At 44.9% G+C, this 115,343-nt stretch carries 107 protein-coding genes (2 of these 107 running past the window's edge); 26 read left to right on the top strand and 81 right to left on the bottom strand.

The genetic code is table 11. The features are described 5' to 3' along the window. From ACQ4M5_RS00805 to ACQ4M5_RS00760, 10 genes are all read right to left on the bottom strand, one after another. Positions 1-940: the 5' portion of a sigma-70 family RNA polymerase sigma factor gene (locus ACQ4M5_RS00805; protein ID WP_430673702.1), read on the bottom strand. Its footprint begins 23 nt before the window's first position; the window shows 940 of its 963 coding nt (coding positions 1-940); the start codon lies at positions 938-940; its stop codon lies beyond the left edge, outside the window. Positions 941-1,761: 821 nt separating this feature from the next. Then, on the bottom strand, positions 1,762-2,724 hold the full coding sequence (locus tag ACQ4M5_RS00800) for a hypothetical protein (RefSeq protein WP_430673701.1): 963 nt from the start codon (positions 2,722-2,724) through the stop codon (positions 1,762-1,764). Between the two features lie 53 nt (positions 2,725-2,777). Continuing rightward, a complete protein-coding gene (locus tag ACQ4M5_RS00795; protein WP_430673700.1) occupies positions 2,778-4,091 on the bottom strand; it encodes a DEAD/DEAH box helicase in 1,314 nt (437 codons plus the stop codon). Positions 4,092-4,548: 457 nt separating this feature from the next. Continuing rightward, positions 4,549-5,211, bottom strand: coding sequence for a M15 family metallopeptidase (locus tag ACQ4M5_RS00790; RefSeq protein WP_430673699.1), 663 nt, complete (start codon positions 5,209-5,211; stop codon positions 4,549-4,551). Between the two features lie 315 nt (positions 5,212-5,526). Next, on the bottom strand, positions 5,527-8,166 hold the full coding sequence (locus ACQ4M5_RS00785) for a DEAD/DEAH box helicase (protein WP_430673698.1): 2,640 nt from the start codon (positions 8,164-8,166) through the stop codon (positions 5,527-5,529). Between the two features lie 591 nt (positions 8,167-8,757). Then, positions 8,758-9,450 carry an IMS domain-containing protein gene (locus ACQ4M5_RS00780; protein ID WP_430673697.1) on the bottom strand — a complete coding sequence of 231 codons (693 nt, stop codon included), beginning with the start codon at positions 9,448-9,450 and terminating at the stop codon, positions 8,758-8,760. 352 nt (positions 9,451-9,802) lie between these two features. Further along, entirely contained in the window at positions 9,803-10,009 is a 207-nt protein-coding gene (locus ACQ4M5_RS00775) for a hypothetical protein (RefSeq protein ID WP_430673696.1), read from the bottom strand. A gap of 61 nt (positions 10,010-10,070) precedes the next feature. After that, complete coding sequence (gene holA / locus ACQ4M5_RS00770; protein WP_430673695.1) at positions 10,071-11,054, bottom strand: DNA polymerase III subunit delta; 984 nt, start codon at positions 11,052-11,054, stop codon at positions 10,071-10,073. A 197-nt stretch (positions 11,055-11,251) separates the two neighbouring features. Further along, entirely contained in the window at positions 11,252-12,628 is a 1,377-nt protein-coding gene (dnaX, locus tag ACQ4M5_RS00765) for a DNA polymerase III subunit gamma/tau (protein ID WP_430673694.1), read from the bottom strand. A 53-nt stretch (positions 12,629-12,681) separates the two neighbouring features. Continuing rightward, positions 12,682-14,199 (bottom strand): hypothetical protein, encoded by a 1,518-nt coding sequence (locus ACQ4M5_RS00760; RefSeq protein WP_430673693.1) that lies wholly within the window; start codon positions 14,197-14,199, stop codon positions 12,682-12,684. Positions 14,200-14,592: 393 nt separating this feature from the next. On the opposite strand from ACQ4M5_RS00760, the gene ACQ4M5_RS00755 reads away from it, so the two are divergent. Beyond that, the gene (locus ACQ4M5_RS00755) at positions 14,593-15,114 is read left to right on the top strand and encodes a hypothetical protein (RefSeq protein WP_430673692.1); all 522 of its coding nucleotides are present in this window, start codon (positions 14,593-14,595) and stop codon (positions 15,112-15,114) included. 66 nt (positions 15,115-15,180) lie between these two features. Here ACQ4M5_RS00755 and ACQ4M5_RS00750 read toward each other — a convergent pair whose 3' ends face one another. The 17 genes from ACQ4M5_RS00750 to ACQ4M5_RS00670 all read right to left on the bottom strand — a co-directional run bounded on the left by ACQ4M5_RS00750 (position 15,181) and on the right by ACQ4M5_RS00670 (position 31,714). Continuing rightward, the gene (locus ACQ4M5_RS00750) at positions 15,181-16,212 is read right to left on the bottom strand and encodes a recombinase RecA (RefSeq protein WP_430673691.1); all 1,032 of its coding nucleotides are present in this window, start codon (positions 16,210-16,212) and stop codon (positions 15,181-15,183) included. Between the two features lie 739 nt (positions 16,213-16,951). After that, entirely contained in the window at positions 16,952-17,806 is an 855-nt protein-coding gene (locus tag ACQ4M5_RS00745; protein WP_430673690.1) for a hypothetical protein, read from the bottom strand. Between the two features lie 25 nt (positions 17,807-17,831). Then, positions 17,832-18,188, bottom strand: a complete 357-nt coding sequence (locus ACQ4M5_RS00740) for a hypothetical protein (protein WP_430673689.1) — start codon at positions 18,186-18,188, stop codon at positions 17,832-17,834. 11 nt (positions 18,189-18,199) lie between these two features. After that, positions 18,200-18,757, bottom strand: coding sequence for a hypothetical protein (locus ACQ4M5_RS00735; RefSeq protein WP_430673688.1), 558 nt, complete (start codon positions 18,755-18,757; stop codon positions 18,200-18,202). Positions 18,758-18,992: 235 nt separating this feature from the next. Next, a complete protein-coding gene (locus ACQ4M5_RS00730) occupies positions 18,993-20,813 on the bottom strand; it encodes a DEAD/DEAH box helicase family protein (RefSeq protein WP_430673687.1) in 1,821 nt (606 codons plus the stop codon). Between the two features lie 34 nt (positions 20,814-20,847). Then, on the bottom strand, positions 20,848-21,561 hold the full coding sequence (locus ACQ4M5_RS00725; RefSeq protein WP_430673686.1) for a DUF4230 domain-containing protein: 714 nt from the start codon (positions 21,559-21,561) through the stop codon (positions 20,848-20,850). Positions 21,562-21,576: 15 nt separating this feature from the next. After that, positions 21,577-22,767 (bottom strand): glycoside hydrolase family 10 protein, encoded by a 1,191-nt coding sequence (locus ACQ4M5_RS00720; RefSeq protein WP_430673685.1) that lies wholly within the window; start codon positions 22,765-22,767, stop codon positions 21,577-21,579. A 1-nt stretch (position 22,768) separates the two neighbouring features. Continuing rightward, positions 22,769-23,413, bottom strand: a complete 645-nt coding sequence (locus ACQ4M5_RS00715) for a M23 family metallopeptidase (protein WP_430673684.1) — start codon at positions 23,411-23,413, stop codon at positions 22,769-22,771. Between the two features lie 155 nt (positions 23,414-23,568). Continuing rightward, positions 23,569-24,213, bottom strand: coding sequence for a hypothetical protein (locus tag ACQ4M5_RS00710; protein ID WP_430673683.1), 645 nt, complete (start codon positions 24,211-24,213; stop codon positions 23,569-23,571). 316 nt (positions 24,214-24,529) lie between these two features. Continuing rightward, on the bottom strand, positions 24,530-25,540 hold the full coding sequence (locus tag ACQ4M5_RS00705) for a hypothetical protein (protein ID WP_430673682.1): 1,011 nt from the start codon (positions 25,538-25,540) through the stop codon (positions 24,530-24,532). A 28-nt stretch (positions 25,541-25,568) separates the two neighbouring features. After that, complete coding sequence (locus ACQ4M5_RS00700) at positions 25,569-26,369, bottom strand: S1C family serine protease (protein ID WP_430673681.1); 801 nt, start codon at positions 26,367-26,369, stop codon at positions 25,569-25,571. Continuing rightward, complete coding sequence (locus ACQ4M5_RS00695; RefSeq protein ID WP_430673680.1) at positions 26,323-28,482, bottom strand: FtsK/SpoIIIE domain-containing protein; 2,160 nt, start codon at positions 28,480-28,482, stop codon at positions 26,323-26,325. The genes ACQ4M5_RS00700 and ACQ4M5_RS00695 overlap by 47 nt, the downstream gene beginning before the upstream one ends. 9 nt (positions 28,483-28,491) lie before the next feature. Then, positions 28,492-29,166: a hypothetical protein gene (locus ACQ4M5_RS00690; RefSeq protein WP_430673679.1), complete on the bottom strand. Its 675-nt coding sequence runs from the start codon at positions 29,164-29,166 to the stop codon at positions 28,492-28,494. Between the two features lie 52 nt (positions 29,167-29,218). Further along, positions 29,219-29,917 carry a hypothetical protein gene (locus ACQ4M5_RS00685; RefSeq protein WP_430673678.1) on the bottom strand — a complete coding sequence of 233 codons (699 nt, stop codon included), beginning with the start codon at positions 29,915-29,917 and terminating at the stop codon, positions 29,219-29,221. Positions 29,918-29,967: 50 nt separating this feature from the next. Next, positions 29,968-30,546 (bottom strand): hypothetical protein, encoded by a 579-nt coding sequence (locus ACQ4M5_RS00680; RefSeq protein WP_430673677.1) that lies wholly within the window; start codon positions 30,544-30,546, stop codon positions 29,968-29,970. 113 nt (positions 30,547-30,659) lie between these two features. Continuing rightward, a complete protein-coding gene (locus tag ACQ4M5_RS00675) occupies positions 30,660-31,232 on the bottom strand; it encodes a hypothetical protein (protein WP_430673676.1) in 573 nt (190 codons plus the stop codon). Between the two features lie 11 nt (positions 31,233-31,243). Continuing rightward, positions 31,244-31,714, bottom strand: a complete 471-nt coding sequence (locus ACQ4M5_RS00670) for a hypothetical protein (RefSeq protein ID WP_430673675.1) — start codon at positions 31,712-31,714, stop codon at positions 31,244-31,246. Positions 31,715-32,028: 314 nt separating this feature from the next. Between ACQ4M5_RS00670 and ACQ4M5_RS00665 the strand changes: the two genes are divergently transcribed. Next, positions 32,029-33,168: a helix-turn-helix domain-containing protein gene (locus ACQ4M5_RS00665; RefSeq protein ID WP_430673674.1), complete on the top strand. Its 1,140-nt coding sequence runs from the start codon at positions 32,029-32,031 to the stop codon at positions 33,166-33,168. Here the strand turns inward: ACQ4M5_RS00665 and ACQ4M5_RS00660 are convergent. The 6 genes from ACQ4M5_RS00660 to ACQ4M5_RS00635 form a co-directional block, all read right to left on the bottom strand. Continuing rightward, positions 33,165-34,040: a hypothetical protein gene (locus tag ACQ4M5_RS00660; protein ID WP_430673673.1), complete on the bottom strand. Its 876-nt coding sequence runs from the start codon at positions 34,038-34,040 to the stop codon at positions 33,165-33,167. The two genes, ACQ4M5_RS00665 and ACQ4M5_RS00660, sit on opposite strands and share 4 nt — an antisense overlap. 197 nt (positions 34,041-34,237) lie before the next feature. Further along, positions 34,238-34,504 carry a hypothetical protein gene (locus ACQ4M5_RS00655; RefSeq protein ID WP_430673672.1) on the bottom strand — a complete coding sequence of 89 codons (267 nt, stop codon included), beginning with the start codon at positions 34,502-34,504 and terminating at the stop codon, positions 34,238-34,240. Positions 34,505-34,514: 10 nt separating this feature from the next. Beyond that, positions 34,515-35,510 carry a SpoIID/LytB domain-containing protein gene (locus ACQ4M5_RS00650; protein ID WP_430673671.1) on the bottom strand — a complete coding sequence of 332 codons (996 nt, stop codon included), beginning with the start codon at positions 35,508-35,510 and terminating at the stop codon, positions 34,515-34,517. 127 nt (positions 35,511-35,637) lie between these two features. After that, positions 35,638-35,877 carry a hypothetical protein gene (locus tag ACQ4M5_RS00645; RefSeq protein WP_430673670.1) on the bottom strand — a complete coding sequence of 80 codons (240 nt, stop codon included), beginning with the start codon at positions 35,875-35,877 and terminating at the stop codon, positions 35,638-35,640. A gap of 199 nt (positions 35,878-36,076) precedes the next feature. Beyond that, positions 36,077-37,009, bottom strand: a complete 933-nt coding sequence (locus tag ACQ4M5_RS00640; RefSeq protein WP_430673669.1) for a helix-turn-helix domain-containing protein — start codon at positions 37,007-37,009, stop codon at positions 36,077-36,079. A 175-nt stretch (positions 37,010-37,184) separates the two neighbouring features. Next, positions 37,185-38,828, bottom strand: a complete 1,644-nt coding sequence (locus ACQ4M5_RS00635; RefSeq protein ID WP_430673668.1) for a PAS domain S-box protein — start codon at positions 38,826-38,828, stop codon at positions 37,185-37,187. A gap of 353 nt (positions 38,829-39,181) precedes the next feature. Between ACQ4M5_RS00635 and ACQ4M5_RS00630 the strand changes: the two genes are divergently transcribed. Both ACQ4M5_RS00630 and ACQ4M5_RS00625 read left to right on the top strand, forming a co-directional pair. After that, entirely contained in the window at positions 39,182-40,540 is a 1,359-nt protein-coding gene (locus tag ACQ4M5_RS00630; RefSeq protein WP_430673667.1) for a hypothetical protein, read from the top strand. A 7-nt stretch (positions 40,541-40,547) separates the two neighbouring features. Then, entirely contained in the window at positions 40,548-42,299 is a 1,752-nt protein-coding gene (locus ACQ4M5_RS00625) for a protein kinase domain-containing protein (RefSeq protein ID WP_430673666.1), read from the top strand. Between the two features lie 85 nt (positions 42,300-42,384). Here ACQ4M5_RS00625 and ACQ4M5_RS00620 read toward each other — a convergent pair whose 3' ends face one another. Further along, entirely contained in the window at positions 42,385-42,915 is a 531-nt protein-coding gene (locus ACQ4M5_RS00620; protein ID WP_430673665.1) for a DUF4240 domain-containing protein, read from the bottom strand. A gap of 97 nt (positions 42,916-43,012) precedes the next feature. On the opposite strand from ACQ4M5_RS00620, the gene ACQ4M5_RS00615 reads away from it, so the two are divergent. The 3 genes from ACQ4M5_RS00615 (at position 43,013) to ACQ4M5_RS00605 (ending at position 47,796) form a co-directional block, all read left to right on the top strand. Then, positions 43,013-44,194, top strand: a complete 1,182-nt coding sequence (locus ACQ4M5_RS00615) for an RNA-guided endonuclease TnpB family protein (RefSeq protein ID WP_430673664.1) — start codon at positions 43,013-43,015, stop codon at positions 44,192-44,194. Between the two features lie 1,395 nt (positions 44,195-45,589). Then, positions 45,590-45,970: a hypothetical protein gene (locus ACQ4M5_RS00610; RefSeq protein WP_430673663.1), complete on the top strand. Its 381-nt coding sequence runs from the start codon at positions 45,590-45,592 to the stop codon at positions 45,968-45,970. Next, a complete protein-coding gene (locus tag ACQ4M5_RS00605) occupies positions 45,967-47,796 on the top strand; it encodes a hypothetical protein (protein ID WP_430673662.1) in 1,830 nt (609 codons plus the stop codon). Before ACQ4M5_RS00610 ends, ACQ4M5_RS00605 begins: the two co-directional genes overlap by 4 nt. Here the strand turns inward: ACQ4M5_RS00605 and ACQ4M5_RS00600 are convergent. Both ACQ4M5_RS00600 and ACQ4M5_RS00595 read right to left on the bottom strand, forming a co-directional pair. Beyond that, positions 47,717-48,568: a tetratricopeptide repeat protein gene (locus ACQ4M5_RS00600; RefSeq protein ID WP_430673661.1), complete on the bottom strand. Its 852-nt coding sequence runs from the start codon at positions 48,566-48,568 to the stop codon at positions 47,717-47,719. The genes ACQ4M5_RS00605 and ACQ4M5_RS00600 overlap by 80 nt on opposite strands. A 195-nt stretch (positions 48,569-48,763) precedes the next feature. Then, the gene (locus ACQ4M5_RS00595) at positions 48,764-50,548 is read right to left on the bottom strand and encodes a UvrD-helicase domain-containing protein (protein WP_430673660.1); all 1,785 of its coding nucleotides are present in this window, start codon (positions 50,546-50,548) and stop codon (positions 48,764-48,766) included. A gap of 11 nt (positions 50,549-50,559) precedes the next feature. On the opposite strand from ACQ4M5_RS00595, the gene ACQ4M5_RS00590 reads away from it, so the two are divergent. Next, positions 50,560-50,709: a hypothetical protein gene (locus ACQ4M5_RS00590; protein WP_430673659.1), complete on the top strand. Its 150-nt coding sequence runs from the start codon at positions 50,560-50,562 to the stop codon at positions 50,707-50,709. 9 nt (positions 50,710-50,718) lie between these two features. Here the strand turns inward: ACQ4M5_RS00590 and ACQ4M5_RS00585 are convergent, their stop codons facing one another. From ACQ4M5_RS00585 to ACQ4M5_RS00555, 7 genes are all read right to left on the bottom strand, one after another. Continuing rightward, positions 50,719-51,294, bottom strand: a complete 576-nt coding sequence (locus tag ACQ4M5_RS00585; RefSeq protein WP_430673658.1) for a metal-binding protein — start codon at positions 51,292-51,294, stop codon at positions 50,719-50,721. Positions 51,295-51,457: 163 nt separating this feature from the next. After that, positions 51,458-52,540, bottom strand: coding sequence for a Holliday junction branch migration DNA helicase RuvB (ruvB, locus tag ACQ4M5_RS00580; RefSeq protein ID WP_430673657.1), 1,083 nt, complete (start codon positions 52,538-52,540; stop codon positions 51,458-51,460). Positions 52,541-52,743: 203 nt separating this feature from the next. Further along, positions 52,744-53,619, bottom strand: coding sequence for a hypothetical protein (locus ACQ4M5_RS00575; protein WP_430673656.1), 876 nt, complete (start codon positions 53,617-53,619; stop codon positions 52,744-52,746). 95 nt (positions 53,620-53,714) lie between these two features. Next, positions 53,715-55,124, bottom strand: a complete 1,410-nt coding sequence (locus tag ACQ4M5_RS00570; protein ID WP_430673655.1) for a sigma-70 family RNA polymerase sigma factor — start codon at positions 55,122-55,124, stop codon at positions 53,715-53,717. A gap of 14 nt (positions 55,125-55,138) precedes the next feature. Beyond that, positions 55,139-55,630, bottom strand: a complete 492-nt coding sequence (locus tag ACQ4M5_RS00565; protein ID WP_430673654.1) for a hypothetical protein — start codon at positions 55,628-55,630, stop codon at positions 55,139-55,141. Between the two features lie 4 nt (positions 55,631-55,634). Continuing rightward, a complete protein-coding gene (locus ACQ4M5_RS00560) occupies positions 55,635-55,964 on the bottom strand; it encodes a hypothetical protein (protein WP_430673653.1) in 330 nt (109 codons plus the stop codon). Positions 55,965-56,000: 36 nt separating this feature from the next. Continuing rightward, complete coding sequence (locus tag ACQ4M5_RS00555) at positions 56,001-57,017, bottom strand: phosphoadenosine phosphosulfate reductase family protein (RefSeq protein WP_430673652.1); 1,017 nt, start codon at positions 57,015-57,017, stop codon at positions 56,001-56,003. A gap of 704 nt (positions 57,018-57,721) precedes the next feature. On the opposite strand from ACQ4M5_RS00555, the gene ACQ4M5_RS00550 reads away from it, so the two are divergent. Then, positions 57,722-58,060, top strand: a complete 339-nt coding sequence (locus ACQ4M5_RS00550; RefSeq protein WP_430673651.1) for a hypothetical protein — start codon at positions 57,722-57,724, stop codon at positions 58,058-58,060. A gap of 39 nt (positions 58,061-58,099) precedes the next feature. Here ACQ4M5_RS00550 and ACQ4M5_RS00545 read toward each other — a convergent pair whose 3' ends face one another. Genes ACQ4M5_RS00545 through ACQ4M5_RS00535 form a run of 3 tightly spaced genes read right to left on the bottom strand, consistent with a single transcriptional unit; the run spans position 58,100 to position 60,478 of the window. Further along, positions 58,100-58,336, bottom strand: a complete 237-nt coding sequence (locus tag ACQ4M5_RS00545; RefSeq protein ID WP_430673650.1) for a hypothetical protein — start codon at positions 58,334-58,336, stop codon at positions 58,100-58,102. Between the two features lie 11 nt (positions 58,337-58,347). Then, entirely contained in the window at positions 58,348-59,619 is a 1,272-nt protein-coding gene (locus ACQ4M5_RS00540; RefSeq protein WP_430673649.1) for a hypothetical protein, read from the bottom strand. A 4-nt stretch (positions 59,620-59,623) separates the two neighbouring features. Further along, positions 59,624-60,478, bottom strand: a complete 855-nt coding sequence (locus ACQ4M5_RS00535; RefSeq protein ID WP_430673648.1) for a ParA family protein — start codon at positions 60,476-60,478, stop codon at positions 59,624-59,626. A 585-nt stretch (positions 60,479-61,063) separates the two neighbouring features. On the opposite strand from ACQ4M5_RS00535, the gene ACQ4M5_RS00530 reads away from it, so the two are divergent. Beyond that, the gene (locus ACQ4M5_RS00530) at positions 61,064-63,973 is read left to right on the top strand and encodes a DEAD/DEAH box helicase (protein WP_430673647.1); all 2,910 of its coding nucleotides are present in this window, start codon (positions 61,064-61,066) and stop codon (positions 63,971-63,973) included. Positions 63,974-64,095: 122 nt separating this feature from the next. Beyond that, positions 64,096-64,791 carry an SWIM zinc finger family protein gene (locus tag ACQ4M5_RS00525; RefSeq protein ID WP_430673646.1) on the top strand — a complete coding sequence of 232 codons (696 nt, stop codon included), beginning with the start codon at positions 64,096-64,098 and terminating at the stop codon, positions 64,789-64,791. Between the two features lie 162 nt (positions 64,792-64,953). Here the strand turns inward: ACQ4M5_RS00525 and ACQ4M5_RS00520 are convergent, their stop codons facing one another. The 7 genes from ACQ4M5_RS00520 to ACQ4M5_RS00490 form a co-directional block, all read right to left on the bottom strand. Further along, on the bottom strand, positions 64,954-65,712 hold the full coding sequence (locus tag ACQ4M5_RS00520) for a hypothetical protein (protein WP_430673645.1): 759 nt from the start codon (positions 65,710-65,712) through the stop codon (positions 64,954-64,956). Between the two features lie 462 nt (positions 65,713-66,174). Beyond that, positions 66,175-67,221, bottom strand: a complete 1,047-nt coding sequence (locus tag ACQ4M5_RS00515; RefSeq protein ID WP_430673644.1) for a tyrosine-type recombinase/integrase — start codon at positions 67,219-67,221, stop codon at positions 66,175-66,177. A gap of 112 nt (positions 67,222-67,333) precedes the next feature. Further along, entirely contained in the window at positions 67,334-67,702 is a 369-nt protein-coding gene (locus ACQ4M5_RS00510) for a hypothetical protein (protein WP_430673643.1), read from the bottom strand. A gap of 87 nt (positions 67,703-67,789) precedes the next feature. Next, complete coding sequence (locus tag ACQ4M5_RS00505) at positions 67,790-68,146, bottom strand: hypothetical protein (RefSeq protein WP_430673642.1); 357 nt, start codon at positions 68,144-68,146, stop codon at positions 67,790-67,792. A gap of 150 nt (positions 68,147-68,296) precedes the next feature. Continuing rightward, positions 68,297-69,289, bottom strand: a complete 993-nt coding sequence (locus ACQ4M5_RS00500; RefSeq protein WP_430673641.1) for a hypothetical protein — start codon at positions 69,287-69,289, stop codon at positions 68,297-68,299. Positions 69,290-69,376: 87 nt separating this feature from the next. Then, on the bottom strand, positions 69,377-70,201 hold the full coding sequence (locus tag ACQ4M5_RS00495) for a hypothetical protein (RefSeq protein ID WP_430673640.1): 825 nt from the start codon (positions 70,199-70,201) through the stop codon (positions 69,377-69,379). Between the two features lie 612 nt (positions 70,202-70,813). Further along, entirely contained in the window at positions 70,814-71,881 is a 1,068-nt protein-coding gene (locus tag ACQ4M5_RS00490) for an IS110 family transposase (RefSeq protein WP_430673639.1), read from the bottom strand. Between the two features lie 474 nt (positions 71,882-72,355). Between ACQ4M5_RS00490 and ACQ4M5_RS00485 the strand changes: the two genes are divergently transcribed. Genes ACQ4M5_RS00485 through ACQ4M5_RS00470 form a run of 4 tightly spaced genes read left to right on the top strand, consistent with a single transcriptional unit; the run spans position 72,356 to position 74,253 of the window. Next, complete coding sequence (locus ACQ4M5_RS00485; protein WP_430673638.1) at positions 72,356-72,682, top strand: hypothetical protein; 327 nt, start codon at positions 72,356-72,358, stop codon at positions 72,680-72,682. A gap of 3 nt (positions 72,683-72,685) precedes the next feature. Beyond that, entirely contained in the window at positions 72,686-72,994 is a 309-nt protein-coding gene (locus tag ACQ4M5_RS00480) for a type II toxin-antitoxin system RelE/ParE family toxin (RefSeq protein ID WP_430673637.1), read from the top strand. A 14-nt stretch (positions 72,995-73,008) separates the two neighbouring features. After that, positions 73,009-73,548, top strand: a complete 540-nt coding sequence (locus tag ACQ4M5_RS00475) for a hypothetical protein (RefSeq protein WP_430673636.1) — start codon at positions 73,009-73,011, stop codon at positions 73,546-73,548. Positions 73,549-73,557: 9 nt separating this feature from the next. After that, positions 73,558-74,253, top strand: a complete 696-nt coding sequence (locus ACQ4M5_RS00470; protein ID WP_430673635.1) for a hypothetical protein — start codon at positions 73,558-73,560, stop codon at positions 74,251-74,253. A gap of 455 nt (positions 74,254-74,708) precedes the next feature. Here ACQ4M5_RS00470 and ACQ4M5_RS00465 read toward each other — a convergent pair whose 3' ends face one another. Further along, positions 74,709-75,713, bottom strand: a complete 1,005-nt coding sequence (locus tag ACQ4M5_RS00465; RefSeq protein WP_430673634.1) for a hypothetical protein — start codon at positions 75,711-75,713, stop codon at positions 74,709-74,711. Here ACQ4M5_RS00465 and ACQ4M5_RS00460 point away from each other — a divergent pair. Continuing rightward, positions 75,712-77,040 (top strand): ISNCY family transposase, encoded by a 1,329-nt coding sequence (locus ACQ4M5_RS00460; RefSeq protein WP_430673633.1) that lies wholly within the window; start codon positions 75,712-75,714, stop codon positions 77,038-77,040. The two genes, ACQ4M5_RS00465 and ACQ4M5_RS00460, sit on opposite strands and share 2 nt — an antisense overlap. Here the strand turns inward: ACQ4M5_RS00460 and ACQ4M5_RS00455 are convergent. The 5 genes from ACQ4M5_RS00455 to ACQ4M5_RS00435 form a co-directional block, all read right to left on the bottom strand. Then, positions 76,994-77,689, bottom strand: a complete 696-nt coding sequence (locus ACQ4M5_RS00455; RefSeq protein ID WP_430673632.1) for a serine/threonine protein kinase — start codon at positions 77,687-77,689, stop codon at positions 76,994-76,996. The two genes, ACQ4M5_RS00460 and ACQ4M5_RS00455, sit on opposite strands and share 47 nt — an antisense overlap. A gap of 467 nt (positions 77,690-78,156) precedes the next feature. Continuing rightward, positions 78,157-78,492, bottom strand: coding sequence for a hypothetical protein (locus tag ACQ4M5_RS00450; RefSeq protein WP_430673631.1), 336 nt, complete (start codon positions 78,490-78,492; stop codon positions 78,157-78,159). Continuing rightward, positions 78,453-78,659, bottom strand: coding sequence for a hypothetical protein (locus ACQ4M5_RS00445; protein WP_430673630.1), 207 nt, complete (start codon positions 78,657-78,659; stop codon positions 78,453-78,455). Before ACQ4M5_RS00445 ends, ACQ4M5_RS00450 begins: the two co-directional genes overlap by 40 nt. Before the next feature lie 146 nt (positions 78,660-78,805). Then, a complete protein-coding gene (locus tag ACQ4M5_RS00440) occupies positions 78,806-78,997 on the bottom strand; it encodes a hypothetical protein (RefSeq protein ID WP_430673629.1) in 192 nt (63 codons plus the stop codon). A 150-nt stretch (positions 78,998-79,147) separates the two neighbouring features. After that, complete coding sequence (locus ACQ4M5_RS00435) at positions 79,148-80,731, bottom strand: hypothetical protein (RefSeq protein ID WP_430673628.1); 1,584 nt, start codon at positions 80,729-80,731, stop codon at positions 79,148-79,150. A 289-nt stretch (positions 80,732-81,020) separates the two neighbouring features. Between ACQ4M5_RS00435 and ACQ4M5_RS00430 the strand changes: the two genes are divergently transcribed. After that, positions 81,021-81,602 carry a hypothetical protein gene (locus tag ACQ4M5_RS00430; protein ID WP_430673627.1) on the top strand — a complete coding sequence of 194 codons (582 nt, stop codon included), beginning with the start codon at positions 81,021-81,023 and terminating at the stop codon, positions 81,600-81,602. A gap of 24 nt (positions 81,603-81,626) precedes the next feature. Here ACQ4M5_RS00430 and ACQ4M5_RS00425 read toward each other — a convergent pair whose 3' ends face one another. From ACQ4M5_RS00425 to ACQ4M5_RS00390, 8 genes are all read right to left on the bottom strand, one after another. Next, a complete protein-coding gene (locus ACQ4M5_RS00425) occupies positions 81,627-83,033 on the bottom strand; it encodes a GNAT family N-acetyltransferase (RefSeq protein WP_430673626.1) in 1,407 nt (468 codons plus the stop codon). A gap of 482 nt (positions 83,034-83,515) precedes the next feature. Next, a complete protein-coding gene (locus ACQ4M5_RS00420) occupies positions 83,516-84,010 on the bottom strand; it encodes a hypothetical protein (RefSeq protein WP_430673625.1) in 495 nt (164 codons plus the stop codon). Between the two features lie 116 nt (positions 84,011-84,126). Next, entirely contained in the window at positions 84,127-84,462 is a 336-nt protein-coding gene (locus tag ACQ4M5_RS00415) for a hypothetical protein (protein ID WP_430673624.1), read from the bottom strand. Between the two features lie 211 nt (positions 84,463-84,673). Then, the gene (locus ACQ4M5_RS00410) at positions 84,674-85,069 is read right to left on the bottom strand and encodes a hypothetical protein (protein WP_430673623.1); all 396 of its coding nucleotides are present in this window, start codon (positions 85,067-85,069) and stop codon (positions 84,674-84,676) included. Positions 85,070-85,123: 54 nt separating this feature from the next. Further along, positions 85,124-87,475: a DEAD/DEAH box helicase gene (locus tag ACQ4M5_RS00405; protein ID WP_430673622.1), complete on the bottom strand. Its 2,352-nt coding sequence runs from the start codon at positions 87,473-87,475 to the stop codon at positions 85,124-85,126. Between the two features lie 96 nt (positions 87,476-87,571). Beyond that, a complete protein-coding gene (locus tag ACQ4M5_RS00400; RefSeq protein ID WP_430673621.1) occupies positions 87,572-88,276 on the bottom strand; it encodes a hypothetical protein in 705 nt (234 codons plus the stop codon). A gap of 270 nt (positions 88,277-88,546) precedes the next feature. Continuing rightward, positions 88,547-89,734 carry a metallophosphoesterase gene (locus ACQ4M5_RS00395; protein WP_430673620.1) on the bottom strand — a complete coding sequence of 396 codons (1,188 nt, stop codon included), beginning with the start codon at positions 89,732-89,734 and terminating at the stop codon, positions 88,547-88,549. A 318-nt stretch (positions 89,735-90,052) separates the two neighbouring features. Further along, positions 90,053-94,378 carry a strawberry notch-like NTP hydrolase domain-containing protein gene (locus ACQ4M5_RS00390; protein WP_430673619.1) on the bottom strand — a complete coding sequence of 1,442 codons (4,326 nt, stop codon included), beginning with the start codon at positions 94,376-94,378 and terminating at the stop codon, positions 90,053-90,055. 100 nt (positions 94,379-94,478) lie between these two features. Between ACQ4M5_RS00390 and ACQ4M5_RS00385 the strand changes: the two genes are divergently transcribed. Further along, positions 94,479-95,636, top strand: coding sequence for a serine/threonine protein kinase (locus ACQ4M5_RS00385; RefSeq protein WP_430673618.1), 1,158 nt, complete (start codon positions 94,479-94,481; stop codon positions 95,634-95,636). 203 nt (positions 95,637-95,839) lie between these two features. On the opposite strand, the gene ACQ4M5_RS00380 is transcribed toward ACQ4M5_RS00385, so the two are convergent. Further along, a complete protein-coding gene (locus tag ACQ4M5_RS00380) occupies positions 95,840-96,286 on the bottom strand; it encodes a hypothetical protein (protein ID WP_430673617.1) in 447 nt (148 codons plus the stop codon). A gap of 458 nt (positions 96,287-96,744) precedes the next feature. Then, entirely contained in the window at positions 96,745-97,920 is a 1,176-nt protein-coding gene (locus ACQ4M5_RS00375; protein ID WP_430673616.1) for a transposase, read from the bottom strand. A gap of 43 nt (positions 97,921-97,963) precedes the next feature. Here ACQ4M5_RS00375 and recJ point away from each other — a divergent pair, with 43 nt between their 5' ends. The 3 genes from recJ (at position 97,964) to ACQ4M5_RS00360 (ending at position 101,113) form a co-directional block, all read left to right on the top strand. After that, complete coding sequence (gene recJ, locus ACQ4M5_RS00370; protein WP_430673615.1) at positions 97,964-99,706, top strand: single-stranded-DNA-specific exonuclease RecJ; 1,743 nt, start codon at positions 97,964-97,966, stop codon at positions 99,704-99,706. A gap of 397 nt (positions 99,707-100,103) precedes the next feature. Next, positions 100,104-100,790 (top strand): carbonic anhydrase, encoded by a 687-nt coding sequence (locus ACQ4M5_RS00365; protein ID WP_430673614.1) that lies wholly within the window; start codon positions 100,104-100,106, stop codon positions 100,788-100,790. 8 nt (positions 100,791-100,798) lie between these two features. Then, positions 100,799-101,113 (top strand): FHA domain-containing protein, encoded by a 315-nt coding sequence (locus tag ACQ4M5_RS00360; protein WP_430673613.1) that lies wholly within the window; start codon positions 100,799-100,801, stop codon positions 101,111-101,113. A gap of 151 nt (positions 101,114-101,264) precedes the next feature. Here ACQ4M5_RS00360 and ACQ4M5_RS00355 read toward each other — a convergent pair whose 3' ends face one another. Next, positions 101,265-102,002 (bottom strand): hypothetical protein, encoded by a 738-nt coding sequence (locus ACQ4M5_RS00355; protein WP_430673612.1) that lies wholly within the window; start codon positions 102,000-102,002, stop codon positions 101,265-101,267. A gap of 320 nt (positions 102,003-102,322) precedes the next feature. Between ACQ4M5_RS00355 and ACQ4M5_RS00350 the strand changes: the two genes are divergently transcribed. From ACQ4M5_RS00350 to ACQ4M5_RS00340, 3 genes are read left to right on the top strand one after another with little or no spacing between them, the layout of a single operon-like run. Next, the gene (locus tag ACQ4M5_RS00350) at positions 102,323-103,513 is read left to right on the top strand and encodes an HlyD family efflux transporter periplasmic adaptor subunit (RefSeq protein WP_430673611.1); all 1,191 of its coding nucleotides are present in this window, start codon (positions 102,323-102,325) and stop codon (positions 103,511-103,513) included. Positions 103,514-103,526: 13 nt separating this feature from the next. After that, positions 103,527-104,762: an FtsX-like permease family protein gene (locus ACQ4M5_RS00345; RefSeq protein WP_430673610.1), complete on the top strand. Its 1,236-nt coding sequence runs from the start codon at positions 103,527-103,529 to the stop codon at positions 104,760-104,762. A gap of 2 nt (positions 104,763-104,764) precedes the next feature. Then, complete coding sequence (locus ACQ4M5_RS00340) at positions 104,765-105,463, top strand: DevA family ABC transporter ATP-binding protein (RefSeq protein WP_430673609.1); 699 nt, start codon at positions 104,765-104,767, stop codon at positions 105,461-105,463. Positions 105,464-105,690: 227 nt separating this feature from the next. Here ACQ4M5_RS00340 and ACQ4M5_RS00335 read toward each other — a convergent pair whose 3' ends face one another. Further along, positions 105,691-106,020: a hypothetical protein gene (locus ACQ4M5_RS00335; RefSeq protein WP_430673608.1), complete on the bottom strand. Its 330-nt coding sequence runs from the start codon at positions 106,018-106,020 to the stop codon at positions 105,691-105,693. Positions 106,021-106,064: 44 nt separating this feature from the next. Further along, positions 106,065-106,622, bottom strand: a complete 558-nt coding sequence (locus ACQ4M5_RS00330) for a hypothetical protein (RefSeq protein ID WP_430673607.1) — start codon at positions 106,620-106,622, stop codon at positions 106,065-106,067. A 318-nt stretch (positions 106,623-106,940) separates the two neighbouring features. Here ACQ4M5_RS00330 and ACQ4M5_RS00325 point away from each other — a divergent pair, with 318 nt between their 5' ends. Next, positions 106,941-107,471, top strand: a complete 531-nt coding sequence (locus ACQ4M5_RS00325) for a hypothetical protein (RefSeq protein WP_430673606.1) — start codon at positions 106,941-106,943, stop codon at positions 107,469-107,471. A gap of 549 nt (positions 107,472-108,020) precedes the next feature. On the opposite strand, the gene ACQ4M5_RS00320 is transcribed toward ACQ4M5_RS00325, so the two are convergent. The 3 genes from ACQ4M5_RS00320 to ACQ4M5_RS00310 form a co-directional block, all read right to left on the bottom strand. Continuing rightward, positions 108,021-109,673, bottom strand: a complete 1,653-nt coding sequence (locus tag ACQ4M5_RS00320; RefSeq protein ID WP_430673605.1) for a DNA cytosine methyltransferase — start codon at positions 109,671-109,673, stop codon at positions 108,021-108,023. Positions 109,674-109,912: 239 nt separating this feature from the next. After that, entirely contained in the window at positions 109,913-110,374 is a 462-nt protein-coding gene (locus ACQ4M5_RS00315) for a hypothetical protein (RefSeq protein WP_430673604.1), read from the bottom strand. 29 nt (positions 110,375-110,403) lie between these two features. Beyond that, entirely contained in the window at positions 110,404-111,045 is a 642-nt protein-coding gene (locus ACQ4M5_RS00310; protein ID WP_430673603.1) for a hypothetical protein, read from the bottom strand. A 265-nt stretch (positions 111,046-111,310) separates the two neighbouring features. On the opposite strand from ACQ4M5_RS00310, the gene ACQ4M5_RS00305 reads away from it, so the two are divergent. After that, positions 111,311-111,793: a response regulator gene (locus ACQ4M5_RS00305; RefSeq protein ID WP_430673602.1), complete on the top strand. Its 483-nt coding sequence runs from the start codon at positions 111,311-111,313 to the stop codon at positions 111,791-111,793. A 161-nt stretch (positions 111,794-111,954) separates the two neighbouring features. Here ACQ4M5_RS00305 and ACQ4M5_RS00300 read toward each other — a convergent pair whose 3' ends face one another. From ACQ4M5_RS00300 to ACQ4M5_RS00275, 6 genes are all read right to left on the bottom strand, one after another. Beyond that, the gene (locus ACQ4M5_RS00300) at positions 111,955-112,416 is read right to left on the bottom strand and encodes a hypothetical protein (RefSeq protein ID WP_430673601.1); all 462 of its coding nucleotides are present in this window, start codon (positions 112,414-112,416) and stop codon (positions 111,955-111,957) included. Between the two features lie 120 nt (positions 112,417-112,536). Next, entirely contained in the window at positions 112,537-112,857 is a 321-nt protein-coding gene (locus ACQ4M5_RS00295) for a hypothetical protein (RefSeq protein ID WP_430673600.1), read from the bottom strand. Positions 112,858-112,876: 19 nt separating this feature from the next. After that, on the bottom strand, positions 112,877-113,749 hold the full coding sequence (locus ACQ4M5_RS00290; protein ID WP_430673599.1) for a DNA adenine methylase: 873 nt from the start codon (positions 113,747-113,749) through the stop codon (positions 112,877-112,879). An 82-nt stretch (positions 113,750-113,831) separates the two neighbouring features. Next, positions 113,832-114,224 carry a hypothetical protein gene (locus ACQ4M5_RS00285; RefSeq protein WP_430673598.1) on the bottom strand — a complete coding sequence of 131 codons (393 nt, stop codon included), beginning with the start codon at positions 114,222-114,224 and terminating at the stop codon, positions 113,832-113,834. A 151-nt stretch (positions 114,225-114,375) separates the two neighbouring features. Next, positions 114,376-114,810 (bottom strand): hypothetical protein, encoded by a 435-nt coding sequence (locus ACQ4M5_RS00280; protein WP_430673597.1) that lies wholly within the window; start codon positions 114,808-114,810, stop codon positions 114,376-114,378. Positions 114,811-115,107: 297 nt separating this feature from the next. After that, positions 115,108-115,343 carry the 3' portion of a hypothetical protein gene (locus tag ACQ4M5_RS00275; protein ID WP_430673596.1) on the bottom strand. The gene runs 52 nt beyond the window's last position, so only the last 236 of its 288 coding nucleotides appear in the window; its start codon lies off the right edge, out of view — the gene reads right to left on this strand; the stop codon is at positions 115,108-115,110.

The following is a 115,343-nucleotide window of genomic DNA, read 5'->3' as shown; positions in this document are numbered from 1 at the left end:
TCCGTTTTTTCCTTAGCTTTCGCATCACTTTCTGTTCAATTTGACGGACGCTTTCGCGCGAAAGCTTTAATTCTTTTCCGATCTTTGCTAAACTAAGCGGTACGCCGTCATCGAGTCCAAACCGAAGCGAGAGAATTTTTCGTTCTCGTTCATCTAGCTCTTTGAAGGCAAGACTGATGTGGTCGCGCAGCATCGAAAGGTGTGCCACTTCTTCGGGGGACGGGAATCGGTCATTCTCGATAAAGTTTCCGATTTCGTCGGCATCGGGGTCTGAGTTGATTTTTTGGTTTAGCGATAAGAGTGACCGCCCGATGTTCTTTAACTCGCGGAATGTTTCAATGTTCCAATCGAGTGCTTCAGCAATTTCTGTTTCGGTAGGCGGGCGATTTAGAGATCGAGTCAGTTCTTGGCTAACTTTTTTTATTTTGCTCAGTTTCTCGTTGACGTGAATCGGGAGTCGAACCGCGCGGGAACTAGTTGCGATCGCGCGTGTAATCCCTTGGCGAATCCACCAGTACGCGTAAGTTGAGAATTTGTAGCCACGATCAGGATTGAATTTTTCGACTGCACGAATTACACCTAAGCTTCCTTCCTGAATTAGATCTAAAAAGGACAGTCCTCGATTTTGGTATTTCTTGGCAACAGATACGACTAATCTAAGATTGCACTGAATGAATTTTCGAGTTGCAACTTTTCCTTCGTAGATTTTCCGTTTCAACTCTTCTTCTGTGACACCGCATTTTTCTGCTAATTCAGCAAGCGTTGGTTCGCGGTTTAGCGTTTGAGTGAGTTTTTCTTCGACTGTCTGAATGGACATTAAATGTTGAGCTAAAGCGCCGTAGGATTGCTCTTCTTCAAACGTTAAGAGCGGATATCGTCCGATTTCAGTGAGGTACGATTGGAAGTCATCTTCTGAAATCGACAAAGATGTCTTGGGCATAGTTGACTTTCGTGAAGGATAAGGTTTGAAGGTGTGGAGCTTTGTTGCTGAATCTAATCGATTCAATGGAACTAAGACAAGAACAGGCTTGCCAAAAACTAGATTTCATTGTTTTGGCAAAAAAGTCATCACCCTTTCTATAGAACTGGTTTCATTACCGAGTTTAAGATTGATTGCAGAACCTGCTGCTTCACCTGATCAGTGTACAGAAACTGGCAGTGTTCTTTTTCTATCAATTGGTAAAACAACTGATTGAGCCTGCGAGAAATCGCAGCAATTAGATTGCGGAAGTTCTGGTTCTTTCGATTGGACTGTTCCAGAATGGATGTGAGTACGATTGCGCCTAGTCTGCCGTTGGTTTGAGTGCTTCTAGTGCCAGATAGAGGTAATCGATAAGCTGACTTCCTAAGAACCGAGGATTCATTAGCACACAGCATAGTCATTGATTAGTCTTGCCTCTTTTAGCCAGTTGGAGTCAATCAAGTTAAATCCGTAGCCGTTGAGGATGCGTTGGTGCAGTGAATTAATTTCTGCAGCCAATCTTACACCGGGTAATCGAGACTTCAATTTTATTGCGATCGCTCCAGTGCTCGCAGACGGTTCCAGAATCGAATAAGCAATTCTACAATTTTTTCTGGAGCGACAAACAGTGCATGAGGATTAACCTTGGCAATCTTTCTTGCCCGCATTATCTTGGCAATTATTGCTTTTGAGCAAGCAAACGTTTGTGCTGCGGGGGCAGTTGCCCCCTTGCTTGCATCCAAACCCCAACTAGGTGTTGTATTGATCGTTCCTGCAAAAACCTGCAATTGCTTTACTGATCAAGCACTGAGCTGCCGATGTGTTTTTTGCGACCATGGTTGTTTTTCGAATTGTTCTGATATTTCTGCTGGAATGGGTACTATATCTAACGACTGCTGCTGTGTGTGTGCAATCTGAGCTACGATTTCAGCAACGGTCAAGCAGCGCCGATGGTTATAGATTTCCATTGACTGATGGTGTTTCTGAATTAGTTTGTGTTTTGTTCCCTTTGTTGCAAATTCTATATCTCCAACAACTTTTTTAATTTGCTCCACAAGGACTTTGCTCTTCACAAATTGAGGATAGCGGTAAAGAATCAATAGACGAACCGAGGCTTCTGTAATGGCAAGCCGATACTCTGGCTCTTTTTCGTTGTGTTGAATGAGCAATCTTAGGGCTTCATCGACTAACGCTTTGGCTGAAAAAGGTTTCGTCTCGGATTGAGCAAAAATTTGTGGAAGCAATCGTTCGGGGTGTTCGTCGAGAAGAAGTGTTAAAAACTCTTCTTCTTCTTGATCCTCGGTGGCTGGATTGTCGATCTTCTCGTTCCAACGCCAGTATTCACGAATGCCAGCTTTAACCAGCTCTTGTCTTAAGGCAAAAGCCCTTTTCTCCCACTCATATCGCTCATCGTTTGTGCAATCAAACAACCAATCCAATTGTTCATACTTTTTAGCTAACTCTTCTTTTTCGCTTTCGGAGTCTTTCAGCTTTGCTTCTAGTTCTTCGATCCTGGCTTTATCACTTAACTGTTCATTTCCTAGCTTTTGAGGATCAGACTTGAGAAAGTTTGTGGCAATTTGGGATTGAACGGTTGCTTGGACTTCGATAAATGTGCTTAGAACGGTTGAGATGTGATGGACTACGTCTAAAACGCTTGCTGTTTTTTCGTCTATCAACTTTAGGGTTTTTTCCGTACTAGATAGCTGACCCAACGAAAGACTTGCTCTTTCTCGCTTGATCTGCTCAACAAGTTCAATCAAATTCTCAAGCTGGATCTCAAAGCTGTGCTGCTGTGGGGTCATTTGTGGGGTCATTATTTCAGTCCTCCAATTTTTTGAAGTTTTTCAGTGCTGAGTTTTAGAGCGGTCAGTTGCTGCATGAGTTGTGGATATGCTTCAACAAGTGCTGCATTGGCATCTTGACGTTGACTTGTAAAACAGTACCCACAACTACAGATCGGTTGTGTGAGACGATGTTGCTCGAAGCAGATCGGACATTGTTTATATCGTTCAGATCCAGCTCGATGCCTGTTGCGAGATCGAACCATACATAACGCTTCAGCATCAAGGTCTTCCAAGGCTCCGTACTTGTTGAAGTTTCCGGCTTGATCGAGAAGTAAGCAGTGGGACTTTTCAGGTGCGATGCGGCTTCCGCGACCCAGCATCTGAAAGTAGAGCGATTTTGACTGTGTAGGTCGAGCCATAAGCACACAGGAAATATCTGGCAAATCAAACCCTTTTGTTAGGACTTCGCACGAGGACAAAATTAGGGTTTTGCGCTCGTATAAGGCTTTGTAAATCTGCTGTCGTTCGCGCTTTGGTGTCTGACTATGTACAACGGCACTGGGAATGTTTTGCGCTTCAAACGCTTTGGCGATAGCATAAGAGTGATCGATATCAACTGCAAATGCAATGGTTCGATGACCGTAGGCAAGCGAGTGCCACTGCTGAACGAGATGTTTGACCAGATAAGGTTTATTGCAAACAACAGCAAGCTTTCGGGGGTTATAATCACCGTCATCTTCGATCGAGATTGTTTCTAGATCTGCAGAAGGAAGCGTGAAATATCGAAACGGAACAAGGAACTTTCGCTGAATTAATTCGCTTGGTAGTGGAGCGTTGAGTTGATGGTCGAATATGTGATTCAGTCCTTTTTGTGAGCAGTTTCGCCAAGGACTTCCAGTAAGACCAATATGATGACTGCGAAAATATATTTTATTGATGAGTTCTTGTGCGATCTGACTAAATGCAGTTGTGTGAGCTTCGTCCCAAATTACGACATCAAACGATAACGATCTCCACGACGCACGTGCTGAAAGTGTTTGAATTGACGCAACCTGAACTGCACGATCGAAAGTTTCGGGATATCCAGCCTTGATAAATCCTGGTCGGAGCTGAAATGCTCTTAGTTTATTCGCTGTCTGTGTCACCAGTTCTTCGCGGTCAACAATAAATAGAATCCGGTTGCCTTGCTGAATGAGTTTTTGAATAAGGTCAGCGGCGAAAACTGTTTTACCTGACCCTGGAACAGCAACGATTAATGCTCGCAGTCCTTTAACTGTTTTGGGCTTTAAAAGTAGTTGCAGTGTTTTGTCGACAAGTAACTGTTGGTAGTCGTGGAGTTGCATTGTAATGTCAATTTCTGAAATATCAAGATGGACAGTTGAGACTGTATATTTTATGGCAGGGTTTAGGGTGATGCAGAAATTTGCTTGCAACAACCCTAAGTTCATGACGGGGGTTGCTCGGTCTGGTTGCGCAAGTGATCTAAGCCTTTGTCATCCTGTACTACATTTAAGAGCACAATTTTTGAAGGATTTCATCCGTTTCTGGTCACGCTTGACGCTATCCTTTCGACTTTTAGATGCAGTTTGTAACGGTTGCTCAGGCTTTTGTCGTTTTAAGGAAAGGTAAAGTAGCCCTCATCGTTGCGAGACTACTCCTTCTCCAACGCTATCAATTCTGGAAAATCTTGTCAATTGTCGTCTAGGATTTTCTTATTAATTCAACGAAGTTCGCGGGAATCCCTCATCCTCGCCGCTACAGATTTGGGATGACACTGACCTTTCAGTGGTACGACCCAGGTCAATTGGAGAAAAAACGCTCTGCTGCTAAAAAAACTTTTTGAGCCAAGCTAGAGTTAACGTATCGCCAGTGCCACGGCTCGTAGCTTACGCCCTGCCGATTATGACGTGGAAAAGATAATTCAAATCCAAACTTTTTAGCATTTGTGCTAAGCCAGCGAAAAGCGTTTGTTTGCTCAAATGCTTCGCGCAAGTCAGTCTCGGCGTTTTGTCGATCGCCGATGTCAAACGCAAAGCCTGTATGATGTTCGCTGTAGCCAGGAGGAGCAACCAGTTGGGCAGCCGCTTTTGCAGAACCTGATCGACTGATTTTCTTGTCGAATAGATACTGTTGGTCTGAAATTGTTCGAAATGCTGAGATTACACTTAATTCGATGCCTTTTTGATGAGCTGCCTGTGCCATTGCTGAGAAGTTTGACGCTGCCTGAATTTCTGCACGTTTTCCTTGAACGTTTGTTAGCTGAGTGGGGTCTGCTTCTGAATACGGCAAATGACCGTATTTTGTCTGAGGCAGAACGGTTGTTTCTGGCGCTGAACTGATTTTCTTTGTTTGAAGTGACAGTTGTTCTGTCATGCTGACTGTTTTAATACAAAATGCCAACAGAATGACGAGTGTGACTGTAACTATAAATGACAGTGACTGTTTGGATCGGCGCAAAGGCATGATCAGTAGTGTTTGATAGGTTGTTCTGAACTTAAGCGTAAGAGATAAGTTTGAGGACTCTTTTTTTCTTGCTCAATTTCCGATCGATCTGTTTATTGGTTCTGCCAAGAATCGATTGCTTTGTAGTTGTCGAATCCGTTGCTACGATGCGGATAGAAGCAGGGGAATTCTCCATAACGACTAAGTCCGTTGGAATGATTCAGAATTAATCCGGGTAAGTCAACATCTACTAGAACGATGGACGGACTTCGAATTTTTAGCACTGACCGTTTTCTCTTTTCCTTGTATTCTGTTTCATCGATCTGCTTGCTTTCTCTACTTCTGCGGTTGACTGATTGCATCGAGTAACTGGAGTCCAATGGATTTTAGCAACCCGGTGTTGCCATCAGGACAGCCATGTTGAATCAAGCAATTTCCGCAGCCTGTCTTGCAGCTACAGGTTTGTGCAATTTCTCCAGCTTTTCGCGCAACTTCTGGCAACCGCGTGAACAAATTTTCAACTACTCCAGATTCTGGTGTCACATTGTAAAACACCCCAGTGATTCCTTTTTCGTTATTATAAATCTGAAAATTCGCATCGCGTGTATCTGAACGAACGACGATCGGGAATGCTTTGAGCAGTTGATGCCCGATGGTGTGAAGTGCAAGATATTCTCCGCTGAATTCCCAAAGCGATCGGTACTCTTTGGGGATTTCTTTGGTTTCCTGTTTGATTTGGCTTTTCAGAGATCTTGTTATATGTTCGAGCCACTTCCGGGCGACTTTATTGAAGTAGACCTCGACGACTGGCGTTGTCATCTCGATTTTGCTGGGCTGGTCAAACACAATAGTATCTACCATCTGAGTAATTTCGGTGTAGCGAGTAGGTTTGCCGCAGTTACTGCATCGAGTTACGCTGATTGCCGCATGGAACTTTAAGCACCCTTGATTAACACAGGCTCGTTCATAGCGTCGAGCAAACACGTCGTAACCATCGACAACATAGCGAATATCTGCCCATGCCATTTCTAAGTTCAAGCAAGGTGCATCTGGTCCACGTGCTGCGATCGCCTCATCGGTTGCAACCTCAATGTCGATCGAACTTGGTCCCGCGACTCGGGTGTGAATATTCAGTTCACTATGTGTAGTTGCTTGGGTAAACGTGTCTGTGTCTGTAATCTGCTTTAATCTTGCTGATTTTGTTTCTAGATCAAGATCTAGAACATGGTAAGTAAGCATTTTGCCTTCTCCGTTTTGGCAGCGATAAATGGCATTTTGGAAAACTTCTCGTTGAGCAATTTCTTGGCTCATCTGCTCAATTTCTTCACCATCTTGATCGAGGAGACTCACAAGCGATTGATTAAATCCTCCCCGGAAATTCAAGTCTCGGTGCGGAAAACCTTTTGTCCAAAGAATGCTTGAGCGATTGCGACTGATTTGTCCTTGTCGAAGCAATTCCTGAACAACTTTGAAAGCATCGCTACCAAAGTAATGCTTTAGCTTGCTAACCGGAATTCCGGTCTCTACCGCTGCACAAAGAATGTGTTTTGCAAGCAAGAGAACTGGCACTTGGAACGTGATTACCTCAGCAGCTCCGTGTAAAAGTAATGCTGGATGAGTAGCATAATACAAATCCATTACTTTTGTCGTTGGTAAATAAAAGGCAAATCCTGGGTTTTGTCTGCCACATCGACCGATTGCTTGGCGAAATGACTGAACTGATCCTGGCCAACCTCGGACAATCGAGCAGTCAAGCGACGCAATGTCGATTCCTGATTCGAGCGCTTCGGTACTGATGAGCCATCGGGTTCTACCGTCTCTTACTTGTTCAAGAATATCTTCTCTTTGTTGAGCGCGGAGCGCGGAGTAGTAGGTTACGACTTGACTGCCGATGTTGTTTAATCCTCGACGCTGTGATTCTTTGTTAATCAGGTTGTAAATGGTTTTGACTGAACTGATCGAGTTTGTGAATACAATGCCAGTTTTTCCTTGCTGCATCAAGTGATACACTAGCTTTGCTGTTTCGCTGTGACTGCTAGCAGAAGGGCGCAGAACGAACAAATCTTTTCCAGCAGAGATGGCTCCTGATTTCTCGATCCAAACTAACCGGGATGGTTTTCCCTTTTGTTTTGGTCTACCTGTGAGATGACGACAATGCTCGACTGCATTTCCACACGTCGCTGATAGAACCACAAACTGTAAATGATCTGAAGGTAAACTCCCATCGCTGCGTGCAGGTGCATAATGATCCACGGCAAGCTTGATTCGCTGAATCAGCATATGTACATTTCCGCCAAAGACTCCCCGCAGCGTGTGAGCTTCGTCCAATACAATGTATTTCAACCGACTTAAAAAAGTTTGCCAATGGGCAGACTTCCAAGTTGTTCGCAGTTGATAATGAAGGAATTCTGGGGTCACTCCTAGAATATGCGGCTCTGATGCTAGAATTTCTTTTCGCATTTGGGTCGGAGTATCGCCGGTTAATTTGTGAAATCGAGGGCGAATTTGTTCAGGGATTGTTGATAGTAACTCGGTGATGTTAGTTGCTTGATCCGAAGCAAGCGCTTTCAAATTGTAGAACGCAAGACAGCAGTGATTTTGCTCGATGATTCCCTTTAAAATTGCGAGGAATGTGCCTAGTGTTTTTCCACTTGCTGTGGCTGTAGTGATTACGACATCTTTACCTTCATTAATTGCAGCATAAGCAAAGTTTTGGTGTGAGTATAAAGCGTGAATCCCTCGATAGTTTAGAGCTTTTGTAAGGCTGGGTGGGAGATCTTCTGGAAGTTCAATTAACTTGGGATTCTGAGCCGCGACAGTCTCTTGATGTGTCACAACTGAAGCAATTAGGTCTTGTACAGTCTCTGGCGTTTCATCTTCTTGATTAAGATCTGGTTGAGCAGCGGTTTCCTTGATTCCGTAGAACTGCTGTAGAAGCATGCCATAGTCAGGTGGAGTTTTAGAGGTAGGATTCATGAGGAGTCCAATTGTAGGAGGTTTAGATGGAATAACGGTCACTGAGTCTGAGATTGACTAGACCAAGGATCGCGGTTGCCGACCAATTCTTCCGATCGATGTTTGTATTCGAGATTTGAAATCGACAAGTGACGAAATACTGGAGCGTTTGAGTCTTACTAAGATGATTTTCAAGCCCTGCCTTGACTCCAAATCTTCTTCATCGAATCGTTCCAGGGTCGTAAGTTTCCAATGGAACTACTAATTTCGTTCTTCTGAAATTAAAAAACCACCGCATCGCGATGGTGACTGCTATAATCCTTTCTGCTAGGTAGTGTTTGGCTAATGCCCTAGAAAGGTTTAATCGGAATCATGGTAACTTTGTCTGTGATGCACGCCAGACTGCGGCAGCTGCCGCAAATAATAATTTGCTAAAAGAGCGCAAGGCTGACTTTGGACGGAAGTGAGCAGGATAAACCTTGACACCCTGTGGTGGAACGAGCCAGCTTCACATTTCACCGATTCAGCACCTCGCAAGGTCGCTCTCAACTTATTATATTGACAGATGATCTGAAGAATGACTTCTCTTTGCCGCTATTAAGATTTGGGGTTTTACAACGGCTCGATTTCTGCAATCTTCCAAGTTCCATCTGTATCGCGCTCAATTCTGAATTGATAGGGTTGTGTGTGAGCGCTGTGAATCATGACACGTAGCCAAGCCGTTTGACTACTAGTTGTAAAACCGATGACTTCTCCGACGGATTCAGGATTAGTTTGTGCAACACCGTCGTTTTGGCTCTTGTGTTCGATCGAGTCAAGGTAAACTTCGCCTGTGGTCAGTTGTGTTAGTTTTTCAACGTTGTTCGTAGGGTCAAGGATCTGGCTTTTTGCCTGCAGCCATTTCTGAATAAGGGCAACAGCAGTGTCTTGATTAATTGATTCTGTCGTAGATTGCAGTGCTGGATTGGGTTCGGGTGATTCTTTTTGTGGGGAGTTAGATCTGCTCAGATTTTCACCTGGATTTGTAAAATGAGGAAATCCGTCTGAGTCTTGCTGAAAATTTTCAGAAGGACTTGGCAAAGCTTTGAGATCGAGCTTGTTGTCTTGATTGCGAGGCTCAATTCGGGTTGGAATAGATGTAGTTGCTCTGTCTGACTTTGATTCTAAACTGCCCGGTGCGTTATCCCCGCTAGATGAGGACTGGCTAGAAGCAGGATTTCGCAATGACACGACTGAGACAAATCCCAGCGTGAAGAAAATGGGAATCACTAAGACGCAAACAGTTAAGCCTTGCCGAGTAAACATAGGAGTTAAGCACCTTCATCATTAAGCGGTTCGATGTCATTTTCATCATTGACCAAAGTCATAGCAGTTTGCTGCATCTGCTTTCACCTTGATAAGTAGTCCCCCATTCTCAGTCATTCCGAGTGTTATAGCTTTTCAGGAATATTTAACGTTAGATCGATGAGCTATCTTGATCTAGGCAAGTTGTGGAGTACTAGCCTTTGATCTTGTGGACACTGGAATTGAACGGGTTTTGGTTTGTCTCCATCATAGTGAAAAATTCTGGTTTGATGAAGCAGTAATGGAAGCCTGCTCGATTTACTGGCTGGAAAAGTGTTGAACAAAACTAGCCCGCACTCTGTAAACTCGCCTCTCAGCAGGTTGGAGTCAAGGGCACATCAATTCTGCTTCCCAAAGGTCTTTCAGCTAGTACAATAGCATTATGCAACACCGCAATCCCATCATCCGCACCGACAAATGGAGCCTCAACCCGACGAGTGAACAGCGCATTTTGTTCGCCAACACAGTTGAGGTCTATCGTCGTTTGTGCCGATATTTGGTCGGAATTGTGTTCACCCATTGGCACGGGCTTGTTTGTGTGACCTGTGGACTGTTCACTCTTCAGGTTAGCATTGACACCATCACCTCGCTACGGCAGGTGATGTGAGCTTCATTACCTGTGATACTGCGATCAGCCGAGGAAGGATTGCGGCGTGTGATAAGCCTTGCTTAAGGGCAATATCAAGCTCAAACAGCATCGTTAAGCCTTGAGACAGGTTACAGGCTGAAACATCTGCAACTTCCTGCCGCAGATAATACACCCGATTAGGATTTGCGATGCTGCAAAGTTGTGCAATTTTCTGGTTGTCTTGAATTCCTTTGTCAAGCGTGGATTTAATCCAGACCCAAGTTCGGAACTGAGTACAAAGTGTGGCAGTAATTACCGATGGAAACTGCGATTGTTGTAGCAAACAGTCTAGTAAAATTGCGACTTCGCCGCTTTTTCCTTGCCGAATAGCATCTGCAAGTTGCAGTGACGTTTGGGTTTGGCAAGGCACCAGGGATCTCAGCGCTTCCATTGTTAGGCTTGATCCTTCACTATAAAGCTTGAGCTTGAGTAACTGCTGGTAAGCGCGAGCGGTGTTATTCCCGACTGCGGTGGTCAGATAGTCGAACTGCTCTGGAGAAAGCTGAATTTGCAGGCGGTCAGCTTCTTTGCGAATTGACTGGTTGATGTTGTTTGCTTTCCACGGATCGACCAGCTTAAACTCCTGAATCTTGCCGTGTTTGATTAACAATTTAGCAGCTTTCAACCGTTTATCGATCGAGTTTGCGATGAAGACTAGGGTTGTGGAACTTGGAATTTGCTGGATGATTTCGAGCTGTTCAACTTGATCGTCGTTAAACTGCTGAGCACTGCTCAACAGGCAATTTTCGATGACAATGATTCGCAGAAAATCCCCCATCGGTGGAGTTCTCGCTTCTGTAAGGGCGGACGTTAACTCACAAGGAGCATAGGTATGAAAATTGAAGGCTTCAAACTCTGGTTTGAGTTTGGCTTTTAGCGCTTTGACAAATTGGGCGATGCCGTGACTGTCATCGCCCAATAATGTGAGTATGGGCATAAAAAATTTTGGATTGGGTGTACGGGATGCCCTCGGTTCAAACGTTTTTCCAACCTGCAGGAGTCCGATGCGATGTCATTAACGTACTGGTAACTAGCAAGCTTAAGGGTACGATGAGCGAAGATGGCAATCTCCTCGGTTGATCCTGAGTCGATGCACGAATTCAGCACCGTTAAGATTCCATTACTACCTCTATTTTAGTTGCCAGTTGGCGTTGAGACGCAGGGTTCAAGAATAACGCTGATGTCTGGTATTTTGCTGATTCGAGCGATCGTTTTTGTGAGTGGAGCGATTTTTGCTTGAAGGATCTCCTGTTGCTGTGCTGGGATTTTTAGTGTTGCAGTAGAATTTAGTTTGATTAGTTTGACATTCTCGAGCAACGGTCTAGATTCAGGGCGAATTGCTTGAATGACATCATCCCAGAGTTTTTCCAAGTTGAGTGGTTTTTCTATTGGGTGCGAATTAGTTTGAGAAGGGGAGCCTGGAATTAAACCAAGCAGTGTGACTTCAAGCCACAGTCTGATATTGGATGTGTATCTAATTTGTGTCTCCCGTTGATAAAGATGATCGAGAATTTTGCTGATTTGTTCTGCATTCCATTGATGTTCTAACGCCTGAAAGTCGCCAGGAGAAATTGCTGTACTCAAGAAGGTGAAGGCTTGCTCACCGGTTGTCAAGATGAGCAGTAAATCGCGTAGTGCACCCATCAACCCTTCTACAATTAGACTGGGATATTTGCCATTGTCGATTAGTTGTTGTGCTTTGATTAGTAGCGCAATACGGTCTTTTTGGTGGAGTGCGTGCAGAATTTCTATCAAATCTTTTCCAGTCACATCGCCTACAGCATCCGCTACGGTAGCTTCGGTAATTGCTTCTCCAGATAAAAAGACGGTATCTAGCAGGTTGATTGCGTTTCGGGGTCCACCTGCGCTAGCACGAGCAATCTCACGCAACGCGCCCTCGGTAATGTTAATGGTTTCTTGCTCGGCAATCTGCCTCAAGTGGGCAACGATTGTTTCAACCGATAAGGGATGAAAGTGAAACTTCATACAGCGATCGGTAATTGTTCCCAAGAGTTTATGACCGTCTGTGGTACACAGAATGAAAACGATATGAGAAGGTGGCTCTTCGAATGTTTTGAGCAAGCAGTTCTGTGCGGCAACACTGAGTTGATGTGCTTCATCGATAATGACGATGCGATAATCTCCATGCATCGGTTTTATCTGAATTCGCTGAATTAGTTCGCGAGCATCATCGACTCCGGTGTTAGATGCGGCATCAATTTCAGTGACATCAATATCAATTCCTAACTCAATTTTGCGGCAGCTTTCACACTGACCGCATGGTGAAAGCGTGGGTCGACCGACAAGACAATTGAGTGATTTTGCTACGATTCTGGCGGTTGATGTTTTTCCGGTTCCTTTTGATCCGACAAAAAGAAGCGCTGGCGGAATGCGCTGAGTGCGGATCGCATTGGATAACGTTTTCTGAACGTAGGGCTGCCCGATTAAATCGGCTAGCTTCTGGGGTCGATACTTCAGAGGGAGTGAGGTTTGTGTCGATTGCAGTGTCATAGTATTGGTGCGTTTTATGAAAGCTGATTGTGCCAGCCGTGGTCTGAGAAAATTTAAGGACGTTTGACTTCGCGCAGTTTTTGTCGACTTTGATCGTATTGTGGTGCTACAAAGTATGTTGTTGTGATATCTAGATCTGGAATGTCGGTTTCTCCGGACGACTGAATTTTGCAGGGAGTGCTGGCGCTGTCAACAATGCAATCAATCCTAGAAGACCGTAAGGCATTAACTGCGTTTTTCAGATATTTGATATTAAGCTTGATCCCGAACGCATCTATTTCTTCGGGAATCTGGGCAGCAATGGTTTGCATCCCTTTACCGAAGTCACGCTCTATTGTGAGGCGTGCTTTTTGCTGACGTGCGTCAAATTGCAGTATCAGTCCGTCTACTTCCTTGTCAACAAGCGCGTTTAATCGCTCTAGCCGAGTTGTCAAGCCAGCTTTGTCGAAGGAAGCAGTGTGAACGAAATCATATCTTGCTAGTAATTCCGGACAGTTTGGAAAAGGTGCGTCATAACATCGAATTGTTAAACTGCGTTGAAGTTCATCTTCTTTTAATTCAAATTTCACTTTCTGAGTACTATCATCTGCGGTAATCCGAAAGCTTGCATTCACTTTACTCCTTTCAAGGGTTTTAACGAGTTCTCTCAGCAGTTTTGCTGGAATTGTGGCTTCTATCTTGGGTAGATTTAGAGATTGTTCTGTTTTTTTTCGAGATCTACGGTTAGTGGTTTTAGTTTTCACCTGCGTGATGGCAACTTGATGTCCATCCGTGGCATGGCACTCTAAGATTTCGGTTTGGGGGTTAAGTTGCCATCGCACAGCATTTAAGGGAACCTTTGTGTTGTCACTACTGCTTGCTGGCAAGACGCTTTGGAGTGCGGCTAAAACCACTTTCACTGGAAGGAAGATTGAGCGGTTGGAAATGTTCGCGAGATTTGGGTATTCTGAGCCTGCTTGCCCATAAATTTCAGTATAGCCATCCTCACTGTCGTAGATATGAGCAATTTGAGCATTGAAATGGCTACTGGGGAGTGGTTCTCCTTGATGACCTGAAATTTCTCCGTCTGGATTACTCCCGGTCCACATTCGGATTTGACCTTGAATTGGGCAAGTCCGAATTACTGTTGCAATGCGATCGATAGGCAGCGCAATTTCTCCGCTTGATTCTACTTTTGCCTTAAAGGTAGCCGTCGCGGTTGCAACTAAGTCAGTAACTGTTAGCGTTACGCTCTGTTGGGCTTGATCGGCACGAATCAAAATGCTATTTAAAATTGGCTGAGTCGGTTTGGTGGGCGCGTAAGGTTGGATAAAGTTGAGGCTTTGAGCGAAGATCCACTGTCCGCACTCGAAACAGAGTGGATCAGATAAAAACTCGGGTTTTTGTTCGATTGATAAATCAACACCAAGTTCTGGTAGTTCTTCGGGCTTATATCCTCTGCGCTCATTGATTGCAAGGTCTTCTATCGTTTCAAGATCTTGCAGTGCAGCAAGCTCATTTGCAGAAAGAGGTGTGATAGATTCTAAGGAGTTAGGGAGTTGATTTTTCCTCGGTTTGAGCGAAGAAGTCATAGTCTTGATCAATGTAGAGCTAGGGTGCGGCTAGCAGTCGCTAGCCAAAAACAGGGCTTTTTGGGGGGTTGTGGTTTCAAGTCATTAATGTTCTTGTCCTTGCTCGACTTGTTGCTACGTTGTTCAGATAGTTGCAGCTTAAACGAGGATAAATTAGGACTTAGGAAGATGGTCATATTTAGGGTTCAGGGAACTTTTGAGGAACAGTTAGGTTGTGTTACTGCAGTGTGTAAAAAAGAGGCACTTTTTTGTCGCTCCAATAAGTTTGCCTCTCGACGCACCAAAAAAATTAAGCTACTGTCAAGATTGACCCAGTTGAGTTCTTCTAAACTGACTGATATGTTTTAAAGATCGTTCGAATCTAGAAAATAGGAGTAGGCTAGGTGATATATCATGAGTAATTCAAATGCAGTGTCAATCGATTTGTCTTCGACTTTAGATTTGGCGATTACGTTGACTGGCGTAGAATTCTATTATGTTAAGTTTTTGTGCGATTCAACTTTGCAAAATTCAGACGATATTTTGTGTCAGATGATTCACGACTTTCGACCCGATGGGTTACCTTCTTTCTCGGATTGGTGGGATCGTCATGCAGATACAGTACAGTCTGCTGCCTCTGCATTAATGGTTAGTGTAGGTTCAGACCAGGCTGAAGTTAAGTCTGTCCAACAAACATCTGCACTGCCGATTGAGCCAGAGTTATCGACCCCTACTTTTGATGCAGGTGAGAATAATGTTGTGACTACCAAGAGTTCTTCGACGACAAATTCACCGAGGACAAAAGCGAAAACTCGAACAGATCAAGCTTCTACAACCCCGAATCCTGCAGCTTCGAAGCGTTCCACCAAACCGTCGAGTCAGCGCTCACCTCGTGGTTCAGCCAAATCAACTGCTGCAGCTAAAAAGAAGTCATAGCCTAGCGTTTTGGGCACAGAGCGGTTCTCGATCGCGATCGAGAACCGCTTCTTTTTTGTAGATTTGTTAGGCAGCGACTCTACGAATTTGCTCATTTAACCAACGCTGTCCTATTTGATTGCTTGTGAGATAGGTGCGCCAATCTTCAAGGAGAGCTTTTTGTGGAAGATCTTGGGGAGTAGAGTCGTTTTCGAGACTTTCGCAGATTTGCAGTTTTACCGGATTGCGCCCTTTGGAAATCTGTTCGAGAACGCCAAGCTCTTTTGCCATTTCTAATAAGCATCCAGCTTGATCAATGCCTGAACCAAAATTCAGATCGAACTCACACTTGCGAAACGGGAAACCTGTGATATTTTTGGTGATTTTTGCTTTGATTCTGATTCCGTACTCTTCGTGTCTAAGCTTGTTGGTTTGGATTCTTCTTAAGTCAAGGCTTAAGCTGGAGTGATATTTTACTCCAACGCCACCCGTTGATTTTTCAGGAGTCCCATAGACAACTTTAAGCACAAACCGAAGTTGATTAGTAGCAATGACGGTTGTTGCATTGGAACCTCCAAGCAACCTGCCAATTCGGTTTAGCCCTTTATGAACAAGTTCTGAGTGTAACCCAGCAGTGCTGTCTTCTAGCTTTTGGTCAAATGCTTTTTCTGGAACAAGTGCAGCGATCGAATCGATTCCAACTAAACCAATGTTTGCTTGAACCAGTCGCTCGGCGATTTCCAAAGCTTCTTCTCCGGTTCTGGGCTGAACGAAGATCAGGCTTTCTAGATTGACTCCTAGCGCTTTGGCATAGTGCGGATCTATCTTGTGTTCTGCATCGATGAGTGCTGCGATTTTTCCAAGCTGCTGCATTTCGGCAATCGCGTGTAGAAGAAGCGTTGTTTTTCCAGATGCTTCGGGTCCGCTAATGTCGATAAACCGTCCGATTGGATATCCACCATCAATGATTTGATCAAGCTGTGGACATTGGCTAGAAAATCGTTTTACTTCAATGCCTGCACTGGCGAGCGTGTCTAATTTGGGAAAGTCTTTTTGCAGATTGCGAATCAGTAAATGGCTAGGGTGTAAATCGGTACGTGAGTTAGTGGTTGTCAACATGGATTTGGGTCGGGTGTAAGAAACTTTAGAATGGAATATGTAGTGTTTCTGCAAGATGCAAGTTCTGAACCCTGGAGGTGTAACTTTTGATATTGCAGTAATCACCTTCCCAGATGATTTGGTTTGTTAGTGGATCAAGTCCACAAGCAAAAATGAACTGTTGGTGGCGTTGAATGGAAGAGAGGGAGTTTAGATTTGAACCCTCTTTTGTGGTAGAAGCGTTGTGCATGAAAATGGAATTAAAGTTTGCCTGAGTGTACTATTATTTATTGAAGTCGCTTCAACTAAGCTTCTGCTGTATATCTTCATTAGAATGCACAACCAAAGTAATCAATATTTCAATTACAAGGCGATGGGCGTAGCTTAGGGAAGCAGTTCTCCTAGATAAAGTCATTACTTCGCAGATCGATCTGCAAGATTTAATGCGGAATTTTCGGACTCAAAGAGTTTGGAGATACCCAGGAACGTTTACGCAGTAGAAGTGGGTGACAGTTTTTCTGCACTATAGAAAGCATGGCAAACCGCTCCAACACTCCAAGTTTTGTAATCGACGATTTTCTGCTCGTCAGTTCATTTGAGGAGTAAATCTGTTATGGAGGAGCAGTTGAGTGTTTGAACAACCGATACTTTAAAGGACCCGGTGCTCGTTGGGTATGTTGGTTCTGCTTTGCAACTATCAATTTGATTGGGCGGGGGGAGCAGTTGACAGACTCAGGTTTTTGTCGGCGTGGACGTTGGGTCAAAGCGACTCCTCTGACTGCGAGGGAAGGCTAAGGAGAAATTGGTTTGCTTCGTAGCTCGTTTTAAATCCAGTGACAGTCCACTTATAATCGCCAGGTTGAATTAATCCAGATTCTGTGAGCTGATAGAGCTTGCATGATCTAATCTGAAGTTTTTTCTGAGCCAAACGCGCTTTTAAATCGCTTGGCAGTGTTGCTGTTTTGCTAATAAACGTAGCACTGAGAGGTCCGTTGGTTTGGCACTGTGCGGCTTTTTGTAACAGAACGACGTTGGCGGGTTTACAAATCGCTCTGGCAATCTGCTCCTCTGTAGAGTCGGCAGAAATGGGAGATGGAACATCTTCGTGGAACGGGAACGATACTCGGTTTTTGCAATCAATTGTTCCCGCTTGTCCAGTTACGCCCCAAAAGGCATCATAAGCAATCCACTGATTTCCTTTTAACGGTAAAATCTTTAGCGTTCCTCGGTTGCCTTTGCGAGCGATCGAGAGTTGGTATGGATTTTTTGTGTTCAAGGGGTTTCGTCCTTCAAATTCCTTTGGTAGATGTAGTGAAAACACTGGACAAAGTGTTTTCTTGATGTTGATTAAGAGTGCGTCGGTTTCTAACGAGGTTGGGTCGCAGTCAAGGGCTTGACGAGGTCCGATTTGCTTTCCACTGCTTGGGTCTTCGAGTGCAAAAGCAAATCCTTTGTCGGTGCGCTCGTATCCAATTTGCTTGGAACCATCTGGTGTTGTAATGAGAATGCTATTTCGCTTTTGTTCAGCAGAATAATTTTGCTGGACGGTGGGCACAGACTGACATCCGTAAACAGTGCCCGTAATAAGTGTAATGAAGAGAAAGAGTCTTGACATCGCTTCAGAAAAATGAGTGATTCAACTATGAGTCGTTGTTGCGTAATACTAGAAAGAAGCCTAATACAACCCAGGCACCAATCATGCCAAGAGATAACCAGGATTTAGCTTCCCACGCTTGCATGAAAGTACCAGATAGGGTGTACATTCCGATCAGAATGGTTAATAAACCAAAGATTCGACTAGATATGTTTTGTTTACTGCTGTTATTTTCAAGGTCAGCGTATTCTTTGGCGCGTAAAATTCCTTCTTCTCCGTTATGAAAAGTTGCGATCGGCACTCTTCTATCGATATCAATAACTTGATAGCTTCCTGGAAACTGCTGGTGTTGTCGAACTAAGTATCGTTTCTTTAGCTTTTGAGTGGCTAACTTTTTTGACATTTTTTGAAACTTTAACGAGGGGTAGGCGTGGAGAGAATGCCGTTTTGAAACAGTTGAAATAGCTTGACTTGACTATAGCTGACTGATGCTAGCAAGATAGCGATTACAAGACCTAAAAGCATTAGCCAGTTGATTTTATTCGTGTTTGCCTGAATCCGCGCCAACGTTTGTGAAGGCACTGGGTAAACTGGCTGAGTAAAGGGTTTCTTTGTGTGGGTAAGCAATCGCGATTCCTCTGGTAATGCTTGGCTAAACGAGCGCTCCGTACCAAAGCAAGCGGGAATCTTGTGTAGGCAGGTGTTCATCGTTCTGATTAGAGCAAGATAAAGCATCATTTGCCTCGCCGGAAGGCGACAGCAGTAAATTCTTTCACCCTCATAGAAAAGGTGCAATTCCCAGTGTGGGCGCAACCAGCAGAATGGAATTGCTCTTTTTTCGTAGGGTGGAATTAACTTGTAGATAAATCCTGGTTGCCTCAGCACTTGATAATTTATTGCGTTGAGTAAGAGTGCGGACTGGCAAATGCGGTGTGTCGCTTTCCACAGTAGCTGATTTAGGTTGAAAGGCATAAATTCACTGCTCAAATGGAGGTTGAGGAATGTCTGTTCCCTGAGGTGCAACTGATAATAAGGCAGACTTGATAATTCACTCAGGTTTTATGGCTGAGTATTGACTGTTGCCTTAAGGTTTGGTGCTTGTGAAAATATCTTGCGGTTTATTTATAAACTGCAAGATATTTTCACTGTCCGTCTATTAGTACTGTTTTCTCTTTTTCAAGCAGTAGTAGATTGTTAAGGCAATGACTCAACGTTTCGATCGGAATTCTTGAATGGCTTGTGACCACGCCCAATTTAATTGTTTTAATCGAAAGGGTGCATCAGGATCTTGAGTGATACCAGGTTGCCAGGGTTGGCAGAGTGTCATATACGCCGCTTTGACTTCTTGAAACGAGGCATGATCCGAAACTTGTAAAATCTCCCACCATCCTGGATAAGTGCGTTGAGTTGTTGAGATAATCGGTTGATTATCATTGTCTCCAAACTCTAGATGCACGTTGATTGTCAGCCATTGAGCGGTATGTAGCGGGGGTGCAAAGGATTGAAGGTATCTCAAAAATCGCTGTTTTTCTTCGCTGCTGTACTCAGAGCCAAGAACTGCTTGATAGTGCCATTCATAATAAGGTTCGAATCCATATCTTTTATAGAACTGATTAATTGCGATATCAGGACTGATATTACGGTGATAGCAATTTTTTTTGGCTTTTCTAAATATTTGAATCTGTTGTCTTTCTTCAGAACTTAGTAGCTCGATTAGCGGAATTGATAGCAGATCATGCTCGATCGGAACGGGATCTTCTGGAAGAGAGAATTGATGTCCGCATTCTGGGCAGAGTGCCATGAATACAGAGCAGATGAATTGACAGTGTGGACAAGTTTTGTTGGCTGCATTATTGGACGCTTTTGTGCGTTTTGGACCAATCCAATAGTCCTGATATCCGGTCGGTGAGCCATGTCGAAGCGTGTTTCCGCCGAAATCTAGCAAAATATAGTATAGCTTTTCGCCATCGGCTCTGGAGCCGCGACCTGCTGCTTGAAAAAACTTGGATTTAGATAAAGTTGGATAAGTAAAGATAATACATCCGACTGCTTTTACGTTCCAGCCTTTGACTTGTGTATTGACCGAACAAATAATCTTGATTTGGCGAGTTACTAATGCTTCGTCTTGCTGCTTGCGAACGTCTGTTGAAGTCTTGCCGTCTTGCCAGGCAGCGGGTATTCCTGCTGTGTTGAAGGCTTTTGCAAGCTGTTGAGCGTGTGCAACTGAAGCACAAAACGCAACTGTTGGAAGATTTTGACCTCGTTCAATCCATCGTTTGATGATTAGATCTAGTGCTTCTGGTCGAAGCGCTTGTCGTTCTACATCTGACTCGGTAAAATCTCCATCTTTGCCAACGCGGAGGGACTTATAATCAAAATTTTCGTCGTATCCAAACGATCGGCAAGTAACAATACGCTTGATTTTGACGAGGTCTGGCGGCTGTGGTGCACAGACTGCTTCATCAAATCGCTGACCTAAATATTCGTCGTTTTTTGTTCGCCAAGGGGTTGCTGTGAGTCCCAAAAATCGGGTTTTTTGTGGCAAGTAGTAATTCTGAAGCTGGATATAAGAATCTCGCCAGCAAACATCGTGTGCCTCATCAGCGACAATTAAATCGACGCGTCCAAATAACTGCGAAAATACATGATGTGCCTCTAGTCCGGATGAGCGGATTCGAGACTCTAGCGTTCCGCAAGACACAATAAGAACAGAGGCATTCCAATTTACAAGTCGATCTCCCTGCAAAATTGAGCAATCGACTCCTAGCTCTGTCATTTCGTCGGCGGCCTGTTCCAGTAGATTATTTCGGTCTACCAAGAACAAACAGCGACGACGATATCGAGTTTTCTGGGTGATTGTCTTCATGATTAGCGATGCCATGTAGGTCTTTCCTGCACCGCATCCAGCAATCAGCAACACCCGCTGGGTTTGATTTTGCCATAAGCTGTAAACGTCGTTGATGCAATCGACCTGAAAGTCGAAAGGGTGTATAACGCATTGTTCTTGTGAGAAAGCCGGTCCGATCATGAGTGCTTTGAGGACTAAACAGATAAGAGAAATACTAGGGTGTGGGAGAAACGGTTGCTTGTTCCGGGTCAACAGATGATTCCGCAATTGTGCAGCTTCTTGCAGGCGTGGTTTTGACCTGAATTGTTTTACCAGGGTAAGCCGTTTGTAGAAGATTTGCGGTCAGACTTTCAGCTTGATTATTTGCCTGCTCTAAAATGCCATTGTTGCAAGCAGCCTGAGTCCCTTGCTCAACAGCACGTACCTGTGCAAGAGATTGAAGCTGAGGTCCAACGTCGGGTCCGAGTCCTAAAAAGCCTCGATTGTAGTCGTAAATTTTGCTGTGCCGGGTTTTGAAGTTGGTTGCAAGAATCTGAGGTGGGGGAAGTGTAATCGTAACAGTGTTTTCTGTTGTTTGAACCATTTGTGGGGAAATCGTTTGAACATTGATTCCGGCAGTAACATCAACCTGAGCGATGACAAGAAGTTTGGTAGTGCTGTAATCCACTCCAAAAAGAGCATTGCTTTGTTCTACCGGAATGATTTGTGTGACAGGCCATCGGATGGCAGTGAGTTCACCGATTTTCTGAATTTGCTGCAGTGTTACCGGCTGTTGACGAATGCGGGTCGTGTTGGATGTAATATTGAGTCCAAATACTCGCCATATGTTGAGGTTGGTCAGATGTAGCAAAGTTAGCCCAATGCAGAAGAGTGCTAAAAGTGTTAGCACGAGGGAAATTTTTGCTGCTTGATGTCTTTTATGATACATAGCCTCTGGAATGAGTTAGTGAAAGGATTGCAGAACTTTTGAGAGCGCAGTTTTTCGTTGATTTGGGGACTTGGAGTTAAGGCTCCAAAGACTTTCGTAAAAGAAGAAAGACAGTCCACTAAATTTTCTTTCCTGAACAACCGAGATTTGCCGTGCAATCTGGGTAATAGGTACTGTTTGAGTCCGTAAACCCGCTAAAATTCCGATCGAGACGGGAATTTTTTTGCGTGCCTGTTGAATCCAGCGATTCTCAATTTCTTGCTTAAATCGCGATTCCTCATTGAAGTAAACCTGTACGACCAATTCGTCAATCCATCCCTGTTCAACCCAACGGCTCCAATCTTGAAGTTGCTTTGAATAAGCGTATTCATAGGTATTTGGAGAGACAGAAATAATTAGGTTTGGATTTTGCGCTTTTAAAGTTTTATAAACTCGCGCCATAAATTCAGTTAGTTTGTTCGCTCTCCATCTCACCCAATGGTGATCAGTAGGTGTAGGCACAGGTTTTTCTGGGTTTTCTCGTTGATAAAGCGCTAAAGTGTAACGATCGTAGCCAAACTCTGATGGCAAGCTGAAGTGGTCATCTAGCTGAATGCCATCAACTTGAGGTTGACTTACAATTTCGGTTAACAAGCTAAGAATGAAATCTTGCACCTCTGAATGTAAAGGATTGAGCCAAACTTGCTTTTTCCCAGAGACGACCCAAATTTTGTCTCCGTTTTGTTTTTGAGTAATCCAGTGGGGATGCCGATCTGCAAGTTCAGAATCAGCAGGAGTCATAAATCCATACTCGAACCACGGGATTACCTTAATGTTGGCTTGGTTACCCCAATGAGCGAGTTCAGCTAACATATTCCGATTTCTTAATCCAGATGCTTTTGGGGTTGGATCAACGCTATGTCCTATCGTGTTTTTTGCAACACTGCTGGGGTAAAGGGTGTAACCGCGATTCCAAACACACGGATAAACCTGATTGAACCGCAGGTGCTTTAGCGTTGTGACCGCCGAAGCAAGCTTTGATGAACTGAGTAAAACATCACTATCGACATTGGTGAGCCAAACCCCTTGAATTGACCGATTCAAGGGGATTTTTGTGACAGCACCTGCTGATTGCGGAGGATTATTTGTCAGATACAAAACTTGGTTAAACACCGTAGTCGCGATCGTAAAAATGATCATAATTCTGACAAATTGCTGACGCGACATCCTAGTAGGTTTCCATAGCATCGTCTGGAGTTGATTTGGAGTGGAAGTTAACGAGTGAAATATTGCTGGTCGGGTAGCGAGCTTTGTACATTCTCCACAGCACTTCGGCTGGGTTCACTAAATCCCATTGTGAAGAATCGGTAATGTGTGCTTTGGTTGGAGATTGGTGGCGGAGTTCCCAATGTAGATGGGGTCCGGTTGCTCCTCCTGTTTGACCAACTTCTGCGATGATTTGTCCGGTGTGTACTGTGTCGCCCTCTTTTACTAAAATTTTTCGACCATGGGCGTAAAGATGCTCCCATTTCCCAGATAAAACGATAAGATAGTTTCCCCATCCGTTCTGATCAAATCCAATTTTGATGACTTTACCGCCCCACCAGGCTTTCATTTCGCTGCCTTCTGGCGCTGCGATATCTTGCCCTTTGTGGTATTGCGAACAAGTGGGACAGGGACGCTGCCGTTTGCCGAAAGGAGAGGTGTATGCTTGAAATTCAGCAACCGGGAAGGAAGCCTGGATCCATTGAGTTGTTTTAACTTCGCCAGGCATTCGCTGTCGTTGAAGCAAGCAGATTCCAGCAGCAGCAATTAGGCTAAGAATAATACTAGCGGTCCATTTCCAGCGTTTTGTCGTTTTACGGTTAGTCATTTTTCGATCGCTCGACTTTTGCTGTCAATCTGAGTTATGAACGGATGAGTGCTTTTTGAAGGGTGATGAATTGTTATTGTTAAATCTAAAGGTCGTTTTTATCACAAGCTGATTGAGTAAAGCTGGCGCGAAGACGAGGTTTGGCAAGTTAATCGCTACTCTTTCTCTTGGTAGTGATTGTTAATTAGCTGCTGGGGACACAGAATAACTTGATCAACCAGCGATCTTAGTTCAGGGATTTGGCACTCTCGAAAGTGAAAGCGTGGATCGTACGGATATTGTTCTAATAGCGGATGAGCGTATTCACAGTGAATACAGGCTGCATTTCTAATTGGGTTGTCTGTTTTTTGTAGAAGATGTCTTTTGGCAATTGGCTCTAATTTATGTCGGTTTTGCGAAACTGGTTTGGGGGGAGACAGGGGGGGAGCTACATTCGGAGAAATTGGCACCGTATATTCTAAAGCTTCTCGTTCTAGCTCTGTATATTCGCTGCTGCTTTGAACGTTAGACGATTTTGCAATCGTGTGACCTACGGTTAAATCTGTATAGGATTGCTGCCTTTTGAGGAAGTCATACGCTGAGGATGTTTCTTCTGTTGCATAGCTGATCCATTGAGACTCTAAGGCGGATTTGATCGGATCAGCAAAGTACCCCGTTAGCCATCCCAGAATTAAATAACCTACGTTCCACTGGGCAAAGTAAATTGCAACAGATCCAATAATAATCAGGCTGATACAAAAGGTCAGCAGAATCCATTTATTGAGGCTATTCTTTGTTCTGATTCGACGGTGAGATCTCACGATTTTCCCCTATAAGTCATTCGGAAGTAATTTCATGGAAAGCAGAACGAGATTTTCGCTGCTGTATTTTTTGAGTAAGCTGTTTGAGGTTGTGCAGTAGTACAGTCAATTGATCAAGCGCGGTTCTACTGTTATTAGTTGTGTGCCAGGGTTTATTCGTTTGTTCAAACCAATTGATTCTTAGTCTTGCTTGAAGCAACCGTCGATAAGCGCTGATTCTAATAATTATTCGGATTTGATTAATCACTTCGAGGGTAAGATTGCTTAGACGATTTATTGGAGAGCTGATTTGGTTTAGTTCAAACATGATTTATTCTCATCGAGCAGTGTCTGTAAACTTGTACCCTTCTTCATATGTGGGGAAATTGCTGATGGCTGGGCGGTTATTCAGGGCAGACCAGGCACCCATTTGCCAGTACAGCGCTTTGTTGTATTCTTCAAGCGATTGCCATTGTTGATATCCATACGGGTTCTGTTTTTCAATGGTGCTAAAGTCAGTCGGCTTTTTAAAAGCAACTCGATTTATGTGCTGCTGCTGCTGTTGCCAAACCGATACACTTTCTGCAATTGCAACCAGGCGTCGAGTTTGGTCGTGTTCTAACCCAGATCTGTCTGTCCAGGTTTCGTAGCGTCGAGTCTTGATGTTGCGAAAGCTTGCAACTCGGGCGGCAACAATGGCTTTTTGGCCCCTCATGCCTTGGCGTTTCAGACTGATTAGATTTGAGATAAATCCTGGGTTTTGTCCGTCACTCCATCCCAAAGCTGCTTCGGGAGCTTGCGTTGCAAGGTCGATCGCGTTAAGCCATTCTTCTAGTGTCAGTCTAGTATTTGCCTGGTGACTTTGGGTTAGCAAAATGCCTGAACGAATTTTAAGTTTCTCTAGGTAATATCTATCAGCTTCTTTGGGCGTTGTAATGCGCGTTTTGTCACGATTGGCATTGTAGCTGAATGTTCCGATATTCCATTCTCCGTCTCCGGGATCTGTATGCCCTTTCCAGTTCTCAGTGATGTTACCATCAGGTGTGCGAGTGGCTTCGGCTGTTCCGGTACCACGAGCAACGATTGAATTGACACCACCTTCAAAAAGCAGTGGTACTTGGTCATTGGTGAGTGGAGTGTTCAGATTGACGTGCGTCAGCGCTTGCAAATTTGAGCGAGCATATTCTCGAAGCTGCGCTTGATAGGGCGTGGTGAGTGAATAAAGGTTCAGCGTCAAGTTCAATCCTGCTCCAGCAATCGCAACGAGAAACAGTCTGTGCAATCGCTGATTGCTCGACTGTTTTTTCGGACAGTTCAATTTTGGTTTGAATTGGCGAATTGCGATCATGGATACAGGATCAAATAAGCGTGTGCTGTTAGCGTGTTGTAGTTAGAAGACTGCGAGCTGAGTCTAGAGCGATTTCAATTGGCAATGCAAAGCCAATATTTTGTGCGTCTGAAACCATTGCGGTATTGATGCCAATGACTTCACCTTGTGCATTTAGCAGCGGTCCTCCGGAGCTGCCTGGATTAATTGCAGCATCGGTTTGAAGAAATAAAACCTGACTGTTTTGGGGATCGATGACCCGATTTTTGGCAGATAGAATTCCAGAAGTTGCTGTGAAGTCTTGGTTCATTGGCATTCCTAGTGCGATCACGGCTTCCCCGACTAATGCCATGCTCGAATCCCCGAGCTGTAACGGAGAAAATGATTTTGGGTTGTTTAATCGAAAAAGTGCAACATCGGTTATACGGTTGGACCCGATGAATTGCGCTTTAACTGCAGTTCCAGTTTGATCAAAAAACCGGACACGCCCGTTTTGAGCAACATGGGCACTGGTCAAAACATATCCGTTTTTAACCACGAAGGCGGTTCCCGAATCGACTTTGTTGCCTCGCTGAGATTGCACCTTTAACACAGATCGATTTGCTTGTTCGATTATCGATGGAAGGATCTCTCGGCTGTTGTTGATTCTTGATAAGGTGCTAAAACTGGTTCGCTGAATATGAGATTCGCTGATGCTTGAACGTTCTACTTCTGGATTCCACAAGTAGGCGTTGAGCAAAGCACCAGCAGTTACGATAATGCAAAGTGTGATGAAACGACAGTTCTTCTTCAACATAGCTTTCTTACGCAGCTGCTGTGCTGCTGTACTTTTGTAGTAAGGCTTGAACATATCTTTTTGCTGTTTCTTCGTTTCCTCCGTTTTCGTATGTTTTTGTCCGGGGATCTGTTTTGTCGAGTGTTGGAACGCGGATTAAGTCTTGGATGGTTTCAACCGGCTGATGGCTAAATTCAGGACAAAGAATGTCTCCATAGACTGCTGCATGCATTCGTCGTATGGGAATTTTGTTTTGACCATTTGCCGGATTTTCGTTGTGGGCTTTCCAGTCCTGAATCAAGTTGAATTTGGCTTTTTCTCTTTCTCTTTCTTTTAACTCTTGGTTTGCAACTGGATTGCTGAACCAGCCATCGTCTAACGATTGATCTAAGGTTCCGTTGGTACAGGGTGCGACAACTGGTGGTGTTTCTAACTCCATCGACATTAACCGAGAAGGTCTGAGTGCCGGACGATGAAGCTTCAAAATTCTTAGAAAATCTGCAAGATCGTTTCGTTCTGGATCATCTGGAATGTAGAAACTCTGTGCTCTTGTTAGCTGTCGTCTACGATGAAGCACTTTTAGTAAAGCATCCCCTTCACTTAGTAAAGAAGGCGCAAGATTTTTAGCTTCGCGATCGCTCATTACTAAACCCACAGCTTGTTCATCGCACGCAAATAGAATTTTTTCGCTAAGATTGTTGCGAGTGGCGGGTGAAATGGCATATTCTTCGCTTGCGTACTGGGACGCGACATCCCAGTAAATCCCAAACTGCCGTGTGTACCCGGTGAGTTCCTGAAGTTTTTGCTTAATTTGATCTGGTGATTTGCTCTTTCTCCGAAGGCGATGAACTTCGTCGATGATTACCCAGAGAAACGGCAATGGAGTGAACTCTTGTGTCATTGCCACGGTGTTGTATTGAAGAATGCTATTTACGCCAATTTTCGTAAACAGTTCATCTCGTCGGTCTGCTTCATCACTCAAAGCATCGAGCAGTTTCATGGCAGCTTCTGCGTCGTTGATGACATGAATTAGATCTTTGAACGGAGCGAATGTTACCTTTTTCATTGAAATTGCAAAAATCTCCAAGAGATCTTGTCCTCGGAAGATTAGCGATTCGGTGACGCGGGAAATATAGCTTGTGCTTTTTCCAGATCTGCCCGATCCCACACTAAATACGCCTTCTTCCTGATTGATCTCAATTGCTCGATTATTCAAGTCAAGACCAAAGGTGGTGATTAATGGAGTGTTTGGTTTGGCGCTGGGTGCATTTAAAACAATCCATTCAGCTCGTTTTTCTAGAGACCGTAAGTTTTTGGGTCCGCCTAACTTTTCATACAGCCACTTTAGCGTCAAGCACAAATCCCCTTCTGTTTTAGGCACATGAACTTCAAACCGCCCCATGGGTGTTCCATTAAATTTAGCGTTCGGGACTTGAACGACTTTGACTTCTTCTGGATCGAGTCCCGCTTGTGTTAACTCTTTTGCACATTTGGAGAGTTCTTGAAAGGTTGCTCCGACCGCATAGCTGTACGCAAATTTAAAGAATTTGGCGTTCTCTCCAAACTCTTCAGGAATATAAGCAACCGACGGATGCCCCAGTTTCTGGAAAACACTTGCGATCGCTTTTCCTGTTACTTGAGAGGCATTGCTGTTCGGGGACTGAGTGGTGGACCCATAGTTTTGGGAAGCGGGCGAAGTTGCCCAGCTATCTGTTATGCCCGAATGACCTGTGTGATGAATAGGTGGCTCTGATTGAGTAACAGGACTCTGAATCGGTGCGTGGGTCATCACTTGCGTAAATGCTGGAGTACTAAGCGAGGGTGGAGATTGAGCTGTCGTTGTTTCTGCCTGGTGCTGAAACTCTTGAACGGTTTGTTGAAGCTGTTGTTTGGTAATGTCGAAATTGGCGCTGATGGTAACCAACGCTCGACTATACTGACCTCGAATGTTGGTGTCCCGGATCTGACGCAGTTTGTCAAAGTAGGGAATCAACATTTGTTTGAACAAAGCAGTTCCATACGGCAGGCTTGTTCGTCTGTATTCTTCGTAAATTTGTTCTGCAATGCCCAGCAGAGCATTCAAGCATTCGCAGGGATCTTGAATACCCAGCGCTTGCTCTACGTAGGGACGTGGATCGTAATCGGGGGAGGAATAGTGGTGCATGAAAGGTGTGGCATTAACTATCATTAGTGATTTTTAGAATGGTTCTGCGGGGGTCGATGGAGATTGCGAGTTGGACCGACTGCTGGTTTGTCGGGGTGTTGTCAGGGATTCTAACGCTGGAATATTGTCGCGAATTGGAATCAGAAAGATTGGTGCAAATGGAAGTGACAGTGTCCACCCTAATAGTGCACAGATGCTGATTGTTCTGGCTCTGATCCATCCTTGGTGATGTGTAATTCCGATGATGGCTAGTCCGACCAACGGAGTTACTAGCGGTGATGTCAAATAGATTAAAGGTGTGATGACCGGCGCGGCAGCGGTACCAGCGACAGTTTTAATCAGTGTACTCAGGATAATAAATCCTAGGCTTGAAGATGCTGGCATCAGAGCAACAGTGCTAGCTGGCAAGGGTTCTAATGCGTCTTGCTGTGCTGGAAGTGTGCTGGCTGGCGACCTGTTGCCGTTTGATGGCTGAACAGCAGGTGGAGTTTGGTTTTTCCGTGCTGGGTCTTTTTTTACCGCATCTGTTTCTGTTGAGGGACGCTGGAATATTCTGGTTCGCTCATTTCCGCTATTCGAGGCGCGATTCTGCACAGCAGGTTTTTGCGGTGAGTAATTTTGCTCTTGGTCTAAGACTGGCTCTGCGAGCAAATCGTCCGCGCTGAAGTCTTGTTGAGATGAAGCGTTTGCTCTGGTATTGGTATACATAGTAGGTCCTCTAAAAATCAAAGTTTGGCTTCACGAAGTGAATTGAGCGCCGTTACAGCTTTGGGGGTGTTGTCGGCGGAATTGGAACAATGCCTGACGGATTTGGGGATTCTTTCGGATTTGGTTTGTCGTTACTAGACGGAAGTTGATTTTGTTCAGACGGTGTCGTTTGCTCGGTTGGGGGACTCGGAGCCAGGAAGTTTTGAATCATTTGCTGAACTACAGGGCTTTTAATTGCCAAGTACACAAAGAAGATTGCAATAAAGATTCCAATTGTCCACACCGTTGTATTTTGCTGTTGATTTAGCCAACTGCTTGTTTTGCCGATCACTCCTTCTTGAGTTTCCTCAAGTTCGCCTTCGTTTAGAAGTTTCTCGATTTCTTCAGCCGACATCTTTTCAATTCCAGAGACGTAGTCAGCTCCGTTGATATTGAAGTTTCGAGGAGAAAATTCAGTGAATCCGTGTGGTTGATTTGCTGAAGCTGGTCGGGAATTTTCTTGAGTTGTGGATTGGATTGCTGCTTTGGTCTGCAGCAGCAATTGCTGAATTTGTTGCAGGGTTTCTTGCTGTTGCTGAATGGTCGGGTTCGGTGCGGGAGTGGAATAGGTTGGAGGAGTAGGAGGAAGTGAAAAAGGTGCGGCAGGAGGAAGTAGTTCAGGGGGTGCAGCATAGGGATTTACCCGAGTTGACACCCGCTCGAATTCTTCGATTGATCCCTCCTGCCAGTTGATGTTCCAAGTAAATTTCATTGCACACCCAGGTTGAATTTGTAGGTAAAAGACAATTTAGAGTGATGGACTCAGGGTTGCCTGTGTCCGTTTTGGGCGTAGGGTCCAGGATATTCATCAGCTTCTTCTAAATCGAGATCTTCGTCGAATAGATCCGGTGAGAAGTAGGCGGTTTTAGGACCCTTTGCGTCTTTGACGGGACGTTTGTATTCGAATGGGTCTTGAACAACCTCTGTTGCTGCGGGGTAATGTATCTCCTTGTCAGTTTGTAGTGGGACTTGTGATTGCCCAGGTGACTGAAACGGAGATTGAGCGGTGTATTGGACTGATGGGATTGGTGGAGGCTGAATTGGACGTGGGGCTGGAAGAGGGGTTTGCTGTTGAGATTGAACCAAAGCCAGCAAAGAATCTTCTGTTTGTTCTGGATCGGATGCGTAAATCCGAAACCGTCCAGTTGTCAAGATGGCGGCAGATGCACCGCACCCAATTCCTGCGCCTCCAAGCAGCATCTTTGCGCGATTTGAGTCCATTGTTGTCCAAGCGTGCCATACCAGCACCGCTAATACTCCAACACCAGCACCAATCCCTAAACGGGCAGCGATTGAGAGGTATTTTCCTTTGGGAATGGCTGCGGGGATGGCTGATAGCATTGGCGCATTTGATTGAGTGGGGACTGTGTGGGCATTGGGATCTGGGTGGGATTGGGACGGATTGAGAACCTCACCCAGTGCCCCTAGAATTCCTTGTCGGACTTTTTGCTCGATTACCCAGCGAGCAAATTCTGGGATCTCGGCGCTAGCATCTTGCGATCGAGCCTGCCGGTAATTGTGGTGCTGAACACCGGGGTTAGGTTGACGATTGGGGGTTGGTCCCCCGGCAACTTTCCCCCTTCGTCGGTTGCCACAGCTAACCAGAATAACCCTACCCGATCATTTAACTGGGCATTGAATTCGTTGGCGGCATCAATGACTTGCTGATCAACTTGGGCGAGGAGCGCGTTTCCTTGTTCTTGAATTTTCCCAAGAACTCCGCCTACTTTCTGTTGTAGTACCATCGCGACTTCGTCGGCTGATACAGCATCGTACTGAGCCTGCTCGGGTTGAGCTGGGGATTCGCCAGATGGAGCTTGAGGAATCGAGGGTTGTACAAGCGCGATCGCTTCTTCTAGAGATACATCTGCTTTGATCAATTCAGCGACTGCAACCAGGTGTTCCTCCATTCTTGGTTCAATTGTTTCGTTGACTACTGGAATTCCTAGTTTTTGAGCCATGCCGATTAGATCGGAAATGCTGAGTTTTGTGCTGCGAGCAACTTGAGTCAAGCTAATTTTTTTCATGATGAAGTGCCTTAGATTCCTTCGTTTAGATACTGGGCAAGCGTTTTTCCTTCACGTACAACTTTCTCGTTGAAATCCGAGAAGCTCATGCCCAAAAAGTGGAGTGCCTGATAATAGTCGTCGAGTAGCTCAACTTCTTTTGCTTGGTATCCACCCCTGCGCTCTTCTGATGGCAGTTTGAGTTTTGCCGCCCACTCGCGCAGGCTTTTATCAGTAATGCAGCAAAGAGCACGGTTGAAGCGCTGGTCTTGTTCTTCCTCACTCAGCTTGTCTACAAACATCAGAAACTCACCCAGCGGTTTATGCCCCCAGACAAACAGATCGCGTTTGTCAAGAAAGCGTAGACTTCTCGGACTCAGATACCGTTCTCGTACGCTCCAGATGGGATTAAAACTCTGAATTGCGGGTTGAGTGGGTAGTTGGGTCTGGGGTTGAGTGGGTGCTGAGGCTGTAATGATTGCTGGCGAGAACACGTTAACCATTGTTTATGCGAATCAACTTACGTTTTATCGTTCAAACGTTCTATTGTCGTTCAAAAGATAGGTTCATTCGTTCTTTTGAACGATGAACACAGGATAACATCTGTTTCATCGCGAGGAACGCCTAAAACATATTTTCTGAGTGCGTTGAGAGTTTGTTCAGAGTGCGTTGAGAGTGCGCTGAAAGTACGTTCAAAGTTCGAACCTTAAACGTACTTTCAACAAACTTTTATTTTTTATAGTGAAAAGTCATAAATTCTTGTCGAAAGCCAATTAATCCAGTGTTAGTCTATTTGGTTAAGCGTTCAGGAGGTTGTGTGAAAACATCGGGAGAAGAAGATTCATTGGAATGGTCTTCAGTTGCGTCAGAGCGTCTAAAGACTTTAATGCTGTTTTTACTGGAAGGTGTGTGGGGACTTCCAGAAGAATTACAATCTCCTGATTTTCCTTTGTATAAACCGTTAACGCAGCGCGAACTTGCAGCAGCGTTGGGGTCTTACCAAGGAACGATCGGAGAATGGAAGCGGGGACGCCGACCGAGTCTAGATGGACAAAGAAAGCTTGCGGCGTACTGTCATCAATCACTCAAGTATCTGCAAGATTATTTGGAAGGGCGAGTTTCTCTCGTTGATTTCTGTAAGCGAGTCGATTCTTCTCTCCAGTCCACCGCTTCAGCTTTTGATCAAATCGTTGAACTACTGCCAAATTTACAGGTTCAAGAGCGTGCAGAAATTATGCATCGATGTATTGACTCCTGGGTACAGGAGTCAGAGATTTCAAGTTCTTTTCGAAATCCCGGTGCTCCACCTTCTTTGAGCTGGTTGATCTTGCAGGAATTGGTAAAGCCGCAGCGTCAATGGAGTATAGAAGCACTGCCTCTGGTTGTCTTTCTAGAATTAGCAGGACTTTCCTTTTCTCAGCTCGAAGCCATTTTTTTAGGAACGACAGAACCTCTTTCTGAATCGGTTTTGGAGGGGTTGTCAAAGGTATTGACTAAAGATCTCCCGGCTCGTGCTCCTTGGTCGGTCGAAGATCTACTTGAAATCGCTCTTGGGAGTGACACTGAGTCTCGAAATAACCCAGATCGCTCGCCGCTTTTACCTACTGCATCCTTAACCTCAAAAACGGTTTGGCATGAGTTAGCGTCGGACGTGCCTGTTACAATCGGCGCTTTAATCGCAGTTGAACTCAAAAATCGATCTGGAAATGCGCTAGAGCATCTATCTTCAGATACGGAAATTGGACCGGATCGATTGCTGGCATTGCAGTCTGGTGTTTATCCAGACTCTGCTGAACTCTGCCTTTTGGCGCTTGGCTTGCGGAAGCAGCCCGATATTTATTGGACTCAGGAAGAGCTGCGTCAAATTCGTGAAGCTGAATTTGGAATTGAATCCGATGAATCTAATGAGATCCATCGGACTAATGGAGAACCCAACGGGACTCGATCGTCACACTAATAAATGATTTCAATCGGGTCAAAGAAGGTAAGGCGGTAAGATCCGCCAGCAAAGACGAAATATTCTGCCCGAATAGGATATCTAGCAAAAATTCCCGAAGATCTCCACGAAAAGATGTCTCCCTCGAATTCGTGGGTACGTTTTAGTTCTTCGTGAAAAGCAGTCAAATTGGTGGGTTGATATCGAGGATGATTTGGTTCCTGTTCAAATAGTTGACGAATGTTGTAGCCAATGATGTCGTCGTACTGTTCTGGACAGAATCCAACAACAAGCCGATTTGCTGCAATTACTTTCTCTGTTCTCATGCTGAGAATTGTGGCAGGTTTATCAGCGTCCCACAGTCGGAAAAACGGCTCTTCTTCCTGGTGTTGGGGGCGCATTCTGACAATTTCGGCAAAGGTTAGCGGCGGCGGAACGATGTCTTCTGGTTCGACTGCTGCTGGTTCTTCAGGATCGACCGGTGGTTGATTAATCGTCGATTTAGGAAAGTTTGCCGCAAAGGAATACGGAACTTTGATTGCTTGAGAACAACCCTTCCACCGAAATTGGAGAATTTTCGGCAAAGTCCTCCAATCTCCGTCCTTTTCAATACAGGAGACATATAGCCGCATCAAATGACACGCAACTTTTTTGTTTGGGCATTCCACGGTGAATACATCGTTTTTGCCATACCGGACACCTGAGCACTCAGATAGCAGAGATCGCCCGATCGCAGTCAGTGACAGGATGGCTTCAACCTGGTGCTTGAGGGCTTTACCACTGTAGGGGAGCGTAAGATCCACTCGTGTTTGACGCAGTCGCTTTGTTCGGTTCAGCGCTTCAGTAATGAGTTCATCGCCGGATGGAGGAAAAATTGAGTTGGAGTGTACCATGACAAATCAGCTAGACAAGGTAACTATGAATCTAGTCTGATTTGCCTTTGAGTTGAAAAAATTTTAAAGTGCAGGAATCTGAGATTCTCACTATATTGGTTTCTCGTTATGCAAGACGCAACATCGGTTTGTGTCCATGAACCAGTAAAAAAGCTTAATTTGTTTGTTTTTACCGGTCAAAAGTGCATTCTTCTGGTCTAATTGGGAACCCAGATAACCGTGAACCAGATAAAGAAATTCAGTGCGATCATCGCAAATGTTCCAAGAATGCGCGATTGTCGTTTAACTCGGGTTAAGGGGCAACACACAATGGCAAGTGCGATCGCAGGTGGAATTCCAGCAAACTCTCTTGGGTTTCTCGTGACTATTGCAAACAGCAAACTTGTGATTGCCAAACCCATTGCGCTGGCTGTTGCTATCCACCATCCTAAGGTCTCAGAATCTTCAGGAAGTCTAAATCTCATATCAATCTAATTATGGCGAAACAAGTGCTAGTGTTGCTGCTGGATAATATCTTTCCAGAATTTGACGATAGTTCCATCCCTTCAATGCGAGTTTTTCTGCCTCTATTTGTGGCATTCCATGTCCGTTGTGGGCGCTTTGAGTAATCTCGGCGGTTGCTGAATATTGCGCTAGATAAGGGGTCTGGTTAGGATTAACGAGAATCTGGTTTTGAGTTTCCAGAGCGGCAGCTTGTGCAGATGAACTTTCAGCCTGAATTCCTTTGTAGACCTGGCACTTTTCGTCGCTGCAGATGTCAAAATAGCGGTTCATTGGCGCTTGGTAATGGTTGAGTCCATACGATCTCGCGGCAATTGCCTGCGCTTTTAGGGCTTCTGGAGACCAGTGCGAATACATTTCTGATCCGGTGACCGAGGTGATGTAGTCTTCAAGCCCAACTTGATTAACCACTAAGAGTCGATCGCCAATATTGACAATTAAAAGCTTTCCTCGATATCCATCACCGTTGACGTAGATGGCTTCATTCGGATCAAGAGGATCTATCCAAACTGCTGGCGGTAGTTCCTCCTTACCTATTTGAATATTGGATTCGAGACTAATCGTCGAATAGCTTGTTCCTGCTTCCAGCGTAAACAGCGGAGTTTGATCAGCTGCTTGAAGTTGAGCAGAAGTTGAGCTGGCGATTTCAAGCGACTGAGATTCGAGAATTGCGACTCTGATTTCTAGAGTATTTGCCGAGGCTATTGTGTCAGGAGACTTTGAATTGGTTGGCTTTACAGAAGCTTCAATTCGTTGGATCTCAGATGGGGCTTGCCTAATAGATTTAGACGATCGATCTGCAGTCTTGCTGATTTGCAGCGTTTTGATTGAAGTTTGAATGTGCTTTTGAAGCAGTTGCTGCCCGTATTCAGAACCTTTGTACTGGATGTATCCGGTTTGAGGTTCTGTTTTTATGTTTGAAACGCCCTGAATGATGGTCGGTGTGATTGTTACCAAAAGACCCATCATTGAATAGACGCGCCGTGACTTTAAAACTGTTGGAAAGGCAAAGTAATGCATGAGCAAATAGGAAAGCACAGCCGAAAATTTTGCGTTCCGGCTTGATGAACGGTGTACTGAAGGAGACATTAAGGGGCTAGCGAAACTTTCGCCATCCAATCAAGAGCGCTGCAAATGTGCCTGCAAATAAACCAGATGTACTGCTTTTAGCGACTCGAAGCGCGGTAGGAACAGTGAGGCAGTGGTTGTCCGGAGAAGCTGTTCGCAGACATTGCTGCTCCTCTGCAAAGGCAGCGGTTCCTCCGACTAGCACTCCGATCAGTCCACAAATCAAAGCAAACCCAAGCAAACTTGGGGTTTGGTGTGGTCTTCTCATAAGTTTAAGTGTGACAAAATCATTGGACCTGCCGCTTTTCAAGTTAAAGACAGATCCCATAATTTGAGCTTACCGAATGAATTCTTGTCCAAACGCTCGAATTTCTTAAGAATTTCTAAAATTAGTTCTGATAATGACTCGATAAAAAAGCCAGGAAATTCCTGGCTTTTCGAACAACTGATTGTTGCGGCTAAAAAGACTACTTGTAGAGAATGTATTGTTTTGGTTTTCTAGGAACACTATCTGACTGAGGAGCTGATTCACGCATTTCAGCATCGCCGTGATTTGATTCTATGGAATCGACACTTTTGATCGACCGGACGGGTTCTCGATAGCTAGGAATTCGCTTTTTGGGAGCAATGTCAGGAGTTTCTTCGTGAACTTCAGCCTGCAGAGCCTTTGATTTCGTTTGCGTTGATTTAGAAAGTGTGGGTGTTTTCTTAATTTCAGGCGCAGAAGGTGAGTGCGCAGGTTGAGTTGCCTTGTGGTCAGATGGCTCAATTCTTTTTGGCTGAACAGGCAGAATTAGCATTTCTGGCTTTCGTGTAGCAGCTTCGTCTTGGAATGTTGTGATACGAACGGCGGGCAATGGACTTCTTTTGCCTTGCTCTAAGGCTGGATGCTCGGTTCTGGTTCCAGCCATTTCCAATTCCAGGAGATCGCTAATTGAATTGGGCGTGATAGCCCAAGGCTCAGGATTTTCATCATAGGTGTAAAGTCGCAGAGCTGCCGCAATTTTAATCAACGCATCGAATGAAATCTTATCGCTGCTGCCTCGGCAAAAGCGGTTGACCGTTGCGACCGAAATCATGCAGTGTTCGGCGAATTCTTTTTGCGGAATGTCCTTTTCGGTTAGTAACGATTGAAGTTTGAATCGCAACCTCATCTTAGGCGCATAGTCCAGCGTGCCAAAGCTAGCTTCGGCAGCATCATCAAAGTCAACGAGTTGTGACAAGGATTTGAGTTTAAAAAACCGACATAAACTAATCAGTCCGGTTTGAGAAATCCGATCAATTGTATTGCTCAGGATAAGACGGACGGTTGATTCTCCGAATTCTCCTGTTGCTTCAGGAAATTGCTCCCGAAGTTTGGTTGCTAAAGCCTGCGGTTTGCTGATTTCGTGCGAGTCCATCAGCTCTTCCAGCTTCCACTGCCAGTCCATATATTATATGCCAAGAATACTTCAGAGTCGTATTTAGAGTTACGTATTTTAATTATGCAGGATTATTGATAAATTGAAGCTCCATCCGGAGATACATTTTCCGAATGTTATAATGGACGCTCTAACGCAGGGCTAAGGGTTAAATCTAAGGTGGCGCGGGCAATTCGATCGCGAATTGGGGATTGGGTCGAGATAGATTCGGGAAAATTAGTTTGCCCTGGTGAATTGTCTCAACGATCTGTTTGGTTAGAGATAACTCAGGTTGTGTCACAAGCATCGGATCTTCCTCGGTTTGGTGAGAAAGATGGCAGACGTTGGTTTCAAATGTAATTCGAATTCGACCGTTGTTTAGTGTTTTTGTTGAAATTGTTAGAATGGGTTTACGAGTGGGTCGTGCCACGAATAGCTCAATGATTTCTTTGCCCAGGTGAACAAGTGCTTGATAGAACTGCCGGGAGTGACATTTGATCGTAGTTTCTGTTTGATAGTTTCTTTTGACTTGAATATTTTGCGCTTTCAGGCTGGTTTGTAAGCCTTGCAAAACGTGGTCAATATAAGTATGAAGATCGATTAATTGAGTTGTAGGTTGAGGATTCTCAGCGAGGGTTTGAACAAACTGCGCGAACTCGTCTGCTCGTTTAATGCGATTTTTAATTAATTTGCTGGCTTTTGGCAGCTGTAGCAGGCACGAATCTGGCTGAATGTATTCGCGTTCCGCCTCGATAGGTTCAGGTGGGAACGGGTAATACTGCTCGTATAAGGATACAATCGTCAGGAGCGCCTGCATATTCTGGAATGTGCGAGCAAACTCCCTGGAAATTTGTGATAGGTATCGGCGAAATTCAATTGCGCTGCTTGCCGCGATGCTTCCAAGTGTGGCTAATCCTTCAGCCTGCTTTAACTTTTTCTGGGTTTGATGAAGTTCTTGAATGAGTACTCGGATTTCTTCGTTGTGGTTCATTAACCGGGAACTCATTTCTTTATACAAAGTAATGTCGCGCACAATCGCCAACGCTTCGCGATTGCTACACGGCATAATTCGAGCTTCGTAGTGATGGGAACCGGTGTCAGAAGGGAGTTCATAGGTACAAGTTTGAATTTGGTGAGTGGCAAAAGCTTGATCGATTGCGCTTTGAATCGATTGAGCGACGCTACTCGGCAGAATTTCGTGAATTGTTTTTCCGATCAAGCCTTCAGCAGGAACAAAAGTTTTGAGATAATTACCTGGAAAATAATCGAGGTAGCATCCCTCGCGGTTGGTATGAAAAATGGCATCTGGCAGTGCTTCTACGATCGCTCGAAATCTAGACTCGCTTGCTTCTAACGCTGCAAATATTCGTTTTTGCTCTGAGATATCCTCAACCATTGCAAGACTGTGGATTGGCTGACTGTTCTCGGCATCTCGTGTAATTGAAAGCGTCACTTTTACCCAAACCCAGTCGTGATGCTTGGTCCGCATTCGCTTTTCGAACTTCACTTCGCTGACTTTGTTCTCCAGAATCTGAGCAAAGTGGTATTCATCGATCGCCAAATCGTCTGGATGAGTTAATTCCGTAAACGTTAAGGTTTTTAATTCTTCAACGCTATAACCCAGTAAATCTCGGTATGCTCGGTTGGAATGAACAATCTGTTGGCTCTCAACCGAAGCAAGCGCGATCCCGATCGGCGCTGAGTTTACGATTAGATCCAACAGCTGGTCGTTCTGCTGCTCTCCCTTGAAAACAGGTTGAAAGCTGCCTTCATCTGATGAGCTAGAATTGTTTTTACTCTGAATGGAGCTAGGTAACATAGCAATCAGTGAAACTCTTTGATAACGACATCGTTCATTATTTCGAAGATATAGACATACTAAAGTCGTTTTCTCATACCAAGGTCGTTGAATTTGTTTCATCAGTATCGCGCTGAAACCGAGTCCAACAATCTAACTTAGGTTAGATTGTAAGGTGCTTTTTTCATAGGTCTAGTGATACGGGTCGCTTTTATGCCTATCTTAAGATAGATTTATTTTTAGCAAGATGGTTTTTCCATAAAGGTATTCCTTCTTATATATTAAACTTGCTGTCAATCTGAGACAATGAAAGGTCGTTTAGGTCGTTAAAAGTCGTTTTCTATTCCAGTGACTGTTTGAGTCGCTTTCATCTCATGAAGACTTTGGATGTTTTAGCTTTTGTTGATGACTTGATGAAAACACATTGTCGGCAGAAGCTTACTGCTGCCGAGCGGCTTGTTTTGGCAGCAGCATGGCAGGGAAAAACTTATGATGAGATCGCTCAGGGAAGTACTTATAAAGCCAACACGTTACACCGGACAGTTGCAACTTCGCTCTGGAAAAAGCTAACTTTTATTTTTAATGAGCCGGTTACAAAGCGAAATCTACGGGCTGTTGTGTCGCAACGCTTGCCTGCTCTAGAACAAACAGACCACCATACTCACTTTAACCAGGATCGGTCTTCGGTTGTGAGATCAAATTTAACCGTGGTGGGAGCACAGATTCCCGATGTCAGTCGATTTTACGGACGAGATCGGGAACTCTCTCAACTACAAACCTTAGTCGATACTCATCGCTGCGTGATGTTGGTTGGCGTTGAAGGAATTGGCAAACGATCTCTAGTCGCTCGTTTAATTCAGACCCGTCCGCTCCCGTTTGATATTGCTTGCTGGAAACCGGTGCATTACAAACCGAAGGTTCAGCAATTTGTTGTGGATATTCTTCGGGTTTTAACCGGAGAGTCTTGGCAAGATCAAGATTTTGATTGCCAGCTTTCTGGGTTAATCAATGTGCTTCAGGCTCGCCGTTGCTTACTTGTGCTTGATTCGGCAGATGCACTGCTAGAAGGAGAGCCTTCAGATCGCTGCCTTTCGTCTGGTTATCTTAGTGTTTTTCGTCGAATTGTTGAAGAAACAAAGAGTTGCCTGCTCTTAACTTGTCAGGAAGTCATTTCTGAAATCGAAGAAGGGTTCTCTTTGCGCGGCTATTTATCGACTTCGCTTCCTGTGGGAGGATTAACAATCGAAGATAGTAAACAGTTTTTTATCGAAGCTGCGCTTCTAAACCAAGACCAGTGGGAGGATGCCATTATTTCGCTAGGACGGCATCCTTTACTGCTGCGTCAAGTTGCAAGCTGGGTCAAAAATCGGATGGGCGGAAGTTTTGAGAATCTAGGCGCAAAAACGATTCAATTAGGAATCGTCCAAGCCTGGTTTGATGAATTATTTAGAGACGCAGTTTATCTGTCGCCGTTAGACCGTCAGGTGCTGCTTGATCTAGCTCATTTTCAGTCTTTGCATCCAGCTCAAGTGGGTATTACAATTTCTGAACTTATTGAGCGAAACCGAGTTTCTGTTGCTTCGATCGATCGACTGCTCCGTTCAGCGCTAATTGAAGTCAGTTTACAGCCGCACCGTCGAGAGCAGGTTTTAACTCTAAGTCCTCTCTTGCAAAAATATCTTTTGACTGATCCACGTGGATTAGTGCATCGACCGCTTTCAAAGTTGGCTTAATCAAGGGATGAGTACTGTGTTTTCTTTGTGTGTTAACTATCGATGTTTAAAGCGGAATCCTGAGACAGCCGATGTGTGTGAGGTCTGCGGCGAACCCCTGCTGCTGAACGGACGCTTTCGCGTCCTCCGCCCGTTGAAGCCACTAGAAGAGTCGCTGATTGTTCAGGTGTTTGAAGCGATTGAAGCTGGTACAAATAAACGATTTGTTTTAAGGATTGTTAACTCTGACGATCCGGAGCTATTGGAGCCATTGATGCTTACCGCGATCGCGCTGCAGCGCGTGCATAGTCCATATCCGGTGCCTGGGTTACCTCGTGCTTCGCCCGATTGTTATTTTGCACTAAATTCTGTAGAAGGTAGACCCCCTTCAAGTTGCTTAGTCGTCGAAAAGATTGCTGGAATTCCGCTTGATCGATGGTTGCAAACGCACGGCAAAGTCTCACAGAAAGATGCGTTGGTCTGGCTGATTCAGCTTTCTGAGACTGCAGCAGCTTTGCATCATCATGGATTTTTACACCGTGATATTAAGCCTGAAAATTTGATTCTGCAAGAAGACGGACGATTAGCATTGATTGATTTTGGGACTTTATGTCAGATGGATCCAGCCTATGTTGCTGGGCTAGACTCTCAACGGGTTCGCCTTTTGAGTCGAGCCGCAGCGCTAATGCCCGGAACCCCCGGATACTGTGCGCCAGAGCAGAATGACGGAAAGGCAGTTCCAGCAAGTGATTTTTTTGCGATCGGACGGACTCTGGTGCATTTAATTACAGGCGCTCACCCGATCGACCTCTCGCGTAATCCATACACTGGAACGTTGCAATGGCGGCACAAAGCTAAGCAGATTGATCCTGTATTTGCTGATTTTTTAGATCGCTTGATGTCTCCGAATGCAATCAACCGACCGCATGACATTGAGAAAATCTTAGAGTATCTTCATGAACTTCCTTATCGCTTGAAGCAGCAAGCGATAAGGAAATCGAAGCCTTTCCAAGCTGCCGTTTCGGTTTTAGTGCTGATGGTTGGGTGGAGCATCTATCGTGTTGTTCAGCCGGTGTATGCTAGTCATTTTGCAAACCGATACTTAGTTCAGGGTAATCAACTTCAGTCGATCGGTGATTATGCAACCGCTCAACAGATGTTTCGTAATGCCTTAAAGTACGAGCCTCAGAACTCTTCGATTCATGCAAGCTTGGCGCTTTCATGTGCGGTTCAAAAAGATAAAGACTGTGCAATTCGCGAATTTAAGCAAGCAATCACGCTTTCACCAGACAATGTGATTGCCCATTACAATTTGGCGAACGTTTATGAGCAGTCCGAGCAGTATAGTTTAGCCGAGGTCCATTACCGCGAATCCGCTCGTTTGGGATCACAAGTTCGAGATCGTGCCATTAATAATCTAGCGCGTATTCAGATTCTTCAAAATCAGCATCGAGAGGCAACGGTGTTGTTACAGCAAGAGCTAAAGCATACAAATCAACCGACTGTTCGATCTGCTTTTTACAAGAATTTAGGTTGGGCGGCTTACGAGCAGAAAAATAATCTTCAAGCTTTGAAATGGCTACAGATGTCGGTGGATCTTGATCCCACCCGCACAGATACATATTGCTTGATGGCAAAGACGCGTGAGCGACTAAAACAAGATCCTTCCGCAGACTGGACAACTTGCTTAATGTTGCAGTCCACCGATGATCAACCCGAAGTTCAGCAGTGGCGTGCCGAGCTGTTAGAACGAGTTCGCTTGAATCTACATCGCCAGTAACTCTCTTGAGGTGTCTTGTAGAGGCTGCTAAATTGTTAAGGTGAGCTGAACTTTTATCAGGTGTATCACTCTTGGAATTGCTGATTCAAAATCTGAAATCGAGAAGTGCTTCTAACTCTGGATTTGGAAGATCGTTGAAGACATACCAAAAGCTTTCAACATAGTGCGTGATTCTAGCTGCGCTTTCCGGGTTGGCGATCACTGACTCGAAAAAAGTTTTGCCTTTTCCAATAATGTGGGCACATAAATCATCAAAGCTGTCGTCTCCGGAGATTGGCAATCGGTAGCCCACCTCCTGCGCTTCATCTGCTCGGCAAAGCTCGTTTAAAGCTTGTCGAAGTTGTTCTCTGTGTTGTTTGAACTGCGTTTCAAATTTCATCTGTTGCTCGATTGGATAACCGTTCAAAACGCTAACTGCGCGATCGATCTGTTGCTGTGCAAAAGTCCGACTATTACTAATTGATCCTGATCCCCATTCGGCTGGGGCATCTTGCCATTGACACTGTTCGACAAACTCCCAGAAAGCCTCGCTTGATTCGGATTTTACCAAGGTCGGCGGGAACGCCCCCACTTCGCGGAACGCAGAAACAGCGTAGCGTCTTTCGGAGTGGAGCAAGTGGGGGATGAAAGCCGCGTTTATTTTGTCCGGTCAATCCCGACAAAATAAACACTCTCTCTTGCTTCTAACGAGCAAGTGTACTATTCTTACGCACATGAGTAAAGTCACCACTACACTCAAGCTCAAGTTTCTCGACCTCAACCAGGTCAAGGCAGATTTGTTTGCCCAGATGACGCAGGAATGCACTGAGCTAGCAAACGAACTGTTGAAACTGAACAAGAAAGAACGGCGCAAAATCACAACCGCTAAAGTTGTTTCGCCGCTCATGAGTGCTGTGGTCAATCAGGTTATTCGAGCCACCATTTCTCGAACCAGGGTAAAGCAATTTAAGAAGCTGCCCCCTGAAATCAACACACAGAACTGGAAGCTCGAAAAGCATGGTGAGACTTACTCAGTTAGTTTTCCAACCATCAAGGGGGTAAAGCGAGTTCCACTCGAAGTGGCTCACTCTCACTATCAGTCTGTCTTGGATAAACTCATTACTCAAGACGCAACGATAGAAGGTGGAACGTTGAAAATCGCGAAGATTTGCGGGCACTGGTATGCCCTGATTTCGGTGACGCAGGATGTTCCTGACAAGCCGTCTTCAACCCGTGCCGGAATTGATCGCGGACAAAACAACCTTGCGGTGATAGTGTTGCCGAACGGCAAATGTCTTTTCTTCTCTGGTCGTCACGTTAAACATCGACGTAGACAGTTTCAGAAGCTCTATCAATCCTTGCAAAAAGCAGGGAAACGTAGAGCCTTAAAACGACTGAAACGGTCTGAATCTCAGTGGATGAAAGAAGTGAATCACGCTATCAGTAAGCAAATTGCAGATTTTGCGAATCGCTACGATGCGGACGTGGTTCTCGAAGACCTAGAAGGAATTCGCCAAAACAGCAAACAGCGCAAGAAAAACAAGTCTCATGCAGGTAAGAACCGCGACTTCTGGGCGTATTTCCAGTTAGGGCAATTCATTCAATACAAAGTTGCCATGCGGGGAAGACAGACCCACATTCGACCTGCACCGTATACAAGTAAATCTGACCACAGAAACGGCATTCTCGGTAAGCGCAGCAAGCATCAGTTCATCGGGTTTGATGGCTATGAATGCAACGCAGACTGGAACGCCGGAATCAATTTGAGTCAGTGGGATGGATTTGCGTGTCCGTTGGGGCTATATGTTCCTTCGGAGGGAGTGTTTGAAGCCCCCCAGAGCTTCGCCTCAGTGCCGCTCGAAGTAGCAGCACTGCAACTCAGTGAATATCCTTCGGCTTTGGCTGAGGGAGGCTAGAACTGAGAATCTTCCACCGCTAAGCGAAGCGTAGGTGGGAGAGCTTCAAGTCTTTCAAAGCCATAAGTAGAAATGAGGTGTAGTTGAAGAAGTCATCGTCCCGTTTTGTTCTGATGTATAACGGTAACCAGAACTCTACACCTGGTTCAAGACAGTGAACTCGAGTGGAGAATGCCGCGCAAGTTAAAAAAGCTGTAATCACGGACGCTCTACCATTGAGCTAATCGGGCTTAGTGCCCGATCCTGGATTCGAACCAAGAACTTCCCCATTTCAAACGGGATGTGTGTAAGCTTTTTTGATTAGGGCGCGGCATCAAATTGAACTGTCTTGAACTATTGTACAGATGATTAAAACATTTTTGCATGACTTCTCAGTCTAGTTCTAGCGACGGAAGTCGCTACCATCTGATATTGCTGTAACCTCTTAATGCTGCCTAGATTCACTGTCATGGCTTTGTTATGGAGCGAGAACTCAAAATACTTCTCTAGCGGCTTGAACCTGGTTTAAGGTTGTGGCAGAAGCGTGAACTCGACTTAGCCAAACTGGAGCGCAGGGCATTAGTAGTAAATACTACGTTCTGTACTGTTTTTAGTGCAGTTGAGCAGTCGATAGAGAGTTGGTTAGACCTAGACCGTAGCTCTTAGATCTTAATCCATGTCTTTCTGGTTAAATAGTTGCAGAGATCGTACAGACTGGTTTTAAGATTTAGTGTGTCCAGTGTTAGGAGAGTCTAGCCAGAGATGAGAATTCTGGAAAGCTAATTCAAAAAGTGGTTGGGTATTACCAAGACTTCTACCCAACGTTCTGTACTCGCTCACTGATTAAAGGACTAAATCCTTGATCTATCTAGGGTTTGATCCCAAGATAGATTGCTAAACTGTCTAGTTGTGAAAATTTCAAATTCTTACACTCACTCTAGAACTGATGGTAAGATCACGGCAGATTAAGCATGATGTTTTAGAGCTGCTACTGTCATGCGTCAGTGTTTTGCTGATTTTTTGCACAAGTTTAAGCAAGTTTGAATTTGCAAAGCTAGGTAGCCGTTTAGCGGAGTGCTTTAACCTCACTTTTATTTATTTTGGGAGGAAACCATGTAGCTTTTAAAACGACCAAAACCTCAACGGTTTGAGTAGCTGAGGTTTTGGTGAATTATTCAGAGTAATCAGCTGCTTAGAAAAGGGATCCTAACACGGCTTGGCAGGCAGACGTTAGATGCCCTAATCTTGCTATGGCAATTTTAAACGGATTTTGGTCAAACGCGCAACTGATTTGAGCAAAAATTTAAGTTTTTTTTGCATAGTGTTCTAGCAGCCCTGTTGTTTCTGGGTTGAGTTTTCCACGTCGCTTCAAAGCTGGTGGAGGCTCTGCTCTTAATTCCACATGGGTATTTTCAGATGCTTGAAAAAGAGAACCCGATACCAGCGCGGTACGGCTATTGCATTCGCTGTTCTTCTCCCATTTCGATTCCTGGGCTATCCGCTTCTTACTGTCCCCAAGATGGCTGGATTCTACCGTCGTTGGTCAAAGAAGTTTTGGAAGTTTTGCCGAAACCAGAGTCTGTTGAACAACCGCAGCGATCGATTTCTAAGGCTGTTCAGGTGACAGAACAATCAGCGCCAGCCGTTTCATCTTCTGTTGAAGCGTTGATAACTTTATCGACTTCTTTACCAGAAATTAGTCCAACTTTGACTCGTGTTTCTAAGACAAAATCTCAAACACAACCAACCAAGACTCCTCCGCCTAAGCAAATGGATTTATTTGGGGGGGTTGCATGAGTCGATCCCACCGTATTGAACCCTTGCCTGCTGATCCAGTGGGCAAGCGACTTTGCCAAACCTTTTCATATCGCTGGATGCCGATTGTTCGGGAGAATGAGCCTGACGGTCGTTGGCGCACACTCACGCGCTATCCCTTGCGTCCACGGGAGTTGTGGAAAATTTGGCAAGATGCTGCAGAACTCGTTGGCGTTCGCTTTGGATCTCAAACGTCCTACGCCCTAATTGATCTTGATAAACTGGGTCAATATCATCCCGTCCACAACTCTGAAGCGCTACCTTTGATTCGAGCAGCTCTAGAAACGATTGGGATTACTCGAACATTCTTAACTCAATCGAGCTGGAGTGGGGGATTACATCTTTGGATTCCCTTGCCTGAACTAGTTCCTACGTTTGGTTTAGCAACGGCACTACAGCAATGTTTGGAAGCTCAACACTTCCAAATAAAAGCAGGTGCGATGGAAATTTTTCCGAACTGCAAGTCTTATGGTGCAAATGGACAGGTTATAGAATACAACGGGCACCGCTTACCACTTCAACCGTCGTCGGGATCTTTTTTACTCGATGATGACTTGCAGTTGTTGCCGGGCGGTCTAGAGCGATTCTTTGTGCTTTGGGATGCCGCTGCAGAATATCAAGATATGCCTGCGCTGCATTCTGCGATCGCACTGTCTCGAAAAACCTTTAAGCGGCGGCGTCAGCGGCAGGTTGCAGCAGCAGCAACCTGGCGGCAAGCTCTGCTGAATGAAATTGAGCAGGGATGGACTGATTTTGGGCAAACGAATGCTTTGTTGAAGTCGATTGCCTGTTACGGCGTTGTTTTTGAGGGACTTGACCTTGATGATTTAGCCGAATATGTTGTGCAGATTGCGACTAATTGCCCTGGCTATTCACAGTGGTGTCGCCATCAACATGAAATTCAGCTTCGGGCTGTAGTTTGGGCAAGAGCTGCTTCCCGCTATTACTGGCCGTTAGGAACAGATCCAAAAAGACAGGGAACTTTACAGACTGAGAAGTTACGTGCTTCTTTAACAGCCGTTAATCAACAACGTTCTGAAGAAGCTCAGTTGCGGATTCGGGCTGCTGTAGAATCCTTGCAATCATGTAAAGCACTTCCTGAGCAAATTTCGCGGCGCGAGCAGGCAATTATTGCGATCGCTCATTGTAGTAAGCAAACGCTACGTAAATACCTTTGCCTTTGGCATCCCAACCATCAATTGGATAAAGCCTGTACTGCCCCTGAAACTGCGGATTCTGACTCTGTGTCAAACAAAGTCAATGGTGCTGATAAAACGCTACAACCTAGTTCTGGTCAGAAAGTACACACCTTTCCCCTTATGAAGGGTGGGGCGAAGCCGAATGATGCCTGTTCGGAAAAAAATATTTTCTCTCTTTCTCCGGAACCTCTAGAGTCAACCGAAGTTTCAAAATCAGATCAAAACTCTTCAGAAGCTGTTAGTGTCAGTTTATCGATTCAAACCTTTAGTTCTGTTGATTCTTTTAAACAGAGGATTGGCACAACTACCCCATTTGCGCCAACAACCAGTGTCGTTCCAAAAAGGAGGGTAGACGACTGCAATTCCAACACTAGAAGTACTGGTAAACTTCAGGTGGATAAAGCCTATTCGAAAATAGACTCTTTCAGTTTATCGACTTTGACTCAAGACGATTCATCTTTGTCATTAAATTCCCGATTTTCGTCTTCGACTGATGTTCGGATGCAGCAGTGGCTAAATTCAGGAGATCCTATTCTTGTGAAAGAAGCTCAAATTTGGTTTGATTCCCAGATTGCTTTGATTGAGACCACTCCCTCACTTCCGGCTTGAACTCAAGCAAGGTGGGGTTTTGAGCTAGTTCGGATTGAACTTTTGCTTGGCATTGTTTCAAGCTCTGCCTTGTGGTTTTGTTGCTGGTTGCTTGTGTGTGTGTAGCTTGAATTTCGCTTAATAAGCAAAGGTTATCAACAGTTGCTTGCTGTTGGATTGATTGTCTTAAAGCAATTTCTGCTAGCTTACGGCGACCCAGTTTCCAATCTGCCCAAGCGATGTTGTTGAGTAAAGCGGAGCGAACTTCTGGACTTTGACCTCTCATTAGTGCTGCTTGCGATCGATTGAATGCCTCTAGATAATTTCCGGTTTGATTCAATAGACGACCAAAATCAGCGATAATTGCCGGTTTTTCTTCATCAGGTGCAATATCTAAGGTTTTTAAGTATTCAACTTGGGACTCCGTATAGCGCTGTTGAATGTGATAAAGGCTTGCAAGATTTTTGTGGAACTGCCAACTTTGAGGAACGAGTTCTACCGCTTTGCGAAAGTGAGTTTCTGCACAAGTAAAGTCTTTTTCTTGTTGACAAGCAAATCCTAGGTTGTTGTGCAAAGTCGCATGTTCAGGCAGAAACTCAAGAGCTTTTTCTAGAGATGATCGTGCTTCAGCGTATTGCCCTTTCTGAATAAGCTGTGTGCTATTTAGAATGAAAGGCTGTGCTTGTTGTAACTGATCTGCTTTGCGATTTTGCTGAATATTGACAACCACGCTAACTGTTGCTAGCACTCCGACCAATGTAATTGCAGCGGATAATTTACAGTCTGGTTTCATAGGTTTTCTCTAAAAGCTTCAATTTTTTCTGAATTGAGAGGCAAGGAGTGACTGCCCTGCTTTGTAAGAGAAACGGGTTTTGAGTCCAAGCCTAGAATTAGCGAGCATTTCTGTAATGTCAATCCAGGGTCGTGTCTCTTACTGAAGCAATTTGGTTATGAATGTTCAGACACTGGGGGGTGAAGCTGCGAGCAATTAGAACAGCGAGAGCTGATTCTCTGGGTTACAAACAGGTTTTACGCACACTTGTTTTTCTGAAGAGTCTAGACTCAGCGCAACCGCTTCGATGTTCATTCCGCCATAAGGATGATCCAAGTAGTTAGCGTGTTGGTCAGCCCACTCGATCGGAACTAGAATCAGTGTTTCAATTGCTCGTGTAATCGCGACGTATGTCAAGTTTCTTTCTTGAGCTATTTGCCACTCTTGCTTTCCTTGAAGAGGATAAGGAAGAAGGTTCGAGCCAAGGATAACGACTCGTTTTGCTTCATCTCCTTTCGCTCGATGGATTGAACACAGCACAACAGCCGGATGTTCTTCTTCTCCACAAAAAAGTTGATTAATTGCTTCACAAAACTGGTTGAGCGATGAACATTTTTGTCCAAAACTGCGAAAGCAGGAGATTAAAGCATCCTGTGTATCTTGTAGCAGATCTGCGGCTTCAGATTCTTCTTCCTCTCGTAGGGTTTTGATGCGCGATTGGCAATGATTGTGTATTTGGTTTTGGAAGCCGCGAGGGAAATTCTCCTCGTGGAACGCATCTATTGCGAGTTGAACTAGATCTTCTGCAATATTTTTACCTCGGACTCTTGCTCTGATTCCTTTACGAATCAACCTTAAGCAAGCTCGAACCAGCGGTGCATTAAATCGACAGATAACGAGATCCCCTGGGATAATTTCCTCGATCACGGTATCGAAGTTAGAGACTTTGATTTCCCCGATCGGCGCATCGCTGCGAGGAGTAATGTCAGGAACAAAGAATCGGGCAAGATCCAAGTGACTGGTTGGACAGCGGTAACAGACATTAAGGGGACATGATTTTGGCTTTAACTCTTGTTTGAACTGCTGCCAAATCGATGGTGAAGCTCCAGCAAAGCCCATAATGCTTTGACATCCGTCCCCAACTAAAATAATCCGTCCGTTGGGTCCTGCCATTCGTCGGTAAAGTTGTGCGATCGCTTGAGAAGAATCTTGAGCTTCATCGAGGATAACCACATCCTTTGGTGTTGAGGGCTTGAGATTCAGGATGTTGGGAAGCCACACAAGGTCATCTAAGCCAACGACTTTTGCTTGTAGGGCTTGTTCTCCACCGATTTTCATTGCTTCGATCACCAGTGGGTAAATCCAGTATTGAATTTGCGCTTCAGTGCAATCTGCGATAACTTTTGTTCCCAAGGCATAGTGTTCTGCCATTGTATGGACTTCGGTTAGTTTAGGAGACATCAAACTAACCTGAGCAAAGTGAACTAGTTTTTCTAAATGACGACGTAGTAGACGATTGCGTGCTTTATCGCTCGGTAGCGGACCGGATACGTTTGGTGGGGCAATCGGAAATTGTCTAGCGGGGTCTACTGAACTTTCAGTTCTAAGAGTTTCGTATTCATTCCAATGAACTGCCAGATGATTAATCAGCTGTTGACAGATTCGGCGATATTTACCTTCATCAATCCGAGGAGGGGCACCATGAAATAGTCGAGTCAGCAACATTTTGCCGATTTTGTGTGCGGTTGAGACAGTTGCAATCGACGGAGGGATTCGGGTACTGAGTTCCGCTGCAATATGGCGATTAAAAGCTGCAACTAGAATAGAGGTTCCAGGCTGGAGACTGGCAACAATTCCTTCAATCGTGCGGGTTTTTCCGGACCCGGCTACAGATTCAATCATCAGATGTTCTGAGCCAGTTCGGATTTCTTCGAACACAGCAAGCTGCAGTATTGACCAAGGAAAGTCGAGAATTTTTTTGCGGTTGTATCGAGGTTTCATGAGAGGCAAGCATGACCAACCCCTTGCAGCCAGAGCTGCAAGGGGTTGGTAGGACGTGGATTTCTCCAACGGGCGTGGTAGCCGCCCGGTTAAACTTGCGTTTAGGGTCAGCCGCGATCGAGTCAAAAAGTCTTTGTCAAAGTCAAGCTTGGTTTTGTTGAAGACTTTTGCTATTTCCAACTAGATCTCGATTTTTTTAGGCGCTTTGCAATTGTTGATATCCAATCTGCAAGATAATGGCTTGCAGATCCGAGTTCTAGCCCGACTCCAATTGTCAGTACTTCAGGAATATGGTTGACAATTGCATCTATCAAAGCCTTAGCACTAAATCTAAGCCGTGTATCGGTCATTTTTATCCAATCCCCGTGGCTGCTAGATAAACTCTCGAAAAGACTCCAAAGCACAATCCACCCAACTATAAACCCAGCTATCCACAGACTCAGATAAAGAACGCGTAAGCTTGTGCCGACTAAGGGTCCGTGGCTCCAGAAAGACCGATGCGATAATGCCTTCTGATAAGGAATCCAGATCCATCGGAGAAATTTCCATCGTTTGTAGGGGCGGGAATGCAGATCAAGATCTGGGCTAAGCATTAATCCCGCAAACAGAAATCCTGCGGTGGTGAGTGCAGCAGATGTTAGAATCGACGCGGTCGGCACTATTGACTGCAAAATTGCAGTGCTGCCTACTGCGATAATTGGGCTACTTGCAAGCGTGATCAGATCATGCGTTTTTCCATTGGGCATAGTGGCAGATTTAAGATTTTCTGCTGTAGTTTAAGGTGGAATTGAAAGCCCTAGGTGAAATTTTTCAATAGAGGACGTTTTCTGATTATCAGTATGTTGATATCTACGATTATCTGATTATGGCTAACTGCGCCGCAGTGGCGGATCGAGTGACAAAGGAAGACTATTCTTGACTGTATCCGAGATGCTGCCATGCGGCTTGGGTGGCAATTCTGCCACGTCGAGTGCGGCTGAGAAATCCGATCTGCAATAAAAAAGGCTCTACGGAATCTTCCAGTGTTGCTTTATCTTCACTTAGGCATGAAGCTAGCGTTTCTAACCCAGCGGGTCCGCCATTAAATTTTTCAACCAGGGTGAGCAAGAGCTGGCGATCGAGCCAGTCTAGTCCACGGGTATCAATTTGAAACAAGTCGAGTGCTTCAATGGCAATGTTTTGTTCGATGCACGCTTGTTTCTTTACCTCAGCATAGTTCCTTACAAGTTTGAGCAATCGATTTGCGATCCGAGGTGTCCCGCGAGATCGCTGAGCGATTTCTGTGGCACTTTGGGGTGTAATTTTTGTCTTGAGACGTGTAGCAGTGCGTTCGATAATGGTCTTCAATTCGTCTAACTCATAAAACTGGAGTCGCTGTATCAGCCCAAACCGATCTCTTAAAGGAGCACTCAGTTTCCCAGATTGGGTTGTCGCACCAATCAGCGTAAACGGTGGGATTGGAATGGTTTGAGTTCGAGCACTTCTTCCTTTGCCGATATTGATGTCAACTCGGTAATCCTCCATAGCTGGATAAAGTAATTCTTCCGCAACAAGACTAAGACGATGAATTTCGTCGATAAATAGAATGTCGTTTGGTTTTAGATTCATTAGCAGTCCCAGGATATCGCGCGGGCGCTCTAACGCTGGGGCACTACTAATTTTGCAATCGACTCCCATTTCCTTTGCAAGAATTGCCGCCATTGTTGTTTTTCCTAGCCCTGGTGGTCCATAAAGCAACACGTGATCAAGCGCTTCTTGACGACTTTTGGCAGCCTGAATTGCGATATTCAGAATTTCTTTTAGGTTGGTTTGTCCAATGTATTCTGCTAGTTGTTGTGGACGTAGGCTCTCCTCGGCTTTGCTAGATTCTGTGATTCCTGCTGCGTGTTTTTGAACTTTGGTTGATTGAGAGACAGTCGATGTCTCCGGCTGTCCATAACGTGGTGGATCAGCATCTGAGGGTGTTGGAGATTTGGATGAAATAATTGCCATGCGTCTAAAGGTAAAGAGATGCTAAAAACACCTTTCGGCAAAGCGGTGAGATAGTTCGTTTGAGCTGGTCGATTCTCGTATTACAACCGTAGCAATCTCGAATTTTCCTGAAGCCTAGCTTTTTTGAGCTTGTGATTCTGTAGATCTTTCCGAAGACAGAACGACAGAGTATATACCCTGTCGTTCTATTAGTTAATTCTACTTTAGGCAACTTGTTTCCGTCGATGTGTTGCTCGCCCTCGTAAAGGTTTAATGGCAAGTTCCCCAATGTCTATATTGCGTTTGATCAACTGATCAATCATTTGCTCAACGGTTAAATGGTTGCCGTTTGAATTTGCATGAGTCCAACGAATTCCATGAGTCTGGCATAATTCTCGCAACCGATCGGTGCGACTTTTTGCCGGAGTTTGATTGGAATCTTTTCCTTTGTGTTTTTGCGGTCCAAAGCCTTGTTTTTCTGGCAGTGGTTTCTTCTTAGGTTGTGTTGTGTTGACGGAACTACCCTCAGAGAATGTTGGTCTGCTCTGTCGAGACATGGAAAGCGGGAATTCAAGTTCTGTTGTGTTAGCAGGAGAGATCGGTGAGGATTCGTCGTTCTGCGGTGTTTCGACAAATAACTCGTTTATCCAGGTTTCATCCTCTACGGCTGTGATGGTGTAAGTATTACTGATTTTTTGAACGCCTTGAAGAATGGCAATTTGTGCTGGACTAAGTTCAGGTGTAAGTCCGCTTTGGATAGCTTCTATTTGTGCTGATTGTTGCGGAAAGACGGTCGGTTCTATTGCGATCGTTTCAACCAAAGACTGTCTGTTCTGAAGTGGTTGTTCGATCGGTGTTGTTTGGTTCGGTGTTTCTACATCTGTTGCAGGTTTATCTTCAAGACTGCACGCTGGAAAATTGCAGTTTGCTGTTTCAACTAGTAAATCTAGCGAGTTTTGCTTGCGGTTACTGTGAAGTAAACCTGACTGATGAAAGCAGTCTTGAAAAAACCGGTAGCAGAACCAGAGAACAAATCCGCATTCCAATACAGTTGCTGCCGAGGTTAGAAGATTTTGAGCATGTTCGTACGAGTTACACATGACGTTAATCCTGGAGTGTGTTTTACGATGACGGTAAATTTGAACTTGTCAAGTTCGCTGCTTGAATCATGACAAAACAGTTAGTGGACTAGAAGTTAGTAAAAGGCAACTCGTTCTGTTTCTCGACTGGCAAAGGTTTTTAGCTTTCGCATAGAGTTGCCTAATAATCGTTTTACTTCTTGCGTCGTGATACCGTGGCGTTCAGCCATTTCGTTCCAGCTTGTGTTATGCATTCGTTCGTAAACCAGCGACTGGCTTAACGGTTCATCTTTGAGCGTTTCTAGCCACTTGCGGGCAAGCTCAATGTTCAGTTCCTGATCGATCGCGACTGCTGGGTCTATAGAGGGTCCTTCAATTAAGCTACCGAGTTCTGTTAACTCAGCTTTATCTGATTGAGGACAGACGAGCTGATTGAGCGAATAAACCTGAGTGTCACTTTCAAGAATTTTTTTGACAAGCTCAAGCTTCATGTTGAGTCCATCTGCAATCTCTGCTTCGCTGGGAGAATGCTGAAACTCTTGCTTGAATTCAGTAATATAGCTTTTCACTTTCCGAATTTTTTCCTGCATATGCTGTGGAATTCGGATGGTTCGGCTTTGGTTGCACAAGGCGTTAGTGATTCCTTGGCGAATCCACCAATAGCTATAGGTTGAAAAGCGATAACCTTTTGTTGGATCGAACTTCTCGATTGCGCGGAGTAGTCCCAAATTTCCTTCTTGAATTAAGTCTAGCAGAGGAAGACCATTATTGAGATACTTCCGTGCGACGGAGACAACAAGACGAAGATTCGATTTTGTCAATCTGTCTTTTGCTTTCTTGCCTACATTAATTTGCTTTTGCTCTTCGTGGGATAGCTTGATTAAACGTCCTTGTTTTTTTTCTTCATCAATGTGTTTTTGAAGCCTCAAGAAGTTTTGCACTTGGTGAGCCAGACGAATTTCTTCTTCTTGTTCAAGTAATGGATATCTGCTAATTTCCTTGAAATAGCGCTGAACAGCATCGTCTGATATCGGGTATTCTTCTGTTGGGCAACGCCGAGAATTCGATGATGTTGACGTGACTTCTCTTTGGTCTTCTGTAACAGTGTCGTTATTTGCCTTGACTACATCGGGTGTGATTTCTGGTGCGACCACATCGGGCGTGATTTCTGGCTCGACTACACTATTGGGCAAGGGTGTAGGGAAAGGTGTTCCTGAATGAGGGGAGGTAACTTCATTAGCGACTGAAGGAGTATCGCAGATCGCGAATGTCGCAGTTGAGGTGTTTTCTTGCGGTGAGGGAAGGTGTTCTACAACTTTAACGAGTGGATCCAGCAGCGGTTGAGGCTGTGGGTGCTCTTTTTGTTGGCTTAACGAATTATTTTGTCGTGTTGTCCATGCGGGATCAATCCAATGGAGAATCATGGTGGCAAAGCACCACGCGACTAATAGAATTATCGCGACTTCAAAACAGTAAGTAACGTCTTGAAATGCGGTCGTGACCAAGTTGTAGATGACCTTAACCATGTCCAATGTCCTCTTTAAGAAGATTGATAGTGGCGTGTAAGTTGCTGTACCAGGGTTTGGAAGATTGAGTTTCGCAGTTCTGTCCTTTCGATCGAATTCAGGGGTAAGTCTGGATTACTGAGGTTGAGAAAGATGTCGTCGCAAAATTGCAGTGCTTGAGTTTGCGCTTTGAGAACAGCTGCGAAAAAACTCATGTTGTTTGATTGCTGTGCTTGCTCTTGATGAATCGCAATATACTCTTCGTGCTTGAAGACCGTCCGGTAGGGAAATTTGATGACAGGCTCAAAGCGAATGCCAAATTGATCAGCAGCACGCGTTTCAGAAACTGGTGTCAAAATAAGGCTGGGCTGAGAATTTGTATTGGGTCGTATTTCTTTCACTAGCCAGAGACCGATGATCTCTGCGAGACCGCTGAACGGAGTAGAGTCATACCAGAGGTAAACGCAATCCCCTTTTTTGAAGGGTGTGTTTTGGAAATTTGGCACCACCTCGAACTGACTTGTCATTGTTTCACTCCGTAACCAAACTCATTGGTTGAGAGGAAATCGGTTGGAACACTAAATGCGTCACCTTGTCTTTTTTCTTCAGGTGTTCGATTCGTTTGGTTCTGGTAGGGATCGGCTGGGTGCAGAACACCGTATGAAGACTGGGATGAGTATCTTCTAGGAATCGGCGATCCCGACTGGAATCAACGACGTATCCAGCGATTGGAATACCGCCATAAAATTTGGTTACTGCGATTGCGACCCAAAAGTTTGTGAATGCTTCGAAAATGAGCGATAAGGTTAGCTCTGGAAGATCAGTCAAAGCATCTGTGGTAGGAGTAGGGGCTAAAAACATGGCAAATAGAGGTGGATTGAGGACTAGGATTGCTATCTAAAGCTGAATCGGAGGGATAAATCCTTCGAATTGTTTGAGAGAACGACCGTTTTGGAACGTTTTTCCAGAGCGGATCTCCATTTCCCTTAGCGTTTGAAATAATTCTGTGTTGTGGATGGCTCCGGTTTTGAGAGTTGCCCAATTACCGAGAACGCAAAGCGCACAGGATAATCGATCCGCTCCCCAGACATAGGCGGGGTGGCAATTCCACCCGGTCAAAGCTTCTGTACGAAAGCCTGCGTTGTGAAGAGCACGGCGTTCTTGCAGTTCTTCGAAGCTGTGTCCGCAAATTTGCCAAATCGTATTTTTCTTAACGGCGTGGAGCGGAAGCCAGTCGATCGCAAATCGACCGATCATTCCTTGTTGTACCCAGCGGTCGTATGCTTCTTCGGCAAGAACATTTCTATACGGTTCCTTGACTGTTCGCAAGCGCTCTTTGTTTTTAACCCGAATCGTTTTGTAGCCAACTACTTGTAAAATTCGACTCGTGCTAATCTTGCAAAGCGAGGTTTGCGCTTTGCCCGCCCGGTTATCGCTTTCTTCAGCGCGTAATCCGATGGCGCTGACTAAGCACTTGAACTTTCTCAGATATTGGTGAAGTGCCCCGACTTTAAGACTGGTGCAGTAGCGGTTTTTGGCATCACTCCAGAAAGGTTTGGTGTTTCCTTCCAGCATGAGTTTATCCATGCGCTGTTGCCAAGCATTCAGTAAGTCAGCTTCGACGATTATTAATTCGATGCCAGACTTTTTGGCAATTTGCTCACAGATTGCTTTGGTTTGAGGCCATTCAGTTTGTCCCATGTCGCAATGAATTGCCAGAATGGGACCGTTCCATTTGTTTTGGCGATACAGCGTTGCGAGTTCGTAAACGAGTGCTTGCGAGTCTACGCCGCCACTCAGGTTTAGTGCGAGCGCTGCCCCTTGATCTAGCAGCGTTTTTACTAAAGGGGGAATGCCGATGAGGGGTGACGCTGGAACGATCGAAGGTTCCAACTCAAGTTGTTTGATCTGCATTTGTTTCAATTCAGTAGATTTCCCCTGGGGGCGGTAGCACCCTAGCTGCCCCTAAAACTGTCAGCCAGAGTTTCTCGAACTGGGATAAGCGAAAGTGAAATTGTTGTACTGCTACATTTTTGAACGACGCGATTTCAGTACTTATCCACATTCTTGAACGATGTATCTAGGAATTCTGGGGGGTCTCTAGCTAATTCTTTCTCAGAAATTAGGGATGAAGAATGCATTTTAGTGAGAGGGTTGGTTGATTTGGACGAGCGAGCTTAACCTTGTTTGGCTAAGTAGCGACACAGAGTAGCTTGTATCGCTGCATATAAAATACCGTAACACGATTTTTGCGACACGATCTACCGTGTGCTGCAAATTTTAAAAAATTAATATTTCAGATTTTCGTGTCGTGTCGGTTCGCATGCAATGCTTCGCGCAATATTTAAAGTTTTATCGCGCCTAAGCTGCATGAATGCGGCTAGAAAGGCTGAAATCTAATGGATTTAGACAAACTTTTCAGAGTTTGCGACACTCGCAGCACAAACTGTCTCATCGAATGAACTACCACAATCGACCTGCAAACTGTGTTCATTCATCTAGTTCAAATAATTTGCGACACAAGGACGCTTGTGCTGCATAAAAACGGTACAAGTCTTCACTATTGCTGTAAGCTAAGTGTGACCTCTCGTCACTATCATTGTGTCAAGGACTCAGAGATGCCTAATTTTCGGTTTGATGATGATCTAGTTCAAGCCTACAAAGAGCGTGCTCGGCTTGAGCGGATTTCAGAGAAAGCTTTAGTTGCTAAAGCGATTGAGATGTACTTAAAAACGCCAATTCTCACTGATCCACAAGAATCTTTTGAATCCTCGGTCTTTGTCTCTCGCCAAGAGTTCCAGCACCTATGTGAACAAGTAGAAACACTAACGCAGGCGTTTGGCACTTTGTCTGAAAGATTAGCAACGGTGCAACCCGACCCAGTACTTCACGTAGATGCTGCTAATCCGCCCGATTCAAATCGATCTTTAGAGGAAACGACAACACAGGATAATTGATCAAGTCTTGAGTCAGCCCGTTGTACAGCCTCAGCCGGATCATGAAAGGAGAACCAAACAGATTAATCCCACAAGAATTCGCCACCAGGCAGGTGCGGCTGTGATTGGGCAAAATGAGACTGCTGTTCCAACGCAGGCGATCGTGTAAACGATGTGTCCATAAAGCACGCATACAATTGCGGCAAAACTGGCTCCCAGCGTGATAACCCATACAAGACCGAGAATAATCTGCTTTAGCAGTTTGCCAAAGGCAGCCGATCGAAGAATGTTGTTCATAAAAAAATTGATTAAACGATCGATTCGGCTTCATGGATTGGTTGCTGACTCAGCAAAGCTTTAATCTGCTTTAACTTTCGCTGTAGAACCTGCTGGCACAACTTTAATTCATCTGGTTCAAGGGTGCTTAAGTCGCTTGCCTCCAGAGCGATAAATTCTTTTGGTAATCTGGGTGAATCATTTTCGCTGGGATTGTATTGTTCGATTAGTTTCTGGACATATTGGTCTAGCGTTGAGGATGACCATTTCTCGCGGATTGTTTTTTCTGTTGTTTCAAGGCGAATTTGAGCTGCCTCTTCTTCTGTTACCGAGAGCGAAGATCCTTTTAATTTCGCCAAGATTCGCAGTTTTTTTGGGTCAAGCCCTTCGTTCCAGGCTGCCTGTTTTAGATCTTCAGGCAACTTTAGCAGCGAAAACACGTTGCGCGAGATGTTCCCCGGATGTAGCTGAAAACTCAGAATGATCGAAAGAATTGCCCGTCCTAGATCTTCTATTTCAACTTCTGATAGCCATCGTTCTTGAACCGTTTGAGTTTCAACCACCATTTCGGCTAATTCATCAATTCTTTGAGTTTGCTTGAGCCGATAGATAGCACTGTTGAGTGCGCGGGGGATTTCGATATCAAGCGGATCACTCAAGTTTTGAGTCAATGCTTTGAATCGGAATTTTACCTGGGACAAAAGGAATCGTGCCATTTCTAAATCGTGCAGCTTCTTTTGATGGATAGTCGTCGAAGCCGCTTGCGACTGAATTTCTAACAGGTTAATAAATTCCTGCGGCGGCATAATTACTGCTTTCAATCGCTCCATTACAGATTCGCCCGATCGCCAGCGTCGTTCTCCGTCAAAGAGCATGAATTCTCGATCGATTGAGAAATGAGGTTGGTCTGGATCAAACAAGCCTTCTTTGGCGTATTGCATCAAGTTCTCGCGCATTGTCTCAGTCAACCGAATCAGAATGACTGGATCAAGCTGTCCTTGAGCCTTTAAAACATTGCTAAAAGCCACTAGCTCGGCTTGCGGAAATATGATTCGTGGCTGTAGTGGATTGCGAGTGATGCGATGAAATTCAATTTCCGAAATTCCTTCACTGTTTGTCAACTCCTGCGTTAGAAATTGAATTTTCTCTTCGAGTAGGGCTTTGGTTTCGGCAGAATCCTGCGCTCTAAGTTGAATAATTTCGGCTTGTAGTGACTCTATTTGTTGCTTTAGATTGAAAATTTCCTGATTTTGTCCTGCATCTGCAAACAGTTCAGACGTACTTACTCTTGAAAATTTCCCCATTTCCTCACTTCCTATTTTTCAAGATTTTGATAATTTTATCCGCGATTGGATCAAATGATCTGGCAACTTCGTCACCAGGACGATAAATTTGTACCGGCACACCCGCGCTACAGGCACTAAGAAAGTATCCCGATTCTCGAATGAATGGAAAGCAAGTAATTCCCATGCGTTCAAGCTGAAAAGGCAGGGTTTCTTTTAGATTGATTTTAGGATTCGGCTGCCCGTCCTCGGTTAACCCAAGCGTTCTTCGATGTTCAGCAAACTTTTGCAGGTTGACCCGAGATGGCACAAAACCTAGAATCTCCGGTTTAGGTTTTAACCGTAGGCTTTCAATTTTGTCGTAGTACCAGCTCAGTAGATCTGAAGATGACCATGAATCTTTTGATTCTGCTTTAACTGCGACTAGCAGATGTGTAGAAGCAGCTAGTCCAACTAATCCCATTGGCTCAATCGATGCTGGGGTGTCGATTAAAATGACATCTGCCTCGATTGGAAAATCCTCTAGTCTATGTTTGAGTACCTCATAAGGACGGTCGTGTTGATGCAGCAAGCGAACAGTGTTATGTAAAGGTGCTCCGCCGCGAATGATTTGGACGCGGTCTTTTAGGCTGCTTGTCCAAACTGGCGTGAGTGGATAACTGCCGTCAAACGTTTTTTCAAAGATACAGGCGATCGATGTCTCAGACTGGTTGCTTTTTAGTCTCGGAAGCCCAGTAAATAAAGCAATAGAGCCATTAGGATCAAGTTCAATCACGACGACTCTGAATCCTCTTGCTCCGAGAAGATAAGCAAGGTGAACGGTTAGCGTTGTTTTTCCAGAGCCGCCTGCATTGCTCTCGACTGTTAGCTTGATCTGCATACTCTTTCCTGTATAAATACTTCAGTTTTTGGCAGCACTAGATTTACAATCTTTTCCGCTTTACCGCACCAGTGCGGTAGACTGTGATCGTTCTGCTTTGACGCGGCTACTTTGGGAGAATTGCGGAGTTACAATTTTCTTGAATGTGACAATGACTCAAATAGTAATCTATCTTTTCAACAAAACACCATGCTTGTCCCTAAATTTTCTTAAACTAGAGGTTATTGGGGCCACTTAGGCATGATTGAGAACTTGCTCTAGGCAATAGATTACCGCACTGGTGCAGTAATCTCGGAAATGCTTGAATAATCAAATGTTGAGCAGGCTTGAAAAACAAGAATGCGCTGATAAAGTTCTTTTATTAGTTTGGATTAATCAATGTTGACTGTTCATGGAACTTGGATTCCAATTATCGGGCAATTTGATAATGATGGTGGCTTTTATATCTGGGTGGAGTCGACAGATGATTTACAAGAGTTTAGCTCGCTGGAAAGAGCGTCTTTGCATACGTGTCTGCTAAATTGGTTGCCCCAGTGGATTTCGCCAGCGTCCTCGGCGGACTGGATGCATTCGTGTTATTTCCTCTTGCCTGATTCGAATGATTCATCCCGTCATCGACGCAAATTAAATCAACCTTCTCATAATGAATCGCCGCTATGCTGGCATTATCGAGCGATAGACTGCTGCTCGATTTCTAACTCACGGCAAGATCATGATGAACTGGGGGTTCGATTGATTGGGAAAATTCTGCAAGATTTATCGAATTCAGTCTCTTCCTTTCCAGATGTGATCTTAGGACAGGATCTTTTGTTTTGGATGGCTTACATTCGCTGGTTTGTTCGAGTTGTACAGCGAGATGAATATGTTCCTGCTTTGAAGTATCGTCTGGTTAACGGAGACTTGAGCCGTGATGACCATGAATTTGCAATTTATCCGGGATGGAAAATCGCCTCGTCCGAATATATGCAGCAGCTTAACGTCTGGGCTAGCCGGATTCCTCCGGTTGCTGCTGCTGGATTTTTAGACCTACCTTCTAGTTTTTGCTTATTAGATCCTGAGACCCTTTTGTCTCATTTTTCAGAAGTTTTTCTCACCGATCTGGTAATAAATACACCTCTGTCTGTCCCGCTATATGCTCAAGTGAAAAATACCCTGATTTTAGAGTGTTATGAGCTAGCCGGAGTCGGCTCTACTACAGACGATCGACAGCGATATTTATATTGGCTTAATTGGTATTATCAACTTGTTGAAGCAGAATCTAAATCAACTTTCTACCTGTGTTTTCATCTGTCTGAACCTCAGGTCAATCAGCACTTATGGTCGCTAGAATTCTATGTTGTTCCCCGAGATGATCCGTCGAATTGTCTTGCTTTAACGAAGTATTGGCATGCAGACTCTGCTCGAAGGCATCGTCTAGGACAGCAGTTCGGAGCGGATTTTGAGCGAGCTGTGAAATTGAATTTAGAACAGGCTGCTCGGATTTTTCCTAAACTGCAACAGGCGCTGACTGAGTCGAATCCAACTCGAATTGTGTTGACGCTTGATGACGTAAATGATTTTATTAGCGACTGGTCCTGGGTTTTAGAAGCAGCGGGTTACAGAGTGATCATTCCCGCTTGGTGTTCTCCTGATGGTCAACGACGAGCGCGGCTACGCTTAAAAGCGAAATCAAAAGCGTTGAAGTCTAGTAGTGGGAGTAAATTAGGGCATTTTTCAACTCAGACGTTAATTGACTACCGTTATGACCTTGCAATCGGCGATGAAGTGGTGAGCGAGGCAGACTGGGTAGAACTCTTGGCATTAAAGTCACAATTAATTCAGTTTCGAGGGCAGTGGGTTTATCTAAATCCACAAGATATGGAGCAAATTCTTGATTTTTGGCGACAACAACCGAAACAGACAGAAACAGTTGATCTGATTGGCTTTCTTCAGGTTACAGCTCAGGTTCCATCTGAGGTAGAGCTTGCTTATGATAGCCAAATCTCGTCGTTAATGTCGCGCTTGCAAAGTGAGCATCGAATTAAGCTATTGCCTGATCCGAAAGGACTGGAAAACGGTCGTCTAAGACCGTATCAGCAGCGAGGATTGTCCTGGATTGCTTTTTTAGAATCGCTCGGGCTGAATGGCTGTCTCGCGGATGAAATGGGACTTGGAAAGTCGTTAACTCTGATTAGCCGCTTGCTGCACGAGCGTGAACAAGGTCTCCAAGTGGGAGCTACGTTGCTTATTGCTCCGATTTCTGTAATTGGTAATTGGGTACGAGAATGTCAGCGATTCTCGCCGCAGCTGCGAATCTACATTCACCACGGTGGCAGCCGAGTTGCGAGTAGTCGAAAATTTGCTCAGATTGTATCTCAGCACGATTTAGTAATAACTACATTTGGTCTGGTTCGGTCGGACAAGCTATTGCTCAATATTCATTGGCATCGGGTTGTCGTCGATGAAGCGCAGAATATAAAAAATCCTGGGTCTTCGACCACGAGGGCTATTTTTGATTTGAATTCAACCCATCGTCTAGCGTTAACGGGTACTCCAGTTGAAAACTGCTTAATGGATCTTTGGTCAATTTTTCATTTTCTTAACCCAGGATATCTAGGAAGAAAGACAGATTTTCGTAAGCGATTTGAGTTAGCGATTCAAAAAAACGAGGACAGAGAACAAGCCTCTCTCTTAAAGCGGCTTGTTCAGCCATTTATCTTAAGACGCGTCAAAACAGACCCTGCAATTATCCAAGATCTGCCTGAAAAAAACGAACAGCTGATGTATTGTCACTTGACTCAAGAGCAGGCGGCACTATATCAAGCCGTTGTAGAGAAGCAACTGCAATCGATTGCTAGTGCTGAAGGCATTCAGCGTAAGGGTTTAATGCTACAAACATTGACCTTGCTAAAACAAATTTGTAATCATCCGGCTCACTATTTGCAAGATGGAAGCGAGTTTACTCCAAAGCGATCGCGTAAGGTTGATCGCTTATTTCAGATGACGGAAGAAGTATTGTCCGATCAGGAAAGCTGTCTAATTTTTACTCAGTTTACCGAAGCGGGTAACTCATTAGCTGCCTATATGCGGCATCACTACCAATGGAATGTTTATTATCTTAATGGTTCTACTCCCCGCAAGCAGCGTGACCAAATGATTGCAGAGTTTCAAGAGGCTCAAACGGGTCCGGCTGTTTTTATTCTTTCAATTCGAGCAGGGGGGGTAGGAATTAATTTAACTCGCGCTAATCATGTCTTTCATTTTGATCGATGGTGGAATCCGGCTGTGGAAAATCAGGCAACAGATCGTGCTTTCCGAATTGGACAAACGCGGAATGTTTTTGTTCATAAATTCGTGACGTTGGGGACTGTCGAAGAGCGGATTGAGCGTCTACTTCAAGATAAGAAACGGGTTGCTGATCTAGTTGTTGAGTCTGGAGAGTCTTGGCTTACTTCGCTGGATGCACACGCATTTGGAGATTTGATTCAATTACGGGGTACAGGTATTTTTGATTAATCGTTATGAGTAATTTCTGGATTTCGGCTTACTTGAAATCTGCTGTTTCTAGACTGGTTGATTTTGAACAGTTGCAGAAAGGATCTGAATATGCTGAGACTGAGCGATTAAATTCTGTGACGGTGGAACTGGGTTTAGTGCGGGCAAAAGCTGAAGCCGCACCGAATGAGTACGATATGACAATTCTTTTTCCCACATGGTCCGATGATTTAGGGAGACAAGTTTTTGACTTAATTCGGCAACATCCACACTTTCTTTGCGAAATTGGGTCTAAGCAAATTTCAGAAGAATTGGTTCATTTTCTACAGCAACAGGGTTTTGTGTTACTCCCACAACTGTCAACTGTTCAGCACTTTTGTAGCTGTTCTGATCGGATGCGCCCTTGTAAACATCTAGTTGCACTCTATAGTGATTTGATTGCCAGAATTGAGCAGAACGGATTACTTCTTTTTGAGTTACGTGGACTAGCGAAAGATGTCGTTTATCAGCTGTTGACAGGACTTGCGCCCAGCCATCTAGATTCGCATCAAGACTGCGAATTTAATTCGCGACTTCAAGCTGTGGATACTTATTACCCTAATGTCTGTAAGATTTCTCCATCTCAGTGGAAAGGGGAGTTGACCGCTGAGTCGTTTTGGCAGCTATCTTCCCCTTTACCCACTGATAAAAGGGTTGTTGCTCGAAGAGTTTCTGGCATTGCTGTAAAAAAACAAGGAGATTTTCCCTCTTTTTGGGTTGATTCCAATTCTTTTATTGAAGCAATGGAACAGCTATATGAGCAGGTAAAGAGCAAAAACAAGTCTTTTCTTGATGAATAACTGTGTGTTTGAGTCGCATTTTGATCATTATCGCACCGGTGCGGTAAATCAATTTATGGTTCTCGATTGTTTGTAAATGAGTTGATCTGCAGTGCAAAATAAACACTTTTTCGTTTTTGACGCGAAATGTAGTGTTTCTGCACGCCGTCTCGTTTTGCTTTTCTAGAGGCATGGTTTGTGGTTGGCAGCACAGAACCAAATTGATGAGCGGGCTGAGTCGATTTGTAGTCCGTTTCCGAAATGTAGGTGGACCTCATGATGTTGAATATCGTCGGATAGATCGGATGTGTCTCTGATCTGATCTTGCCCTTCTTGCTGCATTTTTGAAGGAGAGAAATAGTAGATGGACTCCCAGAAGTCAAGCCAGTCATAGAATGAAAGCGCTGTTCTCATTTCAGAGACTTCAATAGGTTGCCAGTCCTGGTAGTGTTCAAAGGATCGCTGAACCCAGAACTGAAGGCTATGATAAATTGCATAATCCAGGCACATTCTAAAAACAAGCGCTTTCTGGCTTCTAAGGTGCGGCAGATCGTCCTCGATCAGATTTAACAGCGGATGCTGCCAGAGGTAGGTAATTTCATGAGTTCCCAATTGCCTCAAAGTAGGCACAAGTCCACTGATTTGATGATTAGATTGAATTCTATTGAGCCAAGTGCTTCGCTTGCGCCAGCGTTCCAAATGGTGTTGCCATTGAATAAGTAATGTCTTTAATGCAGCAGGATTTGCTTTCACTTCGTGATAAGCAAGCTCAAATTCAAGTTTACGATCGTCGGACTCGCTATCAATACCGGCAAGTCCGTTGAGTCCTCGAACTGCCAGTGCCGCGACAACTTCACCTCTTTTTCTACCTGACTTAATTGTTAGCGTTTCTAATTTTTCCGCAGTTTGCAAGACGCGCGTTTGAGTTATCGCTTTTAACATTTTGTATATTCTCCATTTGAATTTATGTTGGCTTTATCGATTTCTTCACTCCTGGAGGGGTGAATGTCTGTTTTTCAATCAAGCGTGTTGAGTCATCTGCAATGAATATTTGAAGTTAGAGGGATATTCTACTCGTGGTGTTCGACTTCAGATAAAGTTTGGTTTTAGCAGCTCGATAGACGACATTGCGCCGCTTACATCTTTAAAGACATTATGGTTAGGTCTGCTTTATTTTGATTGTGTCTCTTGCCGTGCTTGTTTAAGAATCTGCTTGAAAACCGGGTTTAGCGAATGGCAAGTCTCTTTACCTCTATTTCTAATTAGATTCCTGAATTGTCAAAGCCTTACACTGCTCAACTTCTAGAACTGGGTCTTTTTTAACGTTTTGTATGATCAGACCCGCTTTGCATGAGCCGAAGGCGACGAAATGGGAGACGTTTAGTTTTCTGGATGCCGATGGTTTCAATCAGGTGCTTTCTCATGAATCGCCTGATAAAACGCAGATTCCGCTGCTGCCAGTCGTTTACCCTGAATGTATCGCTCAAACACCTTCTCAGACCGATGTCCAGTCAAGGTTCGTGCAAGCAGGGAATCAATGCCCAACTCGACTAGCTCTGACGCATACGTGTGCCGAAAGCGGTGGGGGTTAAGATTCTCAATCCCAGTTGCCTCACCTAAGCGGTTCTTGGCAAAGTAGTAGATGCCTTGATAGCCCAAACGGTTGCCACGATGCTGGAAATCGCACGACAAAAACATTGGACTGTCATCGTTTAGGATTTCTCCTTGTGATCGTCTACGCTCCAAATAAGCTTGAATGTGTTCCCGCGCTGCTTGTCGAATCGGAACGATCGCTTCCTCGCCATCCTTTTTCCTGATAAATCGCAGCCGCATCCCGTCATAACTGCCCACATTCAGTTGCGCCACGTCTTCGGCTCTCAACCCGTGAGTCAACACGGCTAATAATGCGCGATCGCGCCAATTGACTTCTTCGTTGCCGGAAAGCTCTTGCGCGATCGCGTCAGTAATTGCCTGCATCTGTTCTTGACTGAAGTGACGCGGCAGGGGTTTGCTCAACTTTTGAAACTTCACCGCAGCAGTCGGTAAAACCGCAGTGATATCCATGTATCCAGCCAATTGAAACCAGCGGTAAAAGCTTTTGAGTGCGGTCAGGGCTTGATTAATCGCAGCGGGCGACAAAGGCTTGCCCTGCCGAGTCGTACAGTCTTGAATCAAATACTGCTTAAACTGAGCCGTGTCTCTGGATGTGACATCGATCCACGCTTTATTGCTCCAGTTGACGAATCGCTCTAACTCAATGCGATAAGATTTCTGGGTGTTGGCGGCAAAATTACTCGCCTGCAAGAATTCTTTGACCCGCTCGAGTCGGATATCTGGAACTTGGGCGTGGGATTTGCTTGTCTGATTAGGAATTTGTGCAGATCTGGGTGTGACCAACTGCACTTCTGGGCACGTCGATACAATCCGAATCTGAGGATGAGAATTTGTCATGCTTTCAAACCTATTCTATTATTCCGGTGAATCGCGATTGATTTAGCTTCTGCTTCTCGATTTCTAATTCAAGCGGTAGCTGCACGGGGACTTAATCTCGACAATAAGCTGTCTACTTACACCGTGATTTAAGCCGTTTAAAGCAAAGGATTGCTGTGACTCCAACCAAAGCGATGAGTGAAACGACAACCATTTCAGGACGAATTGTCCACAAAACTCGAACTGAAGCAGCGGCTAGGTTCACGACCACGCTGTAAAGAATTCCAGTAAGTAAACCCCCAGCAAGCACGACCAAAGATATTCGCTGAACTCCAGTTACCTGGTTTCTTAAGACAAGCAGCAGTAGACTTCCTAAACTGAGTGCGATTCCGTAGCTTAGCCAGAGTCTTGCCTCGTTTGCTGCTGTTATTTCAGCCAGGATGACTCCGACTGCAACTGAGAGAACCATGATCAAGGTATTTGTTTGCATCATTGGCTGCATTGTATTAACTCCTGGGGTGGTCGCTCGTTAGAATCTGCTTTGAGCAGGCGTAGTTGCTGTTGAGGTTTGCGAATGCTAGCAATTACTTTAAAGTATGCGGTACTTTGTGATATCACCGGGATCAAGCTTTCCAGATCCAGTCAGCTTGATCACCACTCTTGTTCCTTCTGGAACATAGAGACTCATGCGGTTTTTCTTAGGCTGTGATCGGTATTCTTCAGTGTCAACGCGTTTCCCGTTAATAGAAGCAACGCTATCAATCATTTGGATGCTGCCTGAAAAGCTACCACCCGTTATATTCATTTCCTGAGACTGGTGTGTACTTTTGAAGTTAATCACAACGCCGGTTGTATCTTCAGCATCGATATAAAGATCGTTCTCCTCTTTTTCTACCCGATAGTGACTTGTGTCGCCGGGAATGTTTACTGAAACCTCAGGGGTCATAGATTTATAGAGGAAAACATCACAGGTTGTTTGGATTCGGATGGTCTTAATCTCCTCGTAAAGTTCACAGATCATTTTTGTTCTCCTTGAGTTTTTCTCTTGGCTATTTCAGGGATGCGATCGTAAAGCAATATCGTATCCTTCGAGACTTTATTTCTTTGCGTCGTTAGATGTATTTGCATTAAAACCGTAACTGCGGTTGGTTTGATGTAGATTAAGACCTCCTAAAACAACATCTCCAGGCTGTGGTTGTGCAAGTTGTCCCCCTATCACGGCATCGGTCGGCTGAGGTTCAGACTGTTGGTGATGAGATAACCCCGATTTGGGAATGCACTCACTTTGGTCATAGAGCAAGATTGTGTCCCAAAAACTGTAATAGTGCTCCTTACACCATTTGCGATAGCACGCGGCGGGTGACGCTCCGGGCTTCAGCGCCAGATCGTGCAGCTTGATCCATCCAAGCGTGACCAGTCCAGGTGGGACGTTATCTTTGTGGTAGCACGGTGGGAGCGACTCATCGGCGATCGCGCAGTCATGGGTTTGATAGAGAGGGTTCCATTGCTCGGAGAATGGATTCCACGTTACGCCATGCACAATTGAGGTTTCGGATGGCTTTAGGTTATAGCGCTTTAGCTGAGGCTTGGTGAGTAAACCGGCTGGGCGATGATCCCACGGATAAATCGGTGGCAGAGTCAGATCGTCGATGCGGGCTTCATTTTGGTCGTAGAGATATTCCCACTCGCGCCCGTTCCAATACGCAGCACGTGCTTCATCAGAGGGTGCAAGATTCAACTGTTTGAGATCAAGCTCAGACCGCAGTTCAGTCGAGTGGCGCTGCGATCGATCTAAAATTGGCAGATGATGAATCGCGCGGACTTGATTTTTGTTGTAGTACAGCGTCAGAATGCCGCCCGGAAATTTCTGGAATGCGATCGCACTTCCCGTCGGTTGAAGATTTTTTGCGGCAAGGCTCGATCGCGTGTCGAGCTTTTTCTGTTCAGCGTTATTCAGCATTCCCAGATCGGGTAATCCCCAGCAGTTTGTTTTTGAGCGACTACGCCATTCCCGTAAGCACACGCAGCAACGATATCCTTTATCGGGGGTGCGATCGAACCGATGCTCAGTGGGAGTGAGGACTGTCATAACCCCTCTTTTTTCTGTACCGCTCAATAAAATCTGTGCAAATCGGGGACGGATGGAGAATGGTGGACAAACCTTCCTACTCTTATCCTAATTATCTTTTTGTTCCTGTCCAGTTTGCCGATAAAGAATAAGCTTGAGTGAGAGAGAAGCCAACGACGCTTCGGTGAGTACTACGATCGTAGTTGGAATCCCGGTCATGACCAGGGCTAATCTGAAAAGATCTAAATTCTGTCTTGTCATCGAATCCATCGGTATGTTTAAAGCTGGAACAAAAAACAGCCAAGCAATGCCTGAGAGCACCCCAGCCCAAAGCAGACTTCCAGCCCAAATGCCAACCCACTTAGTAAATGATGTCTTAGTTAAGTCTTGAGCTAAGTCTTGAGCCGTGTTGTGAAGAAAGTTGCGGCACTGAAGCCAGGAACTTGTTGATTCCTCTTCGTGGCTGTATGACCGATTAATGAGTGCGTTTACTTCTGTGCTGGAAGAATTACGATTTGAAGTCTCTACCATGCAATTGCGTCGAGCATAATCAACAAATGCCGCAGCGCCAATCAAGATTTCATCATCAGCAAACCAGACCAACGTGGGGCGGTACGGTTCTGCACCTTGCGATCGCGCTATTTCACCGAAGGTTGAGCAGTAGAGAATTGCTTCTTTATTTCCTAAACGAAACTGAGAAAAATCCCAAAAGAATTCGCGATTGTGGCGAGCTGGCTTCGGTTCAAAGTTCGATCGAGTTAAAGCCTGCTCAATCTGATCAATTGAAGGAGCGGGACACGAGTCTTCAAACGATAAGCGTAGTACGGAGTATGGGTTTGCCATTTTCTGATGCACGTTAATCTCCATCTGCTGGTAATGTTTTGCGATCTTATTTGCGGTCGTCGCTGTGAAGCGCAGAAAAGAAGTGATCACATTTTATATAGAAAATATGGGTCGATCAGAGCTTTCGGATCAACTGTACCAGATCTATCGTGTAAGATATGTGACCAATATCTGGGTCTTACTAAAGTCTGACTACGTTAAACGTGAAGTTCTTTAGGTACATTTGTACTATATCGGGATCGCGTCCAATTCAAGGCTGTAGAATAAGTCATACAGTTGAGCGGTGTAGAAATTCAGATGGTTTGAGATCTACTATGAAGCCGTGAGCCTGTCGAGTAGGGTACAGCACTTTCTTGCCCAAGCTATTGCACAAATTGACAAAATAGCTCTATCACTTCGGATAAGAAGCGTTTGTTCTTGTACTCTCGAATGCTTAAACTAGCAATAATCAGGGTTGGTCTAACCTACTATCCGAGGTGTCAATATCTTCGATACTTTATCCAGTCTATTTGTATCTTGAATATTGTCTCAAGCATCTGTGCAAAGGAGCATGTCTTATTCTCAAACTCAATGTAGCTGTTCATTCATCTCAATCCCAAGATCATGCTCTCAAACCTTTGCCTGACTCTTCAGTTCATTGCACTCATCCTCATCTCATTTCCATTTTATTGTTATCTCTGCTCCTAATTTTCTTACATTCACTTAAGTTATTGCAGCTTGTTCGACGCTTGAAGTTGTATGTTGCTCCTCATCCCACGGTTGCTGATCTCGAAGCATTGCCCAACACCGTACTAAAAGTTTGCGTGCTAGCGCAATCACTGCTGTTTTCTTGCGCGTCTTCTGTCCGCCACAGATGCGCTCATACGTCCGCACTGCCCAGGTGTTGTATCGCAACATTGTCCAGGCTGCTTCGACTAATGCAGTCCGTAATAGCCTTGACCCACGCCGCGTAATTCGACCCAAGCGATTCGTTTGTCCCGATTGATGCTGGCTGGGGACTAATCCAGCATAAGCTGAGATTTCCCGTGCGTTGCGGAATCGTTTCGGGTCATCTAAACACGCAACAATCACTTCGGCTGTTTTACGCCCCACCCCTGGAATCGTTTCGAGCAGTTTAACCTGTGATGCTGATTGGGCAAGCTCGGTCAGCTTGGTGTCAATTTGCTGGAGTTGTTCCCACGCTGCATCGAGCGCGGTTAGCTCTAAATCTAGTTCTCCTTGCCATAATTCGGCTAAACTACACTCTGAAAGAGTTTTACGATGTTGACTCAACGTTTCAATACCTGCTACTGTCCAGGCTTTACTGCCCCCTGGAATCAGGATACCTTGCTGGTCAAATAAGCCACGAATCCGATTCTGAATGCGATTGACTCGTCCAACCAGAGTCTTGCGATACTTGACTAAGCTGCGATACTGCCGCGTCTCAGGAACAGGCACATGAACGGGGGAAAGTTGCCCAAGCACGCTGAGACGACTCAGTTTCAATGCATCATCTTTATCCGTTTTGCGTTTAACGTGTTTCCATTTCCATGCCTCCCCAGTGGTGTCAGCAACCACGATCGCATATCCCAATTTTTTACACAGATCATGTACCCAGCCACTAATTGAACAAATCTCAATCACAACCCGGTCTGGTCGTCGCTGCTCTAATAGCTGCTGAATTGCCCAACGCTGGGTTGAGATGGTTTCATATTCTGCCTCGTTAGTTTCGGTATTGAAATCGCAAGCAACTGACTTGAATTTTCCTAGGTCAATGGAGAGAATGTGCATAGCAGCCTCCGTTGCGAGTTAGAATTTTCCCTCCAAGGTAGCGGAGGTTTCTTTTCTTTGCCTCACGGCTTGCATAGATTCTCAAACCATTTCGATCCCTGAATTTTCAAATTCTTACACTGCTTAATTTCTAGAACTGTGTTTTTTCCAACTTTTTTCTCGAAAAATCGCTGTATTGATGATATTGTCGGCGTTTCGCGTGATTAAGTCGAAATGGTCTGAGATCTCAAACCATTTGCATATTGATACCCTTAGCTCTCTAAGTTCTGGTGGTGGTCAACCCTGTCTCAGCAAGACTTTACAGGTTTATACTTTACAGGTTTATATTAGAAATGAATCAAATGGTTTGAGATCTCAAAGCATCTGAATTTCTACAGAGGTCTTGAAGATTTTGAAGCATTTGGCTCAACTTGTAGTTGGGGGGTGAGGATGGCGCTATCGGTCACAACCCGCCTTATCACCATTGACTCAATCATGAGTAGAATTGAATTGGAGATTAAGGACGGTCTAATGCAACAAGTTCCTCTAACTGCAACTGCCGATCAGTATCTAGCTATTCTCATGCAGCAAGGGTACAATGACCCTGCCCGTGTGATTGAAGAAGCTTTGGCACAGATGGTGAGAAGTTCACTCAACGAGCCAGAACAGGAATCGCCAGAAATACTGGAATGGTTGCAACGCGAGGTTGCAACTGGCGCTGACCAACTGGATCGAGGTCAGTTTTCTCGGCTGTCCCTGGCTGAAATTAGAGCTGAAGTCCTAGCGGAGTCCCAGCAACGCGAGGGCCAAGCAAACGGATAAGCTATGAATGGGTATCGACTATCGGAGCAGGCAGAACTGGATTACCGAGAGATTCTGGCATTCACGCTGGAGCGTTGGGGAATCAATCAGTTCGATAAGTATGCTGAGTTATTGGAAGCAACTTTTGATCGCTTGGTCGAGATGCCCACATTAGGCAGACAACGAGATGATATCAGACCAGGTTTCTACCGCTACCAGGTTGGACAGCATTACATTTTCTACCGCATCACTGAGGAGACATTGCAGATTGCTCGCATTCTTCATATCCGACGTAACGTTACGGCTAACTTCTTTGAAGATTTACGATTTTAAGCAATAAAGAGCTTATGGCGCGATCGATTAACCGCAAATGTCTAGCCTGTGCTACGCTTTCAGCAGACGAAGCGCAACAGTTGCATGGAGCAGAAGGCGATGGCTGTTGGGATGCAGAACGCTGCAAAAAACGCAGATCGCATTATCGGCACAGAAGCGATCGCAATGCGAAGCGAGTGGTTCAGCGACGGGTGCAAGATTCAACTGATGCCTTGATACGTTTTTCGATTGATGTTCCCGCGATCTCAGCGGCTGTCCTAATTATCTATAGCGAACATCCAGAACGATTTCGAGATGACACTCCGATTCATGCGATTAGTGCAGAGCTATGGGTAGGGACACAGAAGCAAGCTCAGATCGAGCCGATCGTTTGTTTAGGAATGCGGGGCGACAAGGTTACGGCACTCTTTCCACAAATTCTTGAAGCCTTTACTCACCAGTTTGCTAAAACCTACAATGAAGGCAGACCGTTCTACAAGTTTGCCGCCAAGATTCACCGTCATATTCGCGACTGCCCAATGGATTCTCCGTTTCAATCTGATTTACGACCATAGGAACAAAAAATGTCATTTGAACCGTTCGAACTCTGGCAGGAACTTGAAGAGGCAACCGAAGCCCCTCGATTTGTGAACTTTGAGTTGCTGTGGTCGTTATTAGAGAGAGCGATTGCACCGTTACCGCAGGCACAACAGTTGAGGATCGCGGGCACTGCGATCGAGCAGATGGCGGAAATCGTTCGATTACGATCCACACTGTTGATCTCAGAATGGGAAGCTGCACATTCTGGAGTTTATCAAGAGGCTCCGACGATTGAAATGGCACTGGTTGATGCTTGGGTGCGCCAATCGATGACGGTGAATTTAGAGGCGTTCATGGAACAACCGCGCACCAGTCGGCGACGACAGATCAAAGTTAAGTTGGCACCGACTGATTCGATCGCTGGAGAAGTCGAACCAACCGCACTTGTGCAGATGGTTGAGCAAATAGAGCAAGAGCAGAATGCAGCAAACCTAGTACGAAGCTTGGCAGGAGAGGAAGATATTGCTGCGTGGTCTTCCAGAATTTATCAGTGGTTACTAAATCACCCGATTGAATCTGCAATTTCCTTACAAGACCTTTGGCAGCAGTTAGAGATGCCCTGGATTGAGATGTGGTTAGGATTACTGCTTGGTGGATTTAATTTACAGCAATCTGGACCGTTTTACGATTCCGAAGTTTGGGTTACGGATTTTTGTGGTAGTTCAACGACTGACTCTTGAAGCTCTCCCACCACTAAGAGAAGCGTCGGTGGGAGATTCTCAGTTCTATAAATGAATCCGGACTTAGAAATTAGAATTGAGCAAAACTCTAATCTCTGCTTATGTCCAGCTCTAATTTTGGTACTTCATTGCTTTACGCTCTCAGTGTTACCGCACTGGTGCGGTAATCGTAATCCTATTATTCGAAATTCTATTGCGTTCTACATAATAAAATTCCGCTTTGTGAAACCGCTAGGTTGCAGATCCAGTTAAGGATACTTAAATGTATTTTAAGGTTGCAAAAGCAGGTTTCACCTGGGTTTGGATCTAGTTATTAAGTCTCTGGTGGCTTAGGGGAGTGCAAACTTGGCACCAATGTTTTCATAAAGTATGTCCGGTTTCTTTCAGAAGCCTTGGATTTCAAGGACGCTAAAGGATTCAGATTTTTTACGCAAGTAGAATGTTCAGGACATCAGTTAACGTGGTTCGTTCTTGCTGATGGGTGGCTGTGGCGTTATCGAACTAGGCGAAGTAGGGATTGTGCTAGGCGGAGTTGGAGTAGGCGTTGCTAGAGGGGTTGCTGTTGGTGTGCGTTGGCTGAATGGTTTTGTCTCAGGATGTTCAGGCATATCAGGTTCAACGGGGATTGTAGGGACAACCACGGAGCCAGGAGTCGGCGTAGGATTTGGCACGGCTGATGGTGTTGAGGTTGGTGTTGGGGTTCCTTGAGCCGAGGGTGAAGAACTTGCCTGTGGAGTTGGGGAGGGTAACTGAGGAGGGTTTTCTGTTGTACTGGGTTTGCTTGTGGGAGCGTTATCAGGGGCGGGTGGCGTTTCAAATCGGGGACGACTGAGTTCTTTAGGACGGGGTTTGGGCACTACTTTCTCTGATTGCGTGGGCGGTGAAGGGGGAAAATCTGGAGAGGTAATGTTAGATTTTGTTGACTCTGTTTGTGCAGGAATTGCCAAGGAAGGAGTCTGTTGATTTGACGGAGGTTGGTGTTTTGTTCGACTCAGTGCCAACATAAAGCTACCCCCAATTCCTAGAGCGATTAATGTGAGAACTATAGCTAGAATTAAAGTGTTGTGCTTGTTCGATTCATCAAGAAGATCGCTTGCCGCGATGGTCGCAAGTTGAGTCGGTTTGCGTTGTTTTTGTTGCGCTTCAAGCAGCCGTAAGTTAGCGTGTTTATCCCTCTGAATTTTGTTGTAGGGTGAGAGTAAATACTCTAGCCATCTGTCAATGCTCTGTGGACGGTCTTTTGCTTCGACTGCCATTCCCCACATAATTGCTTCGTTTACAGAGGGATTGATACTCGGTCGTAACTCTATCGGCTGTGGCTGTCTTTGGCGATCGCGCATTACTGCAGGAACCGGAAGATGTCCAGTAAGTAAGGTGTAACTCAGCAATTCCAAATTCAGATTTTGACAGGGGGGACAAGTGGGGAGAGGATAGAGGTTCCTCAGCGAGATCAGAAACATGGAGAGCCTGCCCCTGAGTTTTGCCGTGATGCTGAACTACCTCTATGAAGCAGTTCAACAGATAGCCGACCCGCGACAGTCAAGCAATGCGACGCGCTACAAGCTGAGCGATGTCATCTTAGGGGCGTTTTCGGTGTTCTTCATGCAATGTGAGTCGTTTCTCGACCATCAGCGGCAAATGCAAAGTCGGCGGGGGAAGGACAACGCTCAAAGTTTGTTTGGGATTGCTGAGATTCCCAGTTCAGTGCAGATCCGCAATCTGTTGGATGGAGTGGCAGCAACGGGATTGTTTGCAGTGTTTTTCCGGGTCTATGCTGCCTTGATGCGTGGGGGATATCTCCAAGCCTATGAGCAATGGAACGGACATCTGTTGGTGGCAATGGATGGGACAGAGTACTTCAAGTCACAGAAGATTCACTGTGAGTGCTGTTCGAGTCGAACCCACAAGAATGGCAGCGTCACTTACTTTCATCAGGCAATTTTGCCTGTGATTGTGTCTCCGACTCAGACCCAGGTGATTGCGTTAGTCCCAGAGTTTGTCACACCGCAAGATGGACACGAGAAGCAAGATTGTGAAGTGGCTGCCGCCAAACGATGGATTAGCGCTCATGCGGCTCGGTTGCAGCCTCAAGCGATAACGCTGCTCGGAGACGACCTCTACAGCCATCAACCCCTGTGCGAACACTGTTTGGCACATCAACTCAGCTTCATTTTTACTTGCTTGCCGGAGTCTCACGCTGCTCTCTACGACTGGCTGAACTATCTCGATGCCAATGGCGAAGTCAAGACCCTGGAACAAGCGCAATGGAACAAACGCACGAAAGAGATTTATCGCTACCGCTATGTCAATCAGATTCCACTGCGCGACACCCAACCTGCTTTGCTCGTCAACTGGTGTGAACTGACGTTAGTGCGAGAATCGGATGGGAAAGTCCTCTACTCCAATGCTTGGGTCACTGATCATCCCCTCACGCCCGAAACTGTGCCCAAAGTAGCAAGTGCAGGCAGAAGTCGGTGGAAGACCGAAAACGAAAATCACAATGTTCTCAAGACCAAGGGCTATCACCTCGAACATAACTTTGGACATGGACAGCACCATCTCGCTGCCACCCTTCTCACGCTCAACCTCCTGGCATTCCTCTTTCACACAGTCTTGCACCTCGTCGATGACTCCTATCAGCAGATGCGGCTCAAGCGCGGAACCCGCAAGGGCTTTTTTCAAGACCTTTTAGCATTGACCAAGTACCTTTGGTTTGAAAGCTGGCAGCATCTACTCGATTTCATGATCTCCGACTCCCCTCCTGCTCAATCGGCTGATTCCTCCTAGTTTTTTGAATTTGGAATTGCTGGGTGTAACTTGTTGCTGATAATCCATAAATGTCTGTTGCAGCAGTGCGAGATTGACTTGGAATGTATTGTTCTAACGGAGCATACCCAGGAGTTACAAGACTTGTGTGAGTTTGGGTTACACCAGGCGTAAATTCTCGCGCAATTCCGAAATCAATTAAAATCACTTGGTGCGTTCCTTGACGCAGCATAATATTTTGAGGTTTTACATCCCGATGAAGCAATCCATTTTGGTGTACTACCTTCAAGGCTTCGCCAATTTGTTTGGCGTAATAAATTGCTGTAGCTTCGGGTAGAACTCCATAACGTTCAACAACCTTGTCCAAAGGTAATCCGGCAATGTATTCCATTACGATGAACGGAAGATCCATTTCGATAAAAAAGTCGAGAATTCGAACAATGTTCGGATGTGAGCAAATTGAAAGCCTACGAGCTTCTTCATAAAACTGTTGCTGAAGCAAGCCAAAGTTCGGCTCAAGTTGCGTGGCTGGGTTCAATGTTTTGATGACTACGGTATGTCCAAAATTCTGAAAGATTGCTTTGTAAGTGATGCCAAAGCCCCCTTGTCCCAATGTTTCAACAATTGTATACTTCCCTTTCTGCAAAGGATAGCCGATAAGTGTGGGCATAGATAATGGACTGAATTTGTGTTTAAGTAGGTTGTAAAATTATGGGGTTATTATGGGTGTTGCTCAAAAAAACTTCGGTTTAGTACCTTGGTGTTTGAGCTTAAGTACATTGAAATCTGATGCTCCTTGAGAGTGATTTCTGATCTTCTTTGCATTGAAGATGGTTTTTCCAGCGATCGTTACGAGAGCCGCACTTTGACGAATCCAGCAAGAAACCCTGGGATGGATCATCAGGAATCGGGTGCAGTTGCCTACCTCTCGCAGTAATTTGCGTTTAAGTTTAAAGGTTTGATCGAATTCAAACGATCTGCAACTGGCACCCGCCACTGGTTCAAACTGTTTAGGAGGCATTGTGGTCGGCTGTGTAATCAATCGCTCACTGAACTTTCCGTTGTACGCCTTCTGCACCGATGCCTGCTGCTGGAGTCGCTTCGTATTCTACTTTTGCAACGCTCCGAGATCAACGTTTACCGACTTTGTTTGCCGCTGTAACTCTGCAAGGTTAAGCTTGAGCGGTTGATCAGCCAGTAGCGTCGGTTATCTGAATCGACGATGAAATATTCGATGGTGGATGCTAGGTTTCTCCGGCAGTATTTATCTAGCTTGCTCTGGATTTCCCTTAAGATGAGTGTCTTACTGTATAACTCCTTTTCGATGATTGTGGCTCTGATTTCAGCTACGGATAAAGGTTTACGCTTCATTCGCGCGAAGGTTGCGATCTCCTGCAAAAACGTCAAGGTGAGTGGCTCTTCTTGCTCCTCTTCTAACTCCTGCTGTAGGAAAGCGGCAAGAGATTCTGGCAAGCGCAGACCTTGGTTTCTTGCATTGCTTTTTCTGCCACTACTGAGATCGGTGTACCTTCTGCTAGTTCCGCTTTTGCAGCATTGGCGATCGAATCAGGCAGGCGAACAGGTTTTGTGGGTTCACCCCATTTCTCAGTCCATTCGGAACTGCCTTGCTTTTTGCTCATGGTTTGTTCAACTCGAACTAATAGTACTGTTTACAGTAATGGGAACCTCGAAAAATCTATTTCTTGAGTACAAATGTTTGAGCCGTAGTAGTGAAGTAGAGCCATTTGCTTCAAAATAGAGCATCAGCGCTGATGCTCGACTCTTGTTAAGTCGCAATTTGAGCTTGATGATACACGAATCGCTTGAAATTGTAAGTCAGATGCTTCAGTCCGAGCATCGTGCTGACCGCGTATTGAAGATAAATACATACGGCACCGACGATATGCCCTGCGTTAATGAACTTTACCTTCAGTCCCGGTAACGGCTCAAACTCAGCGCCCACGAACTTGGTCTGCATCCGAAACAGACATTGATCTCAGCACCAAAACCCACTCGATTATTGAGTTGAGCTTTTTTCTTGGCTTCTCTATGATTCCAGCTTTTTTTACCAAGATTGCAGCGATTGTCTACAATTGCAATGCCGCAAAAATCTAAGATGTGTTGAATTTCAAGACGCTGGAATCAGGTGTCCCCAACGATCACGGATATATGTGCTATGAAGAAACATGATTTCAGATGCAACGCCGCCCAGTCGTTCAACTTCTCGGTGAAATTGCCGACCGTGATTGTGGTTCAGTGAGTGGCTAGATTCATGAATCAGAATCTGAATGCTTTCAGCACCGGTTGGATTTTCCCAAAAGCAATCAACTTCTAACGCTAAGGTCAGATCATTGTTGCTGCTCCAGTGAGCGCTAAACGTTGAGATAACTGTGCCAAATTGTTTAGGCTTGGAGCCAAGTGCGAGATGCCCTTGAACAGCGGGACCTTTGATCTTGGATCGGGTCAGTAGCTGCTGACAAAACCAAACGGCAAATTCTAAACAATCATTGACTCTAGATTCTCCGCCGCGCTTATCGATCCACATTTGTCGCTCGTCGATCGAGCTGTGGTTTACGTCTTGAGTGCTGAATTTTTCTTCAGCAACTTGGTTCGCGATCTCAGTTTCAACTTCTTCGACGACTTCCTTGCTACTTGGTACATGGCTTTTGATCATTTGCCGGAACCCCCCTGACATCTGAGAAGTCTTGACAATTTCAGCACCGAGACTGCGTTGAGCATCATCGTCAAAGTCACGCTTGCCCATGTTAGGGACGGATCGAACAATATTGGAGCCAAAAGCCTGTCGAATAATCTGCTTTTGAACATCGGCTTCGCACTTGGCTCCAGCAATGCCTACCCAGTCTGATTTGATTTGCTCTGCGTTCAGATCGGAAAGAATGACTGGAAGACAGGCGCTGTGAATTTTGATTGCGTAACCGCTTGCATAGGCATCGCGATTAGGATTCATTGGCACTCGAGATAATACATTTGCATGATATGCAACGGTCCATTCAGCTTCGGCAACTGGAATTCCCATTTCATACAAGAACGGTGTTTCACCTGGAGCAGTCTGTACAAGTTCAACTTCTGTTTTACGCACCGGCTTCTTCCAGGTTTGACTTTGCGGATCAAAAACTTCTGTGGGAAGTGCTGCTGTAACTGTGTATTGAGGTTGACGCGGTTCGACGATTTTCCCGTTAATCTTAAATTGAATGTGAGCAGGAGTTAAGAAGCGACTAAAATATTCGTCGAACTCAGAAATCAAGGTTTCTTCCCAGTTCATGATCATGTCGACAAGTGTTCCAGAAATTGGAGTTTTAAGCGTTGCTTGTCGGGTTTTTTGAATGCCATCTTCTTCAAAGAATGTAATGGCTTGATTGCCAGATGCGACTTTTGCAGAACGTGCGGTGCATAATACTTCTTTGAATCCCCGCCCAAATCGACCACGTTTGCGGCAGCTATCTTTTTTATGCGTCATATAGACGATTCGAAGATCGGCTAAATTCTCGATTCCGCTGCCGGAATCTTTGCATTGTACATGAAAGAATCCCTCTTTATGTTTGTAGTTGAGTTTGACTTCTCCAGGCTGATCCCCGATTGCATCGAAGGCATTTTGAGCCAGTTCCTTGACCAAATGTTGAGGGGGTCGTGCTTGGTTTAGTGCGGCAAATCCTTGAGTTGAAATGAGCAGCCAGCCGGTTTCAGTAGACATAACTAGATAATGAGTGGAATTAGGGACAAGAAGACTTGAATTTGCCGATTAAACGAGTGTTTGAGCAGTAATTTGCTATTCCTGACTCGTCAGTGAAGGTGATTGAACGGTTACCTGTTAAAAGGTTCATCTGGAACCGTAGTTGTAAATTCGTTGTTTTGACGCGGGTCTATTTCACTACGGTTGAGTTGAGGAATGTTGTGCTGAAAGTTCTTTTTTCATTATCAGATCTAGAACTCTTTTCGATTTGTTAAAGTGAAGCAAATGCGAATCACACGCGGAGGCTGCGATGCGAAAGCGAGCACTTTCAAACGAGCAAAAGTTAAGTCAGGAAATAGAAGAGGTTGTTGTAGAAGATGAAGTGCTCGAAGTGCTCGCGGCAGCGCAATCGCTTGCAGAGGCATTTCAAGGAACGGTTGTTGATCTGCCAGAGAATTGGAGTGGTTGGTCTTGGCTGGTCGATCGAACAGCTTTGTCAGAAAGAGTATCGTCTTCTGTGAAAACCACTGATTCTTTGTTTTACACGTCAACACCGGTTGAAGAAGGTTCATTTTTTGAAGATCCAGAGTCAAATTTTGAACAGATAGAGCCATTTGAAGTTGTTTTAGGACAGGATTCCTGTACAGCTAAAACGTCTGGTGCCTGGGTTTCACTCAATGATTTAAGAGGCTGGTATCGGCAGGTTTATCAAGATTCTCAAGGAAATGACCTTGAAACGCTCGATCAAATTGCGGAAGTGGGACAGTTGTTCAAGTCTCAGTTTGGAGATGAGAATCCCGCTCAGGAAAATTGGTTTTCTGACTGGGATGCTGAGTTGCTTGAGCGTTGGTTTGGTTTTTACCAATCCTTGCAGACAGCGGATGCAAATTAGTGGATGTGCAAGAAGCTAGAAAACCTATCCGGCTGCTGGTTGATGAGCCAGTGGATTCGGATCGGTGTGGCAGACTTGCAGACTGTCTAACCAAGCGCTGAGATTATGTAGCACTCGATAGTTGCGGCTGTTACGCAGCAGTGTAATGTCTTCGCAAAATCTACAGCTATGTCCAGTACTCCTTTTCAATTCCTCGAAGCCGACTTGAGTCGTTGCAACTCCTCGACGAACTGTGATGTGGATCTGAGGATGATGCGGCATAAAGACATTACCAAACCCTGCTGCTTTCCAGAAAGAGCTTGAGTCTAAGGAATGAGGAATGGTTTGGTTCTTTATTAATTGTGCTAGGCTATTTGGTCCGCCGATGCCAAAACAGTGCAGAGTCATGTGGTGTTCTCGGGCTAGAGCATGCACTTCTTTGAATAAAGCAAGGCTTTGCCGAGAGAGGGTATTTATACTGCCATTTGGACCGCATGTTCCCCAGGAGCCAAAGCCAATTCTTTCAATTCCTAGACGGCTGTATGTTTCGACGCACTGGTGGATCTGTTTGAGTGTGCGTCCTTGTACCGGACCAACTGCTCGTTGCTGAATTTGTTCTGGCATTTTGGTAAAAAACTGCTCACAGTGGTATAGGGTCTGTTGAACTTTGTACTCAACGTCACTGGGTTGATCGCTGCTCAAAGGAACAATGTCTGGCAGCACGAAATGATCTGCCCAAGCGTTTTTTGGGTAAAAGTTGCTGATGAATTCGAGCAGTTCTGCATAATTAATTTTGCCCTGTTGAACTTGATACGCTCCTGAGTCAAGCCAAATCGTTGAGATACCGTTATTTGGATTGTCTTTCTGCGATCGTAGATAAGTGCTCGTTGCTGAGCTGCATTGAATCGGAGAATAGATAATCTGCTCAAACGGAAACCGGGTGTCTGCACTGCTATTCCATAGCTGAATTAGCGACTCAATTTCGGACGGAGAGGCTGTTAGTGAAGCAATAAATGACGGGCGATCCGGAGTAACCGCCAGAATATTTCGCTGCCAGATAACCAGACTGTGTCTTTTTCCAGACTCAATGTTTGCTCGATAAAAGCCGGATCGAGCATAGAAACCGTTAGCGGATAAATGAATCGGACATTTTAGCCGTAGCAGTCGTATTCCCTGCTTTCGTGCGAGTTGTTCCCATTGCTCGATCAGTTGTTTACCGATGCCCTGTCGTCGATGTTGAGGATCCACGCAGATCTGGTGCAGTGTTGAAATAGAATCTCGCCGATGGTGAAACCGTAAGAATCCGTGTGGATGAATCAAGATTTCCTGGTGGCGAACTGCTTGTTCTAGAATAGATCGTTCGGTGAAACTGAGTTCTTTACGATGACGATCTGCAAGCGCTTTGATCTGAGGGAGATGTTTTACTTCTGCAAAGATAAGATCGGTACTCATGAATTGGAATGATTGAAGTAAACCGAGGAGGGTTGTTGTGTCCGCCAAATGGAATGAACATCCGCCGTGGAAACCGACTGCCTACCTCTGTGTCTTTCCGGTAAGACAGCGTTAATTTTAGGGTTGGCCAGCCGTAGCTGCAAAGTTTTTCTTTGTTAGTAGCTTTAATAATAATCACACCTAAAAATTGTGTAGCGGCAAGGATTGTAACCGTTATCTGCTACTCTAATTTGGTTGCTACAGTTGTCGCCAACCTGCAGCGGCTGTGTCCCATTTTGTTGAAAACTAAGATTGGCGCGGCAGACCTAAGTCTCCCTGGCGGTAGCCAGAAAAATAGAGCCTTTTTTAGTCCTCGTCCAGGTTAATGCTACTCAAATTCGTGTTTTTCATTGAGACAGAAGCATGAAAATTAGTGCTGCCTTCGATCTCAAATGATTACGAACGCTTTCTTCAGCAGAAAAAACAATTGCTTTTGTCGTAAGCTAGTTTCCAAAATGAGAGTGGTTATGTTTTCTCCACTCCTGTAGTGAAATAAGCGGAATTGGGACATTCTGGCGGTCTTGATGCTCTAGATCCATCTGAGTGACTTCAAACAATCCAGGAATCATGTTTAGTTGTAAGACTTCAGTTTCTTTCCCCTTGTAATTCAGTTCTGGTGCTTCTGTAAGCCTAAAGATACCAGAGGGAAATTTCTGATTTGCTGGGCTGAGAGGACCATTTAGGGCATAGTCAATCTGATATCGATTGCCTTGATTGGACGTGATTTCAATCCACCAATGTGGATAAATTTGATGATGATTCCAGTACGCGGATCCGCCGTAGCACTGATGTGGAATTTCTGAAAGGGTTAATATTGTGTGAATAATTTGGCTCTTTCCGTCGCAATCGAGTTTGAGTGTGAGACAGGGGGCGAAGAACTGTCTAAGATCGCTCAGACAGCAGTCTTGGAAGAAATCCTCTAGCGCTGTTTCCATCATGTCAACTTGAATGTCACCGATTCTGTTTGCATTGTATCAGACAGAATTGGTGACATTCGCAGCACACTGGTTGTTCTCCCATCGCAGGTTGTGTTTCTCGAAGACCTATCTGTGGGTTAAAGGTTGATAAAGTCTGGGTGTGGGATTGATTGCGTGTCGATTAGGCAAATTTGTATCTTTTCTCCTCGAATGAGTTGAGCGGCGGTGCGCCGAGGATATTCAGTGAAGTAAGTTCGGATGCTGTTGCGGGGTAATCCCAAGTCGTCTGAAGTCCAGTGCGTGTTGACATCATTTTCTTCAAGCAAAAAATGACAGTTTTGGTGTTTTATATAAAAGCCGATTAGTCCGTGGGACGGTTTTAAGGTGAAGGTCAATCCAGACATTAGTTGCTCTGGGCTAATCACAATTTCGAGCAGTCTGGGTTGAGAAATCGTAGCAATGGGTTGAGACATAGGGGGGTTATTGTTGAGGTGAAAAAAGTATAAGGCAGTTTTAGCTTGTAGTTGAATTGGTGTTTTTGATCTCGATTGAACGACTTCTCTGCAACTTCCTTGGTTATTGTTGCCAATATTCAGGGGTGCAAACATAAATGAAGCGGCGATCTCAAACTGCCTGGATTTTGTTCTTCAAGAAAATACTGTCTTCTTCCAAACCTCTAGCTAGTTACAGTTTCTTGAACTTTGATTTTGCTCGTCGGTAAATTTCAGATTGAAATGGACTATGAAATTTGACGGCATGACCAAATGAATTTGGGGTTTCTCTAGACGAATTTGGGTTCTCTGAAGTGTGGATTGGTTCTAATTCCCCGACGATTCGAAATCCTTTTTCATCTTGCTCGACGGCAATCCAGGTTTCGCCGCCGTCGAGTGAAATAAAGTGGTAGTGTTCTAGCTCCGGCGTTTTGCCTTGTTTCTCGCGCCAAAGATTTTCATAGAACGCAAGTCTTTTGATCTGAGATCGCGTCTTTCTTAAGGCTTGCTTTTTTCCCCACACAAAGCCACAGGTAATGCTGATGCTCACTCCAGCGCAAACAGATAGGACAATGAGAAATACTTGCATGATCTTGACCTTCAAAATAACAGAAATAGTAACCTCTACTCCTAAAGTAAAGCTTCATCGAAAGACTTCCCAGTCTAAACTTGTTTTCCACCAGAGTTGGTAGACATCGAAGGATGCACTCTTACCTGTGTTGGCATACTGCAAGGCTTGTGTAAGAACTGGGTCTTTTAAGTGTAAGCCAACTGCTACTTTATGTTTGCAGGGTTGAGTCGAGTCTGCGCCGCAGTCACAAATCGAGATTGGCGATCTGTAGACCCGATGCTTGTCTTCTCCACCTGAAACGACATAGTAGCTCTGATGATCTTCTACATTCAGTTCGTAGGCGCGTCTGAAAACATAAACATCGATCTCTTTTGGCAAAACTGATTTGAGTGTCGGTCGATCGGGAATTTCACCCTGGAAACTGTACGCCGAGTAGTGTTGGCTGATCCAGTTTTCGGCTTCTACTACCCATGTTGCTGCTCGCTTTTCTCCGATTCCTGGAATAGCCGTTAGGGTTTGCGGCTCGGTGAGCGCTAGATCTTCAATATCTTGGACTCCAGCATCAACGAGCGTCCGCGCAGCTTTTGGACCTAACCCTTTAACCAGGGTAAGTGTTGCATTCTGCTCATTTAAACCAGTGACTACCATCTGAGTCAGAATCTGAACTTGCTGTTGTAAACGTCTCTGATGTGCTTCATTTGGGAACTCAAGCACAGGAATTAAGTCCCTTAGAGCCTTTAATAATCGGATCATTTCTTCCTGGATCTGCCCGACTTCGAAGGGGTAGCAGTGACAGAGGGTTGCGGTGGTAGTTTTACTGCCGTTGTGAGTCCAGGTTCTGCAGATATGGGCGATGTTGAAGATGGTCAATACCGCTTTTCCTTTTAGTTCAAGCAGTGTTTCAACATCAGCATTTGGAAGGTCCAGTAGTCGTGAAGGTTCTTTCTGGAGTGCTTCTGCAAAACTTTCTAGATGTTCGTAATCAGGTGAGATGGCTAAACTAAAATCCGGACATCGGGCAATAACAACCAACAAATCAAACAACTCTAGGATGGGTTCTTTTTCAATCATCTGATGAATTATCTTCAGGGTTTGTGGAAGCAGTTGATGTCGATTTGCAATGTGTCCGAGAGCTGTAGCGTTTAACTTGGGCGATTGATCTGAGTTGGATTCATATAAGATTCCAACTTCTAGCATTTCTTCAACGATTTTCTCGATCGCAAGCGGTTGATGTTGGTGAGCAGCGAGCGATTGGCTAAATGCTTGTCTTAGTTGTGTAACGGTAAAACAAAACCCACTGGCAATTTCGACTAAAATTTGCTCGTGGAGATAGTTTGGTAGTCCAGATTGAATTGGCTCAAATTGTCCTTTCGGATATTGCCGTTCAGATTGATAATTCCATTGAGGACAAATAACAACTGCTTTTCCAGGAGTTTGATTTTGGTTGCCCGTTGTCCATCGTCCGGCTCTTCCGGCTCGCTGCCACGCTGTGTTTGTTGTCAAGGGTTTATACTGTCCTTGGCTCCATTGTTGGGCATCATATAAAATCACGGTTTGGCACGGTAAATTGACACCTAGTTCTAGGGTTGGGGTAGCCACTAAAACGTCGATCTGCTGAGTGCGGAATTGCGACTCAATTCGGCGACGATCGTCAAGTTCTAGCCCAGCATGATGAAAGGCTGTTCGGTACCCGGCGTGTTGGATAGTTTTGTTAAGTGATTCTGCTCGCCGTCGCGATTGAACAAAGACGATGATCTGTTCGTTTGCTTTGACGCTGCGATCAATAAATTCAATCGCAACTTCTGGCTTGTGTGATGCCTTTTTGAACAGTCCGAATTCCCACGTTAAAGGAACGGGCCGATGCTTCGACTGGTAATGGACTCCTTGAAGCCAGTCAGCTAGCTCTTCGCGATTTCCAAGTGTTGCAGAGAGTCCGATCACTCTAGCAAATGGATTAAACCTCAAGAAGCGGTAGATTGCTGCTTCTAGACATACCCCTCTGCGACCATTTGAGCGGTCAATTAGGTGAATTTCGTCGGCAATGACAAGCGTAACTTCGCTCAACCAGTTGATCTGTTGTTTCCAAAATCGAAGGCTGATATCAAGTCGTTCTGGCGTTAAGATCATGACCCTGGCAGTGTCTAAAGAAACCGGAGGTTTGACTGAAAAATCTCCAGTGAAAATCCCCACCGGATGTGGAGTAAACGTGTTTTGCCAACTTTCAAAAAGTTCGTTTGCTAAAGCGCGAGTTGCTGACAAATAGATAACGCGATGTCTTTGTTCTAACTGGGACTGAATTGCATATTGAGAGCACTGAGTTTTACCAAATCCAGTCGGGGCTTGAATGATAGCGTTGGTTTTGCCTTCTAAAATCCCGCTTTCAAGCAGGGTTTGTTGGTGAGGAAGTGCGCTTAAAACAATCATAGGGTTACATCCATAGAACGAGCGGCGGAACCTTTGATGTTGTTCCGTCGCCTAAATCGTGCAGTGATACCGCCAAGATAAAGTTGTTATGGGGTATTAAATTTTGCCATCAATAAGATCGATATCGCCCTTAATCATCCAAACAAGATCTACTAAATTTACTTCTTGAGGTGCGTTTGAAAGTAAGTTGAAGTACTCTTGAAAAATTTTTGGTAATGTTTTATCGAGTGGTGGATAAAGATCCGCAAACGTTTTTCCAAAAACCGCTGTGCAGGTCTCGTCTATTCTTTCTGAAAGCATGAAGACCGACCATTCTGTGGTTTGTGGTGTCAGCGTTGGAACAGGTAAATTGTTTTGATCGGATTCCCAATTATATAACCACAACAGGACAGTATCGTGACAGCATCCGAGTTCCCGATGTCCCAGGCTAAAAAAGAGATGTTCGACGCTAATTTCTTGAATGTTGAGATACTGCCAAATCATCTCAAAGGTAGAAGCTAACTCTAAAACAGATTCGTTTTCTACACTGTATGCCTGATAGGGTTTAGAAAGATGAAAAATCCACTGTCCATTTCCGTGATTGACTCCATTTTTCAGATGTTGGCTAATCTGCCTTAGATGGAATCCTTCTTTGCTGTTTGTTGCTTGGGAGCTAGGTAGTGATAGATGAAGAATGGGTACAACCTGGTTTTCTGAAAATGTCGGTCTGGTTTGATCTCTGGTGAAGCTGCTTTTGTTGCTGTCTGTGATGTGGGCAAATCGGGAAATTGTATCTGTGGGACCATGAAAATAGCGCTTCATAATAAGGATCTGGATGGTAATTTGAGGTTGCGCGTGAAAAGGATGTGGTATGGAGAGTCAGAGTGGCGATTTAACCTAGTTGGGAACGAGAAAATTGAGTGATTGTCTCAGAAATTTGGATTGGTGATTGATTTAGCTTGTGGAATACAAGCCAGTGTTCGATTGCCTAGCAGCAAGTACATTCATTCCAGCGGAAATACTACTAAAGAAGCAGAAAACCCGCATTTGTAGACTTTAGCTGCTCTTGTTGTTGATTTCCACGAGCGACTTCTAATCGCTGTTCTCTGTTAAAATTAAAAGCTTCCACTGCCACGCGAACTGTTCCCAGTGTTGACGCTTGGTTGTTGAACGCTCTAGTAAATCTTCCAGATTGTTTGGTAGTGTTTCAGTTGTAAGTTTGGAAATAAACTCAAGGTCGATCGGATAGTAGCCTTCTTGAAAATCAGCATAGCTCTGATTACAATCAACTCCCAAAACCTCCTTTAACTGTTGCCGATACTTGATCAGCGAATTTAACGTTGGTTCACCTGCAGTTCCAATGTTCGATGCCCAATAGTAGTCGCTTAGCGCCTTCATGTTATCGAATATGCGCTGTGTGGTTCTGAGCTTTGATGCAAACAGGTAATGCTCGTGAACGGCTATTCCTCCAGTTTGATGGCGAATTGCTAACCATTCGCGACCGAAGTTGAACGGAAACCACTCGCGATTTGATTTGAACGAAGGCGCGTTAGTAATGATTTGTGGGTTGACCTCGATCGCCAGAACTAAGGTTGGTAGATCGGAAGGACATAACTCTTTCCACTCAATTGAATTATTCATCGGTTGGATGTTCCTCTTGGTTTTACTGGGTTGCCCACACCTAAGCCTCATTGGATTGATTAGTGTTCTTTTGGTTCTGGATAAGTGCTGATCTGGTTGAGATACCGAACGAGTGCTTGAGAGGTGATGCTGGCTTGCTGATGAAGATGTTGAAGGGTTTCCCAGTTTTCGTCTGACCAGCAAACGGTTTTGCCTCTTTGGGTTCCAGGACCGCCTAGATCTGTTCTCTATAAAGTTGTCAATTTCAAAAAATAACGGTAGTGATTCTAACCAGGTTTGCCAAGCTCTTAAGTCTTTTTCGGGTTGGCAGATAAACTCACCAAAATTTTTGAATCCGAGACTGTGCAGGGTAGCGTTTGCTCCGTTTCCAGGAATTAACCAAGACCGAGCGGCATTGTTTTCTTCGTCGCTGAGCTGCTCTTTTAGTAGCGAGCGAATGACTTGCAGCCACATATCTTCGTGGTTACCAAGCAGGGTTTTTGCCTGTTGGTTTTGTTGTACCCACTCTACAACTGATTTAGAGTCAGTTCCACGATCAATGAGGTCTCCTAGAAAAAAGAGCGGGTCATTGCTGGCTGGACTGGCAAAGTTCAGCAGCGACTGAAGGGCGTGAAAATCACCATGCACATCACCAATCACTAGTTTCATTGTTCTTCTCCGGCTAATGGACAAGGCAGCAGCGGTCGCTTGCCATGAATTTGGGGGATTGAATTGTATATTCAGTTTTCAGAGTGCAACTTGGTTTTGCTATTGTAGGGTCGTTGAGATGTTCACTAGAAAAGTTCTTGACCGAACAATACTAGTTGCTGAGTAAAGTGTTGAAGATTGCTTCTGATTCTCTGCTTACTGCACAATAGCAAGCGCCGCTCTGAACCAGCTAAAAGTTAACCAATTTGAGTTGCTAAACCGATGATTTTTCGCTCGATGATAGAGCCAGGTTAGCCTGGCTCTACCCTGTTACAGCATTTTACGAATTTGTTCGACGATATTTGCTCCTTGTTCGTTAGTGGGAATGAAATAACGCGTTTTCCATTCAATAACTTCAGCGAAGACCCCAATTGTTTTGAGTTCTGTTCCGATTTCAAAGCTGAGTGCCGAACCTCCTAGTTCAAGTCGATGCTCACCCCGAACGCGAACTTTGCGGAGCTGTAGGTTTGGCGCGATCGTGATGTTTTTGTGTTCTTTGAACACGAGATTGTAGATTTCTGTTCCCGTTAACTGAATTTGTTGAAGTCCCAGTGTTTCGGCTAGCTGGGTCATCTTATCTGCTTCAACAATCCGTCCCAACAGTTTTTCCTGGGTCTCCAACTGAACGCGAAAGACCTGAACGGAGTCAGAATCGAGATAATTCCAGATTGGCAACAGTAGTCCGCAAATTAAGAACAAGCGATTCGATGAAAACTCAGGAATTTTGTTGGCTTCATTATCCCAACGCTCTTTCCAGAGTGATTCGCTGGATTCATGCCAACATGAGTTTTCAAGTTCACTGATCGGGATGCGAGTCTTATTGCCTGCATAAATTAGTTCAACTCGGTCGATAACAGCTCCGGTATCCAGGTTGATAGTGGTGGGTGCAGGAACGCAGACGCAGGCGCGTTTGCTGCGTTGATTAACCAAAAGTTTTCCTCCAATAATTGCTTTAGCTTCTTCACTCGTTCTGACAAAGGTGCGTTCGAGTTTTTCAATTTGGGCACAGTAGGTTTGTGCACCATTGGGGTGAGTGTAGATCGTTTCCTTTTTGATCACTCGTAGTTTCTCTGCTGTTAAGGTTTCGACTCCCTGATCGAATCGCCCAGTTGCGATCGCGGATTCAACGTTACTGTCGATCAGCAACTCAAAGTATTCAAACAGCGAGTTTTGTAGATTGATTGGTAGCGCTAGAATCCGATTGAGAAAGGTTGAAATTTTTGGCAATTCGTCTTTTAATCTTCCTTGCTCGGTCATTAGTTGAAGACCAGTGCTAGACTCAAACAGCGCAAGAGTACAACATTGGACTTTTCCGTCTGCTAGGTGACTAAAAAAGGTTTCAAGCGCTGCTTGAGCATACACAGATTCAAGATCGTCGCGTGGGTTAAATAGTCCTTGCCCACCGGTTTGCCTTTGTCCTCGGCTTAGCGCTCCTAAAGCATTCATGCGACGAGAAATGGTGGATAGGAATCTCCGTTCTCCGCGCACGTTTGTAACGACGGGTCGAAAGATAGGTGCGTATAGTTGATTACTTCGGTTTGATCGTCCCAGTCCTTGGATAGCATTTTCTGCTTTCCAGCCAGATTGCAAGAGATAATGCTTTCTACGTCTGGTGTTGAGGCAGTTAAGATCAGCGTGATAGCTTGCACCCGTCGATCCCGCATCGCTAAATAACAGTATATGCTTTTTGTCGCCCTGAAATGCATCAACTTCCGTAATGTTACTTGAAGCAGAACGAGAGGCAACATACAGTCGTCCGCTGGATTTGTCGCAGAGAATCCGGCGACTTCTTCCGGTTACTTCCGCCACTATGTCTTCGCCGAAGTGGTGTAGAATCTGGTCGAGCGCACCGTTAACTGGAGGAAGCGTACCGAGTTGTTCAATCAATCGATCTCTTTGTTCGACAAGCTCTCGACAAATGACCGAATTACCATTGGTATCTTTGACGAGTCGTGACTTAAGTTCTCCATCTTTGCTGGTATATTTTTCATAGAGCTGCGTGGGAAATCCTCTTGCTAAATATCGCATCAGATATTCGCGAGGCGTGATGTCGATGTGAAGATCATTCCACTCCTCGACCGGAATCTCGGCAAGCCGTCGTTCCATCAGTTCTTCGTTTGTGGAGACCAGTTGAACAATAATGGCGTAGCCATTTTCGAGGTCCTGCTCGAATTCCCGAATCAGCATTGGACATTTCATCGAGGTAATTAATCCTTCGAAGAAGCGCTGCTTCAAGCTTTCAAAAATTCCGATCGCAACTCGTTTCGCATCTTTGTTGAGTGTTTTTCCCTGGCTATTTGTGATATTGCTAAGCTCCAGTGCTCTTTCTAGATTCTGGTGAATGATTTGGAAAGCGTAAGCATAGCGATTGTAGATCTCAATTTGTGCCTCGGTTAGCTCGATCTCGAGCGGCTCGTAGTCGACCCCATCGAAGCTTAGATTTCTGGAAAAGTAGAGTCCTAATGCTTTGAGATCACGGCAGACGATTTCCATGCTGGCGACTCCGCCACTTTCAATTTTCTCGATGAAGTCGTCTCTTGTTGGAAATGGAAAATCTCCGCTACTCCAGAGTCCCAAACGGTTTGCATAGGCTAGATTGGCAACTCGGCTAGCGGCAGTCGCTGAAGCATAAACAATCCGGGCATTTGGTACCGCGTTTTGCAGTTTTAAGCCTGCGATGCCTTGCAGTGAGGCATTTCCTCCACGCCCGGTTCTTCCTGCTGCATTTCCTAAAAGATGAGATTCATCGAATAAAATCACACCGTCGAATCGAATTCCCAGCCAATCAATAATTTGCTCTAGTCGTGATTTTTTGTCTGGTTTTTCTGGACTTCGTAATGTTGCGTAAGTTGTAAACAAAATTCCATGTTTGAGTGTGATTGTGTCTCCCTGTTTGAATTTGGATAGTGGTATAATATCGTTTGTCTCTCCGCCTAGCGCACACCAGTCTCGTCGGGCATCGTGAATCAGTTTCTCGCTTTTGGAGATCCAGATTGCTTTGGTTCTTCCTCGGCAAAAGTTATCAAGCGCAATACTTGCAAGTTCTCTTCCTTTACCGACTCCGGTACTGTCGCCACAAAAGACTCCTCGGCGAAACTGCACGGCTCCGTGAGCATCTTTGGTTGTAAGAATAACCTTTTCCCAGTTGTTTTCTACGCGATAGTGTCCTTTGAGATACTCGCTGTGGGCTTCTCCAGCATAGATAAGAAATTCGAGTTGAGCTTCTGAAAGGACTCCGTTCTCAACAATGCCAATGGGTAAAATCGGTTGATAGGTTGGGCAATGGGGACTGATCGAAGAAAGCGCGATCGATTCGCATAAGAGGCTTGGATGAGGATGTGCGTTTTCGATGCGAATTCGTTTTGGTGCGTATGTTTCATAAAGGGTGTCTCCCATATCTACTGTAAGCGATGGGGTTTTCAACACTTCGTATTTGATCGGCTGTGTGTCTTGCTGGGCGATTCTCGGGATGTCGCCAAATTCTGCCTTGGTAGGGCAAGTTTTCAGGTGAATTGGTTTTCGGGGCAGTGAGGACGCTTTCTTTTCTCTAAATTGAATTGTTCCTCGTGCAGGTAGCGCTGACAGTTTTTCAATCTCATCTGCATCGAATGATTTGGCTTTGATTGTTTCCCCATTCCGATGAATTAAACAACGTTTGAAGCTCAACTCGGTTTCTAACGTGGAAAATGCGTCAGACGGAACTTTATCGATTACGAGCAATCGTGTGTCCAGGGTGACTCCATGTTTGTAATAAGCTCCGCCCGTAATCAAAGCGTTCAAACGAATTTGAAGGGGCTGAATGTCTTGGAAGGCTCGATTCCAGCTAGGACTCTCGGGGGTGAACCAAGAAGCTGCGATGAGCACCATGCGTCCGCCCGTTGTTAATCGTAGTAGTGCCGAACGAATATGATCTGCAAGAGCGAGTGGATTTCGTCGATCGAAGTTCGGTGAAGCAGAAAACGGAGGATTGATCAAAACCAGGGTTGGCTCGATCGTGTCTGATAAGTAGTCGTGGATTTGCTCTGCATTATGAGAATAAACGGTTAAGCCTGGGAATAGCTTTTTGAGTAGTAGTAATCGACGCTTGTCGATTTCGTTCAGAACCAATCGCGATCCGAATAGTTCTGCAAATCCTGCCAGAATCCCTGTTCCTGCCGAAGGTTCGAGCGTCCAGTCATTCTGGGTAATCTGGGCGCAGAGCGCCGCTAAATAGCCAATTTGAGGAGGAGTTGAAAATTGCTGAAGCTGTATGCTTTCCTGAGTTCGGACGCTGTGGGTTAGTCCCATCTTTTCGATGATCGCAAGCAGAGGCATTACGTCGGATGAAGGCGCTAAAAATGCCTTTTGGTTTTGTTTTAGTAGGTGAACAAATGCACATTCTTGTGCTTCGGTTGCGTCTTTCCAGTTCCAATAGCCAGAAGCATCGCTGCCTCCGAAAGCATGATTCATCCATCTGCGTACGCTGTTAATTGTGAGCGGTTTTTGTTCCCAAAGATGCTTTTGAATTTGACTTGAGACCTGCAGGCTGGCAACTTCGTAAGGAACAGTGAGGAAGTCCCGCATCTGAAAGAGTTCGATCTGGGCTGTTTGTGACATGATGCGTAATGTGTGATGGCACGATTGGCGCGAACAGGGCAGCGGTCGCTGTCCGATTGGTTTCGTTAAAATGAGGCATTGTCGTTTGTTTTTGAACAGCATGAATTGGCGTGAACACGACAGCGATTGGACTTTACAGATTCTTCAGGGGCGTTATCAACTTCGAAGGTTGCTAAGTTGTCGTTTCGGGAAGCAAATTTGGTTAGCGCTAGATCTGCAGTGCCGTCAGCTTGTTGTACTCAAAATTCTGGTTTGGGGAGCGGAGTTTACTTGGGAGGATTTGTGGCGATTTGAGCGAGAAGCTCAAGTTTTACAATCGCTTCATCATGCTTCGATTCCTTGCTATCTCGATCAGTTTGAGTTGAATGATCTGGAACGCAACGGATTTGTTTTTGTCCAAGCTTATATTCCTGCTTGTTCGTTAGACATTCATCTAAAGCGAGGGCGTGTGTTTAGCGAGTCAGATTTTTACGAGATAGCGGCGAAATTGTTGCAGATCCTAACTTATCTGCATGGGTTATACCCGTCGGTTGTTCACTGCGACATTCAGCCTAGTAATGTTTTAATTAGCGAGGATTTAAGATCTTCTCTTGGCAGCGTTTACTTGATTGATTTTGCTTCTGTTCAAACTGCAACAATTGGAGTAGACCACGGGGTGGTGGGAACGGAGGGTTATATGCCTCCGGAGCTTTATCAAGGAGTAGCGGTGCCAGCATCGGACTTGTATTCTCTAGGAATGACCTTAATTTGTCTTGCAACTGGGTGCGATTTGATTGACTCTTCTCCGAAGAATTTGTGGCTTCGATTTGAATCCAGTGTTAATCTTCCGCCTTCATTGAACGAGTGGTTGCAAAAAATGACTGCTCCTGACTTGCAGAAGCGATTTAAGTCCGCGATCGAGGCACAACAGCAATTAAAAGCCGCAGAAACAGCTTGTTCTTCAACTCTTCAGGCGGTTTCACTACAATCTTTATCGTTGCCCTCGCTCACTCGACCCTCGCTGCTGCTTGTGATTTTTTCGCTGTCTTCACTGGTTGCACCTGCTCTTGTTTATTTGGTGCACTTGACTGCTGGAATTAGTATTGTTTACGGACTAAGCATCGCAAAATTACTGGTAGTCCCTTATGGTTTGTTAGAAGTTTTCGTGTTGAGCCGAAACTATCCCTTGGAACAACGATCTGATTATCTTGTTCGATCATTTTCGTTTGCGGCACTTGCTGTACTAATGACGCAATTGTTGACCTACCTCTTCTTCTAGATTATTTGTGTTTGTTAAAACTGAGTCGGCAGAGCTGATATTGCTTTGCGTCAGGGTGTATTCGGAGATTGACGCCAGAGATTTCAGAATCAGGCGAAGATCGCATCGTAAAAAAAATGAGCGCGATAGTTTTCTTGAAGTATCTTTGTATTGGTAGATGCACCCTGAATCAAGCCCCGAATACGTTCGGGGCTTTTTTATTGTCATGTCGTTTCGGCTGAGTGTACCGCTTCCCAGTTAGTAATCTGATCACAGATTTGATTCCATTGGTCTTGAAGTGCATCAGCGCTGCTGTTCCAGACAACTGTGTCTTCGCGATAAAACCTAAGCTGAGTTTCGATGTTATGCAGTTGACTCCAGAGTTGCCGGTAGTTTTCTTGTTCAGGTGTCAAGGGTAAGCAGCTTTCCTTAGCGACTTTGTATTTCTTGCAGCCTGTATGATCTTCTCCATGTGCGATTGTTCCAACCCATGATGCAAGTATGAGTTTGCTGGTTGAATCAACTTGTTTTGTTTCGTGACTCCAGTGCCAGAACCAGGGAAAGGCTTCGTGTTTAGGATTGGTTTTGCAATCTTGCTGAAGTGCACAATTTAAGCAAGCAGGAGTGAAATCGTATGAAACTCTTTGTCCAATTAAGTTGCCGGTTGTCATTAAGTTCTCCTTAGATGTTGTTTTAAAGATCCATGCTAGGGGCATTGTAGGCTTCTAGCACGTCGATCTCTATCAGTGTTGCAGTTAAGTCTGCCTGACCCCAACGATATGCGGACTGGCAGCAGAAACAAACGGGTGTTATGGAGGGTAAGATTATGTGTGTTGCTGGAGTTTCACAAGGATTGTTGGCACAAAAGATCGTGCCCTCTGCAAGCTCAGATTGTAGGGTCTTGATTTTAGCCTGCGAGTCTTTTCCAAGGGGTTGTTTTAGATCGAAGGAGATATCCATAAAGAACGAGAAAGCTACAGTTTAATTGAAATTAGTTTTTTGAAAAAAGATAGCTAATGAGTGGGCATCCGATATGATTAGGTGCATTCGGATTTTTGATAATTTTTATGTTGGTTCACCTCCCTGTTCATCGTTGGCAATGTCCAGAGCCTTCTGATTCTGAGTTAACTCAGATCTTGCACCATTCCTGATAAGCGAGCAATGGTCGTGATTTGAGAACAATCTCAAACTGATAACGTTCAGCAATATGAGTTGTACTTCGCAGGTGTCGAAGAAATTGGAACCACAGTACAGAAGCGAACAAAATGGACAGCGCTAAATCACTGGCGACCTTCCAATCGAGTTGAGGCAGTAACGTGCTTTGATGAATCCAATGGACAAGGAGATAAGCAATCAGCACCAGAATCAACCAGCGATAGACTCCTCGCTTTGTAGACTGACCAAAGCGATGTAGCCCAAAGCGATGCTTGATCGTTTTGAAGAAGGCTTCAATTGCCCACCGTTTGCGTCCTAAGCGCACGAGATAGACTCCAGAGTAAGGGTAGGTGGAAACGACAAAGCGCAGTTCTCGTTTACCATCAGCTTGTTTGAGCCAGAACCAAGAGACGGTCAGTGCAAACGTAATTCCTTGGAGTCTAATTTGCGCTCCCCGCTTGCCGAGGCGGTAAAACTGCTTGAGGTTACTGCCATCTTGCAATTTGCGATTCCAGCGCACTCCTACAACTGCACGCCAACCTCGGTTGTGAACGGCTTGAAGAAACTCAACTGTGCCAAACTCAGTGTCGGCAAGCACAATCACAGGCGCACCCGTCGCCAAGCGAGTGGGGACAGTTGCTAAGAGCTTACAGGCTAACTGTGCGGGACTCGCTTTGCCTTTGCCTCTCCAGACTCGGAAACTCCAAGGAATGCGCCAATTGCCATAGTTGAGATACAACACAACCAGATGCAGACCACGCTTGCCATTGAGCATTCGCACCCACGGGTCAGGCGAATCTGGATTCTCAGTTGGCGTACTCAGATGCAAAAACTTGCCGCTTTTCTCCAATGTTGTCAGGTCAATGAGGACTCGTAGGGGCAGGTCTGTGCGTGGGGGATGCTCCCTCAGTTGCTCAAACACAGCTTTGCGGGTGGCGCGAATCACGCTGCGCGTAGACCACGAGTAGTGGTTCAAGAATCGGCTGAGTGAACTCGCAGATTTGACTTGAGTGTGCTGCGGCAACGGATGTCCGAGCGCTTCGAGAAATAGTCCAAACACGGCTTTTAGACTGTCTTTTTGATAACTGCTAGGCATCAAGCAAAGGAGGCGATACACTAGCGATTGGGCGTGTACAACGATGGTTTCCATAACCGTCCATTTATTTTTTCTACGCCCTTTTTTTCAAATTTTGATGCGTTTGGCAACCCCTATTGAGAATGGTGCAAGATCTCAGTTAACTCTTATTCCTGGATTGAATCCAGTATTGACTCAGATCCTGCTGCGTCGCGGACTGACCGCAGCAGCAGCAGAACTGTTTCTCAATCCTGAGCGGGTTCACTTACCCCCTCCTTTACAGGAATTTAAGGGGCTAGCACTTGCTGTTCGTATCCTTGTGGAGTCTATCAAATCAAAACAGCCAATTGCAATTTGCGGCGATTACGACGCGGATGGCATGACTAGTACTGCTTTGCTGCTGCGTGTGCTCAGATCTTTAGGTGGACAAGCGGACTATGCCATTCCTAGCCGGATGAAAGAGGGTTATGGTATCAATAAACGGATGGTAGAGGAAGCTGTAAAAGAAGGTTTCAAAGTAATTTTGACAGTCGATAATGGAATTGCGGCTCATGATGCAATTCGGCTAGCGCAAGAGCTAGGTTTGGTTGTTATTGTGACGGACCACCACGATTTGCCGCCAGTTCTGCCGACAGCCGATGTGATTCTCAATCCTAAATTACTCCCGGAATCCTCCCCCTATCGAGGTTTAGCTGGCGTTGGCGTAGCTTATATCTTGGCTGTCTCTTTGGTGCAAGCGTTTCAACGAAAAGGTATGATTGCGCCGCTACTAGAATTTTATACTCTTGGCACGATCGCGGATCTTGCGCCTTTAACCGGTGTAAATCGACGGTGGGTTAAGCGTGGATTGAAGATTTTACCTCAATCTAAAAATCCAGGTATTCAGGCGTTAGTTCGGGTGGTCGGTTTAGCTTGCCACTCGAGGTTAAAACCTGACGTGGTTGCTTTTTCCCTTGCGCCTATTATTAATGCTTGTGGCAGAATTTCTGACCCAGGTATTGTGATTGAATTACTGACGACGGATGACTCTGAGCGAGCAATGGAGTTAGCGATCGAGTGTGAGCGCGTAAATCGGTTACGTCAAACTTTGTGCGAACAGATTGAACACGAAGCTGTTGCACTCTGCGAACAGGGACTAAGAGCAATGTATCGAAATCGTGTTCTAGTGTTGGTTCAAGAGGGATGGCACCAGGGTGTTATTGGGATTGTTGCTTCTCGATTGGTTGAACGCTACGGTGTTCCTGTGTTTATTGGGACTTATGAGGAAGATGGTCAAATCATTCGAGGTTCAGCGCGGGGCATTCCGGAGTTTGACGTTTTTGCGGCTCTAGAATCAGCCCAAGATTCGTTGCTGAAGTATGGAGGTCATCGATCCGCAGGCGGATTTTCTCTAATGGCATCCCAGCTACCGCAGTTTCAAGTGCATTTGGGTTGTTTTGCTCAACGTTGGTTGCAACCTCATCATCTCAAACCGATGATCGAGATTGATGCTCAAGTTGATTTGTCTCAGATGACGCTCGATTTTTTTGATGATCTGGAAGTTTTGCAGCCTTGTGGCATGGGCAATCCCGATCCGATTTTTTGTTCGGTTGGATTAGAGGTGGTTGAGCAACAGGTTACGGGTCGCGATCACTTAAAATTTACGCTTCGGCAGGCATCCGGGCATCAAATTACAGCCATTGCTTGGCGATGGGCAATGTATTATCCCTTACCGGATTGGGTAGATGTAGCGTATCGATTGAGATTAAACGAGTGGAATAATCAGAGATCGCTCGAACTTCAGGTCATTGGGCTGCGTCCAGCAACTGCTTTGTTGACAAAGCAGTTGGTGAATAGAGCGGCTAGCCCGCCTTACGATTAAACTGCAAGATGGAAGTGGGTCAAAAGTCTTGGGGATCACTGGAGGTCAAAGGATGACTATTGCTTAAATTCGATGCTAGTTCTTCCACAAGGCGGATTTTTGACGTTAGATTTAGCAGAACCCATCTTATTGAGTTAGATTTTAATCTAAGGAAGCTAGTTGATGTTGATGCCAATGATCCACGATATTGGCGATCGTTGACAGTGATTACCTTGCAAATTCAGTCGTTGCTTTTGGCGGTTGTGCTGCAAATTCGTTGGTGATGCGATATTGCTGTAATGTCCTTGTGATACTGCAGTCGAATTTGTTTCCACACGGTTATCTAACAAGTTGTTTTTATTTCCCTTTCGATTCATTTGAGAATTGAGTGGGATTTTCTCAATTAGGATGGTTTTTTATGGTTTTTGTTGATTCCAATCAGGCAAGCAAGCCTTTACGTCATTCTGCTTCTAGCCCATTCTTGACTCCCGATTCTGCACTACGGAGACTTTTAGTCGGAAATGGTCGTTTTTCTGCCAATCAGCTTTCTCGTTTAAATCAAAACTTCGACCGTTTGAGTGAACTTGCCGAGAAACAAACTCCCTTTGCAACAATCTTAACCTGCTCGGATTCGAGGGTTCCGCCCGAAATTATTTTTGATCAAGGTTTGGGCGATTTGTTTATTGTTCGTGTTGCTGGTAATGTGGTTGCTTCAACGGAGTTAGGAAGTATCGAGTATGGTTTGTCGATTTTGAAGACTCCGATTCTATTTGTTCTAGGTCACAGCGGCTGCGGTGCGGTCAGTGCGGCTTTAGGGAATAGTCTGCCTTTTGGTCATATTAGGACCTTAGTAGAAGCAATTCAACCTGCTGCAACGATGAGTCGAGGGCAGCCTGGTGATGTAATTAGCAATGCCGTTCGAGCGAATATCTTGTTTCAACTTGACCAACTTCGACAATCTAACATTGTTGCTCGGCTTTTAGATGAGCAGCGGATCAAGTTGGTAGGGGGATGCTTTGATTTCATAACAGGTCGGGTTGTTGTCGAAAACATTTTGACCACGTCCTACTCCAGTATTCGAGCAAATTACAAAAATACTTTCTGATAATCTTTATGCTTGAATTCAAAGTTGTGAATCTGGTTACTAAGGAGTTTCGGTCAGCTTTTGTTGCTCTAAATTCAGATTGTCAAGAGTGTTTGCTTGGACGCTCGGATACTGCTGACTTAGTTCTTGATTCAATTGATGTCAGCCGGGAGCATGCCAAGATTATGCTTTCAACCCAAGGCTATCTGATTCAGGATCTCAATAGTAAGGCTGGACTCTATGTAAATGGAGTTTCTGTCTTAGCTGGACAAGCGCGTCTAATTCTTGTGGGTGATCAATTTCAAATTGGCAGTTTTCTACTTTCTGTTCAAGCCTTGCAGTGAACACTCCCGAGACGGACTGCTAGGCAGTCCATCGCGGGCTTCTCTCAATCCGAAGATCGAGAGCGGTTTTAAGTGAGGCAGGAACCATCCCTACTATTGAGCAAATCATCCCAATGGTTTAAATCAGCTTGGCTGAATTGTCATGATGCCTTCACGCGTAAAGGTTGGCAGGAGGATCTTCGCTTTCTGGAGTCAGTTTTGATAGTATTTCAACGTACACACGGGTTGCCCAGTCATAAAGTAATTCATCGGGTTGAGCGTAGAAGTACACACACCAGGAAGTGTAATCGGTAATGTGATAACCGTAGTGAAGGGCGATCGAATAAGTTGGATAAACGTTGAACTTGATTTCAGAAATGACCTTAGCCTCTAGATGGAATGGGTTTGGACTGTAGTTCAAACTGCGTCCAAGCAGAGAGAACAATTGGTCAATAGCGTTTCGAAATCCGCGAGTTTGAATATACGGATATTGCGGCAATTGCTCTGCGTAGTATCGCATTGGAACTATCCGAGTCTTCATCAAATTAATTTGGTAGTCGTGCTTCCATCGTTCTGCCTCGGGTTGCGCTAGGTTTGATAATAAAACACTGTGAAACCGGGAGCGCATTTCTTCTTCCCAGTTGGCAGTAAATGGATTTGGTGTTGAATCGTTTCCGACAATCGTTGGTTGACCGTTGAGCAACGAGATCGCGTCGTTGCCATAGGGGTTTCCATGATAAGTGCGGTGAGAGCGGTAGGGTTGTGCTGTCTGACACATCCATCGGTAAACTTCGATTGCTTTTTGCAATTCAAGTCCGCCGAAGTAAGGATTTCCCATTTCTGGTCGAATCAAGTCGATGAAGGCAATTTTGGACTTGGTGGCAATTTTTGGAGTGACGTGTTGTGACATAGATTCAGGTAGGTGTTGATTAATGCTTTAGAGACTTCAGAAAGTTTGAAGCTCTCCCACCGCTAGCGCGAAGCATCGGTGGGAGATTCTCAGTTCTAGTTTCTCTCAGCCAAAACCGAAGGATATTCACTGAGGCGAAGCGCTGGGGGTTTTCAAATACCCCAGGCGATTTGCTTTGTCTATTTCAGAAAAGTTTTTTGCATAAGTTGTCACCGGTGAGATCAAAGGCTTCATGTTCAGCAATAATAGGAATATTGCTGGTTTATTTTACTCTTGGTGTCGCTAAATTCGCTTTGATCTCGTTCATTTGGGAGTTTGCTGTGAAATTAAAACCGCTGATGAAGCCTGTTGGAGCGCGGGTTGTTTGGATTGGATCTGCGCTAGCTCTTTTCGTGACTGGATTTGGTATTTTTTCGTTTTCGCTTTTTCGTCCTAGTTCACAGGTTTCTGCTCAAATTTCGACGGCTCAACCGAATCCAATCGATGCTGTTAGTGCGTTGGGACGAGTAGAGCCGGAAGGAGGCGTAATTCGAGTTTCGGCTCCCATGTCTTCGTCTGTAAGCGGATCTGCTGGATTGCGCGTGGAGCGGATTTTGGTAAAAGAAGGCGCAAAGGTAAAAGTGAATCAGCCTTTGGCGGTGATGGATACTTATCAAATCTTGCGAACATCGGTAATACAGGCAGAAGCACAGGTGAAAGAAGCGGAAGCTCGATTGGCGCAGGTACAAGTGGGCGCAAAGCAAGGCGATATTAATGCTCAAAAAACAATGGTATTGAGAGCACAGGCAGGATTACCAAAAGCTGAAGCAGAATTTTTTAAAGTCGACGCTGAATATCGAAAAGCGAAGCAGGATTACAATCGTTTTACCACACTCTTCAAACAAGGTGCAGTTAATGAACTTGAAGTCAGTAATCGTAAACTTCTGTTGGATACGACTGAAAAGCAACGGCAACAATCTGCTCAAGCCGTCGAGCAGGCGCGGCTTGAACTCGAAGGGGCAAAACAAACTTTGAGCAGCGTAGTGGAAGTTCGTCCAACTGATATTCAGCAGATGTTGGCGGCTGTACAGGTAGCAAACGCAAATCTTCAGCGGATGAAAGCGGAGCTAGATAAAGCGATCGTGCGTGCTCCGGTCGAGGGTCAAGTGCTGAAAATTCACGCTGATCCTGGTGAAGTTGTTGGCGCTGAGGGTGTTCTTGATCTCGGTCGTACAACGCAGATGTATGTGGTTGCTGAAGTTGATGAGAATTCGATTAACAAAGTGAGAGTGGGACAGCGAGCGAGAATTACCGGATTTGCCTTTCCAGGTGAACTAATGGGAACAGTCGATCTTGTTGGCTTACAGATCCGCAAGAATGCTGTGCTTAATACTGATCCTGTAGGTAAAACAGATACGCGTGTTGTCGAAGTAAAGATTCGGTTGGATAACAGTCAATCCGTTGTGAACTTAACGAATTTACAGGTTAAAGTCGCGATAGATCCGCAATCTAAATCTGTGTCCAAGTTATAAGGAGGGCTTGTTGATGTTTTCAATTCCTCTTGCTTGGCTACAGTTGAAGCGTGAGAAGGCTCGGTTATTAGTGGCACTTGCTGGAATTGGCTTTGCAGTAATTTTGATGTTCCTTCAGCTCGGCTTCCAAGATGCCCTGTTTGAAAGTGCCATCACGATGCACCGCAGTATGAATGGGGACATCTTCCTGCTGAGTCCGCAGTCGACTGCGTTGATCCGGATGAAGAGTTTTTCTCAGGTGCGCTTGTATCAGTCGCTTGGATTTGCAGGTGTGCAGTCGGTTAGCCCAGTTTATGTGGGGTTTGGAATTTGGAAGAACCCGTTTTGGCAAGGTCCACCTGCATCTCCAACTCGTAGTATTTTTGTCATTGGACTGAATCCGTCTGATGATATTTTTGATCTCCCAGGGCTAAAGGAGAATCGTGATCACATTCGTCTTACTGATGTCGTTTTATTTGATAGCGCATCCCGCTTAGAATTTGGCCCTATTTCAGAGAAATTTAAGTCGCTTACTTCTTCAGATCCTGCGATTCGTACCGAAGTCGAATCGCGGCGTGTTGAGGTGGGTGGCTTATTTCGCATGGGGGCTTCATTTGGATCTGATGGCAACCTGATTACGAGCGACCTGAATTTTCGCCGGATTTTTCCCAATCGTGATCCGACTCAAATTGATATTGGTGTCGTTAAACTTGAACCAGGAGCCAATCTAGATATCACACTAGAGCGATTCAAGAATTTTCCTGGTGAACGCAGAGTTGATCCGAACAAAAAGCCTGAAGAAACAAAAGAAGATTTTCTTGTTGGTGATGTCCGTGTGATGTCAAAAGCTGCATTTGTGTCCTTGGAGCAAAACTATTGGAAGGAAAGTACTGCGATCGGCTTTATCTTCACATTAGGGACTGCGATTGGCTTTGTGGTGGGGACTGTGATTGTTTATCAAGTTCTCTATACTGATGTTGCCGATCATCTAGCCGAGTATGCCACGTTAAAAGCCATGGGCTATACGAATCGATATTTATTCTCGGTTGTGTTCCAAGAAGCACTGATCTTATCGATCATGGGTTACATTCCGGGCTATTTTCTTTGTATTGGGCTTTATAAGCTTACTCGGACTGCAACTGCTCTTCCTCTGGCGATGACAGCCACTCGAGGAATGATCGTTTTAGTTCTGACGATTTTGATGTGTGTGATTTCTGGTGCGATTGCCGTTCGCAAAGTTCAACAAGCTGATCCTGCTGACATTTTCTAACTATGCCGACTGATTCGATCATTGACATTCAAAAGGTTAATCACTACTACGGCTCTGGTCGATTGCGGAAGCAGATTTTATTTGAGGTGACAGCCTCGATCGGGTATGGAGAAGTGGTGATTATGACAGGTCCTTCTGGCTCTGGAAAAACCACGCTTTTAACTTTGATTGGGGCACTACGATCCACTCAGGAAGGGAGTATGCGGGTGTTAGGCGAAGAATTGAGCGGGGCATCTGAACGAAAGTTAATTGAAGTGCGGCGCAATATTGGCTACATTTTTCAGGCGCATAACTTACTCAATTCTCTAACTGCTCGACAAAACGTGCAAATGTCGATCGAGCTTCATTCCAATATTCCAAAAGTTAAGGCGCATTCGATGGCAGAATCAACGTTGGCGGCAGTTGGACTAGGAGACTGGACTAATCAATATCCAAGCGAGCTTTCTGGAGGGCAGAAGCAAAGAGTGGCGATCGCTCGTGCTTTGGTTTGCAATCCGAAGATTGTTCTCGCAGATGAACCGACTGCGGCACTCGATAAAAAGTCAGGTCGCGATGTTGTTGAAATTATGCAGAATCTTGCTAAACAGCAGGGAGCAGCAATTCTGCTTGTAACGCACGACAATCGGATTTTGGATGTTGCCGATCGGATTATTAATCTAGAAGATGGCCGTCTAACTTCTGTGGACATTACGCCTGCTTGAATAACCTTGAGATCTGTTTCTCCGTGCGTCACTCCATCGAGATCTCCCCACCAATACCCTTTTCTTGCTTGGTAGTGCATTCTTATCTCATTAGCGCTAAATCGCTCTCTTGTGTCTTGAATTGTAAGTTTTTTCATGCTCTTTCATTTGACGGTGTAAATCTTCTTGCTGACTACAAAAAACTTGAGCATGGTTGTGTTTCTTGAGGACGACTACTCAGAACTTTGCTAGCCTTCACCATCAAATATAGGAAATAGATCAACGTACTCAATGCCTTCACCATCAAATAGCAGGTAACTAAATTCCTCTCTTCTTGCCCACATTATGATTGTCTTGAAGGTCTCGCTAAAATTTGCGTGAAGGATCGGTAAGATGCAGGCTTCGAAAAATTCATCGGCTCCGATCGCGGTGTACACGAGAAAGCTATCGTTTCCATGTAGAGTTGCGAGAAGTGTTTCGAGGGTTCGCGCATCTGTGGGAGTTAGATGATTGGTTGAGAGAATGCCAAGTTTGTGAGTTTCAAAGGTTGCTGTCATATTTCTGTTGTTTTCCTTCATTTTTCAAAGACAGAATCTAAAGCGCTGCCGTTAATCGCCGTTGGTTATACCTCAGAATTATTTAATAGTGATTGCAGTGGGCTTTCTTTTGTGAAGAGTTCTGGTCGATACTGTTGTAACCAGTTAAGTGCTAGGCGACGGTCAATGCTGCACTCAAATCCCAGATCTGCGCTGCGGATATAAGTGAACATTCTTTCTACTTCTGAATTGAGATTTTCACAAAATTCTGCAACGTTATCACACGCGTAATCGCGTGCCCATGAGCATTGTTCTAGTGCCAAAATGTCTTCGATTAAAGCTTGAGCAAAATAGGGAGCGGCATTAAACTTGACTTCGATGCGAGTATCATCTGACCAGCATTCTGCTTCTATCATTCCATATACCGGTGTAGCTTGCTCGATCGTTTGCAGAATGTCTTTGATCTGGAGGGGCGGAATGTGATCGTCTTTGCTGTCTGTATCATTCAGAAATAATTCTATCGTGCCATCAGTGTGGCGAGCTGCGCGTACTAGTGAAATTGTGGAGTCATTGACCCAGAAGACTCCAGTTACAAAAGCATCTGCTTCCTGTACGTTGTTAAATCGGATAGTCTTTAAAGCCATGAGGGAACTCCTGAAAATATTGAAGTTTGAATTGTTTGAGGTACCTTTTAGGGTGATAGCCGCATGACTTGTGGTGTCGCCGTATTAAGAACAAAGATGTGGTCAGAACTGTTGTAAGTTGCGCTGAATCGATTCTACAGATTGTCGAATTAAGGTCAGATCGTCGGTTCGAAAATGAAGCTGTAAGCAATCTCTCTGAATACGAGTCGGGGTTTCCATGTTGTTACTGAATATTTTTGACGTGAAGGATTGAAATCTATCGAAGTAGAGATTGGTTTCGCTCTTTATGGCGGATAGTCTGTGATTGGATTTAGGTTTTTGCAGGCAAATAATATGGTTTTGGATGCGTTTGAGGTAAGGCAGCGAATGTTTTTGTACATTCAAAACGTTTTGGAGTCTGCTCACCCTGTTTTTTCTGGACTTCCGATTTGTCCTTTTGCTCGAAGTAGTCGTTTGCAAAAGAAGATTGATTGCTGGGTTTACCGTTTCACATTTGGGGATTGCCAACTGTCATCTGAAGTTTATAGCAAGATCGAGTCTTTTTCTCGGCAATCTACTTTTGATGTCTTGCTTGTAGTTCATCCGCAACCCAATGCAATGAGCGTCGCTGAGTTGAATTCTTTTATCGCTCTACTGAGTGAACAGACTGATGCTTTAGGCGTGACTGTTTTTGGAGGACATCCAGATGATTTATTCGAGGTTGAAGGGGTTAGAACCCGGCAAGATCCCTTTATTAACTTCACAGTTCAAAAAACCGACAAACTGGCTAGTGCAAGACAGATGTTAAGGGCAACAGCGTACTATAACTTTTGGAGTGATGATGCGCGAGCTGCGATCGGGTTTGAGTGAACTATGAGTCAATTGTCACCCGACTGAGGGTTTCCCTATCGTTGATTTCAATCTCTGAGTTGTGGCTGATAGGTTTGTTTGATCTGCGGCAAAAATATACGACCTGCATTGTCTTCTTTCCAGTTGATTTGCCTCGCTGAATCGACTAGCTTTTCGAATGAATCGACTGAACTAGTGCTTTTCACCATTCCCAAGGTATGATTCAGCGACTTGTACTTGGAATTCATGTAACCTGATTTGGTCTTTGCACGAAGACCAGTTCTCTTCGTGTTGTTATCGAATACGCTAGACATAAAGCACTAGGTATTCGACGGGTATAGCCTCAAATGGGCAACTGACTTCGCTTTAATAGCCAGTTAGTTAATAGATTCTCAAGCTGCCCGCTTTCGAGGGTTGGAGGTGAGTTTTTCGGTTGTATATTTCATGAAAGAGCAGTCTCATTCTTTGTCCTAGATCTTGGAGGACTTATATTGGGAGCAGCCGCTCCCAACCACTCAACATTTTTTTACCTGTTGGATAGCTGTGTAGTTTCTGTTGTTCTGATCCTTACTACAGCAAAATTTCTAATGCACGCGCGATAATTTCGCGTGCAGCAGCTACTGGGATCGCCTGACCCAGGAGTCTTGATTGTTCCTTTTGGTTTCCAAGAACTGTGAAATCTGCTTGAAAGTTTTGAATTGACTTGATTTCAGAAATGCTGAACATTCGAAATCCGCTTAAATCAATCGCTTTTTCTAGATCTTCAGGATTGTCTAAGTTAAATGACTCTCCACTGGGCGTTGTTACGGCAAAACGATCGTGTGTTGGAATGGTTGGCGTTGGGTGGTTAATGGGTTGTACGTCTGATGCCCCATTGTATTGAACCAGGAACGGAGATTGCACCAGTGCATAGCGAGGCGCAGTCGTTGCCGTGTTGACGGGCTGATTCAGTTGACTTGTGTTGTTATCGCGCGAGTAGTAGTAATGAATGTAGGCGGGAGGCACTGTCAAAAAATGCTTTGAGCCACCTGATGTTGTGATTGTACTCATTGGCTTTGTCACTTCTCTAGCATTGCTATTAGAGTACATTTCAGTTATGAATGGAACGCCAATGGCTAGTGACTGGCGGGTGGTTTGTGTTGGACACGCACGGTGAGTGTTCCAGACTTTTCCCTCGATGTCTTGAGTGTGGTCTGTGCCGATTAAAAGTGGTTGAGTCCCAAACTTCTTTAAGCCAATCCCGATGCGATGTCGGGTTGGGGGCTTTAGCTCTTTGCATTTATTGCGTTTGCGAAACTCCGGATCTTTTCGCTCTCCGACTGTCGGACAGGGAAGACTCCAGTCTATAATTTCATACGCAGGCATTGTTGGCGGCTCAACGATACTCCAGCAATGTGGGCAGAGATAGCGCCATTGGGGTCCGTAGTCGCAGATGCCATCGGGCATAATGCCTTCAATTGGCTTGAATCCTCGTTTGAAAACCTGTTGCCCTGGAACGATACGATTGCATTTAGTACAATACGCTGCTCGCGGAAACTTGAGATTGGGAACTTTTAGCTTCAAATCGGTGATGACAAAGATGACGCGATTGCGCGATTGCGGCACGACTCCTCGTGTTAATACCAAGGGGTCTGTTGCGAGTGGTTGAGCAAACTGGCTGTTCCAAATCACTGCCTGAATGCGATAGCCCATATTTTCAATCGTTTGCCGCCAGTTACTAAATTGTGACCAGCGAAAGACATCACACACATTCTCTACTAGCGTTAGGGACCACCGATTATATTCGATTAATTTTACAACCTGATACATTGTCAATCGGCTATAGTCAGCGTCAAGCCTTGCTTTTTCGCGTTGCTGGGGTGTCATTTTCTCCCATTTCTTGCGCTTTTCTGCCATACAGAGTTCTTCGGCATCCCAGAGTCCAAGTTGAATAATTTGCTGATCGTCTTTTATCCCTCTTCCTCTGCTAAATTTCTCGCAAGAAGGTGCCAAAAGCCCGATACTCGATCGAGAAAAAATGGTGGGATCAAATTCAAACACATCTTGGCAGATTGCCTCGACTTCTGGATGATTTTGGACAAAAGATTCGACTGCTCGATCCCAATGGTTAATTCCGACTCGGATTGGAATGTTTATGCCTAGGTATTGGCAGGCTTCTTTAAAGGCAACTTCGAGTCCTCCAGCTCCGACGAAGAAGCTATCTGCGATGGTTTCACTGTTCATAAATTTTCTCCTTCAAAACTCTGTTTTCGTTTGATCGAAAACGTAGGGCGTGACAATTACGCTTTGCAATTAGATTGGCATTTTTGCCAGAATTGATAGTAGATCCTTTGAAATCTTCCCCAGCACAGTGGTGTTCTAGCAGGGAGATTCCTTTGAACCTTGAGCAAGCTTTTAGCTAGAACTGGACTATCTGGCTTGCCTTCTTACCCTAGTAATGCTTGAGTTTTCTTCTGATTTTGTCACTCGATCCAAGAAACAATTTCGCTGCGATTAACGGTTGATGTGTAGGTTCCAATCAGCCCAGACGCTTTTAAGTGGTCAAATAGTGCATCAAACATCTCACTTGGAAGATTAATGGCTGCCTGAATTTCTTCTCGGCGAACACAGATCACGCCCTCAAGCGATTGCGTTCGCCGAATGTCTTGGTAGGTTCTTTTGAATTGTTGAATCAGGTTGTCATCGATCGGAATCGGTTGTGTTGCTTGGTGCCAGCGTAATGGAATGTGTTCTTCAACCTGAATGAATCCAACGGTAGGGTTTTTGCTAAGTTTTTGCAGCCTCTGCACGAGATCAGACTCTGAAATTGGCACCGCGTAAAAGAGACTGTGAATCCATCGACAGCGTTCAGATTGCTTGTACTTCCCCCAGAATTCAGCCATGCGGGAATTCGTAATGCGTGTGATTAGATAGGTTGTGGTCATGGTAGAGGTGGTGGTGATAGTAAACTGCTTCACTGCGGAGCTTCGTACAAAACCCAGTGAATTTGATTTTTGGGAGTTGAGCCAGGTTTCCAAATCCCGCAAATAAAATCGCGAGTCAGGTTAATTGGATGTTTTGGTGCTTGAACTGAGATCTCTAGATTTAACTCCTGGCTGAGATAAGCTGCATTTTCAGCAGTAGAAATACCAGAGATGTATCCGGCTTTTAACCAGGATTGTACGTCTTCTCGAGAAACTTGCTTGAGCTGTTTTGGCTCAATGTCATCTGGAATAAAGTCGAACAGGTGGGGTTGGAGCGGCTGAAATTCAATTTGGCAAGTGATTTTTAGAGGTATTTCCCAGATGTTTGTGTGATGTTCGGATGCCAGCATTTGATTACTGAACGAAGGACTGATTCCTCGCTGGTATGAAATAGTGATGTGCGGATGCAACTTGTTACACGGTACTGTGTCGGGAAGTGTGACTCGAACTGCTTGAATCTGTGAATTCCAACATTCTGCCCAAGCGATCGCGCTAAATTTCATTCCTTCTAAAAGCAAATGGGTTTCTCTAGATACGTTATAAGGCAATATAATGTGATGGGGATGACCTTCTGAGAACCGGTGGCGAATGGATACAGGCTGCATTAATACGCCCCAAAGAATTCCTTTCATGAACTGGCTCCAATTTTTGAAGTTTTGCTAGTGGCTTGATTTCTAATGACGTGTCTTTCGCGCGGCTGCCTACCCCTTTCTTACAGTGGTGAAAATCTATCTTTTGGCAGTGTACTTTGAAAGTTAATATGCAATAGTCATATTCCTTTCAAGATTCTGAGCAAATCTAAAGAAAAAGTTAAGGGGTGGCGACCCTCGAATAGATCCGCTACAGTTAGATCATTGATGGACCAAGGTTAGCTGGTTACATTTCCAGCTTGTTTTCTTGGATGACTGCATTACGGGCTGGTCCGCACTTTTAAAACAATTTGGATGTATGCTACAGAATCGTCGCGTTTTGGTCGTTGATGACCACGAAGACAGCCGTAGCTTGTTTGAACACGTACTTAGATGTGAGCAAGCTGATGTGATGCTTGCCTCGTCTGTGTCTCAAGCATTGCAAATCGTCGGTTGTTATAAACCTCATTTGATTCTTACCGATATCGCACTCCCTGGCGAAGACGGTTTTTCTTTGCTTCGACAAATTCGCCAGATGTCTTTAGGACAGATTAAGCGAGTGCCGGTTGTGGCTGTGACAGGATTTGTGTCTTGCGATCTCTTGTCTGAAGTGCAACAAGCTGGATTTCAAGAGTGTCTCTTAAAGCCGGTGGATTTGGATAGGTTGCTTCAAACGGTGAAAACTCTCACTTCTCCAAAGCTTGTAGAGTTCGATTGGGATACTCGCTTGAATCAGTCTATTTTTTTTTAATGTCGCGTTTCAAGTACATCAGTTTATCGGTTTATCATTAAATCGCTTAATCGACGGCTTTATCTTGTGATGAAATGAACATTATCACCGCAAGCGGACAGCGTGTTACTTCGCTCGCCTCATATGCTTCTCTGAATTGGGCTTGCTGCGGGGAATCAGAACTAAAGAGATTGAAGCATCTCAGTTGATACTGGGTGGGAGATACTGTACATCTGAACTGGGATGGCTTTGCTTTTTTGATTTGCAGGGTCTAACAGCCAAATTGTAACCGCTTCATCGACCGGAGCTGTGTCTTCCTTGACAAGGAGCCAGCCAACGATGTACCAAGCTGAGTCTGCAGCTGATTTTCTGTATGTTGTTATAATCTCTGGCAATGCGTTCGTCTGCTCATAGACTGCATATTGACTGACTGGGCTTGAATTGCCGAAGCTGATGTGCTTTTGTACGTTCTCTAGCTCGATTCGATAGTTTTTGCTTTTACAGCCAATCTCGCGACGAACTATTCCTCCATAACGCAGGTGGGTTATGATTTGTCTGCTAAAGACTTGAAGGGTTTTGATGTTTAAATCTGCCAGAGCGTCTTGGGGAATAAGAAATGTAGGTTGTTGGCATTTTAGTTTCATCAGTGTGTAGTGATTGGTGACTGTGGCTTTTGCTGTAATTGAATTTGAGGATGAGATCTTGGCAAGTGCTGCCGATTCTAAAGTTAGGGAGCAGCTTGTTTTCGATGTGGCTGCATCGGGTTACCGGATTTGTGCTGAGCGACTTCTGGCTTGATATTGAATTTGAGTTAACATACAGCGACCTTGTGCGGTTAGGTAGTAATGACGAGGTACGGTCTCGTTCCACCAGCATAAGTTGCTTTCATTGAGCAATCGACAAGCCGCAAGGATTGTGGCAGGTGTGGAAGCCGTTTGGCTGGTTAACTGTTCAAGATTTGCTTCTTCTACTTTTTGTAAATGGATTAAGATTTGAACTTGTACATCGGTGAGTTTTTTGCCGGTGAACTTCTGTATTTCCCGGTGTAATATAGTTAAATCTGGAGGTTGAGAAAGATCGTGCATGTGTTGACTCGGGATAAAGTTAGCAATTACGGCTGGCTAAGATTTCTTTTGCTTTTGGACGTTTGCCTTTGCAATCGATGCTTCGCTGAACTTCAATGATCTTAATTGTGAAATTCAATGATTCATAGAGCCGAATAATCCAGGGATTAAAGGCGTTTGAAATCAGACAGGGACCTGGGTGTTGAGCAAGCCGTTTCGCAAGTCGAACCTGATCGTTCCAGGTAAATCCTTTTTCACTGTATTGGGTAAAGCCACGCTTTAAGTTTCTGGGGGCACTGGTTTCGAGAAATAGACTTTCCTGAATAAATTCAGGCTCGGTTGTATCTTCACCGACATAGGGAGGATCGCTGTAAACGAAGTCACTTTCGGTTAGTTCAACAGCTTCAAAGTCTTGGCAGGTAAAGACCCAGTTTTTGTAGGCTCTTTGCCAAGGCGAAAAATCTGTGGGAAATTTAACATTTTTATGCTGTCCGAATGGAACGTTAAATCCTGTTCGAGCCGATGTTCTAAATAATCCGTTGAATCCTGTCTTACTTAGAAATACCACAATTTGGGCTGCTTCTGGACCCTCGATTTGATTGCTTTGAATTAGCTCATTCAATCGGTTGCGGCGATCGAGATAATAGGTTCGGTCGTACACCCATGAAGGATCTGGAGAGAGTCCCTGCTGAAGCTGCTGATGTAAATTGATAATGATTGCGCTGTTGTCGTTGAGTAGCGCGCTCTCTGGCTGAAGTCCAAGCGCAACGGACGCACTGCCGACGAATAATTCTACGAGACGGCGGCTTTTGTGGGCTTCCCAGTATGGGTAGAGTTCGGTAACGACTCCCCGCTTTCCGCCTGGATACTTGATACAAGGTACGGTTGCGATCGGGATTATAGCTGTGGACATATTTGAGCTTTTTGGTGAGATTTATCTTGCTTCTTATGTATAGGTTCAATTTGATCTGGTGTTTCAAGTTTTAGCTGCTGAACTAAGCTAAATCCCAATCTCGACATTCTGTATCTGGTTTTCCTTGTGGATGAAGTGCACAGGGATGCAGCAAAAAAGCTTTTGCTTGAGCTTCATGGCTATAATATTTGCAGCGTCGACAGGGACTATTGGTTTCTAAGTCTTCGTCAATTTCCTTTTTGAAGTGCTTTGCACCGATTCTCCAAGGAATTCCCATGGCAATTCCAGCTAGGCAAAGAGGAATCAAACTACGGCTGAAGTCTTTGTTTTCACGGTTGATGACCGAGGTTGGGCACAAGGAAATGATTAGCGCAAGTGCTAGAGTACATCCAGAAAAACTCAGCAATAAGTCTGCTGTAAAGGTGTTTGCTTCTGCAATGTGTTTGAGTTTCCGAATACTTAACTTTAGAGCCATTGGTTTATAAGAAAACGGATGCTGGAGAATAAACAGGAAATTGAGTCGATCCAAATTTTCTTCTTAATCTAGTCGGTTCGCTAAACGTTTTTTACTAGCTAAAGTTGGAATTTTTCCTGGGACCTCTGTAGCAGAAGAGGGATTTTTGTGATCATCTCGTGGGTTCTCCGATGTCTGCTTCGGTTTCCCCTTCTGCAATTTGAATGGGTGGAAGCTCGATCGCTTTTAGCGTAAGGCGGTTGATTCTTTGATCTCCACAAGTAAACATCCAACCGGAATCAGTTTGTAGGTCAACTGTGATTTGCCTCGATTTACCGTTCATTTCTAGCCCATAGCTGGTTTTGAGTCCAGTCATTGGTGGATGTAGACTGAAACGGTGCTGGTAGTTTATCAGCCATTGTTTAGGATCTTCCCAGAAATTTAAGAAGTCAAGACTAATGGCGGCGGCATGGGGAAATAAGCTAAGCCAATAGGGCGCATCTACTCCTGTTATAAACTGAGGAAGTTCGATTTCTGCCTCCGACCACTTTTTCTGAGTGGGATACCACGTTTGAAGGACGCGCAGAGTGGGGTGATTTTGAATCAAAGCTGGATCTGTGCCTACAGAAATGAGCTTTAATCTAACTTCGCGAAATCGAGGATCGATGGATTGATGTGAGAAAATGAACTGGATGGAATTCCAGAAAAAGTCATTACTGGGAATACTGTAGCGCATAAGTCAGAAGCAATCATTGAGCAAAGTGTGAATCTTGAACTAATACACAAACACGTTCCGTTCTAAAGGTTTAAAGCAGTCTGAGCGGGATGGGCAAAATTTCCTGATTCTAGGAGAATCGAGTTCTAGAATCGAGGTGTTACCAAAGACGGTATCTCTCTTGCACGGCTATTCGTGTGATTCAGGTTCTTTTTGTTTGTAGATGAGGGCTGTGAGTTTGATTTGTTCTTCTGCTGTAAGAGTGGGGCTTAACGCTTCTAGAAGTAATTTGAGAAATCGGATCCCGTCTGTTTGATGTAGTTGAACTGCCGTGTGAAGCGTTATACCCCATCCAAATCGCATTTCGATTTCGTTCGGACTTGCAACCACATTCATGCCGTCAATCGGGTTTGTCTGATGATTAG

The sequence above is a fragment of the Leptolyngbya sp. AN10 genome, from assembly GCF_050565645.1.
Taxonomy (GTDB): Bacteria; Cyanobacteriota; Cyanobacteriia; order Leptolyngbyales; family Leptolyngbyaceae; genus Leptolyngbya.
This window is presented reverse-complemented; position numbering and strand designations above follow the sequence as displayed.

What these genes read in the sequence shown, in the direction of transcription:
- ACQ4M5_RS00610 (WP_430673663.1), top strand. Translation starts at nt 45,590, where the DNA reads ATGCTTGAAAAAGAGAACCCGATACCAGCGCGGTACGGCTATTGCATT.
- ACQ4M5_RS00515 (WP_430673644.1), bottom strand. Translation starts at nt 67,221, where the DNA reads ATGACAAATTCTCATCCTCAGATTCGGATTGTATCGACGTGCCCAGAA.
- ACQ4M5_RS00675 (WP_430673676.1), bottom strand. Translation starts at nt 31,232, where the DNA reads ATGAAAAAAATTAGCTTGACTCAAGTTGCTCGCAGCACAAAACTCAGC.
- ACQ4M5_RS00615 (WP_430673664.1), top strand. Translation starts at nt 43,013, where the DNA reads ATGAGTAAAGTCACCACTACACTCAAGCTCAAGTTTCTCGACCTCAAC.
- ACQ4M5_RS00345 (WP_430673610.1), top strand. Translation starts at nt 103,527, where the DNA reads ATGTTTTCAATTCCTCTTGCTTGGCTACAGTTGAAGCGTGAGAAGGCT.
- ACQ4M5_RS00735 (WP_430673688.1), bottom strand. Translation starts at nt 18,757, where the DNA reads ATGCCTTTCAACCTAAATCAGCTACTGTGGAAAGCGACACACCGCATT.
- ACQ4M5_RS00700 (WP_430673681.1), bottom strand. Translation starts at nt 26,369, where the DNA reads ATGTTCAAGCCTTACTACAAAAGTACAGCAGCACAGCAGCTGCGTAAG.
- ACQ4M5_RS00595 (WP_430673660.1), bottom strand. Translation starts at nt 50,548, where the DNA reads ATGAAACCTCGATACAACCGCAAAAAAATTCTCGACTTTCCTTGGTCA.
- ACQ4M5_RS00490 (WP_430673639.1), bottom strand. Translation starts at nt 71,881, where the DNA reads ATGCACATTCTCTCCATTGACCTAGGAAAATTCAAGTCAGTTGCTTGC.
- ACQ4M5_RS00575 (WP_430673656.1), bottom strand. Translation starts at nt 53,619, where the DNA reads ATGTGTAACTCGTACGAACATGCTCAAAATCTTCTAACCTCGGCAGCA.
- holA (WP_430673695.1), bottom strand. Translation starts at nt 11,054, where the DNA reads ATGCCCATACTCACATTATTGGGCGATGACAGTCACGGCATCGCCCAA.
- ACQ4M5_RS00650 (WP_430673671.1), bottom strand. Translation starts at nt 35,510, where the DNA reads ATGATGGGTCTTTTGGTAACAATCACACCGACCATCATTCAGGGCGTT.
- ACQ4M5_RS00625 (WP_430673666.1), top strand. Translation starts at nt 40,548, where the DNA reads ATGAGTACTGTGTTTTCTTTGTGTGTTAACTATCGATGTTTAAAGCGG.
- ACQ4M5_RS00510 (WP_430673643.1), bottom strand. Translation starts at nt 67,702, where the DNA reads ATGCAGCCAATGATGCAAACAAATACCTTGATCATGGTTCTCTCAGTT.
- ACQ4M5_RS00565 (WP_430673654.1), bottom strand. Translation starts at nt 55,630, where the DNA reads ATGACAAGTCAGTTCGAGGTGGTGCCAAATTTCCAAAACACACCCTTC.
- ACQ4M5_RS00600 (WP_430673661.1), bottom strand. Translation starts at nt 48,568, where the DNA reads ATGAAACCAGACTGTAAATTATCCGCTGCAATTACATTGGTCGGAGTG.
- dnaX (WP_430673694.1), bottom strand. Translation starts at nt 12,628, where the DNA reads ATGACACTGCAATCGACACAAACCTCACTCCCTCTGAAGTATCGACCC.
- ACQ4M5_RS00555 (WP_430673652.1), bottom strand. Translation starts at nt 57,017, where the DNA reads ATGCAGATCAAACAACTTGAGTTGGAACCTTCGATCGTTCCAGCGTCA.
- ACQ4M5_RS00435 (WP_430673628.1), bottom strand. Translation starts at nt 80,731, where the DNA reads ATGTCTACTGAAACCGGCTGGCTGCTCATTTCAACTCAAGGATTTGCC.
- ACQ4M5_RS00690 (WP_430673679.1), bottom strand. Translation starts at nt 29,166, where the DNA reads ATGTATACCAATACCAGAGCAAACGCTTCATCTCAACAAGACTTCAGC.
- ACQ4M5_RS00745 (WP_430673690.1), bottom strand. Translation starts at nt 17,806, where the DNA reads ATGTCAAGACTCTTTCTCTTCATTACACTTATTACGGGCACTGTTTAC.
- ACQ4M5_RS00790 (WP_430673699.1), bottom strand. Translation starts at nt 5,211, where the DNA reads ATGCCTTTGCGCCGATCCAAACAGTCACTGTCATTTATAGTTACAGTC.
- ACQ4M5_RS00725 (WP_430673686.1), bottom strand. Translation starts at nt 21,561, where the DNA reads ATGTATCATAAAAGACATCAAGCAGCAAAAATTTCCCTCGTGCTAACA.
- ACQ4M5_RS00635 (WP_430673668.1), bottom strand. Translation starts at nt 38,828, where the DNA reads ATGTTACCTAGCTCCATTCAGAGTAAAAACAATTCTAGCTCATCAGAT.
- ACQ4M5_RS00645 (WP_430673670.1), bottom strand. Translation starts at nt 35,877, where the DNA reads ATGAGAAGACCACACCAAACCCCAAGTTTGCTTGGGTTTGCTTTGATT.
- ACQ4M5_RS00680 (WP_430673677.1), bottom strand. Translation starts at nt 30,546, where the DNA reads ATGCTATCAGCCATCCCCGCAGCCATTCCCAAAGGAAAATACCTCTCA.
- ACQ4M5_RS00485 (WP_430673638.1), top strand. Translation starts at nt 72,356, where the DNA reads ATGAGTAGAATTGAATTGGAGATTAAGGACGGTCTAATGCAACAAGTT.
- ACQ4M5_RS00405 (WP_430673622.1), bottom strand. Translation starts at nt 87,475, where the DNA reads ATGATTGTTTTAAGCGCACTTCCTCACCAACAAACCCTGCTTGAAAGC.
- ACQ4M5_RS00420 (WP_430673625.1), bottom strand. Translation starts at nt 84,010, where the DNA reads ATGATGGAAACAGCGCTAGAGGATTTCTTCCAAGACTGCTGTCTGAGC.
- ACQ4M5_RS00330 (WP_430673607.1), bottom strand. Translation starts at nt 106,622, where the DNA reads ATGGCTTTAAAGACTATCCGATTTAACAACGTACAGGAAGCAGATGCT.
- ACQ4M5_RS00470 (WP_430673635.1), top strand. Translation starts at nt 73,558, where the DNA reads ATGTCATTTGAACCGTTCGAACTCTGGCAGGAACTTGAAGAGGCAACC.
- ACQ4M5_RS00355 (WP_430673612.1), bottom strand. Translation starts at nt 102,002, where the DNA reads ATGTCACAACACGTCACTCCAAAAATTGCCACCAAGTCCAAAATTGCC.
- recJ (WP_430673615.1), top strand. Translation starts at nt 97,964, where the DNA reads ATGCGTTTGGCAACCCCTATTGAGAATGGTGCAAGATCTCAGTTAACT.
- ACQ4M5_RS00780 (WP_430673697.1), bottom strand. Translation starts at nt 9,450, where the DNA reads ATGTTTACTCGGCAAGGCTTAACTGTTTGCGTCTTAGTGATTCCCATT.
- ruvB (WP_430673657.1), bottom strand. Translation starts at nt 52,540, where the DNA reads ATGGCAATTATTTCATCCAAATCTCCAACACCCTCAGATGCTGATCCA.
- ACQ4M5_RS00500 (WP_430673641.1), bottom strand. Translation starts at nt 69,289, where the DNA reads ATGACAGTCCTCACTCCCACTGAGCATCGGTTCGATCGCACCCCCGAT.
- ACQ4M5_RS00465 (WP_430673634.1), bottom strand. Translation starts at nt 75,713, where the DNA reads ATGTTTCTGATCTCGCTGAGGAACCTCTATCCTCTCCCCACTTGTCCC.
- ACQ4M5_RS00715 (WP_430673684.1), bottom strand. Translation starts at nt 23,413, where the DNA reads ATGACTAACCGTAAAACGACAAAACGCTGGAAATGGACCGCTAGTATT.
- ACQ4M5_RS00455 (WP_430673632.1), bottom strand. Translation starts at nt 77,689, where the DNA reads ATGCCCACACTTATCGGCTATCCTTTGCAGAAAGGGAAGTATACAATT.
- ACQ4M5_RS00655 (WP_430673672.1), bottom strand. Translation starts at nt 34,504, where the DNA reads ATGAGATTTAGACTTCCTGAAGATTCTGAGACCTTAGGATGGTGGATA.
- ACQ4M5_RS00750 (WP_430673691.1), bottom strand. Translation starts at nt 16,212, where the DNA reads ATGTTGACAACCACTAACTCACGTACCGATTTACACCCTAGCCATTTA.
- ACQ4M5_RS00425 (WP_430673626.1), bottom strand. Translation starts at nt 83,033, where the DNA reads ATGAGTACCGATCTTATCTTTGCAGAAGTAAAACATCTCCCTCAGATC.
- ACQ4M5_RS00705 (WP_430673682.1), bottom strand. Translation starts at nt 25,540, where the DNA reads ATGATCGCAATTCGCCAATTCAAACCAAAATTGAACTGTCCGAAAAAA.
- ACQ4M5_RS00560 (WP_430673653.1), bottom strand. Translation starts at nt 55,964, where the DNA reads ATGTTTTTAGCCCCTACTCCTACCACAGATGCTTTGACTGATCTTCCA.
- ACQ4M5_RS00540 (WP_430673649.1), bottom strand. Translation starts at nt 59,619, where the DNA reads ATGGGGAAATTTTCAAGAGTAAGTACGTCTGAACTGTTTGCAGATGCA.
- ACQ4M5_RS00315 (WP_430673604.1), bottom strand. Translation starts at nt 110,374, where the DNA reads ATGACCACAACCTATCTAATCACACGCATTACGAATTCCCGCATGGCT.
- ACQ4M5_RS00400 (WP_430673621.1), bottom strand. Translation starts at nt 88,276, where the DNA reads ATGAAGCGCTATTTTCATGGTCCCACAGATACAATTTCCCGATTTGCC.
- ACQ4M5_RS00385 (WP_430673618.1), top strand. Translation starts at nt 94,479, where the DNA reads ATGAATTGGCGTGAACACGACAGCGATTGGACTTTACAGATTCTTCAG.
- ACQ4M5_RS00640 (WP_430673669.1), bottom strand. Translation starts at nt 37,009, where the DNA reads ATGGACTCGCACGAAATCAGCAAACCGCAGGCTTTAGCAACCAAACTT.
- ACQ4M5_RS00785 (WP_430673698.1), bottom strand. Translation starts at nt 8,166, where the DNA reads ATGAATCCTACCTCTAAAACTCCACCTGACTATGGCATGCTTCTACAG.
- ACQ4M5_RS00335 (WP_430673608.1), bottom strand. Translation starts at nt 106,020, where the DNA reads ATGAAGGAAAACAACAGAAATATGACAGCAACCTTTGAAACTCACAAA.
- ACQ4M5_RS00670 (WP_430673675.1), bottom strand. Translation starts at nt 31,714, where the DNA reads ATGGTTAACGTGTTCTCGCCAGCAATCATTACAGCCTCAGCACCCACT.
- ACQ4M5_RS00795 (WP_430673700.1), bottom strand. Translation starts at nt 4,091, where the DNA reads ATGCAACTCCACGACTACCAACAGTTACTTGTCGACAAAACACTGCAA.
- ACQ4M5_RS00380 (WP_430673617.1), bottom strand. Translation starts at nt 96,286, where the DNA reads ATGACAACCGGCAACTTAATTGGACAAAGAGTTTCATACGATTTCACT.
- ACQ4M5_RS00290 (WP_430673599.1), bottom strand. Translation starts at nt 113,749, where the DNA reads ATGTCCACAGCTATAATCCCGATCGCAACCGTACCTTGTATCAAGTAT.
- ACQ4M5_RS00605 (WP_430673662.1), top strand. Translation starts at nt 45,967, where the DNA reads ATGAGTCGATCCCACCGTATTGAACCCTTGCCTGCTGATCCAGTGGGC.
- ACQ4M5_RS00550 (WP_430673651.1), top strand. Translation starts at nt 57,722, where the DNA reads ATGCCTAATTTTCGGTTTGATGATGATCTAGTTCAAGCCTACAAAGAG.
- ACQ4M5_RS00755 (WP_430673692.1), top strand. Translation starts at nt 14,593, where the DNA reads ATGAGTAATTCAAATGCAGTGTCAATCGATTTGTCTTCGACTTTAGAT.
- ACQ4M5_RS00505 (WP_430673642.1), bottom strand. Translation starts at nt 68,146, where the DNA reads ATGACCCCTGAGGTTTCAGTAAACATTCCCGGCGACACAAGTCACTAT.
- ACQ4M5_RS00730 (WP_430673687.1), bottom strand. Translation starts at nt 20,813, where the DNA reads ATGATCGGACCGGCTTTCTCACAAGAACAATGCGTTATACACCCTTTC.
- ACQ4M5_RS00585 (WP_430673658.1), bottom strand. Translation starts at nt 51,294, where the DNA reads ATGCCCAATGGAAAAACGCATGATCTGATCACGCTTGCAAGTAGCCCA.
- ACQ4M5_RS00430 (WP_430673627.1), top strand. Translation starts at nt 81,021, where the DNA reads ATGCGAAAGCGAGCACTTTCAAACGAGCAAAAGTTAAGTCAGGAAATA.
- ACQ4M5_RS00440 (WP_430673629.1), bottom strand. Translation starts at nt 78,997, where the DNA reads ATGCAGACCAAGTTCGTGGGCGCTGAGTTTGAGCCGTTACCGGGACTG.
- ACQ4M5_RS00340 (WP_430673609.1), top strand. Translation starts at nt 104,765, where the DNA reads ATGCCGACTGATTCGATCATTGACATTCAAAAGGTTAATCACTACTAC.
- ACQ4M5_RS00695 (WP_430673680.1), bottom strand. Translation starts at nt 28,482, where the DNA reads ATGATAGTTAATGCCACACCTTTCATGCACCACTATTCCTCCCCCGAT.
- ACQ4M5_RS00660 (WP_430673673.1), bottom strand. Translation starts at nt 34,040, where the DNA reads ATGGTACACTCCAACTCAATTTTTCCTCCATCCGGCGATGAACTCATT.
- ACQ4M5_RS00520 (WP_430673645.1), bottom strand. Translation starts at nt 65,712, where the DNA reads ATGTTAAAAGCGATAACTCAAACGCGCGTCTTGCAAACTGCGGAAAAA.
- ACQ4M5_RS00570 (WP_430673655.1), bottom strand. Translation starts at nt 55,124, where the DNA reads ATGGTTAAGGTCATCTACAACTTGGTCACGACCGCATTTCAAGACGTT.
- ACQ4M5_RS00545 (WP_430673650.1), bottom strand. Translation starts at nt 58,336, where the DNA reads ATGAACAACATTCTTCGATCGGCTGCCTTTGGCAAACTGCTAAAGCAG.
- ACQ4M5_RS00630 (WP_430673667.1), top strand. Translation starts at nt 39,182, where the DNA reads ATGAAGACTTTGGATGTTTTAGCTTTTGTTGATGACTTGATGAAAACA.
- ACQ4M5_RS00475 (WP_430673636.1), top strand. Translation starts at nt 73,009, where the DNA reads ATGGCGCGATCGATTAACCGCAAATGTCTAGCCTGTGCTACGCTTTCA.
- ACQ4M5_RS00685 (WP_430673678.1), bottom strand. Translation starts at nt 29,917, where the DNA reads ATGAAATTTACTTGGAACATCAACTGGCAGGAGGGATCAATCGAAGAA.
- ACQ4M5_RS00720 (WP_430673685.1), bottom strand. Translation starts at nt 22,767, where the DNA reads ATGTCGCGTCAGCAATTTGTCAGAATTATGATCATTTTTACGATCGCG.
- ACQ4M5_RS00535 (WP_430673648.1), bottom strand. Translation starts at nt 60,478, where the DNA reads ATGCAGATCAAGCTAACAGTCGAGAGCAATGCAGGCGGCTCTGGAAAA.
- ACQ4M5_RS00285 (WP_430673598.1), bottom strand. Translation starts at nt 114,224, where the DNA reads ATGGCTCTAAAGTTAAGTATTCGGAAACTCAAACACATTGCAGAAGCA.
- ACQ4M5_RS00415 (WP_430673624.1), bottom strand. Translation starts at nt 84,462, where the DNA reads ATGTCTCAACCCATTGCTACGATTTCTCAACCCAGACTGCTCGAAATT.
- ACQ4M5_RS00375 (WP_430673616.1), bottom strand. Translation starts at nt 97,920, where the DNA reads ATGGAAACCATCGTTGTACACGCCCAATCGCTAGTGTATCGCCTCCTT.
- ACQ4M5_RS00300 (WP_430673601.1), bottom strand. Translation starts at nt 112,416, where the DNA reads ATGAAACTAAAATGCCAACAACCTACATTTCTTATTCCCCAAGACGCT.
- ACQ4M5_RS00590 (WP_430673659.1), top strand. Translation starts at nt 50,560, where the DNA reads ATGACCAACCCCTTGCAGCCAGAGCTGCAAGGGGTTGGTAGGACGTGG.
- ACQ4M5_RS00390 (WP_430673619.1), bottom strand. Translation starts at nt 94,378, where the DNA reads ATGTCACAAACAGCCCAGATCGAACTCTTTCAGATGCGGGACTTCCTC.
- ACQ4M5_RS00760 (WP_430673693.1), bottom strand. Translation starts at nt 14,199, where the DNA reads ATGACTTCTTCGCTCAAACCGAGGAAAAATCAACTCCCTAACTCCTTA.
- ACQ4M5_RS00445 (WP_430673630.1), bottom strand. Translation starts at nt 78,659, where the DNA reads ATGAGCAAAAAGCAAGGCAGTTCCGAATGGACTGAGAAATGGGGTGAA.
- ACQ4M5_RS00295 (WP_430673600.1), bottom strand. Translation starts at nt 112,857, where the DNA reads ATGCACGATCTTTCTCAACCTCCAGATTTAACTATATTACACCGGGAA.
- ACQ4M5_RS00460 (WP_430673633.1), top strand. Translation starts at nt 75,712, where the DNA reads ATGGAGAGCCTGCCCCTGAGTTTTGCCGTGATGCTGAACTACCTCTAT.
- ACQ4M5_RS00360 (WP_430673613.1), top strand. Translation starts at nt 100,799, where the DNA reads ATGCTTGAATTCAAAGTTGTGAATCTGGTTACTAAGGAGTTTCGGTCA.
- ACQ4M5_RS00365 (WP_430673614.1), top strand. Translation starts at nt 100,104, where the DNA reads ATGGTTTTTGTTGATTCCAATCAGGCAAGCAAGCCTTTACGTCATTCT.
- ACQ4M5_RS00310 (WP_430673603.1), bottom strand. Translation starts at nt 111,045, where the DNA reads ATGAAAGGAATTCTTTGGGGCGTATTAATGCAGCCTGTATCCATTCGC.
- ACQ4M5_RS00480 (WP_430673637.1), top strand. Translation starts at nt 72,686, where the DNA reads ATGAATGGGTATCGACTATCGGAGCAGGCAGAACTGGATTACCGAGAG.
- ACQ4M5_RS00320 (WP_430673605.1), bottom strand. Translation starts at nt 109,673, where the DNA reads ATGAACAGTGAAACCATCGCAGATAGCTTCTTCGTCGGAGCTGGAGGA.
- ACQ4M5_RS00740 (WP_430673689.1), bottom strand. Translation starts at nt 18,188, where the DNA reads ATGTCAAAAAAGTTAGCCACTCAAAAGCTAAAGAAACGATACTTAGTT.
- ACQ4M5_RS00775 (WP_430673696.1), bottom strand. Translation starts at nt 10,009, where the DNA reads ATGGGTGAACACAATTCCGACCAAATATCGGCACAAACGACGATAGAC.
- ACQ4M5_RS00410 (WP_430673623.1), bottom strand. Translation starts at nt 85,069, where the DNA reads ATGCAAGTATTTCTCATTGTCCTATCTGTTTGCGCTGGAGTGAGCATC.